Origin of the sequence: Paraburkholderia sp. MM5496-R1, from assembly GCF_050436205.1 — a bacterium.
Lineage (GTDB): Bacteria > Pseudomonadota > Gammaproteobacteria > Burkholderiales > Burkholderiaceae > Paraburkholderia > Paraburkholderia tuberum.
Genome location: NZ_JBNDLT010000003.1, coordinates 513,602 through 626,244 on the forward strand (window position 1 = coordinate 513,602; position 112,643 = coordinate 626,244).

General features: G+C 63.4%; 110 protein-coding genes and 3 pseudogenes (1 of these 113 cut by a window edge). 52 read left to right on the forward strand and 61 right to left on the reverse strand.

Annotation, left to right across the window (positions count from 1 at the left end):
- The first annotated feature begins 64 nt into the window (after positions 1–64).
- Positions 65–688 (forward strand): LysE family translocator, encoded by a 624-nt coding sequence (locus tag OKW38_RS28590; RefSeq protein WP_184007090.1) that lies wholly within the window; start codon positions 65–67, stop codon positions 686–688.
- Between the two features lie 23 nt (positions 689–711).
- On the opposite strand, the gene OKW38_RS28595 is transcribed toward OKW38_RS28590, so the two are convergent.
- Entirely contained in the window at positions 712–2,127 is a 1,416-nt protein-coding gene (locus OKW38_RS28595) for a PLP-dependent aminotransferase family protein (RefSeq protein WP_429364254.1), read from the reverse strand.
- Between the two features lie 185 nt (positions 2,128–2,312).
- On the opposite strand from OKW38_RS28595, the gene OKW38_RS28600 reads away from it, so the two are divergent.
- The gene (locus OKW38_RS28600) at positions 2,313–3,641 is read left to right on the forward strand and encodes an aspartate aminotransferase family protein (protein ID WP_429364255.1); all 1,329 of its coding nucleotides are present in this window, start codon (positions 2,313–2,315) and stop codon (positions 3,639–3,641) included.
- Between the two features lie 100 nt (positions 3,642–3,741).
- Here the strand turns inward: OKW38_RS28600 and OKW38_RS28605 are convergent, their stop codons facing one another.
- The gene (locus tag OKW38_RS28605) at positions 3,742–4,266 is read right to left on the reverse strand and encodes a DUF6496 domain-containing protein (RefSeq protein WP_090807227.1); all 525 of its coding nucleotides are present in this window, start codon (positions 4,264–4,266) and stop codon (positions 3,742–3,744) included.
- A gap of 195 nt (positions 4,267–4,461) precedes the next feature.
- Here OKW38_RS28605 and OKW38_RS28610 point away from each other — a divergent pair, with 195 nt between their 5' ends.
- Positions 4,462–4,713 carry a hypothetical protein gene (locus tag OKW38_RS28610; RefSeq protein ID WP_018423554.1) on the forward strand — a complete coding sequence of 84 codons (252 nt, stop codon included), beginning with the start codon at positions 4,462–4,464 and terminating at the stop codon, positions 4,711–4,713.
- 128 nt (positions 4,714–4,841) lie between these two features.
- Here OKW38_RS28610 and OKW38_RS28615 read toward each other — a convergent pair whose 3' ends face one another.
- The 11 genes from OKW38_RS28615 to OKW38_RS28665 form a co-directional block, all read right to left on the reverse strand.
- Entirely contained in the window at positions 4,842–6,050 is a 1,209-nt protein-coding gene (locus OKW38_RS28615) for an ABC transporter substrate-binding protein (protein WP_090807229.1), read from the reverse strand.
- A gap of 103 nt (positions 6,051–6,153) precedes the next feature.
- Entirely contained in the window at positions 6,154–9,801 is a 3,648-nt protein-coding gene (locus OKW38_RS28620; RefSeq protein ID WP_429364257.1) for a molybdopterin cofactor-binding domain-containing protein, read from the reverse strand.
- Positions 9,798–10,304 carry a (2Fe-2S)-binding protein gene (locus OKW38_RS28625; protein ID WP_090807233.1) on the reverse strand — a complete coding sequence of 169 codons (507 nt, stop codon included), beginning with the start codon at positions 10,302–10,304 and terminating at the stop codon, positions 9,798–9,800. The genes OKW38_RS28620 and OKW38_RS28625 overlap by 4 nt, the downstream gene beginning before the upstream one ends.
- Positions 10,305–10,335: 31 nt before the next feature.
- Positions 10,336–11,535: an amidohydrolase family protein gene (locus OKW38_RS28630; RefSeq protein WP_090807235.1), complete on the reverse strand. Its 1,200-nt coding sequence runs from the start codon at positions 11,533–11,535 to the stop codon at positions 10,336–10,338.
- Between the two features lie 34 nt (positions 11,536–11,569).
- On the reverse strand, positions 11,570–12,283 hold the full coding sequence (locus OKW38_RS28635; protein WP_018423559.1) for an ABC transporter ATP-binding protein: 714 nt from the start codon (positions 12,281–12,283) through the stop codon (positions 11,570–11,572).
- Positions 12,280–13,089, reverse strand: coding sequence for an ABC transporter ATP-binding protein (locus tag OKW38_RS28640; protein WP_429364258.1), 810 nt, complete (start codon positions 13,087–13,089; stop codon positions 12,280–12,282). The genes OKW38_RS28635 and OKW38_RS28640 overlap by 4 nt, the downstream gene beginning before the upstream one ends.
- A complete protein-coding gene (locus OKW38_RS28645; protein WP_429364260.1) occupies positions 13,086–15,038 on the reverse strand; it encodes an ABC transporter permease in 1,953 nt (650 codons plus the stop codon). Before OKW38_RS28645 ends, OKW38_RS28640 begins: the two co-directional genes overlap by 4 nt.
- A gap of 171 nt (positions 15,039–15,209) precedes the next feature.
- Positions 15,210–15,794 (reverse strand): amino acid synthesis family protein, encoded by a 585-nt coding sequence (locus OKW38_RS28650; protein ID WP_027195794.1) that lies wholly within the window; start codon positions 15,792–15,794, stop codon positions 15,210–15,212.
- 50 nt (positions 15,795–15,844) lie between these two features.
- Positions 15,845–16,435: an amino acid synthesis family protein gene (locus OKW38_RS28655; protein WP_429364261.1), complete on the reverse strand. Its 591-nt coding sequence runs from the start codon at positions 16,433–16,435 to the stop codon at positions 15,845–15,847.
- Positions 16,411–17,349, reverse strand: coding sequence for a UPF0280 family protein (locus OKW38_RS28660; RefSeq protein WP_429364263.1), 939 nt, complete (start codon positions 17,347–17,349; stop codon positions 16,411–16,413). Before OKW38_RS28660 ends, OKW38_RS28655 begins: the two co-directional genes overlap by 25 nt.
- Positions 17,350–17,373: 24 nt before the next feature.
- Complete coding sequence (locus tag OKW38_RS28665; RefSeq protein ID WP_429364264.1) at positions 17,374–18,963, reverse strand: 6-hydroxynicotinate reductase; 1,590 nt, start codon at positions 18,961–18,963, stop codon at positions 17,374–17,376.
- 292 nt (positions 18,964–19,255) lie between these two features.
- On the opposite strand from OKW38_RS28665, the gene OKW38_RS28670 reads away from it, so the two are divergent.
- The 6 genes from OKW38_RS28670 (at position 19,256) to OKW38_RS28695 (ending at position 22,534) form a co-directional block, all read left to right on the forward strand.
- Positions 19,256–19,948 (forward strand): TetR family transcriptional regulator, encoded by a 693-nt coding sequence (locus OKW38_RS28670; protein ID WP_429364266.1) that lies wholly within the window; start codon positions 19,256–19,258, stop codon positions 19,946–19,948.
- 469 nt (positions 19,949–20,417) lie between these two features.
- Positions 20,418–20,789: a tlde1 domain-containing protein gene (locus OKW38_RS28675; RefSeq protein WP_429364267.1), complete on the forward strand. Its 372-nt coding sequence runs from the start codon at positions 20,418–20,420 to the stop codon at positions 20,787–20,789.
- Positions 20,786–21,175, forward strand: coding sequence for a hypothetical protein (locus OKW38_RS28680; protein WP_184063216.1), 390 nt, complete (start codon positions 20,786–20,788; stop codon positions 21,173–21,175). The genes OKW38_RS28675 and OKW38_RS28680 overlap by 4 nt, the downstream gene beginning before the upstream one ends.
- Positions 21,176–21,189: 14 nt before the next feature.
- A complete protein-coding gene (locus OKW38_RS28685; RefSeq protein ID WP_429364269.1) occupies positions 21,190–21,582 on the forward strand; it encodes a hypothetical protein in 393 nt (130 codons plus the stop codon).
- Positions 21,583–22,138: 556 nt separating this feature from the next.
- Positions 22,139–22,342, forward strand: coding sequence for a hypothetical protein (locus OKW38_RS28690; protein ID WP_008922557.1), 204 nt, complete (start codon positions 22,139–22,141; stop codon positions 22,340–22,342).
- 33 nt (positions 22,343–22,375) lie between these two features.
- A complete protein-coding gene (locus tag OKW38_RS28695) occupies positions 22,376–22,534 on the forward strand; it encodes a hypothetical protein (RefSeq protein WP_429333473.1) in 159 nt (52 codons plus the stop codon).
- 67 nt (positions 22,535–22,601) lie between these two features.
- Here OKW38_RS28695 and pcaC read toward each other — a convergent pair whose 3' ends face one another.
- The 5 genes from pcaC to OKW38_RS28720 all read right to left on the reverse strand — a co-directional run bounded on the left by pcaC (position 22,602) and on the right by OKW38_RS28720 (position 26,841).
- The gene (gene pcaC / locus OKW38_RS28700) at positions 22,602–23,003 is read right to left on the reverse strand and encodes a 4-carboxymuconolactone decarboxylase (RefSeq protein ID WP_187619599.1); all 402 of its coding nucleotides are present in this window, start codon (positions 23,001–23,003) and stop codon (positions 22,602–22,604) included.
- Positions 23,000–23,791 carry a 3-oxoadipate enol-lactonase gene (gene pcaD, locus OKW38_RS28705; RefSeq protein ID WP_090807263.1) on the reverse strand — a complete coding sequence of 264 codons (792 nt, stop codon included), beginning with the start codon at positions 23,789–23,791 and terminating at the stop codon, positions 23,000–23,002. The genes pcaC and pcaD overlap by 4 nt, the downstream gene beginning before the upstream one ends.
- A 5-nt stretch (positions 23,792–23,796) precedes the next feature.
- Positions 23,797–25,176, reverse strand: a complete 1,380-nt coding sequence (locus OKW38_RS28710) for a 3-carboxy-cis,cis-muconate cycloisomerase (protein ID WP_429364271.1) — start codon at positions 25,174–25,176, stop codon at positions 23,797–23,799.
- Positions 25,177–25,460: 284 nt separating this feature from the next.
- Positions 25,461–26,120, reverse strand: coding sequence for a 3-oxoacid CoA-transferase subunit B (locus OKW38_RS28715; protein ID WP_018423570.1), 660 nt, complete (start codon positions 26,118–26,120; stop codon positions 25,461–25,463).
- Positions 26,121–26,133: 13 nt separating this feature from the next.
- Positions 26,134–26,841 (reverse strand): 3-oxoacid CoA-transferase subunit A, encoded by a 708-nt coding sequence (locus OKW38_RS28720; RefSeq protein ID WP_062131411.1) that lies wholly within the window; start codon positions 26,839–26,841, stop codon positions 26,134–26,136.
- A 419-nt stretch (positions 26,842–27,260) separates the two neighbouring features.
- Here OKW38_RS28720 and OKW38_RS28725 point away from each other — a divergent pair, with 419 nt between their 5' ends.
- From OKW38_RS28725 to OKW38_RS28735, 3 genes are all read left to right on the forward strand, one after another.
- A complete protein-coding gene (locus tag OKW38_RS28725; RefSeq protein ID WP_090807267.1) occupies positions 27,261–28,190 on the forward strand; it encodes a LysR family transcriptional regulator in 930 nt (309 codons plus the stop codon).
- Between the two features lie 136 nt (positions 28,191–28,326).
- Positions 28,327–28,965 (forward strand): GTP cyclohydrolase I FolE, encoded by a 639-nt coding sequence (folE, locus tag OKW38_RS28730; protein WP_429364273.1) that lies wholly within the window; start codon positions 28,327–28,329, stop codon positions 28,963–28,965.
- A 218-nt stretch (positions 28,966–29,183) separates the two neighbouring features.
- Positions 29,184–30,296, forward strand: a complete 1,113-nt coding sequence (locus tag OKW38_RS28735; RefSeq protein WP_429364275.1) for a VTT domain-containing protein — start codon at positions 29,184–29,186, stop codon at positions 30,294–30,296.
- A 66-nt stretch (positions 30,297–30,362) separates the two neighbouring features.
- Here OKW38_RS28735 and OKW38_RS28740 read toward each other — a convergent pair.
- Positions 30,363–30,851 (reverse strand): annotated as a pseudogene (locus OKW38_RS28740) (GGDEF domain-containing protein); the annotation flags it as partial.
- A 274-nt stretch (positions 30,852–31,125) separates the two neighbouring features.
- The gene (locus tag OKW38_RS28745) at positions 31,126–31,971 is read right to left on the reverse strand and encodes a CHAD domain-containing protein (RefSeq protein ID WP_429364276.1); all 846 of its coding nucleotides are present in this window, start codon (positions 31,969–31,971) and stop codon (positions 31,126–31,128) included.
- 222 nt (positions 31,972–32,193) lie between these two features.
- Here OKW38_RS28745 and OKW38_RS28750 point away from each other — a divergent pair, with 222 nt between their 5' ends.
- Both OKW38_RS28750 and OKW38_RS28755 read left to right on the forward strand, forming a co-directional pair.
- Positions 32,194–32,787: a short chain dehydrogenase gene (locus OKW38_RS28750; RefSeq protein ID WP_090807273.1), complete on the forward strand. Its 594-nt coding sequence runs from the start codon at positions 32,194–32,196 to the stop codon at positions 32,785–32,787.
- 235 nt (positions 32,788–33,022) lie between these two features.
- Positions 33,023–34,609 (forward strand): inorganic phosphate transporter, encoded by a 1,587-nt coding sequence (locus OKW38_RS28755; RefSeq protein ID WP_429364278.1) that lies wholly within the window; start codon positions 33,023–33,025, stop codon positions 34,607–34,609.
- A 98-nt stretch (positions 34,610–34,707) separates the two neighbouring features.
- Here the strand turns inward: OKW38_RS28755 and ppk2 are convergent, their stop codons facing one another.
- Together ppk2 and OKW38_RS28765 are read right to left on the reverse strand one after the other, a co-directional pair.
- Entirely contained in the window at positions 34,708–35,634 is a 927-nt protein-coding gene (gene ppk2 / locus OKW38_RS28760; protein WP_429333466.1) for a polyphosphate kinase 2, read from the reverse strand.
- A 161-nt stretch (positions 35,635–35,795) separates the two neighbouring features.
- Positions 35,796–36,194, reverse strand: coding sequence for a VOC family protein (locus tag OKW38_RS28765; RefSeq protein ID WP_090807279.1), 399 nt, complete (start codon positions 36,192–36,194; stop codon positions 35,796–35,798).
- Positions 36,195–36,371: 177 nt separating this feature from the next.
- Between OKW38_RS28765 and OKW38_RS28770 the strand changes: the two genes are divergently transcribed.
- Entirely contained in the window at positions 36,372–37,421 is a 1,050-nt protein-coding gene (locus OKW38_RS28770) for a S1C family serine protease (protein ID WP_429364280.1), read from the forward strand.
- A gap of 49 nt (positions 37,422–37,470) precedes the next feature.
- Here OKW38_RS28770 and ggt read toward each other — a convergent pair whose 3' ends face one another.
- On the reverse strand, positions 37,471–39,216 hold the full coding sequence (gene ggt, locus OKW38_RS28775) for a gamma-glutamyltransferase (protein ID WP_429364281.1): 1,746 nt from the start codon (positions 39,214–39,216) through the stop codon (positions 37,471–37,473).
- A gap of 38 nt (positions 39,217–39,254) precedes the next feature.
- Positions 39,255–40,658: an MFS transporter gene (locus OKW38_RS28780; RefSeq protein ID WP_090810228.1), complete on the reverse strand. Its 1,404-nt coding sequence runs from the start codon at positions 40,656–40,658 to the stop codon at positions 39,255–39,257.
- Here OKW38_RS28780 and OKW38_RS28785 point away from each other — a divergent pair.
- Entirely contained in the window at positions 40,600–40,815 is a 216-nt protein-coding gene (locus OKW38_RS28785) for a hypothetical protein (protein ID WP_429365588.1), read from the forward strand. The genes OKW38_RS28780 and OKW38_RS28785 overlap by 59 nt on opposite strands.
- Here OKW38_RS28785 and OKW38_RS28790 read toward each other — a convergent pair.
- The 4 genes from OKW38_RS28790 to OKW38_RS28805 are packed head-to-tail and all read right to left on the reverse strand — an operon-like array spanning position 40,799 to position 44,178.
- Positions 40,799–41,563, reverse strand: a complete 765-nt coding sequence (locus OKW38_RS28790; protein WP_429333463.1) for an NTP transferase domain-containing protein — start codon at positions 41,561–41,563, stop codon at positions 40,799–40,801. The genes OKW38_RS28785 and OKW38_RS28790 overlap by 17 nt on opposite strands.
- A 28-nt stretch (positions 41,564–41,591) precedes the next feature.
- Complete coding sequence (locus tag OKW38_RS28795; RefSeq protein WP_429364285.1) at positions 41,592–42,668, reverse strand: lysylphosphatidylglycerol synthase domain-containing protein; 1,077 nt, start codon at positions 42,666–42,668, stop codon at positions 41,592–41,594.
- Positions 42,665–43,480 (reverse strand): HalD/BesD family halogenase, encoded by an 816-nt coding sequence (locus OKW38_RS28800; RefSeq protein ID WP_429364286.1) that lies wholly within the window; start codon positions 43,478–43,480, stop codon positions 42,665–42,667. The genes OKW38_RS28795 and OKW38_RS28800 overlap by 4 nt, the downstream gene beginning before the upstream one ends.
- Positions 43,477–44,178, reverse strand: a complete 702-nt coding sequence (locus OKW38_RS28805; RefSeq protein WP_429364288.1) for a CDP-alcohol phosphatidyltransferase family protein — start codon at positions 44,176–44,178, stop codon at positions 43,477–43,479. Before OKW38_RS28805 ends, OKW38_RS28800 begins: the two co-directional genes overlap by 4 nt.
- A 240-nt stretch (positions 44,179–44,418) precedes the next feature.
- Between OKW38_RS28805 and OKW38_RS28810 the strand changes: the two genes are divergently transcribed.
- Positions 44,419–44,847 carry a hypothetical protein gene (locus OKW38_RS28810; RefSeq protein ID WP_090807294.1) on the forward strand — a complete coding sequence of 143 codons (429 nt, stop codon included), beginning with the start codon at positions 44,419–44,421 and terminating at the stop codon, positions 44,845–44,847.
- Between the two features lie 176 nt (positions 44,848–45,023).
- On the opposite strand, the gene OKW38_RS28815 is transcribed toward OKW38_RS28810, so the two are convergent.
- Positions 45,024–45,545, reverse strand: coding sequence for a hypothetical protein (locus tag OKW38_RS28815; RefSeq protein WP_187614217.1), 522 nt, complete (start codon positions 45,543–45,545; stop codon positions 45,024–45,026).
- A gap of 710 nt (positions 45,546–46,255) precedes the next feature.
- Here OKW38_RS28815 and OKW38_RS28820 point away from each other — a divergent pair.
- Both OKW38_RS28820 and OKW38_RS28825 read left to right on the forward strand, forming a co-directional pair.
- Complete coding sequence (locus OKW38_RS28820; RefSeq protein ID WP_429364290.1) at positions 46,256–46,765, forward strand: hypothetical protein; 510 nt, start codon at positions 46,256–46,258, stop codon at positions 46,763–46,765.
- Between the two features lie 149 nt (positions 46,766–46,914).
- Positions 46,915–47,427: a metal-dependent hydrolase gene (locus tag OKW38_RS28825; RefSeq protein ID WP_429364292.1), complete on the forward strand. Its 513-nt coding sequence runs from the start codon at positions 46,915–46,917 to the stop codon at positions 47,425–47,427.
- Positions 47,428–47,479: 52 nt separating this feature from the next.
- Here OKW38_RS28825 and epsC read toward each other — a convergent pair whose 3' ends face one another.
- Positions 47,480–48,406 carry a serine O-acetyltransferase EpsC gene (epsC, locus tag OKW38_RS28830; protein WP_090807303.1) on the reverse strand — a complete coding sequence of 309 codons (927 nt, stop codon included), beginning with the start codon at positions 48,404–48,406 and terminating at the stop codon, positions 47,480–47,482.
- A 147-nt stretch (positions 48,407–48,553) separates the two neighbouring features.
- Entirely contained in the window at positions 48,554–48,787 is a 234-nt protein-coding gene (locus OKW38_RS28835; RefSeq protein WP_013092363.1) for a hypothetical protein, read from the reverse strand.
- 329 nt (positions 48,788–49,116) lie between these two features.
- On the opposite strand from OKW38_RS28835, the gene OKW38_RS28840 reads away from it, so the two are divergent.
- Positions 49,117–49,569, forward strand: a complete 453-nt coding sequence (locus tag OKW38_RS28840) for a DUF3005 domain-containing protein (RefSeq protein WP_187613192.1) — start codon at positions 49,117–49,119, stop codon at positions 49,567–49,569.
- A 143-nt stretch (positions 49,570–49,712) separates the two neighbouring features.
- The gene (locus OKW38_RS28845) at positions 49,713–50,318 is read left to right on the forward strand and encodes a short chain dehydrogenase (RefSeq protein ID WP_429364293.1); all 606 of its coding nucleotides are present in this window, start codon (positions 49,713–49,715) and stop codon (positions 50,316–50,318) included.
- A 3-nt stretch (positions 50,319–50,321) separates the two neighbouring features.
- On the opposite strand, the gene araD is transcribed toward OKW38_RS28845, so the two are convergent.
- The 7 genes from araD to OKW38_RS28880 all read right to left on the reverse strand — a co-directional run bounded on the left by araD (position 50,322) and on the right by OKW38_RS28880 (position 58,533).
- The gene (gene araD, locus OKW38_RS28850) at positions 50,322–52,058 is read right to left on the reverse strand and encodes an L-arabinonate dehydratase (protein WP_090807308.1); all 1,737 of its coding nucleotides are present in this window, start codon (positions 52,056–52,058) and stop codon (positions 50,322–50,324) included.
- 31 nt (positions 52,059–52,089) lie between these two features.
- The gene (locus tag OKW38_RS28855; protein ID WP_090807310.1) at positions 52,090–53,031 is read right to left on the reverse strand and encodes an ABC transporter permease; all 942 of its coding nucleotides are present in this window, start codon (positions 53,029–53,031) and stop codon (positions 52,090–52,092) included.
- Entirely contained in the window at positions 53,031–53,918 is an 888-nt protein-coding gene (locus tag OKW38_RS28860) for an ABC transporter permease (protein ID WP_429333458.1), read from the reverse strand. The genes OKW38_RS28855 and OKW38_RS28860 overlap by 1 nt, the downstream gene beginning before the upstream one ends.
- Positions 53,915–54,994, reverse strand: a complete 1,080-nt coding sequence (locus tag OKW38_RS28865) for an ABC transporter ATP-binding protein (RefSeq protein WP_429364295.1) — start codon at positions 54,992–54,994, stop codon at positions 53,915–53,917. The genes OKW38_RS28860 and OKW38_RS28865 overlap by 4 nt, the downstream gene beginning before the upstream one ends.
- Positions 54,995–55,166: 172 nt before the next feature.
- Positions 55,167–56,336, reverse strand: a complete 1,170-nt coding sequence (locus tag OKW38_RS28870) for an extracellular solute-binding protein (RefSeq protein WP_429364297.1) — start codon at positions 56,334–56,336, stop codon at positions 55,167–55,169.
- 248 nt (positions 56,337–56,584) lie between these two features.
- Positions 56,585–57,529, reverse strand: coding sequence for an SMP-30/gluconolactonase/LRE family protein (locus OKW38_RS28875; protein ID WP_429364299.1), 945 nt, complete (start codon positions 57,527–57,529; stop codon positions 56,585–56,587).
- A complete protein-coding gene (locus OKW38_RS28880; RefSeq protein ID WP_429364300.1) occupies positions 57,526–58,533 on the reverse strand; it encodes a dihydrodipicolinate synthase family protein in 1,008 nt (335 codons plus the stop codon). Before OKW38_RS28880 ends, OKW38_RS28875 begins: the two co-directional genes overlap by 4 nt.
- Positions 58,534–59,037: 504 nt before the next feature.
- Here OKW38_RS28880 and OKW38_RS28885 point away from each other — a divergent pair.
- Positions 59,038–59,742 (forward strand): helix-turn-helix transcriptional regulator, encoded by a 705-nt coding sequence (locus OKW38_RS28885; protein ID WP_429364302.1) that lies wholly within the window; start codon positions 59,038–59,040, stop codon positions 59,740–59,742.
- Here the strand turns inward: OKW38_RS28885 and OKW38_RS28890 are convergent.
- Positions 59,726–60,043: a hypothetical protein gene (locus OKW38_RS28890; RefSeq protein WP_013092374.1), complete on the reverse strand. Its 318-nt coding sequence runs from the start codon at positions 60,041–60,043 to the stop codon at positions 59,726–59,728. The genes OKW38_RS28885 and OKW38_RS28890 overlap by 17 nt on opposite strands.
- Before the next feature lie 157 nt (positions 60,044–60,200).
- On the opposite strand from OKW38_RS28890, the gene OKW38_RS28895 reads away from it, so the two are divergent.
- A complete protein-coding gene (locus OKW38_RS28895; RefSeq protein WP_090807325.1) occupies positions 60,201–60,794 on the forward strand; it encodes an acyl-homoserine-lactone synthase in 594 nt (197 codons plus the stop codon).
- A 55-nt stretch (positions 60,795–60,849) separates the two neighbouring features.
- Here OKW38_RS28895 and OKW38_RS28900 read toward each other — a convergent pair whose 3' ends face one another.
- Positions 60,850–61,539, reverse strand: coding sequence for a FadR/GntR family transcriptional regulator (locus OKW38_RS28900; RefSeq protein ID WP_090807327.1), 690 nt, complete (start codon positions 61,537–61,539; stop codon positions 60,850–60,852).
- 281 nt (positions 61,540–61,820) lie between these two features.
- On the opposite strand from OKW38_RS28900, the gene OKW38_RS28905 reads away from it, so the two are divergent.
- The 3 genes from OKW38_RS28905 (at position 61,821) to OKW38_RS28915 (ending at position 64,714) form a co-directional block, all read left to right on the forward strand.
- A complete protein-coding gene (locus OKW38_RS28905; protein WP_090807329.1) occupies positions 61,821–62,288 on the forward strand; it encodes a universal stress protein in 468 nt (155 codons plus the stop codon).
- 221 nt (positions 62,289–62,509) lie between these two features.
- Positions 62,510–63,277, forward strand: a complete 768-nt coding sequence (locus OKW38_RS28910; RefSeq protein WP_176079012.1) for a helix-turn-helix domain-containing protein — start codon at positions 62,510–62,512, stop codon at positions 63,275–63,277.
- 114 nt (positions 63,278–63,391) lie between these two features.
- Positions 63,392–64,714 carry an SUMF1/EgtB/PvdO family nonheme iron enzyme gene (locus OKW38_RS28915; RefSeq protein ID WP_429364304.1) on the forward strand — a complete coding sequence of 441 codons (1,323 nt, stop codon included), beginning with the start codon at positions 63,392–63,394 and terminating at the stop codon, positions 64,712–64,714.
- A 322-nt stretch (positions 64,715–65,036) separates the two neighbouring features.
- On the opposite strand, the gene OKW38_RS28920 is transcribed toward OKW38_RS28915, so the two are convergent.
- Positions 65,037–66,161, reverse strand: coding sequence for an NAD(P)/FAD-dependent oxidoreductase (locus OKW38_RS28920; protein WP_429364306.1), 1,125 nt, complete (start codon positions 66,159–66,161; stop codon positions 65,037–65,039).
- A 528-nt stretch (positions 66,162–66,689) separates the two neighbouring features.
- On the opposite strand from OKW38_RS28920, the gene OKW38_RS28925 reads away from it, so the two are divergent.
- The gene (locus OKW38_RS28925) at positions 66,690–67,343 is read left to right on the forward strand and encodes a TetR/AcrR family transcriptional regulator (RefSeq protein ID WP_429364308.1); all 654 of its coding nucleotides are present in this window, start codon (positions 66,690–66,692) and stop codon (positions 67,341–67,343) included.
- Between the two features lie 36 nt (positions 67,344–67,379).
- Here OKW38_RS28925 and OKW38_RS28930 read toward each other — a convergent pair whose 3' ends face one another.
- The 8 genes from OKW38_RS28930 to OKW38_RS28965 form a co-directional block, all read right to left on the reverse strand.
- Positions 67,380–68,084 carry a carboxymuconolactone decarboxylase family protein gene (locus tag OKW38_RS28930; protein WP_429364310.1) on the reverse strand — a complete coding sequence of 235 codons (705 nt, stop codon included), beginning with the start codon at positions 68,082–68,084 and terminating at the stop codon, positions 67,380–67,382.
- Positions 68,085–68,120: 36 nt separating this feature from the next.
- Complete coding sequence (locus OKW38_RS28935; RefSeq protein ID WP_429364311.1) at positions 68,121–70,130, reverse strand: acyl-CoA synthetase; 2,010 nt, start codon at positions 70,128–70,130, stop codon at positions 68,121–68,123.
- On the reverse strand, positions 70,127–71,083 hold the full coding sequence (locus tag OKW38_RS28940; protein ID WP_429364313.1) for a fumarylacetoacetate hydrolase family protein: 957 nt from the start codon (positions 71,081–71,083) through the stop codon (positions 70,127–70,129). Before OKW38_RS28940 ends, OKW38_RS28935 begins: the two co-directional genes overlap by 4 nt.
- Positions 71,084–71,119: 36 nt before the next feature.
- Positions 71,120–72,190: a VOC family protein gene (locus OKW38_RS28945; RefSeq protein WP_184063243.1), complete on the reverse strand. Its 1,071-nt coding sequence runs from the start codon at positions 72,188–72,190 to the stop codon at positions 71,120–71,122.
- A gap of 10 nt (positions 72,191–72,200) precedes the next feature.
- Complete coding sequence (locus OKW38_RS28950) at positions 72,201–73,886, reverse strand: bifunctional 3-(3-hydroxy-phenyl)propionate/3-hydroxycinnamic acid hydroxylase (protein WP_429365546.1); 1,686 nt, start codon at positions 73,884–73,886, stop codon at positions 72,201–72,203.
- 102 nt (positions 73,887–73,988) lie between these two features.
- Positions 73,989–75,704, reverse strand: a complete 1,716-nt coding sequence (locus OKW38_RS28955) for a sulfatase-like hydrolase/transferase (protein WP_429364315.1) — start codon at positions 75,702–75,704, stop codon at positions 73,989–73,991.
- Between the two features lie 342 nt (positions 75,705–76,046).
- A complete protein-coding gene (locus OKW38_RS28960) occupies positions 76,047–77,144 on the reverse strand; it encodes a transporter (protein WP_429364317.1) in 1,098 nt (365 codons plus the stop codon).
- Between the two features lie 988 nt (positions 77,145–78,132).
- Positions 78,133–79,128 (reverse strand): hypothetical protein, encoded by a 996-nt coding sequence (locus tag OKW38_RS28965; protein WP_429333446.1) that lies wholly within the window; start codon positions 79,126–79,128, stop codon positions 78,133–78,135.
- A gap of 211 nt (positions 79,129–79,339) precedes the next feature.
- On the opposite strand from OKW38_RS28965, the gene OKW38_RS28970 reads away from it, so the two are divergent.
- From OKW38_RS28970 to OKW38_RS28995, 6 genes are all read left to right on the forward strand, one after another.
- Positions 79,340–80,254 (forward strand): fumarylacetoacetate hydrolase family protein, encoded by a 915-nt coding sequence (locus OKW38_RS28970; RefSeq protein WP_429364319.1) that lies wholly within the window; start codon positions 79,340–79,342, stop codon positions 80,252–80,254.
- 258 nt (positions 80,255–80,512) lie between these two features.
- Positions 80,513–81,115 (forward strand): cytochrome b, encoded by a 603-nt coding sequence (locus tag OKW38_RS28975; protein ID WP_429333444.1) that lies wholly within the window; start codon positions 80,513–80,515, stop codon positions 81,113–81,115.
- A 67-nt stretch (positions 81,116–81,182) separates the two neighbouring features.
- Positions 81,183–82,634, forward strand: a complete 1,452-nt coding sequence (locus tag OKW38_RS28980; RefSeq protein WP_429364321.1) for a glycosyltransferase family 2 protein — start codon at positions 81,183–81,185, stop codon at positions 82,632–82,634.
- Between the two features lie 218 nt (positions 82,635–82,852).
- Positions 82,853–83,026, forward strand: a complete 174-nt coding sequence (locus tag OKW38_RS28985; protein ID WP_429333442.1) for a hypothetical protein — start codon at positions 82,853–82,855, stop codon at positions 83,024–83,026.
- Positions 83,002–83,634, forward strand: coding sequence for a TetR/AcrR family transcriptional regulator (locus OKW38_RS28990; RefSeq protein WP_090807358.1), 633 nt, complete (start codon positions 83,002–83,004; stop codon positions 83,632–83,634). The genes OKW38_RS28985 and OKW38_RS28990 overlap by 25 nt, the downstream gene beginning before the upstream one ends.
- A gap of 964 nt (positions 83,635–84,598) precedes the next feature.
- Positions 84,599–85,348, forward strand: coding sequence for a response regulator transcription factor (locus OKW38_RS28995; RefSeq protein WP_429333441.1), 750 nt, complete (start codon positions 84,599–84,601; stop codon positions 85,346–85,348).
- Here the strand turns inward: OKW38_RS28995 and OKW38_RS29000 are convergent.
- Complete coding sequence (locus OKW38_RS29000) at positions 85,290–87,293, reverse strand: hybrid sensor histidine kinase/response regulator (RefSeq protein ID WP_429364324.1); 2,004 nt, start codon at positions 87,291–87,293, stop codon at positions 85,290–85,292. The genes OKW38_RS28995 and OKW38_RS29000 overlap by 59 nt on opposite strands.
- 424 nt (positions 87,294–87,717) lie before the next feature.
- On the opposite strand from OKW38_RS29000, the gene OKW38_RS29005 reads away from it, so the two are divergent.
- Both OKW38_RS29005 and OKW38_RS29010 read left to right on the forward strand, forming a co-directional pair.
- Entirely contained in the window at positions 87,718–87,984 is a 267-nt protein-coding gene (locus OKW38_RS29005) for a hypothetical protein (RefSeq protein WP_429364326.1), read from the forward strand.
- A gap of 170 nt (positions 87,985–88,154) precedes the next feature.
- Complete coding sequence (locus OKW38_RS29010; RefSeq protein ID WP_429364328.1) at positions 88,155–88,703, forward strand: hypothetical protein; 549 nt, start codon at positions 88,155–88,157, stop codon at positions 88,701–88,703.
- A gap of 44 nt (positions 88,704–88,747) precedes the next feature.
- Here the strand turns inward: OKW38_RS29010 and OKW38_RS29015 are convergent, their stop codons facing one another.
- Positions 88,748–88,939, reverse strand: a complete 192-nt coding sequence (locus OKW38_RS29015; RefSeq protein WP_409259560.1) for a hypothetical protein — start codon at positions 88,937–88,939, stop codon at positions 88,748–88,750.
- A 647-nt stretch (positions 88,940–89,586) separates the two neighbouring features.
- On the opposite strand from OKW38_RS29015, the gene OKW38_RS29020 reads away from it, so the two are divergent.
- From OKW38_RS29020 to OKW38_RS29045, 6 genes are read left to right on the forward strand one after another with little or no spacing between them, the layout of a single operon-like run.
- Positions 89,587–90,447, forward strand: a complete 861-nt coding sequence (locus OKW38_RS29020; protein ID WP_090807368.1) for an ABC transporter ATP-binding protein — start codon at positions 89,587–89,589, stop codon at positions 90,445–90,447.
- A complete protein-coding gene (locus tag OKW38_RS29025; protein WP_090807370.1) occupies positions 90,440–91,252 on the forward strand; it encodes an ABC transporter permease in 813 nt (270 codons plus the stop codon). Before OKW38_RS29020 ends, OKW38_RS29025 begins: the two co-directional genes overlap by 8 nt.
- Entirely contained in the window at positions 91,249–92,226 is a 978-nt protein-coding gene (locus OKW38_RS29030; RefSeq protein WP_429364330.1) for an ABC transporter substrate-binding protein, read from the forward strand. The genes OKW38_RS29025 and OKW38_RS29030 overlap by 4 nt, the downstream gene beginning before the upstream one ends.
- A 2-nt stretch (positions 92,227–92,228) precedes the next feature.
- The gene (locus OKW38_RS29035) at positions 92,229–93,539 is read left to right on the forward strand and encodes an amidase (protein ID WP_429364332.1); all 1,311 of its coding nucleotides are present in this window, start codon (positions 92,229–92,231) and stop codon (positions 93,537–93,539) included.
- A gap of 47 nt (positions 93,540–93,586) precedes the next feature.
- Positions 93,587–94,252, forward strand: a complete 666-nt coding sequence (locus OKW38_RS29040; protein ID WP_429364334.1) for a GntR family transcriptional regulator — start codon at positions 93,587–93,589, stop codon at positions 94,250–94,252.
- Between the two features lie 28 nt (positions 94,253–94,280).
- On the forward strand, positions 94,281–95,786 hold the full coding sequence (locus OKW38_RS29045; protein WP_429364336.1) for an amidase: 1,506 nt from the start codon (positions 94,281–94,283) through the stop codon (positions 95,784–95,786).
- A 488-nt stretch (positions 95,787–96,274) separates the two neighbouring features.
- On the opposite strand, the pseudogene OKW38_RS29050 reads toward OKW38_RS29045, so the two are convergent.
- Positions 96,275–96,619: pseudogene (locus OKW38_RS29050) on the reverse strand (transposase); the annotation flags it as partial.
- On the opposite strand from OKW38_RS29050, the pseudogene OKW38_RS29055 reads away from it, so the two are divergent.
- Together OKW38_RS29055 and OKW38_RS29060 are read left to right on the forward strand one after the other, a co-directional pair.
- Positions 96,618–97,175, forward strand: a pseudogene (locus OKW38_RS29055) (SDR family NAD(P)-dependent oxidoreductase); the annotation flags it as partial. The pseudogenes OKW38_RS29050 and OKW38_RS29055 sit on opposite strands and share 2 nt — an antisense overlap.
- 76 nt (positions 97,176–97,251) lie before the next feature.
- A complete protein-coding gene (locus OKW38_RS29060; protein ID WP_429364338.1) occupies positions 97,252–97,785 on the forward strand; it encodes a glutathione S-transferase in 534 nt (177 codons plus the stop codon).
- On the opposite strand, the gene OKW38_RS29065 is transcribed toward OKW38_RS29060, so the two are convergent.
- Complete coding sequence (locus OKW38_RS29065; RefSeq protein WP_429333433.1) at positions 97,686–98,372, reverse strand: alpha/beta fold hydrolase; 687 nt, start codon at positions 98,370–98,372, stop codon at positions 97,686–97,688. The two genes, OKW38_RS29060 and OKW38_RS29065, sit on opposite strands and share 100 nt — an antisense overlap.
- A gap of 242 nt (positions 98,373–98,614) precedes the next feature.
- Between OKW38_RS29065 and OKW38_RS29070 the strand changes: the two genes are divergently transcribed.
- From OKW38_RS29070 to OKW38_RS29090, 5 genes are all read left to right on the forward strand, one after another.
- Entirely contained in the window at positions 98,615–99,496 is an 882-nt protein-coding gene (locus OKW38_RS29070) for an NmrA family NAD(P)-binding protein (RefSeq protein WP_429364340.1), read from the forward strand.
- Between the two features lie 44 nt (positions 99,497–99,540).
- Complete coding sequence (locus OKW38_RS29075) at positions 99,541–100,269, forward strand: GNAT family N-acetyltransferase (protein WP_429333431.1); 729 nt, start codon at positions 99,541–99,543, stop codon at positions 100,267–100,269.
- A 77-nt stretch (positions 100,270–100,346) separates the two neighbouring features.
- On the forward strand, positions 100,347–100,901 hold the full coding sequence (locus OKW38_RS29080; RefSeq protein WP_429364342.1) for a TetR/AcrR family transcriptional regulator: 555 nt from the start codon (positions 100,347–100,349) through the stop codon (positions 100,899–100,901).
- A gap of 341 nt (positions 100,902–101,242) precedes the next feature.
- The gene (locus OKW38_RS29085) at positions 101,243–101,707 is read left to right on the forward strand and encodes a hypothetical protein (protein WP_429364344.1); all 465 of its coding nucleotides are present in this window, start codon (positions 101,243–101,245) and stop codon (positions 101,705–101,707) included.
- A 638-nt stretch (positions 101,708–102,345) separates the two neighbouring features.
- A complete protein-coding gene (locus tag OKW38_RS29090) occupies positions 102,346–102,786 on the forward strand; it encodes a hypothetical protein (RefSeq protein WP_429364346.1) in 441 nt (146 codons plus the stop codon).
- 5 nt (positions 102,787–102,791) lie between these two features.
- Here the strand turns inward: OKW38_RS29090 and cynS are convergent, their stop codons facing one another.
- A complete protein-coding gene (gene cynS / locus OKW38_RS29095; protein ID WP_429364348.1) occupies positions 102,792–103,235 on the reverse strand; it encodes a cyanase in 444 nt (147 codons plus the stop codon).
- A gap of 623 nt (positions 103,236–103,858) precedes the next feature.
- Here cynS and OKW38_RS29100 point away from each other — a divergent pair.
- Complete coding sequence (locus tag OKW38_RS29100; protein ID WP_429364350.1) at positions 103,859–104,185, forward strand: hypothetical protein; 327 nt, start codon at positions 103,859–103,861, stop codon at positions 104,183–104,185.
- A 286-nt stretch (positions 104,186–104,471) separates the two neighbouring features.
- On the opposite strand, the gene OKW38_RS29105 is transcribed toward OKW38_RS29100, so the two are convergent.
- The 7 genes from OKW38_RS29105 to OKW38_RS29135 all read right to left on the reverse strand — a co-directional run bounded on the left by OKW38_RS29105 (position 104,472) and on the right by OKW38_RS29135 (position 110,079).
- The gene (locus tag OKW38_RS29105; protein WP_429364352.1) at positions 104,472–104,735 is read right to left on the reverse strand and encodes a hypothetical protein; all 264 of its coding nucleotides are present in this window, start codon (positions 104,733–104,735) and stop codon (positions 104,472–104,474) included.
- Positions 104,736–104,933: 198 nt separating this feature from the next.
- Complete coding sequence (locus tag OKW38_RS29110) at positions 104,934–105,467, reverse strand: DUF5943 domain-containing protein (RefSeq protein ID WP_429364354.1); 534 nt, start codon at positions 105,465–105,467, stop codon at positions 104,934–104,936.
- A gap of 93 nt (positions 105,468–105,560) precedes the next feature.
- On the reverse strand, positions 105,561–106,532 hold the full coding sequence (locus tag OKW38_RS29115; RefSeq protein WP_429364356.1) for a dipeptidase: 972 nt from the start codon (positions 106,530–106,532) through the stop codon (positions 105,561–105,563).
- Positions 106,533–106,692: 160 nt separating this feature from the next.
- A complete protein-coding gene (locus OKW38_RS29120) occupies positions 106,693–107,970 on the reverse strand; it encodes an MFS transporter (RefSeq protein ID WP_429364358.1) in 1,278 nt (425 codons plus the stop codon).
- Between the two features lie 335 nt (positions 107,971–108,305).
- Positions 108,306–108,500 (reverse strand): hypothetical protein, encoded by a 195-nt coding sequence (locus tag OKW38_RS29125; RefSeq protein WP_429365589.1) that lies wholly within the window; start codon positions 108,498–108,500, stop codon positions 108,306–108,308.
- A 182-nt stretch (positions 108,501–108,682) separates the two neighbouring features.
- On the reverse strand, positions 108,683–109,141 hold the full coding sequence (locus tag OKW38_RS29130) for an aldehyde dehydrogenase family protein (protein ID WP_429364360.1): 459 nt from the start codon (positions 109,139–109,141) through the stop codon (positions 108,683–108,685).
- Entirely contained in the window at positions 109,138–110,079 is a 942-nt protein-coding gene (locus tag OKW38_RS29135; protein ID WP_187613161.1) for a LysR family transcriptional regulator, read from the reverse strand. The genes OKW38_RS29130 and OKW38_RS29135 overlap by 4 nt, the downstream gene beginning before the upstream one ends.
- Positions 110,080–110,369: 290 nt before the next feature.
- Here OKW38_RS29135 and OKW38_RS29140 point away from each other — a divergent pair, with 290 nt between their 5' ends.
- The 3 genes in view from OKW38_RS29140 to OKW38_RS29150 are tightly spaced (each overlapping or abutting the next) and all read left to right on the forward strand, a layout consistent with a single transcriptional unit that may run on beyond the window.
- Complete coding sequence (locus tag OKW38_RS29140) at positions 110,370–111,863, forward strand: UbiD family decarboxylase (protein ID WP_429364362.1); 1,494 nt, start codon at positions 110,370–110,372, stop codon at positions 111,861–111,863.
- Positions 111,856–112,479 (forward strand): UbiX family flavin prenyltransferase, encoded by a 624-nt coding sequence (locus OKW38_RS29145; protein ID WP_090807398.1) that lies wholly within the window; start codon positions 111,856–111,858, stop codon positions 112,477–112,479. The genes OKW38_RS29140 and OKW38_RS29145 overlap by 8 nt, the downstream gene beginning before the upstream one ends.
- A protein-coding gene (locus OKW38_RS29150) for a xanthine dehydrogenase family protein molybdopterin-binding subunit (protein WP_429364364.1) crosses the window boundary here: on the forward strand, positions 112,476–112,643 show its beginning. It continues 2,862 nt past the right edge of the window; only the first 168 of its 3,030 coding nucleotides appear in the window; its start codon is at positions 112,476–112,478; the stop codon falls past the right edge of the window. The genes OKW38_RS29145 and OKW38_RS29150 overlap by 4 nt, the downstream gene beginning before the upstream one ends.

A 112,643-nucleotide genomic window follows, 5' to 3' on the forward strand; every position in this document is an offset into this window, starting at 1 on the left:
ACTGTACCGGCCCCTGTCGCTAGAATGAGCCTCACCGTTTTCTGTTGGCGACACCGGAGCCCCCATGTCTTTCGTCACTCTCAGCGCGCTGCCCGCCGGCATCCTGTTCGCGCTCGTCACCTCGATCACGCCCGGTCCGAACAACACGATGCTGCTCGCGTCGGGCGTCAATTTCGGCTTTCGCCGCACGCTGCCCCATCTGTCCGGCATCAGCGTCGGCGTGGTGCTGTTGATGTTGTCGGTCGGCATCGGCCTCGGCGAGGCGTTCGTGCATTTCCCCGTGCTGTACACGGTGCTCGAAGTCGTCAGCGTCGCTTATCTGCTGTATCTGGCGTGGAAAATCGGCACGTCGGGCGAACTGAAGCTCAGGAACGGCGAGCGTCGCCCGATGCGCTTTCACGAGGCGATCGCGTTTCAGTGGGTCAATCCGAAGGCGTGGATGATGGTGCTGACCGCCGCGACGACGATTCACCTGAGCAACAGCTTCGGCATGAACGCCGTCGCGATGGCTGCGGTGTTTTACGTGATCGGCTTTCCGTGCATCTGCGTGTGGGCCGGTTTCGGCACCGCGATGCGCGAGGTGCTGTCGAACCCGAAGCGGCTGCGCGTCTTCAACATCGCGATGGCGCTGCTGCTGGTCGCGTCGCTGTACCCGATCGCGCTGAAGCTGATCGGGCACGGCGGCTGAGCTTTCGACGCGCGCCGCCGCGTCTACCACACCCCCTGCCCGACCCGCTCGATGAAGCGCCACAACGCGTCGTCGCTCGAATACGGCGCGTTGAAGCGGAACCACGCGCTCGGCGCGTCGTCGGGACGGAAGTAGGAGCCCGGTGCGAGCCAGATGCCGTGCGCGAGCGCGGCGGTCGCGACCTCGGCGGCGCGCTCCGCTTCGATCGGCAGACGCGCCAGCATGAAGAGTCCCGCGCGCGGCCGGTGAAACACCTCGAGCCCGAGCGCGTCCAGCCGTTCTTCGAGTGCCACGTGCGCGAGCTTGAGCCGTTCGTTGACCGTCTCGACGTGGCGCGCGTAACGCCCTTCCACCAGCACCTTGTCGACGATCCGCTCGATCGTTTCCGACGACGTCAGCCCCACCGCCATCTTCGTGCGCGCGAGTTCGCGCAGCACCGCCTGCTCGGCCACCACATAGCCGCAGCGCAGCGACGGCGTCACCGTCTTCGAAAAGCCGCCGACGTGCAACACGCGCTGCAAGCCTTCCATCGCCGCCAGTAGCGGCGCGCCGGCCGGCGCGAGTTCGCGGCTCACGTCGTCCTCGATCACCCAGATGCGCTCGCGCTCGGCGATCTGCAGCAAGCGGAACGCGGCCGACATGCCGAAGGTCGCGCCGGTCGGATTCTGGAGCGTGGTGTTGACGAAAATCGCCTTCGGCTTGTGCCGCGCGACCAGCGTTGCGAGAACGTCCGTATCGACGCCGGCCGGCGTGCGCGGCACGCCATGCACGACCAGCCCGGCGAGCTTCAGGATCTGCAGCAGATTGCAGTAGCCGGGGTCTTCGACGATCACCGCATCGCCCGCGCGCAGCAGCGTGCGCACGATCAGGTCGAGCCCCTGCGTCGCGCCCTGCGTGAGCAGCACGTTCGCGACGTCGACGGGCAGCCCGCGCCGGTCGAGTTGTTCGGCGATGCGCTCGCGCAGCGGCGCGAAGCCGTACGGATGGCCATAGTCGCCGAGCCGCGCGGCCGGCACCCGGCTCAGCGCGCGCAGCGAGTGCTGCAGGCCGCTCTCGTTGGTCCATTCGCTCGGCAGCCAGCCGCAGCCCGCCTTGATCGGCACCGAGTGATCGGCGAACACGTCGGACAGCAGCCACGTCGCGGTCAGGCTCGGCGGCGTCCAGTCAGCGACGGCCGCCCGCGTGGACGACGAGCGCGCCGCCACCCGATAGCCTGAGCCGCGCCGCGCGATCACGAGCCCCATCGACACGAGCCGGTTGTACGCCTCGGTCACGGTGAAGGTGCTCAGCGCGTGGCTTTGGGCAAGCTGCCGCACCGACGGCAGCAGTGCGCCGGCGCGCAGCGATTGCGAGTCGATCGCGCGCGCGAAGCTCTGCACGACCTGTTCGACGAGCGTCGGCGCCGCGCGCCGGTCGCGTTGAAGGTCCAGTTCGATCATGTTTCGGGCGAAAAACGAGGGGCAAAATGACGGACCGCGGACCGCCCGCCTACCGGAACAGTTCGCGCGAATCCACCAGCACAGTTGACACCACACTTGGTCAACTGTTTATGCCGCCATTAAACCGCGAGGGCTACAGTTTGGCTACGTTTAAAGCCCCAACCGCGCCACTTCGAGGAGATGCCATGACTTCGCGCCCCGTCATCGACGATCTGTCGTCCTTCTGGATGCCCTTCACCGCCAACCGCCAGTTCAAGGCCGCGCCGCGCCTGCTGGAATCGGCGAAGGGCATGTACTACCGAAGCACCGACGGGCGCGAGATTCTCGACGGTTGCGCCGGGCTGTGGTGCGTGAACGCCGGCCATGGCCGCGATGAAATCGTCGCCGCGATCACGCACCAGCTGTCGACGCTCGACTTCGCGCCGACCTTCCAGATGGGCCACCCGCTTGCGTTCGAAGCGGCGAAGAAGGTTGCCGAGCTGATGCCGGAAGGGCTCGATCGCATCTTCTTCACGAACTCGGGCTCCGAATCGGTCGACACCGCGCTGAAAATCGCGCTCGCCTACCATCGCGCGCGCGGCGAAGGCCAGCGCACGCGTCTGATCGGCCGCGAGCGCGGCTATCACGGCGTCGGTTTCGGCGGGATTTCGGTCGGCGGTATCGCGCCGAATCGCAAGACGTTTTCGGGGGCGCTGTTGCCGGCGGTCGATCATCTGCCGCACACCCACAACCTCGAACACAACGCGTTCTCGAAGGGCCAGCCCGCATGGGGCGCGCATCTGGCCGAGGAGCTGGAGCGCATCGTCGCGCTGCACGACGCTTCGACGATCGCCGCGGTGATCGTCGAACCGGTGGCCGGCTCGACCGGCGTGCTGGTTCCGCCGCAAGGCTATCTGCAGAAGCTGCGCGAGATCTGCACGAAGCACGGCATCCTGCTGATCTTCGACGAAGTAATCACGGGCTTTGGCCGCCTCGGCAAGGCGACCGCGAGCGAACACTTCGGCGTCACGCCGGACCTGGTCACGCTGGCGAAGGCGATCAACAACGCGTCGATTCCGATGGGCGCGGTCGCGGCGAGCCGCACCGTCCACGACACGGTCGTCGGTAGCGGCGCGCCGGGCGCGATCGAGCTGTTCCACGGCTACACGTACTCGGCGCATCCGGCGGCTGCCGCGGCCGCGATCGCGACGCTCGATCTGTACCGCCGCGACCAGTTGTTCGAGCGCGCGGCCAGCCTCGCGCCGACGTTCGAAGCCGCCGCGCATGGACTGCGCGACGCGAAGCACGTGAAGGACGTGCGCAATCTCGGCCTCGTCGCGGGCATCGAGCTCGAATCGCGCGACGGAGCGCCGGGCGCGCGCGCCTACGAGGCGTTCGTCAAATGCTTCGAGGCAGGCGTGCTGATCCGTTTCACCGGCGACATCCTCGCGTTCTCGCCGCCGCTGATCATCGACGAAGAGCAGATCGCGCGGCTCTTCCGCACCGTTGGCGAGGTGCTGGCGACGGTGCAGTAAGAAGGCCCGCAAGCGCGCCACCAGGCGACGACGAAAGAGCGGCGGCACGCGCATGCGTGCGCCGCTCTTTTTTATTGCTGCCGCTTTGCGAGCCGCAAGCTCAGTGATGCGCGCGCGACGCCCGCGTTTGCGCGGCCTTTTTCGCGGCAGCGGAGCGTCCAGCCGCGCCCTTCGTCGCAGCGGCCTTTTTGGCTGCGGCCGAGCGGCTCGCGGCTGGCCGCTTGGCCGCCGCCGACTTCGCCTGCTTCGACATCGCCGCCGACGACGCCCCGGCCTTGCTCTCGCGCTTGAGCACGCTCTCCGACACACGCGAGCGTTTCGCGCTCGACTCCTTGCTCGCACTCTTCTTCGCAGCGCCTTCGTGCTTGCCCGCCGCGCTGTCCTTCTGCGCTTTCTTGCGGGTCGCCTCGCTCGTGGCGCCCTTCTTCGGCGGCTTTAGGTCGACGCCCGCGCGCCGCGCCTCGGACAGCCCGATCGCGATCGCCTGCTTCGGCGAGCGCACGCCGTGCTTGCCGGCGCGGACCTTGTCCACCTGTTCCTTGACGAACTCTCCCGCTTGAGTACTCGCTGATTTGCCGGCGCGTTTATCGGCCGCGGCACGCTTCAAGGTTTTCTGCTCTGGCATGACGGTTCTCCGGTTGTGGGTGAGTCTCTATCATTCAGCAACGAGCGTGCCGGAGCGCCCATCCGCGCCATGCTCCGGCGGCGGCTGCGCGGCGGGACTCGCGTGCGTCGGCGGGACGGCGTATGGTGGTGGACATGGGACGGGAGTAAGCGCCGAAGCGCTAACTCAAATCGACCGCCTTGCATGGAGACAGCCATGAAGATAGTTACGGTTCGCGCTGGCACGCATATCGAGGGCGTGCACTGGATCGCCGAGTACGTCGAAGACGTCCACGAAATTCGCGTGTTCCGCGAGGGGCAGGAAGTGGACGTGCACAACGCGCCGTCCACACTGTTCGGCGACGAAGAAAACGCGGGCTCGAAAAACACCGCCGATCATCGCGCGATGGAAGCGGCCGTGCTCGCTTATCTGAAGCGCTTCGTCACGGAGCACGACGCGGAAGAGTAGGTTTCGCCGACGGCAACCGCCGTTTTCAAAGCCGCCCGCTCGTGGCAACAGCCGCTGCGGACGTGCATTCACCAACACTCGCGCGGCCATTGCGCGGCAGTCACGACGGACCGCCGCGCGCCACGTCCTCAATCCGCCGGGCGCAGTTTCTTCACCTCGGCGTCCGATGGCTGCACGCTCGCGCCATCCACATAGCGGTACGACGTCATCACACCCTTGCCGTCCTTCACGCCGGTCACGCCGACATACGCGCCCATCGTCGACTGATTGTCCTGCGCGCGGTACATGATCGGGCCGAAGGGCGTCTGCACGTTGAGCCCCTTGAACGCGGCGGCGAGTTTGTCCGGATCGGTCGAACCCGCCTTCTTGATGCCGTCCGCGATCGACATCAGCGCTGAATAGCCGACCACCGAGCCCAGCCGCGGATAGTCGTGATATTTCGCCTGATACGTGTCGACGAACTGCTTGTTCGCGGCCGTATCGATCGAATACCACGGGTAGCCGGTCACGATCCAGCCGGTCGGCGCTTCGGCGCCGAGCGGATCGAGGTAGTCGGGCTCGCCGGTCAGGAGTGACACCACCGCGCGATCCTTGAAGAGCCCGCGCGTATTGCCCTCGCGCACGAACTTGCCGAGGTCGGCGCCGAACAGCACGTTGAAGATCGCGTCGGGCTTCGCGTCGGCGATCGCCTGGGTCACGGCGCCCGCGTCGACGTTGCCGAGCGGCGTCGCCTGTTCGACGACGAACTGCACGTCCGGCTGCGCGGCCGTCAACAGCTTCTTGAAGGTCGCCACCGCCGATTGCCCGTACTCGTAGTTCGGATACACGATCGCCCAGCGCTTCTTCTTCAGCTTCGCGGCCTCGGGCACCAGCATCGCGACCTGCATGTAGGTCGAAGGACGCAGACGGTACGTGTATTTATTGCCGTCGGCCCAGACGATCTTGTCGGTCAGCGGTTCGGCCGCGAGGAAGAAGATCTTCTTCTGCTTCGCGAAGTCGGCGAGCGCGAGGCCGGTGTTCGACAGGAAGCCGCCGAACAGCACCTGCACCTGCTCACGCGCGATCAGTTCCTGGGCGACGCGGATCGTGTCGCCGGGGTTGCCGTTGTCGTCGCGCGAAATCACTTCGAGCTGCTTGCCGAGCACGCCGCCCGCCGCGTTCACCTGCTCGAGTGCGAGATTCCAGCCTTGCTTGTAAGGCCCGAGAAAGGCGGGCTGCGCCTTGTAGCTATTGATCTCACCGATCTTGATGGTCTGCTGTGCGCTCGCGCCGAGCGCGGCGAACGAGCACACGGTCGACACCATGAGGCGAGAGATCCATCCTGCGCGCGTGGTCATGCGTTTCTCCGTTATCAGAAGGAATGGTGGTTTTAGTCAGACATGCGAACCTGAGGACGTGCAAGCGCGTGGACCTGCGCACCTTCGGACGACGGCTGGCGGCTCATTGCTCGCGCGGTTCCGCGCGGATTCTGGCCACGTTCGCGGCGACGTGCTGCCATGCCGGCTTGCCGCCCGCGAACTGCGCGCGCAGGAACGACACGAGCTCGGCGACCTGGGCGTCGTTGAAACTGTCGCGGTAAGCCGGCATCGTACCGAGTTCGGGCCGCGCAGGCGAGCCGATGCCGTCGAGAATCACGCGAATCAGGTTGTCCGGCGTCGCGCCGTGCAGGTTCGTGTTCAGCGCCAGCGACGGATGTGCGCCGAACAACTGAGGTCCGCTGCCAGCGTGATGGCACGCGGCGCACGCGCCGTCGAAAAGCCGCGCACCCGCCGTGACCGGCGCGCCCGTCATCGCGCTGGCCTGTTCGTATTCGCGCGCGGTCGCGGCCGGATCGGCGTTCGGCTCCAGCGGATTGAGCGACGCGAGATAGACGGCCATCGCGCGGATATCGCTGTCGGGCAGCGCCGCCAGATCGCCGATCACCGGCGCCATCGGCCCGGCCGCGACGCCGTGCAACGGCGCGTGACCGTCGCGCAGATAGTGGAACAGTTCGTCCTCGCTCCACGGCACCGGCGCATTCGACAACGCCGACAGCGCGGGCGCTTCCCAGCCCTCGGCGCGGCCTCCGCCCATGAACGCCGCGCCGGTTTTCTCGGCGCCGAACGCGTTGCGCGGCGTGTGGCACGCGCTGCAATGGCCAAGGCCATTCACCAGATACGCGCCGCGATTCCATTGCGCGCTCTGCGCGGGGTTGGCGGTAAACGCGGTGCGGCCGAGAAACAGGCCGTTCCATGCAGCCATCAGCGGACGCACGCTGAAAGGAAACGCGAGCTTCGTTTCGGGCGGCCGGCTGCGCACCGGCGTTTGTGACATCAGATACGCGTAAAGCGCGTGCAGATCGTCATCGGAAATGTTCTGGAACGACGTGTACGGAAACGCCGGATACAGCCGATGACCGTCACGGCTGATGCCGTGCCGCATCGCGCGCACGAACGCTTCGAGCGACCAGTGGCCGATCCCGGTCTGGCCGTCGGGCGTGAGGTTGGTGCTGTAGACGATGCCGAACGGGGTCGCGAGCGGCTTGCCGCCGGCGTTCGGCACGCCGTTGCGGGCGGTATGGCAAACCGCGCAATTGCCGAGCGACGCGAGCAGCTTGCCGCGCGCGACCAGTTCCGGCGCAAACGCGCTTGCAAGCGGCGGCGTGATCGGCGCAAGCGGCGCGCTGGAACCCGAGGCGAACGACAGCGCGCCAAGCCAGCCGACCGCGCCCGCGGCCAACAAGCCGAAAAAGCCGCGCCGCCGGCGCTTTTTCCTGCGCGCCGCCGCCGCGTCTTGCGCCTGCGCGTCGGCGAGCGCGGCGCGGATCTTTTCCGGCGTGAACGGCGGGCGACGGAAACGCACCCCCGTCGCGTCGTACAGCGCATTGGCGATGGCGGCCGCGCCGGGCAGCGACGCCGACTCGCCCGCGCCCATCGGCGGCTCGCCGTGGCGCGGCATCATCACGACGTCGATCACCGGCACTTCGCGGAACGTCAGGATCGGATACGCGCCCCACTCCTGGCTCGTCACCGCGTTGTCGTCGAAACTGACCTGCTCCTTCAGCGCGCGGCTCGTCGTCTGGATCACGTTGCCGTGAATCTGGTGACGCACGCCATCCGGATTGACCATCGTGCCGGTGTCCTGGCCGACCACGACGCGCGTGACCGCCAGTTCGCCGCTGTTGCGATCGACTTCGACCTCGGCGACCCACGCGGACCATGCGGCGCCGAACCCCGGGAATTTGCTGTGCACGTAGCGCGCGTACGCGATGCCGCGGCCGCGCGCGATGTTGCCGTCTTCGTCGTCCTCGCCGCGCGTTCTGAACGCGGGTTCGCGCGGTTCCCACCCGGCTTTCGCCGCGACCGCCTTGACGAGGTCGATCGCGCGCGGATCGGTCAGATGCCTGAGGCGGAATTCGACCGGATCGACGCCGGCCTGCTCGGCCAGTTCGTCGATGAACGACTCGTGCGCGAACGTGTTCGGCAACGCAGACACACCGCGCAGCCACGCGGCGCGCACGATCGGCGGCGTGTCGTCGCAGACGATGCGCATGCTGCGATAGTCGTACGGCGGCACGGCCGTGCGGTCGCCCATCTCGAACACCTGCGGCTGCGCGGGAATCGTGCCGGTCAGCAGCAGCGCGAGCGTGGGGGCGTCGTTCGACGGATAGCGCGTCGCAAAGTCGTAGGCGGCCAGTTCGCCTTCGGCGGTGAGCGCGCCGCGTACGTCCATCAGTTGCGCGGCGCCCTTCGGTTCCCACGCGTGTTCGTCCTCGCGCGAGAGCTGCACGCGCACCGGCGCGCCGACCGCGCGCGATAGCAGCGCGGCGTCGGCGGCGACGTCGTCCGCGCAATTGCGTCCGTAGCAGCCCGCCGCATCCATCCGCACGATGTCGATGCGCGCTTCGTCGAGTGTCAGCAATAACGCGAGGTCGGCGCGCAGCGAATGCGGGTTCTGCGTGCCGGACCAGATTTTCAGCTGCGTGTCGTCGCCGCCTCCGTTGCGATAGTCCGCGACCGCGCACGACGGGCCGATCGATGCGTGCATCTGGAACGGCCATACGTAAGTGCGTTCCAACGTGCGCGACGGGTCTTGCGCGAGCGCCGCATCCACGTCGCCTTCGATCACCAGATCGCGCCGCGTCGCCGGATTCGCGCGCAACGCCGCTTCGACCTGCTCGCTCGTGACGAGCGGCGGCAGGCCATCGACCGTTTTCCAGCGCACGTCGAGCCGCTGCGCCGCCTGTTGCGCAATCTCCTCACGCTCGGCGACGATACCGACGAAATCGCGAATCACGACCACCTTGACGATGCCAGGCAAATCGCGAATCGCCGCTTCGTTCACTTCCAGCAGGCTATTCCCGATGAACTCACCCTGCGCGACGCCCGCATAAGGCGGCCGCACCACGCGTCCATGCAGCATGCCGGGCACGCGCACGTCGTGCACGAAGTTCAGCTCACCGGTCGCCTTCGCGGGAATGTCGACACGCGGCGCGCTTTTACCGACGACGCGGTACGCGTGCGGCGGTTTCAAAGGTGCATCGTTCGACAGCAGCAGTTCGACACGCTGGCCTTTGATCAGCTCGCCATAGTGAATGCCCTGCGCCGGGTCGCCATCGCGTGGAAACACGCGGCTGTCCTGCACGTCGAGATCGTTCGCGTCTACATTCAGGCGCGCGGCCGCTTGCGCGACCAGATACTGACGCGCTTGCGCCGCCGCCTGCCGCAGCGGCACCGCCGAAATCTGGATCGTCGCGCTGGCGATCGTCGGCCCCTGGTTCGGCGCTTCGCCGGTATGGCCGAGCACGATCGACACACGCGTCAACGGCACATCGAGTTCTTCCGCGACGATCTGCGCGAGCGCGGTGCCGATGCCGGTGCCAAGATCCACATGACCGTTGAACGCGACCACGCTGCCATCGTCTCGCACGACCAGAAACAGATCCGCCTCGGTCGGCACGAACGAAGAACGCGAACCCGGCTGGCCGCGCGCGGCCTTGACCGGTGCATGCGGCGGCCGCGCGACGAGCAGCACGCTGTGCGCGTCGTACAACTGCTTGCGCGACGGCGTCGCGCCACGACGATCGACGCTGAAGTCCGGCCCGGTCATACGCGCGCTCCGTCGTCCACGTCCGTTTGCGCGTCGAGCAATTGCGCCGCGCGCTGCACCGCGCGCACGATCTCGACATGCGTGCCGCAGCGACACAGATTGCGCGACAGCTCGCGCTGGATCGTCGCGACGCTCGGATGCGGATCGCGATCGAGCAGCGCCTTCGCGGTCATGATCATGCCGTTCAGGCAGTAGCCGCATTGCGCGGCCTGTTCGTCGATGAACGCCTGCTGCACCGGATGCAACGCGGTGCGCGTGCCGAGCCCTTCGAGCGTCGTGATCTCACGGCCCAGCGCGACTTCGGCGGTCGTCACGCAGGCACGCGTCGGCATGCCGTCGAGCAGCACGGTGCAGGCGCCGCATTCGCCGAGACCGCAACCGAACTTCGGCCCGTTCAGCGCGAGATCATTGCGCAACAAGTAGAGCAGCGGTGTCTGCGCCGCCGCGCTGACCACATGCGTCGCGCCGTTCACCTTCAGCACGAGCTGCGCGGCGCGGTTCATCATGATGCGAGCACCCTGTCGCGCCGCGCGTTCACAGCACCACCGGCACTTCGGTCGCGGGCGGCGTATTGCGGCTGCGCCGGCAGCGGATCAGACCATCGATCATCACCATCCCCACACCCGGAATATCGCCGAGCTGCACGCTTTCGAGCAGCGTGTCGGCGGCCGTATGCTGCGCGCGGTCCATGAACACGAGATCGGCGGGACGGCCCACCTCGATCAGCCCCTGGCGCAGGTGGCGCTGCCGCGCGGTATTGCCGGTCGCAAAGCAGAACGCGATTTCGGCGGGGACGTCGGCGAGGCTCGAGATCAGCGCGATCATGCGCAGAATGCCGAGCGGTTGCACGCCGGAGCCGGCCGGGCTATCGGTGCCGAGAATGATCCGATGCGGGCATTTCAGTTCGATCGCATGGCGCGCGGTCAGCAACGCGATCCGCTCGTTGCCGTTGTGGACGATTTCGAGCGCGCGGCTCGACTGCTCGCACAGATCGCACACGTGCCGGTACGACAGCGACGTATGGCCGCCATTGACGTGGCCGATCACATCGGCATCGGCGGCGAGCACCACGTCCCGATCGATCAGGCCGGAGCCCGGAATCGACGGACCGCCCGTGTGAATCGTGCTCTGGATACCGTACTTGCGCGCCCACGCGACCATCTGTTGCGCTTCCTCGCCGCCCTTCACGCTGCCGAGGCCGACTTCGCCGAGCAGCTTCACACCGGCTTCGGACAGCTCCTTGAAGTCCTGCTCGACCATGCCCTTCTCGATCACCGGCGCGCCCGCCAGCACCTTGACGCCGCCACCGACGCCGGCCGCGCGCATGCCGTCGAACGAGCGCTGCGCGGTGATCGCGAGCGCCTTCACGCCGAGCACGTCTTTCGGACGGCCAGGCAAATGCACTTCGCCGGCCGAGATCATCGTCGTCACGCCGCCGTTCAGATTCGACTCGATCCAGCCGAGCTGATTCTGGCGCGGCGTCCAGTCGCCGAACACCGGATGCACGTGCGAGTCGATCAGGCCCGGCGCGACCGTCGTGCCCTTGCAGTCGACCGTCGTGCGCGCGCCTTCGAGATCGCAGTCTTTCTCGCGGCCGAGCGCGACGATCACGCCGTCGTCGATCACCAGCGTGTCCGCGTCGAGAATCGGCTGATCGATATCGCCCGACAGCAGCAGCCCGATGTTCGTTACCGCGACCTTGCCCGACAAGCCTGTCAACGTCTCTGCTGCCATCTGCCTCTCCTTTCGCCGACACTACCCGATGAATTCACACGCTCAGATAAGCGCGCCTCACTGTTTCGTTCCGTGCGAGTTCGCCGATCGTCCCGCTGAAACGGATCTGCCCTTTCTCGAGCACATACGCGCGGTCGCTGACCAGCTCAGCGAAGTGCAGATTCTGTTCGGATAACAGAATGGATAGCCCTTCGCGTTTCAGTTCGAGAATCATGTTCGCCATCTGCTCGACGATCACCGGCGCGACGCCTTCCGACGGTTCGTCGAGCAGCACCAGATACGGATTGCCCATTAGCGTGCGCGACACGGTCAGCATCTGCTGCTCGCCGCCGCTCATCTGGCCGCCGGGGCGCTTCGGCATTTCGCCGAGATTCGGAAACAGGCGGAACAGCTTGTCGGGCGTCCATTGCGGCGCGCCTTCGCGCGGCGGTTGGCGGCCCGTGTCGAGGTTTTCCATCACCGTCAGGTCCGCGAACACGCGGCGGTCCTCGGGCACGAAACCGACGCCCATGCGCGCGATCTTGTACGGCGCGAGCGCGCTGATGTTCTGGCCGCGAAACGTCACTTCGCCGTGGCGGCGCGGCAGCAGTCCCATCACCGCTTTCATCGTCGTCGATTTGCCGGCGCCGTTGCGGCCCATCAGCGCGACCACCTCGCCGCGGCCGACTTCGAGGCCGACGTCGAACAGGATGTGCGCGCGACCGTAGAACGCGTTGAGGCCGGAGACTTTCAGCATCGGTTCGCTCATTGCGATGCTCCACGATCCCGCACGCTGCCTGACGCGTCTTGCAGTGGCGCGTGCGGCCGGAACGTCTTGCCGGTGCCGAAATAGACCTCCTGCACGCGTGCGTCGTTGCGGATCGTGTCGGCGTCGCCTTCGGCGATCAGCTTGCCGCGCGCGAGCACGATCATCCGGTCGGCGTACGCGAATACGACGTCCATGCTGTGTTCGGTGAACAGCACGCCGATCTCGTGTTCGGTCACCAGCCGCTTGGTCAACGCCATCAATTCGTTGCGCTCCTTCGGCGCCATGCCGGCGGTCGGTTCGTCCATCAAAAGCAGCTTTGGCCGGTTCGCGAGCGCGATCGCAAGCTCGACGCGCTTCACGTCGCCATACGCGAGCACGCCGCACGCGCGCTTCGCGTGCGCGCCCATGCCGACCTGTTCGAGCAGTGCGAACGCTTCGTCGGCATGGTGCGAACCCGCTGGCTTCCAGAGGCCGAAGGTCTTTTTCTCGCGCGACACCAGCGCCATTTGCACGTTTTCGAGCACCGTCATCGAGTTGAACGTCGCGGCGATCTGGAACGTGCGGCCGACGCCGCGCCGCCAGATATCGCGCGGCCGCATGCCGACGAGTTCGTGACCGTCGAGCAGAATCGAACCCGACGACGGCTGCAACTGGCCGTTGACCATGTTGAAACACGTCGATTTGCCCGCGCCGTTGGGACCGAGCAGCGCCAGCAGTTGACCCGCTTCGAGATCGAATGAAACGTTATCGACCGCCTTCAGTCCTCCGAACGATCTCGACAGACCGCTTACGCGCAGCAGGCTCATAGCCCCTCCTTGACCGCGGCGGCCCGTTGCGACGGCGACGCGGCGGCGCCGTTGGTCTTGTCGGCCTGATCGCCGTTCGCGTCGCCGAAACGCTCGCGAATGAAGCCGACGATACCCTGTGGAAACGCGATCACCAGCAGCAGGATCGCGAGGCCGAGCAGCGCCTGCCAGTAGTCGGTCTGGCGCGCGACCGTGTCCTGCAGCCACGTAAACACGGCCGCGCCGACGATCGGCCCGCTCAACGTCTGCAAGCCGCCGAGCAGCACCATCACGAGGCCATCGACCGAGCGGCTCACGCTGATCACTTCGGGCGAGATGTTGCCCTTCGAAAACGCGTACAGCGATCCGGCGAGTCCGCAGAACAACGCCGCGATCACGAACGACGCCCACTGAACCCGCTTCACGTCGATGCCGATCGCCTCGGCGCGTAGCGCGGAATCGCGCGACGCGCGCATCGCATAGCCGAGCGGCGAGAACAGCATGCGGCGCAGCAGCCACACGCCGAGCACCGCGCACGCGAGCGTCAGGTAGTAGAACGCAACCGGCGACGACAGCCAGTTCGACGGCCACAGGCCTAGCACGCCGTTGCTGCCGCCCGTCACGTCGTCCCACTGGAACACGACCGACCAGACGATCTGCGCGAATGCGAGCGTCAGCATCGCCAGATAGACACCGGACAGTCGCACGCAGAACCAGCCGAACACGAGCGCGCCCACCACCGCGAGCAGCGGCCCGAGCAGCAACGCGGCTTCCATCGGCAGATTCAGCACCTTCAGAAACAGCGCCGCGCCGTAAGCGCCAAGTCCAAAGTACGCGGCATGGCCAAACGAATGCAGGCCGCCCGGACCCATGATGAAATGCAGACTCGCCGCGAACAGCACCGCAATCAGGATTTCAACGAGCAGCACCGGCATGTACGGGTACGCGTTGGCCGCGAGCGGCGCGAGCGCGAGCACCAGCAACACGAAGGCGGCCAGCCCCTTCAGACGCCTGCCCGCCGGACGCAATGGCGTTTCCGGCGTACCCATCGCGCGCACCGCGGCGCTCGCGCGGCCGAGCAAGCCCCAAGGCCGCACCACCAGCACGACCGCCATCACGACGAATTCGGCCACCAGCGTGAAGCGGCTCAGCGAAAAACCGATGCCGAAGATCGTCACGTGCCCGATACCGATGCACAGCGCCTTGATCTCGGCGATCAGCAACGCCGCGACGAACGCGCCCGGAATCGAACCCATGCCACCGACCACGACGACCACGAACGCATTGCCGATCGTCTCGAGGTCGAGCGACAGGTTCGCCGACATGCGCGGCCCTTGCAGCGCGCCGCCGAGTCCCGCGAGAAACGCGCCGACGAAGAACACGCCGGTAAACAGCCACGCCTGATTGATGCCGAGCGCGCCGAGCATCTCGCGATCCTGCGTCGCGGCGCGCACGAGCGTGCCCCAACGCGTGCGCGTCAACGCGTACCACAGCAGCAGCAAGACGACCGGACCGATCACGATCAGCGCGATGTCGTACGTGGGCAGCGGATGGCCGAGAAAGTCGACCGCGCCCGCGAGATGCGGCGCGCGCGGGCCGAACAGATCGTCGGGGCCCCAAAGCCATAGCGCGGCGTCGCGAAAGATCAGCACGAGCGCAAACGTGGCGAGCAGATGGAATAACTCCGGCGCCTGATAGATCCGCCGCAACACGACGATTTCGACGAGCGCGCCCAACACCGCGACCGCGAGCGCGGCGGCGAGCACCGACAGCCAGAAGCCGCCCACCGTGTGGCCAAAGCGGCTCGCGATGCTATACGCGACATAAATGCCGAACATATAGAACGAGCCGTGCGCAAAGTTGACGATGCGCGTCACGCCGAAGATCAACGACAAACCGGCGGCGACCAGAAACAGCGTCGACGCGTCGGCGAGTCCATTGACCAGTTGTACCAGCAGATTCGAAAGCATCGCGACCCTCGGCAGCTCGTCGAACGGCGCGCGCGCAACATGCGCAGCGGCCCGATCGGCGGACGTTGCAGCGCGGGCGGCACCATGCGCGCCCGCGTCAACGGCAGGACACTACCAGCGAAACAACCCGCGCAACAAGCGCAGGCAAAAAAGCGGCGAAAAAGCGATTGTTCAGCGCAAACCGTCTTCGCCCTTGATCTCGCTCGCCTGCAGGCCGCCGATGCGCGGCAGCGGCCGGCCCGACGCGGTCACCGCGACCGCCACGACGATTTCGTTCGCGCGCGGCGCATCGGCCACGCGCGCCTCGATCGCGTCGAAATGGCTGCGCACGTAGGCGGCGTCCTTGTGGCCGAGCGGCACGTCGATCGCGGTGCCGAGCGTGCCGATCTTCTTCGCCGACGGCACCAGCGCCGCGCCCTTTTCGACCGCCGCGCGCAGCGGCGCGCCGAGCTTCGGATGCAGGATCGCGGCCGCATGTTCGAGCTCGCCCGCCTCGCCGACGATCGCCGCCTTGCCGTAGCTTTGCGCTTCGCCCGGCGCGATGCCCAACGCCTCGACGCAGCGCTTGCCGAGCAGCGCGCCGAGTTCCTCGCCAGCTTCGATCAGCGCGTCGAGCTTCGCTTCGTAGCGGCCCGCATACGGATTATCGATCACCGCAATCGCGACCGCGCGGCGCGCGGGCGGCTCGACGGTCTGGCCCATTTCGATGCGTGTTTCGTCGACCTGCACGACCAGCTTGCGAAGCCTGATTGCCATTTGCGCTCTCCGAGTTTCGTTGCCTTGCAGTATGGTTGCCGCGCGCCGCTTCAGCGCAAGCCGTCCTTGCCGACGATCGCCTCTTTCGCGAGGCCGCCAACCCGCGCATGCACGCGCTGCCCCGCGCTCATCGCGAGGATGTAGACGATCTCGTCGGCGGCGGGCGCGCCGGGCACGCGTACTTCGATCGCGTCGAAGTGGCTGCGCACGTAGCTCGCGTTGACATGCGTGAGCGGCACGTCGAGCGCGGTGGACGGCGCGCCGACCTTCTTCGTCGACGGCACGATCGCGTGGGTCGGCACGCCGTGCTTTTCGAGCAGCTCGCGCATCGCGTAGCCGCCGGGCACATGCCATAGCGCGCCGTGCTCGAGTTCCCCGCGCGCGCCGACGATCGCGCCCTTCCCATAGCTTTCGATCGACGCATGCGGCACCGCCATCGCCGTCAGCAGCCGCTGCGCCATCTCGAAGCCGAGCGGCTTCAGCGCTTCCATCGCGGGTTCTATTTTCGGCTCGTAGCGGCCCGCGAACGGATTCGTCATCACCGCGGCGATCGCGCCTCGTCTGAGCGGCTGCGCGGGCGCGGGGCCGAACTCGTGGAAGATGTCTTCGACGTGCGTCAGCACGCGGCGTATTTCGAACACGGAGCCTCCGTTGTCAGTGCAGCGCGCGTGGCGGACAACGCGCGTGAATCGTCGATGCCGGTGACCCGCGCCCGTCCTTGCAGGAACAGCGCGGCGCCTTCGATCAAACCCTGGTCGCGCAACCGCTTCGCGACATCGACGCCGCGGGCGAGCGCGAAATCGATCAGCGGCTGCGGCAGACGCGGCACGTCGACGGTCACCAGCAGATCGCCGAGATCGCTATCGTCCTTCAGCGACGACGCCGGACGCCGCACGATTCCCGCATGGTCGAGATCGACCGCGTTCGCGATCATCGTCGCGGCGGCGTCGGCGCTCGCGGCATCGCGCGCGAGCACGGTCACGCTGTCGGCGATGCCGAGACTGAAGCTGCGGCCGCGCCAGCCGCTCGTCGCGATGCCGCGAATCGGCTGCCGAGCGTCGAGCGTCAGATGCGCGTCGAGCGCAGGGTCGTGCGCGAAACGCGTGCCCGGAATTTGCGCGAGGTCCGCCAACACGCCCACGCGATACTGCTGCCCCGCCGCGAGGTGCAGCGCGATGTCGCCGCCGTTGTTGATGAAGGCGCGCGCGATGCCGTCGCGCGCGAACGCGGCGATCAGTTCGTCGGCGACGCTGCCCGCGACCGCCGCCATCGGCGTGATGAAGCTCGAACGATGCGGATGACACGCACGCCACATACGCGTCGCGACCGGCCCTCGAAGCGGGCAATCATGTCGTGCCGCCACAGCCTGCACTGGTTGCCGAAGCACGTTCAATTCGCGGACCAGCTCCTCCAGCACAGGACTGAAGCGCTCCCAGCATGCGTCATATGCGGCACGCACCGCGTCGGGCTCGCCGTCGGCGCCGAGGATCAGGTCGATCGGCCCGTGCTGCCAATGCCAGCGGTGTTCGTCGAGGCGGGTTCGGGTGGGGGTCATCGCGTGATTTTTTCGTCAGGGTGCTTAACCGGGCATTGCAGGCGGCCACGGATTGTCCGGATCGCGAGCCAGCGTCCGCCGCGCGAGCGGCGCGCCTTCCGTATGCGTCGGCCCGCTCGCGAGCACGCTCTGCAACGAGCGCACCGCCTCGACGTGGCCGCCGAGATCGCGGTACGTGTCGTACGTCATCGTGAATTCGATCGGCGCGACGAGCGCCGGTGTCGGCACCGTGCCGAACGAGCGGTCCGGCATGCGCGTCACGTCGACCATCACGGTGATGCCGCCGCCCGGCCACACATAAGCCGGCGCGCCGCCGCACGTGACGTTGACGAGCTTGCGCTTGATCGCGCGCGTGAGCAGCACCGGATTCTCGGTCGCGCCGGCGCGCAGACTGCCGCCCGCGCCGCCGAGAAACAGCACCGTCGCGAGCGACGGCTCGCAGTTCTCGCCGATCCGCTCGACCGTGCGGCGCACCGCGTCGGGCATCGGCGCGATGCGCGGCACGAGCTGTGCGTCGAGTTCGTACCATTGCGCGTGTTCGCCGGTCGTCGAGACCATCAGCACGCGCATGCCCGGCTTCGCGACCGACGGATCGAATCCTTCGACGATCGCGAGCGGGTCCTGAATGTCGGTGCCCCCCCAACCGGTGCCAGGATTGGCAACCTGGAAATAGCGGCCCGGCGTCGATTTGCGGCCGCGTATCTTGAGTCCCGAGCGCGTCATGCCCAGGCAGCGGCCCGCCTGGTGCTCGGTCAGCACGCCCGTAATGTGATCGTCGACGACCACCACCTCATCGACGTGGCCGAACCATTGCTTCGCGAAGATACCGATCGTCGCGGAGCCGCAGCCGACGCGCATGCGCTGCTCCTCGACACCGTCGACGATCGGCGCGACGCCGGCGCGAATCACGAGACTCGCGCCGCCGTCGATACCAAGCTCGACCGCCTCCTTGTTGCCGAGCGCGAGCATCATGTCGCAGGTCACGCGGCCTTCTTTCTTGCTGCCGCCGGTCAGATGATGGACGCCGCCGAGGCTCAGCATCTGCGAGCCGTATTCGGCCGTGCTCACGTGACCGACGATCTCGCCGTCGCAGCGCACGTTGGCCTGTTCGGGGCCGAGAAAGCGGTCGGTGTCGATCTTCACCTTGAAGCTGCAATAGCTGAAGATGCCTTCGGTGACGACGGTGACCATGTCGACGTCATCGAGCTTCGACGCGACGATGAACGGCGCGGGCTTGTAGTCGGGATAGGTCGAGGAGGCACCGACGCCGGTGACGAAGAGGGCCGGTTCGACGGTGCTTTGGTCGGCGGCGGGGGCTGTGCCGAATTCGATCGTCGCATTTGCCTGATCGGCGTCGGCATCATCCGCACGCGACAGAAACACCACCGGATCGACGCGTATCAACCGCCCATCCGCATTCGCATAACGGTCGCACGCGCCGGTGCGCCCTTCCGAGATCTGGCACAGCACCGGACACGCATTGCATTCGATCTTGTTCGCGGCCATGCGCTCGCTGCGCGGCGCCGACTTTGCGAGCACGGTTGGGCCCGGCGTCGACGCGGTATCGCGATCGACACTCTCTGCACCGAAATCGACCTTCGTATGTTCTGTCATCGTGGGGTTCCCTACGACATCACAGGCGCGACATGACTGGCGGTGCTGCGTGGTGCGCGAATCGTCCCGGTTTCAGGGCATTTCCGCGTGGGCCGCCCATTTTCATGTTGCGGTCACTCACCGTTCATGTAGTATCTTCTACACCAAACTCGATTGAAATCTACTCGATCAAAATCGACTGTGCAACGTGTTTTCCGTCACGCGGGATCATGGTGCAATGCGGCATCGGCGTGCTGAGTCTGCGCGCCCGCCGTTCAAACCGACGCTGACAAAAAAGAGATCCGAGACCGTCATGAGCCCCACCGCCGCCCGCAAGCCGGGCGCCATCGGTATCCGCGCGAAACAGGCGCAGGACACGCGCGCCAAGATCCTGAAGGCGGCCATCAGGGTGTTCGCGAAGCAGGGTTATGCGAGCGGCCGCATCGAAAGCATTTCGAAGGCCGCGCGTTCGCACGACCGGATGATCTATTACTACTTCGGCAGCAAGGAGCAGCTATTCATCGAAGTGCTGGAGACGATCTACACGCAGTTCAACGAAGCGGAAAGCAAACTCGATCTCGATCTGCGCGATCCGGTGCATGGCCTCGAACAGATGGTCGAGTTCGTCTGGCAGTACTACCTCGATCACCCAGAGTTCGTGACGCTGCTGTCGAGCGAAAATCTGCACCAGGGCAAGCATGCGAAAAAATCGCAAAAGCTCAAGGAGATTTCGGGCTACGCGATTTCGGTGGTGCAGAGGCTATTGGAGGCGGGCCGCGCGCAGCACGTATTTCGCGCCGATATCGCGGCGCGCGACGTGTATCTGATGATCGCGTCGCTCGGCTATTTCTATAACGCCAATCAGTACACGCTCGGCGCGTTTCTCGGCGAGCCGCTGATGGACAAGGCGGCGCTCGCGCATTGGCGCGAGGTGATCAAGGAGACGGTGTTGCGCGCGGTGTGCGTGCAGGTGCCGGTGAGCGTCGTAGCGACGACTACCGCATAAAAAATATCGGCGCCCGCCGAATTCGCGAATGAATGCCGTGCGGATTCCTTCGATACCAATCCTGAACGGCGCGCATTCCTTCACAACGGTAACAGGCGTCTTCGTTTTGCGGCTTTCGTTTGCTGCGGCTTTCGTGGCTTGAGGCTTCACTTCGCCGACCTTCGTAACGTCCGGCTTTTGCACATCTGCGTTTTGAACGTTCGTTGCGGCTGCATCTTCGCGTTCTTTTTTGTTGCTTTGATTCGCATTCTTTACATTGTGTTGCGCCGGCAATCGTTGCGGCGTGGTTCTGTTTTCCCCACGAATCGGCCCCATACTCATATTCGCCGTGATCTTTCGCGATCAATTGCACTTGCCTCTGTCGGCTCGATACGCGGATGCAGATCAAACTGACGTATATCTTAAAAATTGTGTGCAGCCAGATGATCTGGTGTAATCGTTGGTTCGTACAACCAATGAGGAAAAGACGATGGTGTGGATTTACAAGCATGAGAGCCACTTGTTGTATCACAACGACAAATTAATCACAGATAAGGGATATTCCGGCAAGGGAGAGCACAAGAATAAACACAGTAGCCAATATGTCCGCGACGGGGGACCAATCCCCGTTGGCCTGTATGAAATTACGGCACCGTTTCCGCACCCTAAAACTGGACCGTTCTCGATGCGGCTTAACCCGGTTTGCGGAACGTGCTTAGGCGAACGTTCCGCCTTCATGATCCACGGCGACAGCCAGACCGATCCCGGCAACGCGTCAAATGGATGTATCGTTCTGCACTTGCCATACCGCAAGCAAATCTGGAACAGTGGCGACAGAATGCTTAGGGTGAAACATCCATGAAACGCACCTTTGCAGTCCTGCTGCTATCCCTTCCCGCGCTATGCCTGGCGCAAGGCAGACCGAACCCGCCATGCGACGGGTGGCCGACCAACATCGCCGAAAACAGCCTAAAAAAGGCTGGCATGCTTGGCAATATCGACTATACGAAAACCCAAGCCGTGCAACTGGCGTCCGAGAAAATAGGAAAAGATGAGGATGGCGAACAGTTGTGGCGTGAGGTCTATCACATCACCTTTCACGAAAAAAACGGAAACAAGGTCAAGGTGATTGCTGTGAACGACGCTGGCGAATTTGAATGCTCAATGAGTGCCGTAGAGGTTTTTGTCGTTTCGAAGCATTTGCTGTCAAGAGTCGAGGCTGACAGAATGTTCAAGCAGATAGAGTGAGGTCCTTTGAATCCATGAAACACGCTTTTGCAGTCCTGCTGCTATCCCTTCCCGCGCTATGCCTGGCGGAACCCGGACCATACCCGCCATGCGGCGACCGGTTTCCGGCCTATGTGGCCCAGATGGCGCTAAGAAAAACTGACATCCTCTCCCTGGATTTCGATGCTACGAAAACAAGGGCCGTGCGACTGGCGTCCGAGAAGATCGGTAAATATGAGGATGGCGAACCAATGTGGCGCGGGGTCTATCAGATTACCTTTGAGGAGCGAAACGGAAATAAGATCAAGGTGGTTGCTGTGTACGAGATAGGCGAACTGGAGTGTACGATTAGTGACGAACAGTTCCTTATCGTTTCGAAACAGTTGCAGCGTGGCGGCGGGGACACTCGGTACAGGCATATCGAGTGAACCGCGCCAGTTCAGACCCGGACCCGCATCGCGCGGGTCTTTTTTTGCCTGCGAGCAGCGCGTCATAAGGCCCCTGCCTCGCTCTGTTTCAGTCATTACACCCCTTGCCCGCGCGGCCTGTACGTCTGGTTCGGGTCTGTCCGTAGGCTTCCACGAGATAGTCGCCAAGGCGGGCAATCGATCCGATACCGCTTCCGGCGCGAAAGCCCGTTGCGGGCCGCATGTAACCATCGCCCTCCCAGTCTTCGCACGCGTCGAGTACGGCCAGCTGCGTGGCGCGGAAGTGTCTGGCCGCCTCCCGCACGGTCGGATGCAAACGGATGGTTGGAGGTGATGGAGCCGGTACAGCCGGACTTGACGCAGCGGCTGCTGACGATCTTCTCGGTATCACCAGCGACGGGATGCGACCATACGGAATCTGACCGCGTTGCAGGACTACGCGCGTAAAGCGCAGCGGGTGTGGGGCATCGATAGCAGCCGGAAATATTGAAAAAGGAGTCAGCCGTGCGTCGTTATACTCAGCTCTGCCCGTCAACTTTAAAAAATGGAGGTATGCGTGGGCGCTCTTTCCATATGGCACTGGCTGGTGTTTGTTCTTGTTGTCGTCATCGCGGAGATTATCCCGCTATGGCTGATCCTGAAGAAGGCGGGATATGCGGGCGCCTGGTCGCTGCTCGCCTTCATTCCGGTGGTGAACGTCATTCTGCTGTGGTTCATTGCCCTGGCCCGCTGGCCTGCATTGAACGCAAGACAGTCCTGACCTGTCGCGGCCGGTCGGAATGGACGAACTGAAATGGCCGGCCGCTACCGCAACCCTTCCTACCGCCAGTACTTGCCGCAGGAACTGCTCGATGAACTGCGCGCGGTGTCGAAGGCGACCCACCGTCGGGTGCAGCAGATCGTGCGGGTGGCCGTGCAGCGTTTCCTGCGTAAGCTGCGGAGTCCGTCGTGAGCACGCCTGCCCTCACCTTCGATCTGATCCTGCGCGATGCGCAGGGCCAGTTACGTGTGCTCAGTCTTTACGACTTCGCCGCCGCGGCCGCCGCATCATCCTCGCGAAACAGCTTGTCGGCCAGATGGAACGCGGAGTTGGCCGCCGGCACGCCGCAGTAGATCGCGGTCTGCAGCAGCACTTCCTTGATCTGCTCGCGCGTGACGCCGTTGTTCTTCGCGGCACGCAGGTGCAGCGCGAGTTCTTCGCTGCGATTCAACGCCACCATCATCGCGATCGTCAGCAGGCTACGCGTATGACGCGGCAGACCTTCACGCGTCCAGATCTCGCCCCATGCGTAACGCGTGATCAGGTTCTGGAATTCCTCGGTCAACTCGGTGCGGTTCGCGAGCGAACGGTCGACGTGCGCGTTGCCCAGCACCGCGCGACGCACCTCCATACCGGCTTCGTAACGGTCTTCGTCGTTCATTTTGCCTCCGTCAGGAAGTCGAGCACGGTCTTCGTGAACTCACCGGCCTTTTCGATGTTGGAGATATGCGAGGCATTGAGTTCGACGTAGCGCGCGCCCGGAATCGACTGCGCAAGTTCGCGGCCTTGCGCGGCCGTGGCGGCGAGGTCGTGCGTGCCGCTGATCACGAGCGTCGGCAGCTTGATACCCGGCGTTTCGGGCCGCAGGTCGGCCGCGTCGATCGCGTCGCAGTTCGATGCGTAGCCTTCCTTGTCGGTATGCACGAACACGTCGCGGATCATCGCCAGCACGACCGGCTCGCGCTCGATGAAGTCTGCCGTAAACCAGCGCGGCAGCACCGCGTCGGCGAGCGCAAACATGCCTTCGCTGCGCGCCTTCGCGGCACGCGGCACCCACACTTCCGGCGAGCCGATGCGCGCGGCCGTGTTGCACAGCACGACGCGCTCGAAGCGGTCGCCGTGACGCGCGGCGAGTGCGACGCCGGTCAGGCCGCCCATCGATATGCCGCAGAAATTCGCGCGCGCGATCTTCAGCGTATCCATCAGGCCGAGCACGTCGCCGCTCAGCTGCTCGATCGTGTACGGACCCTTCGGCGCTTCCGAATGACCGTGGCCGCGCGTGTCGTAGCGCAGCACGCGGAAGTGCTTCGACAACGCCGCGACCTGCGGCGTCCACATGGACATATCGCAGCCGAGCGAATTCGACAGCACGAGCCACGGCGCGTGGCCGTGACGATCGCCGTCGATACGATAGTGAAGCTCGGTGCCGTTGACTGCGGCGTAGGGCATGCCGGTTACTCCTTGGAATGGGCGCGCTGCGCGCGCGTGGTGTGAAGCGCCAGCGCGGCGTCGACATATGCGTGCGCCTGGCCGACGTATTGAGCGGGATCGAGCAGCTGCTTCAGGCGCTCGAGCGAAAGATGTTCGGTGACGGCCGAGTCGGCGGCGAGCACGTCATACAGCGTCTTGCCGTCGCGGATCGCCGCCTTCGACGCGCGCTCGACCAGATGATGCGCGTCGAGCCGGCCGATGGAATCGCCGAGCGCGAGCATCACCGCTTCGCCGAGGATCAGGCCGTGCGTGACGTCGAGATTCGCGGCGAGGCGCGGTACGTTCACGCTCAGGCCGGACGCGATCTGTTCGATGTTCGCGAGCGCGCCGCCCGCGAGGCGCGCGAGATCCGGCAGCGCGTCCCATTCGGCCTGCCAGCCGCCGAGCGCGCGTTCGTGCTCCTGCACCATGCCGGCGAACACGGTCGCCACGAGGCCGGGCGCGCTCGTCGCGGCCGTCAGTACCGCCGCGCAACCGACCGGGTTGCGTTTGTGCGGCATCGTCGACGATCCGCCCTTGCCGGCCGCGGCCGGTTCGGCGAGTTCGTCGATTTCGGTTTGCATCTGCAGCGACACGTCGCGCGCGATCTTGCCGAGCGTGCCGATCAGCATGCCGAACAGCGACGCCGTCTCGGCGATGCGATCGCGCTGCGTGTGCCACGGCAAGGTCGGTACCGCGAGGCCGAGTTCCTTGGCGAGCGACTGCGTGACCTGCGGCGCCGCCTCGCGCAGACTCGCGAGGGTGCCGGCCGCGCCGCCGAATTGCAGCACCAGCACACGTTCGCGCAACGCGCCGAGCCGCTCGCGATGACGCAACAGCGCGTCGAGCCATTGCGCGAACTTCAGACCCAGCGTGATCGGCAGCGCCTGTTGCAGCCACGTGCGGCCGATCATCGGTGTCGCGCGATGGGCGGCCGCGAGTTTCGCGACCGCGTCGCAGGTGGCTTGCAGGCCGCTGTCGAGCAGGTCGAAAGTGTCGCGCAGTTGCAGTACCGTCGCGGTGTCGATGATGTCCTGGCTCGTCGCACCCCAATGCACGTATTTGCCAGCTTCGGCATCGGCAGCTTTGACGCGTGCAGTCAGTTGCTTGACGAGCGGAATCGCGAGGTTGCCGCCGAGCGCGGCGTCGCGTGCGAGCGCGTCGGCGTCGAGCTGGTCGGCCTGGCAGGCCGCTTCGATCGCAGGGACGGCGGATTCGGGAATGACTTTGTGCGCGGCAGAGGCACGCGCGAGCGCGGCTTCGACGTCGAGCATCCGCTGCAGCGTGGCACGCGGCGCCCAGATGTCGTTCATCGGCTGTGTGCCGCAAAGAAGGCCAGTCAGACGGGCGCTGGAGTCGAGCATGGTGACGACGATGTTTGAGGGAATCGGAAGCGAAGAAGCGGCACGACGCGCGGCGGTTCGAAGCAGACGCCGTGGCGGAGCAAGCGCTCGTGCCGTGCGTATGCCGCGGTATGTGCTGCGTATTGTGCGCCAAACGCGGTCAAGCCGTCGCTGAAGTTGCCAGGCCAGCGCTGACGAGGAGTTCGCCCCGTCAGCGCTGGCCCGTTCGCGCAATGCCGCTTTCAGACGAGACGCCATCGACGCGGCCGCAAAGCAGACCGCCGCCGCGACGCCTCAGCCAACCATCAGGCCGCGCGCGCGGCCTGCGTGCCGTCGGTCATCGGCACACCGGTCAGCTTCAGCAGTTCGTCGAAGCCGATGTCCGTGAAAATCTCGCGCACGACGAGGCCTTCCTTCGTGACGTCGATCATTGCGAGGTCCGTATAGATACGGGTCACGCAACCGATACCGGTGACCGGGTACGAGCACTCGGCGGTGATCTTGCTCTCGCCCTGCTTGGTCAGGTGCTCCATCATCACGTAGACCTGCTTCGCGCCGATCGCGAGGTCCATCGCGCCGCCGACCGCCGGAATCGCGTCGGGTGCGCCGGTGTGCCAGTTCGCGAGATCGCCCTTCGCCGACACCTGGAATGCGCCGAGCACGCAGAAGTCAAGATGGCCGCCCCGCATCATCGCGAACGAATCCGCGTGATGGAAGTAGGCGCCGCCCGTCAGCAGCGTGACGTGCTGCTTGCCGGCGTTGATCAGTTCGTCGTCTTCCTGGCCCTTCGCCGGTGCCGGGCCCATGCCGAGCAGACCGTTTTCGCTGTGCAGGAAGATTTCCTTGTCAGCGGCGAGGTGGTTCGCCACCAGCGTCGGTACGCCGATGCCGAGGTTCACGTAAGCGCCTTCAGGGATGTCCTGGGCAACGCGCTTGGCCATTTCATCGCGAGTCAGTTTCTTCATGTCGGTCTCCGGGTCAGGCAGCAGCGTCGTGAGGATTGGGCGTGGGGGCATGCGCCGCTTGCGGCACCGCGATCACGCGTTGCACGAAAATGCCGGGCGTGACGATTTCTTCCGGATCGAGGCCGCCGAGCGGCACCACTTCCGACACCTGCACGATCGCGGTCTTCGCTGCGCTCGCCATGATCGGTCCGAAGTTACGCGCGGTCTTGCGATAGATCAGGTTGCCCCAGCGATCGCCCTTGTACGCCTTGATCAGCGCGAAGTCCGCGTGCAGCGGCGCTTCGAGAACGTAGTGACGGCCGTCGATCAGACGGGTTTCCTTGCCTTCGGCGAGCTTGGTGCCGTACGCGGTCGGCGTGAAGAAGCCGCCGATGCCCGCCCCCGCGGCGCGGATGCGCTCGGCGAGGTTGCCTTGCGGCACGAGTTCGAGTTCGATTTCGCCGGCGCGATAGAGCGCGTCGAACACATACGAGTCGGTCTGGCGCGGGAACGAGCAGATGATCTTGCGCACGCGCTTGGCCTTCAGCAGCGCCGCGAGGCCGATATCGCCATTACCTGCGTTGTTGTTGACGATGGTGAGGTTGCGCGCGCCCTGCTCGATCAGCGCGTCGATCAACTCGGACGGCATGCCGGCCGTGCCGAAGCCGCCGATCATGACGGTCGCGCCGTCGTGGACATCGGCGACCGCCGATTGAAGTGTCTCGAAAATCTTGTTGATCATGTCGAATTTCCTTTGGGGGCGCTACGTGCCGCTGGGCTGACAGCCGTAACCGGCAAGGCTCGCGCGGAAACAGTCTCCGGGCATGCTGGCGACGGCTCGCGAGGGGGAGAGCGGGCTGGCGCCTTCGATTGCTTCGCCGCTGAATTGTTCGTTGCGTGAACAGTGATTCGTTTAGCGAACGCTTCGGCGATTATGGTTGTCCTGTGGGCGGGTTGTCAAGGCAGGGAAACCCCCTTCATCATAGGTCGCCGCGCGCGGCGGCGAAGGTCCGGGATGCCCTCGTCCAGCGCTCGCCCTGCGCGCGAAAATGCCGGCCGCGCAAAATCCCACTATGCTTATGGGCGATTTTTCAACTAGGCTTTATAGCGATACGGCATAAGCATTCCCTTGCCCTGCCCGCCCCGCGAGCCATAACAAGCATGTCCGAGACACATCTGGATCTGAACCTGATCCCCTATCTGGTCGCGATGGAAGACACGCGCAACGTGAGCCGCGCCGCCGAGCAGCTCGGTGTGAGCCAGCCGCGCGTGAGCACCGCGCTTGGGCGCCTGCGCGAATACTTCGACGATCCGCTGTTCGTGCGCACATCGAAAGGCATGGAGCCGACACCGCGCGCGCTCGCGATCCTGCCCGCCGCGCGCGACGCGTTGCTGCGCATCGAGAAAGGCATGCTCGACGTGCAGGATTTCGATCCGGCGACGAGCACGCACACGTTTTCGATCGCGCTGTCCGACGTCGGCGAAATCGTGTTTCTGCCGCGTCTTTTGCAGCTGTTCGCCGAGCGCGCGCCGTCCGCGAAACTGCGCTCGGTCACGCTGTCGCCGTCGCAAGTGGAACGCGGGCTCGAATCGGGCGATGTCGACCTCGCCGTCGGCTATTTTCCGGACCTGGCGGGCAACAACTTCTTTCAGCAGCGGCTCTTCACGCATCGCTTCATCTGCCTGATGCGCAGCGGACATCCGCTGTCGAAGGGGCCGCTCACGCTCGAGCAATACGTGGCGTCCGGGCATGCGGTCGTGCGCGCCGAGGGACGCAGCCAGGAAGTGCTCGAGCAGTACCTCGAAAAGAAGCGCATCAAGCGACGCGCGGTGCTCGAAACGCCGCACTTCATGAGCCTGCCTTTCATCCTCGCGCGCACCGACCTGCTCGCGACCGTGCCGCACGCGATCGGCTTCGCGTACGTGTCGGAGCATGCGTCGATCATGCTCGTCGAGCCGCCCCTGCCTCTGCCGCGCTTCGACCTGCGGCAGCACTGGCATCGCAAGTTTCATAACGATCCGCGCGGCAGTTGGCTGCGCGGCGTGGTCGCCGAGCTGTTCAACGATGCGATGGACGAATGGCCGAAGTAGCCGTGCGCAGCACGCCCGCGACTGCCCCGGCCGCGAAACGGGCATCGGCACCTTCGGCGCAAAACATGGAACAATGACCTCAGTTACTGACCCCGCGCGCCGCGCAGCATCGACGCGCGATCCAGGAGGACGACGCATGACCAGCAGCAAGGCAAAGAAGACCAAACCCGTAGTGGCCGCCGAACGCCCGAGCCGCGAAGAAGCCGAGGCAGCCGTGCGCGTGCTGCTGCGCTGGGCCGGCGACGATCCGCAGCGCGAAGGCCTGATCGACACGCCGGCACGCGTGACGCGCGCTTACGACGAGTTTTTCGTCGGCTACCAGGTCGATCCGCGCGACATCCTCGCGCGTACCTTCTCCGAAGTGGACGGCTACGACGAAATGATCGTGCTGAAGGACATCCGCTTCGAAAGCTATTGCGAGCACCATATGGTGCCGATCATCGGACGCGCGCACGTCGCGTATCTGCCGAACCATCGCGTGGTCGGCATTTCGAAGCTCGCGCGCCTCGTCGATGCGTTCGCGAAACGGCTGCAGATCCAGGAAAAGATGACGGTGCAGATCGCCGATACGCTGGACGAGGTGCTGCAGCCGGCCGGCGTGGGCGTGATTCTCGAAGCCGCGCATCAGTGCATGTCGACGCGTGGCGTGCACAAGGCGGGCGTCACGATGGTCACGTCGCGCATGCTCGGCACGTTCCGCACCGATCCGTCGACACGGCGGGAGTTTCTGGCGATCGTCGGGAATCCGGGCGTGGTGGCAGTGCCGAATGCCTGATGAGGTGGACCCGGGGACTGCTCGTGGTTCGTTGACGATGCAGCCCCCGCCCCTGCGAATCCAGCGTGCGCGCCCGCGCGCACTCTCTTCGAGCGCGCCGGCCACCTTGCGGTGGGCACGCGGGGTTGACAGTTAGTTGCGTATTGACGATTGAGGCCGATGGTCGATACCGGCCGTCCACGCATGCCAGCGCAACAGCAGCAACAGGAGCGCCTCAATTGGTCGAGTTTCCGTTGTCGGCGGTTTCAACCTGGGGCAGCGCTATCGTGTTCGTCAACGTCCTGCTGACGCGCCTCGGCGTACCGATTCCGGCCGTGCCGATGCTGCTGTTCGCGGGCTCGGCGATCGCTGCGGGCACCCTGGCGTTCTGGCCGACCCTCGGCGCGGCGGTGCTGGGCGCATTGATCGGCGACGGCACCTGGTTCGCGGCGGGCCGTCTGTATGGACGCAAACTGCTCGCGTGGCTCGGCCGCTTGTCGCCCGCCGTCGATACGAGGCTGGAAACCGCGCGCGCGCTATTCGAACATTATGGCGTGCCGCTCGTGTCGATCTCTAAGTTCGTGCCCGGCCTCGGCCTGATTACGCCGCCGCTGATGGGTACGACCGCCGTCGACATCCGCATCTACGCACTATGGGATCTGGCGAGCGTGATCGCGTGGGCGACGTTCTGGCTGCTCGGCGGCGCGGCCGTGGAACGCGAGGTGCATATGCTGCGCGCGTTCGTCGAGCAGCGCGGCGGCACGATCGCCGACATTCTTCTTGCGGTGGCGCTCGTCTATCTGCTCTACCGGCTGTATCTGCGATATTACGAACGGCGCCGGTTCACGCGAGCCACGTCGGCCCAAGCCGCGCCGATGCAGGCCGCGCCGACGCAGGCTTCATCGGCAAGTGCCGCCGCGTCGAGCATGCCGTCGCGCTGGCGGCGCTCCGGCCGCCTGCGCCGCATGGCGCCGTCCCGCGTGCTCGATGCGCGGCCCGGCGCTCCGCTGCTCGATCTGCGACGCCAGATTCCCGACGCGCGCGCGCTCGATCCGCATTCGCCTGAGCAGATCGACGGCGCGCTGCGCACGCACGACATGGTCATCTATTGCATCTGCCCGGACAGCGCGACCGCGCTCGAAGTCTCGCAACATATGCGCAGCAATGGCTACACGCGGATTCGCGCACTGCGCGGCGGGCTCGATGCATGGCAGCGGCGTGGCTTCCCGGTGGGCTTGCTGGCTTACCCGGATGGTTCGGCCGCCGATCGGCCGCGCTCGGCGTTGCGGGACGAAACACCAGCGGCGGTGACGTTGCGCGGCTTCGCGCCGCGCAGTGCGGAGCGCGCCTGAATTGCGCTGCGTCGCGACAATCTGGGCCGGGAAGGCGCTCACGCTCACGCGAACGAACACCTGGCGTTAAGGCGCCGCCCCCGTGCGCGAGACCCCCTGCGTCGCCGAATCCTCGTCCCACTGCGCCGACCGGGTGCGATTGCGCCCCTCGTTCTTCGCCACATACAACTGTCCATCAGCGGCCGCCATCAGCTCGAGTCCGTTCGCGACATCCGTGGCGCTCGGCAGCGCCGTTGCGCAGCCGACGCTCACCGTCACCGCCTGCGGCGCATCGTGTTCGCGCACGATGACCTGGTTTTCCACCTTGCGACGAATCTGCTCCGCGACCGCGAACGCGCCCTGCGCGGTCGTATCCGGCAGCACCACCGCGAACTCTTCGCCGCCGTAGCGCGCGACCAGATCGGCCGAGCGCAGCGCCACGGACGCGATGCAATCAGCCACCGCGACCCATACCTCGTCGCCGCTCTCATGGCCGTAGGTATCGTTGAAACGCTTGAAGTGATCGATATCGATGAACAGCACCGACAACGGTTTGTTGTCGCGTCGCGCCCGCTTCCGGCCTTCGCCGACCTCCACCGCTGTCAGGATCGACATCGCCAACGCGACGAGCGTGCCGGCGACGCCGGCCACCCACGGACGGTTGCCAACATAGCGGGTCATCCCGGCTCGAACGGCGCGCAACGTCAGGCGCAGCCGATGACGCAGCGAAAGCCCATGCGGTGCCACGCCCCTCGCCTCCTTCGCGGACTATTCTTTCGGACCGCAGCGCGGTGCGCCGTGCATTTTGGGCTGCGGATCCTCCGCGCTAGCGAGGACCGAACGCGCTCTCTCAGCCCAGTAGCTCCGACGCCGCGCGCAAGCGGCGTTTGCGTTTCCTGTCGAGCCAACCCAACGCGGCTTCGATGTGGTCCGCGTCGGCAAGCGACGCGGCATTGTCCCGCAACAGCGTTTCGCTCGCGACGGTATCGTTGAGCATGCCGAAGCGCTTCTGGATTTTTTTCAGGCGCTTGAGCGTGCGCTTATGGCTGGTTTTAAGCACCGGCCGGAAAAACTCGAACAGATAGCGCAGTTTCTTGCCCGCTTTTCTGACATCGTGAAAGGCTGCGTAATTCGAGCGTTTCGCATGGCGCGCGCGTTTGACGCGCTTTTTCAATGAGCGCTCCGACGCCCCTATGCGTCGAGCGGCAAATTTGCGCAGCGCAATAGCCGAATCGTGCGTGGCGTGCAGTTGCGCGGAAGTGGTGGCCAACGCATCGCGCAGCAGGTGTTTGACGTCGGCGTTCAACAACGTCTCGCGGCTGGTCGCCAGCGTGTCGCGGCGCGCCTGCTCGAGCTTCGGCATCAATGCTTGCGCGCCGCTGTCTTGCTGCCTGAGCAACGCGATCAGGATGTCCCAATCGCGCGTTTTACCCGCCGCGGTGGCGAGAAACTTGTAGACCGCGCGTTGCCGGGAATTTTCGCCCTTGTCGAGCAGCGGTGCGAAAGCCCACCATAACGAACGCAAACGCCGCAGTGAAACGCGCAGTTTGTGCAGCGCTTCGGGTGACGCGTCGCCGTGCACCCCTTTGGCGAGCCGGATCGCCTCGTCGACGAGCGGTGCTGCGTAGGAAGTGAAGGCTCGCTGTGCCGGTTCGTCCTCTACCGGCTCGTTGACTATCTCGCTGTCTTGCTTCATCGACGCTCCCGGGAAACATGACCTTACTTCCAGCGTAGCAAAAATGATGCTCAGGAGGATCGCGGCGCGTGTCAGCCGGTTCTTCCCTCACGCGTTGGCGCGTCGCGCCGGCAGCGTCTATCCTCGACCGATAGGATCGCGCGTTGCACGGTTCGGCGAGTGCTCCGGCGACGATGCAGTGTGCAGTGCGGCAATTGCCGCAAACAGACCTTAGGAGGATGTATGCGAATACTCGTTGTCGGTGCGACCGGCCTGCTCGGTTCGCACATCGTGAGGCTGCTCGCCACCGAGCATGACGTGGTCGGCGCGAGCCGCAAAGGCTCCGAACTGCACGTCGACCTGTCGGACAAACGCAGCATCGAAGCGATGTATGCGCAAGCCGGCAGCTTCGACGCGATCATCTGCGCGGCCGGCTCGGCGAAATTCGCGCCGCTCGCGGCGCTTGGCGACGAAGACTTTTCTTTTAGTCTTGCCAACAAACTGATGGGGCAGGTCAATCTGGTGCGCTGCGGCGTGGACCATGTGTCGCAAGGCGGCTCGTTCACACTGACGAGCGGCGTGCTCGCGCAACAGCCGATGGAAGGCAGCGCCGCGGTCAGCATCGTCAATGCGGGTGTCGAAGCGTTCGCTCGCTCGGCCGCGCTCGAGTTGCGAGGCAAGGCCCGCGTCAATGTGGTCAGCCCGGGGTGGGTCGCCGAAACGCTCGAATCGATGGGCCGCGATCCGTCGCAAGGGGTACCGGCGGAAATCGTCGCGCAAGCTTATAAACGCACCCTCGGTGGCAGCGCAAGCGGCGAAGTAGTCAGCGCATCGTAAGCGCAACCGAAGCCCGCTCGCCGCTCGTGCTATTCATCACTTTCTTAGTCCGGTTCGGACATCTTACTATTCCCGTCCGCCAGCCTGCGTAGCATTTACCGGCGTGAGCGGCATAGCATAGGCCGCGCCGCGCCTGCTTTTCCCGCACCCCAATGCCGTCACGTAGTTGTCATCGTTGCGACACACAGCGAAAGCAGCATCAAGAACTCTGCGACCACTTTTTGGGGCTCACGTCATGCCGGAACTTTCGTATCCGCAACCAGGCGCCGCCAGCGGCAAAGGCCGTAACGCGGGCCTGGTTATTTTCGTTGCCCTGCTCATCGCGGGCGTCGTGTACTGCGGCGTTCATCTGATAGACGATCTGCAGCCCGTACGCGAAAGCTCGGTACTGCCGTATCTGCTGCTCGGTGTCGCGCTGCTGATCGCGCTCGGCTTCGAGTTCGTCAATGGCTTTCACGATACGGCCAACGCGGTCGCCACCGTCATCTACACCCACTCGCTGACGCCGAATATCGCGGTGGTCTGGTCCGGCACGTGGAATTTTCTGGGCGTGCTGACGTCGAGCGGAGCGGTCGCCTTCGGCGTGCTGCAACTGCTGCCCGTCGAGTTGATTCTGCAGGTTGGCAGCAGCGCCGGCTTCGCGATGGTATTCGCGCTGCTGATCGCCGCGATCATCTGGAATCTGGGCACGTGGTCTTTGGGCCTGCCGTCTTCGAGTTCGCACACGCTGATCGGCTCGATCATCGGCGTAGGTCTGATGAATCAGATGCTGCATGGTGCGAACGGCACCAGTGGCGTGGACTGGAATCAGGCGCTCGGCGTCGGCAAGTCGCTGCTGTTTTCGCCGATCGTGGGCTTTCTGCTTGCGGGCCTGCTGCTGCTGATCCTGAAGGCCGTCGTGCGCGTGCCCGCGCTGTATGCCGAGCCGAAGGGCAAGGAGCCGCCGCCGTTCTGGATTCGCTGCCTGCTGATTCTGACCTGCACGGGCGTGTCGTTCGCGCATGGCTCGAACGACGGCCAGAAAGGCATGGGGCTGATCATGCTGATCCTGATCGGTACCGTGCCCACCGCCTACGCGCTGAACAAGGCGGTCACGCCGGCGCAAACGCAGAACTTCGTCGCGGTCGCGCATCAAACCGCGGCGACGCTGTCGCGCTACACGCAGGGCGCGGCGCCTTCCGCGGATCCGCGCGCCGACGTCGAGGCCTTCGTGCGCACCCGTCAGTTGACGCCCGCCACGCTGCCGGCGCTGCAGCAGCTGACCGAGCAGATCGGTCGCCAGGTTGCCGAGTCGGGCTCGATGGCCGCGGTGCCGCAAGGCATCGTCGATAACGTGCGCAACAACATGTATGTCACCTCCGAGGCGATCCGTCTGATGCAGAAGGCCAATCAGCCGCAGTTCTCGCCCGAAGACGCGAAGGTCATCGCCAACTTCAGAACGCAGATCGACCACGCGACCAAGTTCATTCCGCCGTGGGTCAAGGTGGCGGTCGCGATCGCGCTGGGTCTCGGCACGATGGTCGGCTGGAAGCGCATCGTCGTTACGGTGGGCGAGAAGATCGGCAAACAGCATCTGACGTACGGCCAGGGCGCGTCGGCTGAACTCGTCGCGATGGTCACGATCGGTGCCGCCGACCTCTACGGTCTGCCGGTGTCGACGACCCATGTGCTCTCTTCCGGCGTGGCCGGCACGATGGCGGCCAACGGCTCGGGTCTGCAATGGGCCACGGTGCGCAGTCTGATCCTCGCATGGGTGCTGACGTTGCCCGCGTCGATCGCGCTCGCGGGCGCACTGTTCTGGGTGTTCCGTTCGGTGTTCTGAGTTCGCCGATCCGGCGGGGCGAAGCAAGAAGAAAAGCGCGGTACGCTGATATACGTACCGCGCTTTTTCGTTGGCCGGCTATTTCATACGATCCGCTTTTAATACACCTCGGGCACGATCATCGACTGAGGTACCGGCTGACGGCTATAGTCTTCGTGATAGACACGCGACGGCAAGTCGATCTGCGGATGCTCGATCTCGTGATACGGCACCTGGCTCAGCAGATGCCGAATGCAGTTCAGGCGCGCGCGTTTCTTGTCGACGGCCTGCACGACCCACCACGGCGCCTCGGGGATATGCGAGCGCTGCAGCATCACCTCCTTCGCCAGCGTATAGGCTTCCCAGCGGCGCCGGCTTTCCAGATCCATCGGACTCAGCTTCCACTGCTTGAGCGGATCGCGAATGCGGTTCTGGAAGCGGATTTCCTGCTCTTCGTCGGTGATCGAAAACCAGTACTTGAGGATCTGCACGCCGCTGCGCGCCAGCATCTTTTCGAACTCCGGCACCGAGCGGAAAAACTCTTCGTATTCCTCGTCGGTGCAGAAGTTCATCACGCGCTCGACGCCCGCGCGGTTGTACCAGCTGCGATCGAATAGCACCATCTCGCCGCCCGCCGGCAGATGCGATACATAGCGCTGGAAATACCATTGCGTGCGCTCGCGATTGTTCGGCGCGGGCAATGCGGCCACGCGGCACACGCGCGGATTGAGGCGCTGTGTGATGCGCTTGATCGCGCCGCCCTTGCCGGCCGCGTCGCGCCCCTCGAAGATCACGACGAGCCGGTGCCCGGTCGCGACGATCCAGTCCTGCAGCTTGACCAGTTCTCCCTGCAGCCGGAACAGTTCGCGGAAGTACTGCTTGCGCGCCTCGCGATGCTCGGGCGTAAAGCCGTCCGGGCCGTCGATGATGCGGTCGTCGACCTCCATTTCGAGTTCTTCGTCGTAGGCATCGATGAGGTCTTCCTCGAAACGGCGTTGCCGCTCCGCCATCAGTTCGATATCGGGTCTCGGGTCCGGCTCTTTCATTGCGGCTCTCCTCGCAACAGGAATGGGATGGCGCGCGGCGGCTAGCGCGACGCGGTCGCGTTCGATTATCGAAGCGCGAGGTGTCAGCCGTGTTACCGCGTGGGCGGCCGCTGCACATGCGTGATAACCCCATGATAGCGAGTTTGCCCCGACTTCCGCCGCTAGGGCAGCGGCCGCGCGAAGCTCAGTTCGTGGCCGTCCGGATCGGTGATATGAAAATAGCGCTCGCCCCACGGCGCATCCGACGGCGCGAACGTCGGCTGCAAGCCTGCCGCCACCGCCCTGGCATGGAACGCGTCGACGTCCGACACGTAGATGATCACGCGCCCCCACCAGTTGACCGGCGCGCGCGCATCAGCGATCAGGTTCAAATACGAACTGCCGAACGCGAACGACGTGAAGGCCTCGCGCGGACCGCCGAACTTGATCGGGAAGCCGAGCGCTTCGTAGAACGCGACGGCGCGCTGCATGTCGCTGGTGGCGAGCGTGATCGCACAGAGCGACTCGATGCGTGGACCCGGCTGCGGGGATTGCGGCGCTGAAGCGTTAGATGCGGACATGAACAGGGTCTCCGTGGCGCGAGCGAGCGACGAGCGACGGCCCGCCCGGGAAAGTGTCTCACGGGCAGTGGCCACCGGTCTGGCGGCGCGGCCGGGACGCCGCCGACGCCCCCGGGATGCACTTGAAAACTCGCGCGGCGCCCCGCATCTCGGAGCCCGTCTATCCGGAGCATCGTTATGGGAAGCCGCCCACGCTTCATCGATGACCTGTCGAGCGCCGCATCCGACGCCCCCGGGCCCCAATCCACCGACCTTTTGACCCACGACGACGACGCGCTGCTCGACGCCTACTCCCGCACCGTGATCGGTGCACTGGAGCGCGTGCAGCAGGCGGTCGCGTTTATCGCCGTCGAACGCCGGCTGCCCGGCGACGCGTCCGCGCATGGGCGCGGCTTGCGGGGCGGCACTGGCTCGGGCTTCCTGTTCACGCCCGACGGCTACCTGCTGACCAATAGCCACGTCGTGCATGGCGCGACGCATATCCAGGTGACGCTGGCCGACGGCGCGAAGTTCGACGCCGATCTGGTCGGCGACGATCCCGGCAGCGATCTCGCGGTGCTGCGCATCGGTTCGCCGGAACCGCTGCCGCATGTCGAACTCGGCGAATCATCGAAGCTGCGCGTCGGGCAGATCGCCATTGCGGTCGGCAACCCGCTCGGGCTGCAACAGACCGTGACGACCGGCGTCGTTTCGGCGCTCGGCCGGTCGCTGCGCTCGAACTCCGGCCGCATGATCTACGACGTGATCCAGACCGACGCGGCATTGAATCCGGGCAACTCGGGCGGACCGCTGATCAATTCGGCGGGTCAGGTGATCGGCGTGAATACCGCGATCATTCCTGGCGCACAGGCCATCTGTTTTGCGACCGCGATCGATACCGCGAAGTGGGTCATCATGCAGATCTTCGCGCACGGTCGCGTGCGACGCGCGTATATCGGCGTGGCCGGCACGACGACGCCGCTGTCGCGGCGCGTGCAGCGCTACTTCGAGCTCGGCACGCAAAGCGGCGTGCGCGTGATGGAGATCGTCAAAGGCAGTCCGGCGGCGCTCGGCGGCTTGCGCACCGACGACACGATCGTCGCGATCGACGCGCAGCCGGTGCAGGATGTGGATGCACTGCAACGCACGCTCGATGCTTCGCGTATCGACAAGCCGGTCAACGTGACGGTGTTGCGCGGCGCGCAGCGGGTGGAGTTGACGGTGACGCCGGTGGAGCAGGCAGGGTGATGGGGCACTTTGCGTTGGGCAGCCTTGCCTGGATGCCCAGAGTGAAACCCTACCGAACCACCCGCGTCACCCCTCGCCCGCGCGGATCGGCCGCCGCCTCCGGCTCGTCCCCATCGATCCTGATCACCTGAACATCGCCGGTGAATTCCTGCCCTTCCAGCTTGTAGCCCTTCGCCTCGAGCTGCTGGGCGAGTTCGCCCTCGATCGGCTTGTACGGCTCCGAATAGATCGTATTCGGCGGCAATAGCTGGTGATGGAAACGCATCGCGGCGAGCGCATCCGGCAACGGCATGTCGAAGTCGTAGATGTCGTTGATCACCTGGAAGATCGTCGTGAAGATCCGCGATCCGCCCGGCGTGCCGATCACGAGCGCGACCTTGCCGTCCTTCGTCAGAATCGTCGGCGCCATCGACGACAACGGGCGCTTCTTCGGCTCGATCGCATTCACGTCGCTGCCGACCACATCGAACATGTTCGCGGCGCCCGGCTTCGCGGAGAAGTCGTCCATCTCGTCGTTCAGCGCGATGCCTGCCCGATCCACCACGACGCCCGAGCCGAACGCGCCGTTCAGCGTGTACGTGTTCGACACCGCGTTGCCCCATTTGTCGACCACCGAAAAATGCGTGGTCTCCGCCTTCTCCGGCATCGAGGTCCCGAGCCCCGGCTGAATGCTCTTCGTGTCCGACGGCATATTCGGATCAACCTCGGCCGCGCGCTTGGCCAGATACGGGTCGTCGATCAGTTGCGCGACCGGCACCTTGTAGAAATCCGGGTCGCCGAGATACTGCGCGCGGTCCGCGAACACGCGCTTCTCGAGCTCCGCGATCAGATGCACGTATTGCACGGAATTGAGCGGCACGTTCTTGAACTCGGGCGCGATATCGGCCTTCATCTTCAGCAGTTGCACGAGCCCGACGCCGCCCGAACTCGGCGGCGGCGCGGTGATCACGCGGTAGCCGTTCCAGTTCGCCTGCACCGGCTCGCGCCAAACCGCCTTGTACTGCGCGAGATCGGCCTTCGTAATCAGGCCGTGGCCGCGCATTGAAGCGGCGATCAGATCCGCAGTCTTGCCCGTGTAGAAATCTTTCGCGCCCTGATCGGAAATACGCTGCAGGACCGCGGCAAGGTCAGGCTGCCTGAAGGTGACGCCCTGCTTCAGATTGCCGAAGTAGGTGTCGAAATTGGTCCTGCCCGCGAAGTTCTTCGCCGCATCGTCGCGCAGCTTCTGCAGTTGCGGGGCGACCACGAAGCCGTCGCGCGCATAGTGAATAGCCGGCGCGAGCACCTGCTGCCATTTCAGCTTGCCGAAACGGCGCTGCGCTTGCCACATGCCGTCAACGGTGCCTGGCACGCCCACCGCGCGATAGCCGACCAGGCTCATGCCTTTGATGATCTCGCCCTTGTCGTCGAGATACATGTTCTTCGTCGCGGCGAGCGGCGCGCGTTCGCGATAGTCGAGGAAATAAGGCTTGTTGTCGACGTACAGCGTCATGAACCCGCCCCCGCCGATGTTGCCCGCATCCGGGAACGTGACCGCAAGGGTGAAGGCGATCGCGGCGGCCGCATCGACCGCATTGCCGCCTTCGTTGAAGATCTGCTCGGCGGCATCGGCGCTGTATGAGTCCGGCACCGCAATCGCCGAACCGGCAAGCACGGCCGGTTGCGTCTTCGCGGGCGCTTTCGCGACAGCAGGCGCCGCCTCGAGAAACCCGGTTGAAACGCAAAGGATTGCGATCAGGGCAAGACCGCTGATCGAAGCACTGGTTGAAGCTTTGACGTTGCGAAACAACTTCATGACCTCCTCATCGACGACGACGGCATCCGTATGATGGCTTACGCGCGCCCGCGACTGCCGCGCGAGATCTCATCGCCCGCGTCTCGCGGCAGCCGCCGCGTAATCGGAATCGACAGGCACGAGAACAGACCGACGACGAGAAACGCCGGCCAGAAATCGGAGAACACGATGTTCGGATGCCCTTGCACACGATGCGAAATCTGCAGCACGATGCCCGAGATCGTCACGCCGAGGCCGAGCGACATCTGCTGGATGACGCTCGCGACACTCGTCGCGCGGCCGACGTCGCTGCCCGGAATATCGGCATAGGCCAGCGTATTGAGCGACGTGAATTGCAGAGAAGGAAAGAAGCCGCCCACCAGCACGATGCACCAGATCACCCAATGCGGCGTGCCGGGAAAGAACAACCCGTACACGGCGATCGCGAGACCCGCGCACGCGGCGTTGACCATCAGCACGGTACGAAAGCCGAAGCGTTCGAGAATGCGCGACGCCACCGTCTTCATGAAGATCGAACCGAACGCGGACGCGCACGTGATCGCGCCGGCTCTGAACGCGGTCATGCCGAGCCCTTCCTGCAACGCGAGCGGCAACAGGAACGGCACGGCGCCAAGACCGATCCGAAACAGCGAACCGCCGATCACGCTCGCATGAAAACTTGGAATGCGCAGCAAACGCAGATCGAGCACCGGCAGCGCGACGCGGCTCGCGTACAGCACATAAAGCAGCAGCAACACGATGCCGGTCACGCACATGCCGACCGATTGTCCCGTCGACACCAGTTCGCCGCCGACCAGCGAGAGCCCGAGCATGAACAGCGAAGCCCCGCTAGCCGACAGCGCGAAGCCGAGCCAGTCGAGCCGGCCCGGATGCGGCTCGCGCGTATTGGCGATGTATTTGTTGGTGAGCCAGATGCCGAGCAGGCCGATCGGCACGTTGATCACGAAGATCAGACGCCAGTGCAGATAGGTCGTGATAAAGCCGCCGAGCGGCGGCCCGACCACCGGACCGAGCAACGCCGGCACCGTCAGATAGTTCATCGCGCGAATGAACTCCGACTTCGGCAGCGACCGGAAGATGATGATGCGGCCCACCGGCACCATCAGCGCGCCGCCGATGCCCTGCACGAAGCGCGCGAGCACGAAGGTATCGAGCGAAGTGGAGGCCGCGCACAGCAGCGAGCCCGCCATGAAGATGCCGATCGCGGTGCGGAACACGGTGCGCGAACCGAAGCGGTCGGCGACCCAGCCGCAGATCGGGATAAAGACGCCAAGGCCGATCACATACGCGGTGACCGCAAGCTTCAGCGTGATCGGATCATGACCGAGGTCGCGTGCCAGAACCGGCAGCGACGTCACGATGACCGTGCCGTCGACGTTTTCCATGAACATCGCGCACGCGACGATCAGCGGAACGATGAAAGCGCCTAAAGCGAGCAGCATTGTCATGGCGACGGGCGGCCAGCCATCAATGGAAAGCGTCGATTATGGCATCGCGGCGACAACAAATGTTGTCGCGCGAGGGGATTTTGCCGGGGTGCCATCGCGCGCTGCCGTGCATCTTCGCGCGCGGCACGGACGCCTCAGCGCGATGCGCTGACGAGCGGCTGCAACTGCGGCAGGATCTCGTTGGCGGCGCGCGCGACGTCGTTCGGAAAGTCGATCTCGATCCACGGCGCGCCGCTCACCTCGGCCGTGTCGAACACCTGGCTGCGCTCGAGCAGCAGGTCGCGCACCGCCTCTTCGTGCGGCATGTTCGCGCGGCCGCTGTCGATATAGCCCGCGACGATCTGCGTGAAGCGTCGCGCGGTTTCCTCGCGGAAGCGGAAGAAACCGACCGACTCGCCGATCGTGTCGTACTCCAGAGTGACCGCGAGCTGCTTGCGCAACTCGACCGGCACGCCGTCCTTCAGGCACAGCTTGACGGGCTCGTCGCCCGCTTCGAAATCGCGGTCGATCAGCAGACGGTTCACCGACTCGCCCGCCACCAGCGCGCTCAGGATGCGCTCGTCGTACAGCACGTCGGCGTCCATCAGCAGCACGTCGCCGCCGCGCGTCAACGCGTCGGCAACGGTATGCACGGTCAGCACGCTGCCAAGATCGAAGCGCGGATTGAGCACGGTCTCGACCTTGTGCGGCCAGTCGATGCGCGCGAGTTCCGCCTGCACGGATTCCGGCTGGAAACCGAGCGCCAGCACGACGTCGGTCACGCCAGCGGTTTTGAGCATCTGCAGATGCCGTTCGAGCAGGCTCATGCCGTCGAACTGCAACAGGCATTTCGGAAACTGGGCTTGCGGCGGCTGCTGGAGACGCAGGCCGAGGCCCGCTGCGAGAATGATTGCGCGCATGCGCGGTCCTTTGAAAAAAGTACGGGGGTCAATCGGCAACCGGCACGCGCCGTGGAGCGCGCCGCCGTTGCCAGCTTCGTTCGCTGAAGTGCAATACAAGCAGGCCCGGCAGGCCCAGCAGGAGTTCACGCGCACGCTTGGCGAGCGACAACGCCAGCGCCGCGTCGGGCGGCAAACCCACCAGCGGCGCGAGCAGCAGATAGCCGCCCTCCTGCACGCCGAGCGAGCCCGGGATCATGAAGGCCGCGCCGCGAATCGCCTGGCCGATGCTTTCCAGCAGCAGCGCGTCGATCCAGCCGACCGGATGACCGAGAAAACGCAGCGCGAGCCATACCTCGGCCGTGCCGACGACCCATCCCACGAGGCTCAGCGCAAAGCTCGCCGCCACGCGGCCGCGCTCGCGGTACAGCGACTGCACGGCGGCATCGACGGCTTCCGCGCGCGTCATCAGCGACGACCAGTCGCGCTTGCCGAACACCTTCGACACCACGCCCAGCAGCCGGCCGAACAGACCGCGCCGCTGGGCGAAGTAGAACGCGGCGATGAGCGCGCCGAGCACGCCGGTCGCAATCAGCGTTGCGGTGCGCAGGTCGTGCAGCGTGCCGTGCGCGGCGTACGCGCCGAACATCGCGAGGCCACCGAGCGCGAACACGATTTGCGCGAGCGCCTGCCAGGTCGTGCTGACGGTGATCGCGGCGGCCGCGTCGCGCAGCAGCATGCCGCGCTGCGACAGTTGACGCACCATCACCACCGGGCCGCCGATCTGCCCAGCGGGCAGCAGGCTATTCACCGACTCGCCGATCCAGCGCGCGGACAGCGCATTGCGCAGCGAGGGTTCGGCTCGTGCAGCGCTCGTCGGGCGGCTGGTTGCACCGCTTGCCGGACCTTCATGCGCACCGTCACGCGAGGCGTGGTCGCGCCTGAACAGCACGGCGATCGCAGCCGCATCGAGCACGAGCGGCACCACGTGGAACGCGGCGACGACCGCGAGGCCCCAGCCGGCTGCGAGCAAGGTCGACGCCACCGAGCCGAAGCCCTGCCAGGCGAGCAGGCCGACGAACAGCGCCGAGCCGATTGACAGCAGAAGCAGGGCCGCCCGACTCACGCGGCGTCCTTGCCGCGCGAGGCCATCTGACGGAACACCTGGCGGAAACCGAAGTACGCGATCGCGTCCTTCATGTTGGAAAGGAAGCGGCGCCACGGCCGCATGTTGGGATCGGTGACGTATTCGAACGTCAGCGACACACGCATCTCGTTCGGCCCGGCCGCCGTGATGCGATGACGCAGCTTGTCGCCATCGAAAAACACGAGGCCGCCCGGCGGAATCTGCACCGAGCCCGGCTGGTCCGGCACCTCCGGATTGCGCGTATGCAGTTCGTAGTCGAGCCGGCACGACGATTCGTCGATCACGCCGAGCAGCAGCGTGTAGCGGCGTCCCTCGTAATACGAAGTATCGTAGTGCCAGCCGATATGGTCGCCGGGGCGCGTGTAGTAGTAGAGCGCGTAGGCGTGCGGATCGTCGGCGGGCGACACCTGCAACTGGTCGCCGCTCAACTGCTCGAGCCAGCCGATCAACTCCTTCGAGCGATACAGCTCGGCGATGAACGGCGCGAGACGGTCGATCGTATGGCGGCTGACACTGCCGCCCTGCTTGTGACCCGGCAGATAGTTGCGGTTCACTTCGTCGAGCAGTGCGCGCGCGCTGTGTACCAGCTGCGCGGTCACTTCCGGCGCGAGGAACTCGTCCAGATACAGAAACGCGTCCTGCGCGGCGAAGTCTTTACGCAGACGCGCGTTGTCGAACGTGCGGGTCCGGCTCGCGACCGCGCGGTCGGCATCGGGCGCGGGCGTGAGCGCCGCGACGGGCGTGCCTGACGACACGGGCGCGATCACGTCGTCTTCGGCGTGCAGATTCATTTGCTAGCCCACTGTCGACGGGATTCAGACGCGCTGGCGGCCTTGGCCGTCGGGCGAGCGCTACGGCGCGCGACGCGCCAGTAGTCGATCACCACCCATACTGCGAACAGCGGCGCGCCGATCGACGCGATCACCACGAACGGCGCGACGACATTCGTCAGCGTGACGATGGGCAGCAGGTACAGCACGTCCTCGGTTTCGAAGCCCCCCATCGACGCCTGCTTCGTGCCGGCCTTGCCGACCATTTCCTCGATCCGCATGCGCAAAAAGAAGATCAGGGCGACCGCGACACCAGCCACCGCGCCGAGCACGCCGGGCGCGAGCTTCAAAGCGTCGATCTGCGCGCCGCCGACACCGATACCCATGCCGACGAACAGCATCACGGTCACGAGCGCATCACAGGCGAGGTCGTAAAAATGACCGATGCGGCTCGACTTGCCGCCCACTCGCGCGAGTTCGCCGTCCGTGTGATCGACGAAATTCGACAGGACGATCAGCAGTGCGCCCGCATTGGCCCACGCGAATCCCCCGTGCGCAAGGCACAGCGCGCCTGCGACGCCGATCAGCAGGCGCAGCGTGGTCAAATGGTTCGGGGTGACCCAGCTGTCGACTAGCGGTGTCACGAGCCGGCGGGCGAGCCGGGCGTCCCACGTACGTGGCGGCGGAACGTTGATTGGAGGTCGGGGTTGCGAAGTCATAAGGCGGAAATATATACGGGATTCTGAAAGCTTGCTGTTATGCCATACGTTTCTCTGCAATTTGCAGATGCCGTTCGTGTGTCCGTCACAAAGCGGAATTCACCGAATCGCTGTAAAGTGCGAATCCAGTTGTGCCAGTCACGCGGAATCTGTTCGATGTGCAGCACCGCTCGTGCCCCCCGGGGGATGGCGCAGTGGTTGCTAATCCACGACATCGACTGTTGACGCCCGCCTACGCTCATGAACCGTCTCCTTGTCCCTCTGCTGTTTGCCGCCGCCGCGCTGCCCCTTTCCTCGTTCGCCGTGGAGCTCGACACGCCACTGACATGCAATGAGAGCGGCCACCAGTTCATTGCCGATCTGATGCAGCAGCAGCTGATCAAACCGAAGCCAAGTCACGTCGAAAGCAACTCGATCAACGCGTTCTCGCCGATGCCCGATGCGCATCTGACCGCGTTCGGTTTCCGCGTATTCGCGGTGGTGGGCTTCGAAAAGGACGACCCGATGTTCCGGGTCGGCGACGGCGAACCGGTCGCCCAGTCCGCGTATGGCGCGGTCGTGTTCGGCAGCGACGACAATGTTAAAAGCGCGCTTGAAAACGCCGGCAGCACGGCGATCGTGCATCACGTCGCGCCGCTCATCACCGCGATTTTCTGCAAGCGCAGCTAGGGTTTGGCGAGACGTCGTATTCGACCGTTTCGCCACGATCGTCGATATCTTCGACCACGAGCCAGTTCGAGTGGCCAGTGAAATAGCAGCGCCGCTCTGCCAACTGCGCCATGATCGCCGGCAGTGTCAGCGACCAGCGGATCCGATCACGACGCAACTGCGCCTACAACCGCCACTTACCCCGGCCGACGAAACTCGTTTGCCACCCACGCCGCGGCGCTCGCCTTGCTGAGCTTGAACGTCGGCGCAACCTGCACTTGCGCGATCTGCTCGCCGAAAATATCGAGCGCGCTCAACAGTGCGTACGGCTCGTCTTCGTCGGGGACGATGTCGAGCGTGATGTCGAGTTCGCCGTTGCCGTCCGCGTTCGGCACGCGCACTGTCTTGTGCAGTTGCGCGCGCAGCTGCTGCTCGTGACGACGCAGCACTTCCGCCGCGGTTTTCACGAGCGTGTTGAACGCCGATACGTCGAGCGGCTTCGGATCCTTCTTGTTGCGGCCCATCGTCCAAGGTCCGACGAGCGCAGGCTCCGCCTCGCCGTCCTTGATCATTTCGACGGCCCAGCCTTCGTCGTCTTCGTTCTTGATGATGCGCGCGGTCCAGCCGTTGTCGCGCCACAGACGTTCTTCATGCACGCTGTCGTCCGGTCCGAGGAACTCGGCATTCGTGTCGGTCGAGGGAAAGGGCGTGTCGGTCATCACAGGTTCACTCACTTCGCGGGGCGCACAAACAGATTTCGAACCCGCGATTCTACCTGCCCAGCCGCTTGGCCCTGCTCGCTCTGACGAACGGACAAGGCGCGTTCGGAACGGCGCAGCCGCTCAACACGCGAAAAGTTATATTCACCTACGCGACGATTTATAAATCCGCTTTAAATTTCAGATAAAAAAACGCGGCCCGAAAGCCGCGTGTAAAAATGAAAAAGACACCCTTTGGTCGAAGGGGTCTATCAAAATTATAAGTGGCATCCCCCCTCGATTTAAGGCTTTCTTCGAAAGACTGCATTGCGCAAAACCGTGGGAATCAGCGCAAACGGCCTCGTCCGCTTTGCCCTTCTGCTCGCCGCGAGGCTCCCGCCATTCATCGTAAAAATAATTTCCTTTTGCGGACCTGCACTTACGCGATTAATTCACATAATCCCCGATTCGGAAATAAACGTTGTAAGGCGCGCAATTAAATATCCGCATAGCGACAATTACAATTTGCTGCGAATCGACAGTCAACGGGGCGCAAGCAGCAACTTTCGCTCGAATGCCGATTCGGCGCGAACGTCGCGGCGATCAATACGCTGGCGCCGTCGTCGACCGGCAACCAGGTCGCCGCGGCAGTCGGTCTGCGGCATCGCTTCTGACGGCGGTTTGCCGTCAGACCAATAAACGCATGGCCGCGCTAGTGACGACGTCGACACATGCTCGGTATACTGCCCCGGCCGCCGTGCGACGCCGCGAAACCGCGCCGCCTGCACGGCAGCTTCGTCGCGAAGCATCGCGCTGTACGTCAGCGCATCGCGCTTCGCCCGCGCCTCACCTTCCCATGCATGACCGGGAATGCCGACGATCGGATCATGAAAAGACTTCTCATGCTTGCCCCAGCTGTCGCCCTCACCGCCACCCTCGCCGCTTGCGGTTCATCGGGCGGCTCCGCGCGCGATGCGTCCGCACCGCTCGTGTACGTGTCGTCGTCACGCACGCCTGCGTCCATCGCCGCCTGCCTCGAAGAACGTCTGCCGCGCGTGCGCACCTCGCACGCCGGCGCGGCGACCGAACTTGCGGTCGGTGCCGATTCGCACAACTCGTACTTCGTCACGCTGACCCCGCTCAACGGCAACACGGTCATCAAGGTCGTGCATCCGGCCAATGCCCCCGACGATCCGCCCGAGGAGGAAATGCGCTTCGATATCGCGCGCTGCGCGACCTGAGCGGCGCGGCGCGCTTGAACGCCGTGCGCGTCATGCACGGAAGGCCGGTGCGCGAATTTTTATCTCGCGCATCGGCTATTTTTTTACGCGCCCATCTGCGAACATAGCCGCCCTTTGTTTTTCGCGCGGCACGTGTGCCGCGAGTTTCGATGGCATCCAGCAAAGCGCATCATGCGACCGGTTTCGCAGCCGGCATCATCGCGGCGGCGATCGTCGCGCGCAGCGGCGGCGGTCCGTTTCATGCTGGCGTGCTGCTGAGCTTCATCGCCGGCGTGGCCGGCAGCACCGCGCCGGACTGGCTCGAAGTCGCATGGTGGTCGCGCGCGCGGCGGCTGTGGATCACGCATCGCACGTTGACGCATTGGGGCATCGGCTGGCTCGCGCTGCTCGCGGTGTCGTATCACACGCTCGGACATTCGATCTTCGCGGCGCCCGCGTTCGGCTTCGCGTGCGGCGGCCTGATGCATCTGCTCGCCGACTGGCCGAATCCGCTCGGCGTGCCGTGGATCGCCCGGCGACATTCGTTGAATCTATGGAATAGCGGGCACTGCGATCTGATCGTCGTCGCGGCATCCTGGGCGGCCGCGTGGTTTATCGGCGAGCATGTGTGGCTGCATGGCATGCATGCGTTGCCGTGGTTGCGCCATTGGCCGATCGGCTAGGCGCAGCGCGATGCTATCGGCCCGGCGTGCGGGCGCGGCGGCTAGCCGTGCATCATTGCCGTCCGTTGTCGGTGCGCTCTCCTTCGCGGACCTTGCCTTGCGATACGCTGCTGCCCGGTGGCACGCTATGCGTGAGCCACACGTTGCCGCCGATCACCGACCCGCGCCCGATCGTCACGCGTCCGAGAATCGTCGCGCCCGCGTAGATCACGACATCGTCCTCGACGATCGGATGCCGGGCATTGCCCTTGATCAGCGTGCCGTCCTCATCGGCCGCGAAGCTCTTCGCGCCGAGCGTGACCGCCTGGTACACGCGCACGCGCTCGCCGATGATCGCTGTCTCGCCGATCACCACGCCGGTGCCGTGATCGATGAAGAAGCTCGGCCCGATCGTCGCGCCCGGGTGAATGTCGATGCCGGTCGCCGAGTGCGCGATCTCGTTGATGAAGCGCGCCAGCAGCGGCACGCCGAGCCGATGCAGCGCATGCGCGAGCCGATGATGCGTCATCGCCCACACGCCCGGATAGCACAGCAGGATTTCGGTGATGTGCTGCGCGGCAGGGTCGCCGGTGTACGCAGCCTGGATGTCGCTGACGAGCAGCGCGCGTATGCCCGCCAGTTGCGTCGCGAACTCGCGCGCCACCGCGAACGCGCGCTCCCGCAACTCGGCGTCCGGCGTCTCGCCGAACTCGGGCAGGAAGCGCAGCGCGCGGCGAATCTGTTCGGCGAGCAGCCGCAATGTGCTTTCGAGCGTGTGGCCGACGTAGTAGTCGACCGTTTCGTCGGTTAGATCGGGCGCGCCGTAATGCGTCGGGAACATCGCGGCGCGCAGACCGGCCACGATATTGACCACCGCTTCGCGCGATGGCAATTCGCGAATGCCGAGCGGATGCCGCGTGCGATGCAATTGCTCGCGCGAGGCGCGCAGGTCGGCGACGATCTGTTCAAGGCCCCAGTTATGGGAAGGCTCGTTGGGCATAAGGGACGGCGCCGTGCGGCGTGCACGGTTCGAAGTGGTTATCGAGCAGAGATTACCGCGTTTTAACGGTGCCCGCCCGGCAGCGCGCAGGTCGGCTCGGATTCATTGCGTCGACGTGCGCTGGCACGCACGCATCGTTCCCTGACTTCAGATAGTCAGACTGCTCGCGTCGATCCAGCGCACTGCCCAATCGCGCGCGTGCGCGATGGCAGCGGCTTCGTCGGAGAAGCGCAGTTCCGTGGGAAAGAAACGGTTAGCGACCAGTTCGCCGTCGCTCGAGCGCGAGATCACCACATACGGTTGCCAGGAGCCGTCGCCCGAGCGCGCCGGTTCGCAATTCAAAAGATAGCCGCGATGTGTGAATGCAGCATCGAAGTGCATGAGTCACCCGCCCCTGAAGCCCCGTAACATTTTCTCAGTCGCGCGGCCATTTGTTTGTTAGTTTTTCCCACCATGCCGGAGCAGCCGGAGCATGCCGTCAATTTTATCCGCGCGTCGGTCGCAGGAGTAAGATCATACCCTGTAGAAAATACGCGTCCATTGAAAAAAACGAAATGAATCGCGGACGTCATCGCCGTTTAATCGCGAGGTAACGCCACTCGCATCGAAGGATGGCGGACAACGCATCGCGACTCCCGCGCACCGCGGCGCCGTGTCAGTCGGAACGGCTTTTGCTCTTTCTTCGAATGTTTGCTTCAGGAGAATGCACGATGAACAGCGCGATCAGCAAACCCGAAAACGCCGGTACGAAACCGGACCCGAAGGACCCACGAAGCACGGACCTGCACAACGACCGCACGCACGACAGCACGGTCGACACCGACGGCAAGAACCGCGAAGCAGCCCGTCTGGCGGGCCACGGCGCGATCTCGCCCGACGCGGTCACGACCAGCAATGCGACGCTCGACAACAGCGTGCCCGAGTCGCTCGATGGCATGGCCGGCTTCGACAGCAGGGTCGGCGGCAACCACCTGCTGCTCGCGCTCGAGCCGGGCTACTCGGTGATCGACAAGGGCATGGCCGAGCCGCTCGACGTCTACTCGGCCGACCATCAGTACGACGACCCGCGTCCGGTCGGACAGCGCCGCGATCGTGGCCGCATTCACTATGCGCTCAATCATTTGCGGCCTGCGCGCGTAATCGAATTACACCGGGTGAAATAGGCGCGCGCGTATCATCCCTTTATACGCGCGCGTTTGAATTACCGGGTTTATTCCGATTTATCAGGCAATCACGCAGCACGCACTGTTTTATTCTGGTGCGTGCTTTGCTTGGTTTAACGTGGGTTCGTTTAACGGAGTTGCGGATGAAAAGAATCGTCGTCATCGGTGCGACGGGCACGCTGGGCCAGGCGATCCGCGCGGAGCTGAAGGCGCGTCACGAAGTGATCGAGGTGGGCGCGACGCGCGGGCAATATCACGTCGATAGCACGGACCCGGCGAACGTCGAGCGGCTGTTTCGCGACATCGGCAAGGTGGACGGCGTCGTCACCGCGACCGGTCAGGTGCATTTCGGTCCGCTGGAGCAGATGAGCATCGAGCAGTTCTGGGTCGGGCTGCGCGACAAGCTGATGGGCCAGATCAACGTCGTATTCGCGGCGCTGCCGTATGTGAACGACGGCGGATCGTTCACGCTGACGAGCGGCATTCTGGGCGACGAGCCGATCCCGCAGGGATCGAGCGCGACGACCGTCAATCTCGCGCTCGAGGGCTTCGTGCGCGGCGCAGCGATCGAACTGCCGCGCGGGCTGCGCATCAACGTGGTGAGTCCGACCGTGCTGACCGAGTCGATGGAAGCTTACGCGCCGTTCTTTCGCGGCTTCGAGTCCGTCAGCGCGCAACGCGCGGCGCTTGCTTATCTGCGCAGTGTGGAAGGGGCGCAGACGGGGCGCGTGTATCGCGTGGGGTATTGAACCTCAGTGAATCTCCGGCTCGCCCGAGCTGTCGGGACTCACGCCGCCGCGCTGCAGGAAGTCGAAATCGCAGCCTTGATCCGCCTGCATCACGTGCGCCTGATGCAGGGCGCCATAGCCGCGCTCGAAGCGCGCAGCGGGTTTGACCCACGCGGCCTTGCGGCGCGCGAGTTCTTCGTCCGATACCAGCAGATTCAGCCTGCGGCGCGGCACATCGAGCTCGATCAGATCGCCGCTTCGCACCAACGCCAGCGGCCCACCGACGAATGCCTCGGGCGCCGCGTGCAGCACGCACGCGCCATAGCTCGTGCCGCTCATCCGCGCGTCAGAGATGCGCACCATGTCGCGCACGCCTTTTTGCAGCAGCTTGCGCGGAATCGGCAGTTGACCCCATTCGGGCATGCCCGCGCCGACCGGCCCCGCGTGCTGCAGCACGAGCACGCAGCTTTCGTCGATGTCGAGCGCGTCGTCGTCGATGCGCGCGGCCATGTCGTCGTAGTCGCTGAACACGACCGCACGGCCCGTATGCACGAGCAGATGCGGCTCGGCCGCACCCGGCTTGATCACGGCGCCGTCGGGCGCGAGATTGCCGCGCAGTACCGCGAGGCTGCTGTCGCGCAGTAGCGGATTCGTGCGGCGGCGGATCACGTCGTCGTTGAAAATGCGCGCGCCGGCAAGGTTCTCGCCGAGCGTGCGGCCGTTCACGGTTTTCTGCGAGCCGTCGATCAGTTCGCCCAGTTCCGCGAGCAGCCCGCGCAAACCGCCCGCGTAGAAAAAGTCCTCCATCAGATAGGCGCCGGTCGGTCTGATGTTCGCGAGCACGGGCGTGCGGCGCGCGATCTCGTCGAAGCGGTCGAGCGTCAACTCGATGCCCGCGCGCCGTGCAAGCGCGATCATATGCACAACCGAATTGGTCGACCCGGACAGCGCGACACAAGTCGTCACCGCGTTATCGACCGATGCCGCCGTGATCAGGTCCGACGGCTTCAGATCCTCCCACACCATCTCGACGATACGCATGCCGGTTTGCGCGGCCATCTGCGCATGCCGCGAATCGGGCGCGGGAATCGACGCGAAGCCGGGCAGCGTGAAGCCCAGCGCTTCGGCCGCGCTCGTCATCGTCGATGCGGTGCCCATCGTCATGCAGTGACCGGGCGAGCGCGCGATGCCACCCTCGACGCCCTGCCAGTCGTCCGGCGTCAGCGTGCCCGCGCGCAGTTCGGCCCAGTAGCGCCATGAATCGGAACCCGAGCCGAGCGTCACGCCGTTCCAGTTGCCGCGCAGCATCGGGCCGGCAGGCAGAAAGATGGCGGGCAGATCCATCGAGATCGCGCCCATCAACAAAGCGGGCGTGGTCTTGTCGCAGCCGCCCATCAACACGACGCCGTCGGCGGGATACGAGCGCAGCATCTCCTCGGCTTCCATCGCGAGGAAATTGCGGTACAGCATCGTGGTGGGCTTCTGGAACGGCTCGGACAGCGTCTGCACAGGCAGCTCGATCGGAAAGCCGCCGGCCTGCCAGATGCCGCGTTTCACTTCCTCGACGCGCTGCTTGAAATGCGTGTGGCACGGATTGATCTCGCTCCACGTGTTCAGAATCGCGATGACCGGCTTGCCCGCGTATTCGTCGCGGTTGTAGCCCATCTGCGCGGTGCGCGAGCGGTGGCCGAACGAACGCAGATCGTTCGCGCCGTACCAGCGATGACTACGCAATTCCTCGGGGGTCTTTCTCTTCGTCAACGTCTACTCCACGATTGGCGCCGACCATGCGTCAGCGCCTCTGTTCTTTCACGCGGGACACGATCTGCGTCGGGCTCACGAATTGTAGTGCGATCAGCACCCAGACCAACGTGATCGCCATATAGATCATCGCCATCGCATCGATCGATTGCGGCGCGCGCACGCCGGTCGAAAACACAGCGTAGTACAACGCGACCACCAGCGTTTGCGTGGCCGGACCGGCCGTAAAAAACGTCAGCTCGAACATGCCGATCGTGCGCACCAGCACGAGCAGCCCCGCCGCCAGCATGCCCGGCACGAGCAGCGGCAGCAGCACGTAACGGAAATAGCGGAACGTGTTCGCGCCGAAAATGCGCGCGGCCGCTTCGAGATTCGGATCGATCTGCTCGATGAACGGCGTCATCACGAGAATCACGAACGGCAGCGCCGGTACGAGATTCGCAAGAATTACGCCCCATAGCGTGCCGGCGAGTCCGACCTTGTACATCGCGGTCGCCATCGGAATGCCGTAGGTGAAGGGCGGCACCATCAACGGCAGCAGAAAGATCAGCATCGCAAGGCGCTTGCCGCGGAATTGCACGCGCGCGAGCGCATACGCAGCCGGCACGCCGAGCAGCACCGACAGCAGCACGACCGCGCCGACCACCTGCACGGTCACCCACAGCACGCTCGCGAGCTGGAAGTCGCTCCACGCCTGCGCATACCAGTGCAACGTGAAGCCTTGCGGCAACGCGGTGCCGAACCAGCGCGTCGCGATCGAATTCACCGCGACGGTCGCAATCAGCAGCACGACGTTGATCAGGAAGAACGCCATCACGGCCCATACCAGCACCTGCCAGATGCGGCCCGGCAGATTCGCGCGCTGACGCGCACGTTGCGCTGGCTCGCGGGCGCCGTCGCCCGGCTGAGGCGCCGCGCAAGCGGAGGTGGACGCGGACCAGTCGGGCTGCGTCGCGCGGCGATCGGTCGTCATCAGCCTTTGCCTCCCGTTACGGGACCACGATAGAACCAGCGGCGCGCGCCGAGCAGCGCGGCGACCACCAGCAGTTGCACGAACCCCATCACCATCGCGATCGCCGATGCGAGCGAATAGTCGTAGCTCTCGAACGCGGCTTCGGCCGCGGCAATCGACATCACGCGCGTCGGACCCGCGGGCGCGCCGAGCAGCACCGCCGACGGAAACACCGAGAACGCCTGCACGAACGACAGACACGCGGCCATCGTGAGCCCCGGCACGAGCAGCGGCAGATAGATGCGGCGAAACTGCTGCCACGGACTCGCGCCGAGCGTCGCGGCCGCGCTTGCGAGCGTCGGGTCGATGCCGGTCACGTACGACAGCGTCAGCAGAAACGCGAACGGAAAGCCCGACACGATCAGCGACAGCAACACGCCCGTGAAGTTGTGCGTGAGCCGCACCTCTTGGGTGTACAGATGCAGCGCCTGCAACGCCTGAGGCAGCCAGCCGTGCGGACCGAAGTACGTGAGCATGCCGTCGGCGATCAGCACGGTGCCGAGCGTCACCGGGATCACCAACAGCGTCGTGACGATCTTCTGATACCGCGAGTAGCGGCGCAGCGCGAACGCGACTGGCACCGACACGCCGACGTTGATCAGCGTGGCCGGCACCGACAGCTTCAGCGTAACGAAAATCGTCGGCCACATCGACGTGTCGGTGAAGAACGTCAGATAGTTGGCCCACACGCCGCCGCCGTTCATCGGCCGGAACGACAGCGCGAGACCATACGCGAACGGATAGATGAACAGCGCGACGATAAAGAACAGCGCGGGCGCGACGAGCCAGGCCTTGGCATCGCGCGGCGCGCGGGACGTAAGCGGGGGGACAAGCGTCGGCGTGTTCATGCGGCCTCGGCGTCGTAGACGAGCACGCACGACGGCCGCGCGCGCAGCGTGATGCGCTCGCCCTCCGCGCATTCACCGGTCACGCGCGCCCACACGTCGCCGAACGCGGTCTTCACGCGCAGCAGCGAATCGTGGCCGCCATACTCGACCGCGTCGATCCGCGCCTCGAACGCGTTGTCGGCGCCGGGCTCGGCGCGCTCCATGTCTTCGGGGCGCAGCGCGACACTCACGCGTTTGCCGTCGAAGCCGGCCATCGGCGTGCCGATGAGCCGCACGCCGTTGGCACTGACCACGACGCCATCGCCTTGCATGCCCTCCAGCGTGAACTCGGCGACATTGCGATAACCCATGAAGCGCGCGACATGCAGATTGCGCGGCCGCGTATAGACCTCCTTCGGCGTCGCGACCTGCTGCACGAGGCCCTCCCTCATCACGACGATGCGATCGGCCATCGACAGCGCTTCGTCCTGATCATGCGTCACGTACAGCGTCGCACGTTCGAGCTGCGTATGGATGCGGCGAATTTCCGCGCGCATTTCGATGCGCAGCTTCGTATCGAGATTCGACAGCGGCTCGTCCATCAGGATCAGCGGCGGCTCGATCACGATCGCACGCGCGATCGCGACACGCTGCTGCTGGCCACCGGACAATTGGCCGGGCAGCTTGTGCTCATGACCGGTCAGTTGCACCAGTTTCAAGGCCTCGCGTGCACGGCGCGCGATCTCGCTTCTGCCGACGCCGCGCATTTTCAGCCCGAAGCCGACGTTCTCCAGCACGCTCATATGCGGGAACAGCGCGTAGTTCTGGAACACCATGCCGAAGCCGCGCTTTTCCGGCGGCAGCACGTCGATGCGCCGCTCGTCGAGCCAGATGCCGCCGCCGGTGAGCGGCTGCAACCCGGCGATGCAGTTCAGCGCCGTCGATTTGCCACAACCCGACGGCCCCAGCAGCGCGATGAACTCGCCGCGCCGGATCGTCAGATCGAGACCCTGCAGCGCGGCGATCGCGTGGCCTTGCGGGTTCGTGAAACTGCGGCTCACTGAATCGAGCCGCAACTGCTCAAAGTGATGCTTCATGGCGGTTCCCTGCTCCGCGTGAGGCGACGGATGTCGCGAGTGCCGCGCTTGCGGTGGGCGCGGCGCATCAGGCACTCAAGCCGAGACGCGCGTGATCGCTGAAAACACGCAGCGCGGCGGAACCTCACGCCGCGCTGCGTTTTGCCCCGTTTCCCGTCGCATTGGTGAAGGCCTATTGGGTCTTCTGCGCGCCGATCTCGCTATCCCACTTCTTGAAGGCGGCGACCATCGCCGCTGCGTTCAGCGGCAACGCATGCGGATGATCGGCCAACATCTTCGCGTATTCGGGGCGGCCATACTTTTTCAGCACCTCCTGGCTGTGCGCGGGCGCCTGCTCGACGGTGACGCCCTTGATCGCCGGACCCGGATAGAAGTAGCCGTCGTCATAGGTCAGCGCCTGCTGCGCGGGCTCCAGCATAAAGTTCATCATCTTGTACAGCACGTCGAGCTTTTCCTTCGGCACGCCCTTCGGAATCACCATGTAGTGCGCATCGTTGACCCACGTCATGTTGTCAAACGGCTGTACGCGGAAGTCGGCCGGCACGATGCCGAGCGCGCGCGGATTGATGTCCCAGCCGGTCACGGTCACGGTCATGTCGCGCGTGCCTTCGCCCAGTTCCTTCATCACCGCCGAGGTACCGCCCGGATAGTACGGTATGCAGTCGTTCAACTGCTTCAGGAACGCCCACGTCTTGTCCCAGCCGTGCACCGGGTCCTGCGGGTCCTTGTCGCCGAGCACGTAGGGCAAGCCCATCAGGAACGTGCGGCCAGGACCGGAATTGGCCGGCCGCGCGTAGATCAGCTTGTCGGGGTGGGCCTTGCACCATTGCAGCAGTTGGTCGGGTGTCTTCGGCGGATCGCTGACCTTGGCCGGGTTGTATTCGAGCAGCGGACCAGCCGGCATATACGCGACCTCGAGCCCGTAGCCTTGCGCGAGATCCTGCATCTTGCGCGGGCCCGGCGCGTACTTGTCGAGCACGCCGGGGAACTGCGCCGCGTTGTCGGGCAGCAGCTTGATCCACAGGTTCTGCTCGATGCCGGCCGCGAGCGCGTCGGTGCCGGTCAAAACGAGGTCGATATCGGAGCGGCCCGCGGCCTGCATCGCCTTGATCTTGCCGGGCAATTGCGGCGCGGGCGCGTTCGTGAACGTGATGTTCGCGACGAGATTCGGATTCTTCGCCTTGAACGCCTCGAAGCCCTTCTGCGTGAGTTGAAGATCGCCGGCCACGTCGACGATATTGATCGTGACCGGATCGGCCGCGTGCGCGGCAAGGGTGAACGCCGCGCTCGCGGCGATACAGACGGATACCAGCTTGAACGACAACCTGTGCGAAACAGTCATTGCGTCTCCTCGCTTCTTGGTATGGAAGCCCGCTGGTCGATGCGTTGCGGGCGGTGTCTTTCTACCAAGGGAACATAGCGAAGCGCAACAGCCGATGTCAAGCAAATAGTCGAGAGTGTGAGTCGGACGAGAAAATGGCTCGTTTTACCTGAAATCCTTGTCGTTCAATGCCCGGCACCGCGGGTTAAGGGCAAACCCGAGCCCTCGCCGCGATAGCAATACATGTTGTCTGGTTAGCGGACAACCGCTCAACCTCCGCGCACGCCCTGCGTATTGACGAACAGCGAATACAACCCGTGGCTCGCCGCCATGAACAGACGGTTGCGATGCCGTCCGCCGAAGCAAACGTTCGCGCAACGCTCTGGCAACGCGATGTGGCCGAGCGGCTCGCCTTGCGGGCTGAACACGCGCACGCCGTCGAGCTCGTCGGTGCCCATGCCCCACCCGCACCACAAGTTGCCATGCGTGTCGACACGAAAACCGTCCGGGGTGCCCGGACCCGCGTCGATCAGCACGCGGTTGTTCGACAGCGTCGTGCCTTTGCCATTGGCCTCGACATCGAATACGCGGATCTTGCGCGGCTCGCCGCGCGATTGGACCACGTACAGCAGCGATTCGTCCGGCGAGAACGCGAGACCGTTCGGGGCGGGCACGTCGTCGACGACCATCGACACCTCGCCCGACTGGCCGTCGATCCGATACACGCACGCCTTCAGCTCGGACTGCTGCTGCTCGCCCTCGTAGAAACCTTCGATGCCGAAGGTCGGGTCGGTAAACCAGATCGAGCCGTCCGATTTGACGACCACGTCGTTCGGCGAATTGAAGCGCTTGCCTTGATAGCGATCGGCGAGCACGGTAATCGAGCCGTCGTACTCGGTGCGCGTCACACGCCGCGTCAGGTGCTCGCAACTGACGAGACGCCCTTCGCGATCGCGCGTATGGCCGTTCGCATTGTTCGACGATTGACGGAACGTGCTGACCGCGCCCGTCGTTTCGTCCCAGCGCAGGATGCGGTCGTTCGGAATGTCGCTCCACAGCAGATAGCGGCCATCGCCGAACCACACCGGCCCCTCCGACCAGCGCGTGCCCTGATACAGGCATTCGACCGACGCCGACGCGATGATCAACGACTTGAAGCGCGGATCGAACACACGGATGGAGGGATCGGGATAGCGTCGGCTGTGATCGGTCATGGGGTTGTCTGCGTGTCGGAGCGGTTCGATTGGGTGGGCGCGAACTCGCGCTCGAGAGCGAGCAGCGTGCGCGCGGTCTGCGCGATCTTCGCATGATGCTCGCGCGGTGTCGAACTGAGCAGCGGCTGCAGCGGCCCCATGTCGGCGAGGCCCGTGAACGTGATTGCATCGTGCAGCACGCGGATCAGCGAGATGTCGTTGCGCAGCGTTTCGAGCGGCATGAACGCATCGTACAGACGTTGGGCGGTGTCGTGATCGGCGCTACCGGCGCTACCGGCGCTACCGGCGCTATCGGCGCTCCGGCCGCTTTGCACCGCGCGCAGCAGCGCCATCACCATGCTCGGCGCGATACAGCCGCTTCCGGTCGTCCACGCTGCGAGTCCGAACTCGCGCAGATGCACGAGCGCCGGCCGCTCGCCCATGCCCGATACGATCTTCGCGGCCGGCACGCGTTGCAGCAGCCGGCGCAGATACGGATCGTCAGCGGGGTTGTCGCGCGGGATCGCGTACTTGACCGCGCTCAGCGTCCCACGCTCGACGAGCCGCGCGAGCGTATCGACAGCGACGTAGTTTTCGCTCTTGATATACAGCGTGAGCGGCATGCCGGCCGTGTCGGCGATCCGCGTGAGGCCCGTCTCGACGCCCTCGGACGTCGTGAAGCCGCCGAGCGGCAGCACCATCGCCGTGCGGTAACGCGTCTGCGCGAGGATGCGCGCCTGATCGAGCATCTTGCCGTAGTCGGGACCCAGCGCCGGAATCACCCGTGTCCCGGGACCCGCGGCCTCGGCGAGCAGGTCCAGCAGCTCGCGGTATTCGCTGACCGCGACGTGATAAAGGTTCGCATTGCCGCCATACAGTAGCGTGCGTACACCGCCCGCTTCGATATGGCGGATCAGCGCGAGATTCTGGGCAGGGTCGAGCGTGTAGTCGGCCCGGCGCGCGAGCGGCGGCACGGCCATGACCGACGCGGCGAACTCGCCGTCGCTAAGCGGTGATTCGTTCATGATGGTTGACGCGGAAACGCGCTAGGCGGAGGTTTCACGGTAGCATCGGCATCACAATGTTGTCAAACAACCTGCGCGTGACGATCGCCCAGCATGCCGTCGCGGCGAATTGCGCGGGAGCCGATCACGAAATTTCCGCGAGCAATAACCCGCTTTCCGAGATAATCGAGTAAACACGATTTAGTTTAAAGCGCGACGAAATAATGCTGTCAACGAAACATATTAAAATCTGTCGCCGGATGCCGATTAGCCGCGCCGCGCACCCGAGAAGCCCGGCCGGGTTAAAGATTTATTTCAATCAGGATAATAATAGGCGACGCCGGCGTTGCTATCACGTGGCGGCTATCGTTTACCCCGCGGCGCACCGGCGCATTACGTTCGAGTTTTTAGTGATAGATTATGCGGACCAAAAGAGCGGACCGAAGTTTGTCTGCCAATAACCGCGGACGGGATGTTTGCGAGCCTGAGAGAGCCAAAAAATTGCCGCTACACTTTATCGAGCAGATGGCACCGCTACTGGACGCCGCCGACGAGGCGGAATGGTTCGGCGTGATTACGGGCTTTGCCGAAACGTGGGGCTTCGACAAGATTCTGGTCGCGATGCTGCCGCGGCCAACCATGCGTCTCGAGGACGCTTACCTGCGCAGCACTTACGCACCGGCATGGCGCCAGACGTACGACGAGCAAGGCATGGTGCATATCGATCCGACGGTCGCACACTGCCTGTCACGCTCATCGCCGCTGGTCTGGACGCCCGAGATTTTCGCCAGCCCGGCGCAGCAATCCCTGTATGAGGAAGCTCGCTCGTACGGCCTGAGCGCGGGCGTGACGCTGCCAATTCATGGGCCGAATCAGGAAGCCGGCATGATGTGCTTCGTCAATGACGACAAGCCGTCAGACGGGTTCAGGCGCCATGTGAACGCCGCGTTGCCGAACCTCGTGCTGTTGCGCGACCTGGTGATCGACACCAGCAAACAGCATCTGAATTCACATGCGCAGACCTTGATGCCGAAGCTCACGCCGCGCGAGCGAGAATGTCTGAAATGGACCGCACGCGGCAAATCCACGTGGGAGATATCTCACATCCTGAGTTGCTCGGAAGCGGTGGTGAACTTCCATATGAAAAACATCAGGGGGAAATTCGGCGTGAATTCGCGGCGTGCGGCAGCCGTGATCGCGGCGCAGCTTGGGCTTATTGACCCGGGTTGAGCAGCGCGGCCGCGTCGCGGCTGTACATCACACGCTCGGCGCGACCCAGATCGGCGTCCGACACGGTCTTCATGAAGTACAGACCCAGCAGGATCGAAACCGGCGCCGGGATCTCCGCGCCCGACTCGAAGCGGCTGCCGCGCGATTGCGTGACGCCAAAGCGAGCCCAGAAACGGCGCTGGCTCTCTTTTTTCTTCTTCCGATAGGCAATGATCAGAACGCGATCCACTGCCGAAGAGACCTCCGAAGGACGCGCCTGGAGGTGGGTTTGCGGTTGCCAGTGATTGTCGAGGAGTTCCATTTTGGACCCTTGTAGGTTGGGGGCGGAGACGTGTCTGAATTCTGATATACCCGATAAGCATCCACACCTATCCAGGTAGGTAGGTGGCGCAAAGATTCAGAATGCATAAGTTTTCCTGCGTATCTGGCAGCCCCCCCAACGCGTACAGGAGAACGTCATGCAAACCACGATCCGAATTGGACTCCGGCAGGAATTCGACAACGAACTGATCAACGAGATGTACCGCTTGCGCGCCCGGGTCTTTCACGGCCGGCTCGGCTGGGAAATTCCGACCATCGCGGGAATGGAGATAGACGGCTACGACGCGCTCGGGCCGTACTACATGCTGATTCAGGGCGAAGACGAACGGCTGCGCGGCTGTTGGCGCCTGATGCCGACCGAAGGTCCGAACATGCTGAAAGACACCTTCCCGCAGCTACTGCATGGCGCGGCCGCGCCGGTCGGGCGACATATCTGGGAACTGAGCCGCTGGGCGATCGAAACCGGCGGTGAGGAACAGTCGTTTGGTTTCACGGATATGACAATCCGCGCAATTCAGGAAGTGATGCGCTTCGCGCAGCGCATGGGCATTACGCATTACGTCACGGTGACCACCACGCCGATTGAGCGCATGCTGCGCCGTGCCGGCCTCGACATCAGCCGGCTCGGGCCGCCGCTGCAGATTGGCATCGAGCGGGCCGTCGCGCTCGACGTCGCGGTGAGCGCGAAAACGCTGACCTCGCTGTTCGGGCCGGTCGCCGTCGCTGCTTGAGCCGCGCCGAAGCGCGGCCTGACAAAAGTCGCGACGCCTTCACCCGCGCGCGGACTCAGGAACCGAACATCCGTTCCAGCGCGTTCTCGAGATGCGCGCGCATTGCGGCCCCCGCGCCCGCCGCGTCCTTGCGGCGGATTGCGTCGAGCACCGCCATGTGTTCGGCCTGCACCAGCCGCTGCCGCTCCACCGTCTTGACGAGCGACAGATTGCGCGACAGGTTCATGCTGAACAGGATCTGCTCCTCGATGAACGACATCACCGTGATGAAAAACGGATTCTTCGACGCGCGCGCGACCGCCTGATGAAACAGGAAGTCATCCTTCGCGCCGATCCCCTGCGCCTCGATGATGCGCTCGAGCTCGTCCCACGCGTGCTGGATCGCGGCGATGTCGTCGGCGTCGGCCTTCAGCGCTGCCTGCGCGGCCGCGCCCGCCTCGGTCACGATGCGAAACTCATAGCAGCGGCGGATATCGGACAGCGTTTCGAGCGGCGCGAAGCGGCGTACGTCCGGATCGGGGCGCCGCGCGACGGTCGTGCCAGAGCCGTGCCGCGTCGAGATGATGCCGTCGGCCCGCAATCGCGCGAGCGCTTCGCGCACGGTCGGCCGGGACGTGGCGAAACGTTCCGCCAGCGCGTGCTCGGTCGGCAATCGCTCGCCTTCCTTGTACTCGCCTTCGAGGATGCGGTTGAGAATGTCGCCGTAGATCTGGTCGGGTAAGCCCTTGGTTTTTCGATCGTTCATCAGCGGACTGGCCAGCTTGTCTGAATATGGCTTGATTGTAAGGCCAACCCTGTTTCGGCTTCAGCAAAGTTTTACGGGTTGTAAGCATGCCAGGCTGCTTCGCGCACGCCGCCGGGTCCGCCATTTTGTCCGCGCCGCGCCGGAATATTTGGCAAATGTTTGATTTACATCCTGGTCCGGTGCATCTTTTCGGGCAATCATCTAAGCTTCATTGGTATAAAAGATCAATAAACCTGCCGCGGTTAGCAATGTGGCAGACGCATTTTTGACGCGGAGCCGATATGTACACACGCATCCTTGTAGCGGTCGACGGCAGCAATACCTCGCGCCGTGCGTTCGAAGCGGCGCTCGATCTCGCCAAATCGAATGGCGCGGTGTTGCGGCCATTTTATGTCGTCGAAAACACCCCGATGTACTTCGAGGCGCCCGGCTACGACCCGTCGATCCTGCGCAACCGCCTGATCGAGGAAGGCCAGGAGCTGCGTGCCGAGTTTTCGAAAGTGATGGCCGAGCAAGGTGTGAAGGGCGACCCGGCGGTCTCCGAGGCTTCGTCGCTCGGCGATGTCGCCGAGATCGTGCTGCAGGCCGCCGCCGAATTCAACGCCGACCTGCTCGTGATGGGCACGCACGGCCGGCGTGGCTTTCAGCGGCTGATTCTCGGCAGCGTCGCTGAACGCTGCGTGCGCCAGGCCACTCTTCCGGTTCTGCTGGTACCGTCCGCCGCGGGCACCGACAAGGAACCCGCCTGACTCTTTCATCAGGCGCAGGGCGGCACGCCACGCCCTGCCTTGCCGGAATCGAGCCACGCTACGCGTCGACGGGCGACGTCGATATAGGCCGCGGCGACTCACCTTCTCACCTTCGTCAGAGCACCGCCGTTGCTCGGACTGCCGAGCAGCGAACGCGTCACTTTGCCGCCAGTTGCGGGTCATAGCGGGTGGGACAATTTCACCACTACCAATAATCGAACATGCTGAATCCTACTGCTGTGACCCGTTCCTCGACCCGCTCCGCCGGCAACCGCGAGGCCGTGGCGGCACGCGCAGCCGCACGTACCGCCGCGCGCTGCTCCAGCTGTTCGATGCGTGAGATCTGCATGCCGCAGGGGCTGTCGGCGGAGGAACTGCCGAAGCTCGAAACGCTGATCTGTTCGGCGCGCTCGGTGCCGCGCGGCGAAGCGCTGTATCGCAGCGGCGACCGCTTCGACAATATCTACGCGGTGCGCTCCGGCTCGATGAAGACCGTGATGGTCCACCGCGACGGCCGCGAGCAGGTCACCGGGCTGCGTCTGGCCGGCGAGCCGCTCGGGCTCGACGGCATCAGCGCGGACCTCCATGCGTGCAGCGCCGTCGCGCTGGAAGACAGCACGGTGTGCATCGTTCCCTATAGCGCGCTGAAGCTGCTGTGTCGCGAAATCAGTTCGATCCAGGAGCGCATGCACAAGCTACTGGGCGCGCAGATCGTCAGCGAAGCCGCGCAGATGATGGTGCTCGGCTCGCTGTCCGCCGACGAACGCGTCGCCGCCTTCCTGCTGGACATGTCACAGCGCAATGCGCAGCGCGGCTACTCGTGGTCGGAATTCAATCTGCGAATGACGCGCGAGGACATGGGCAGCTACCTCGGCATGACGCTCGAAACGGTCAGCCGTACCCTGTCAAGATTTCAAAAACGCGGCCTGATCGACACGCGGGGCAAGCACATTCACATCGTCGATCTCCAAGGCTTGCGGCAGATCTAGCGGCCAGAGTGGCCTGGACGGTCGCGCTGTTAGTCTTGGCACGCCGCCTGCGAGCGGGTAGAGTTTTCAGACCGTCCCCCCACGGCAACCGTGTTGCATGGAGACCCGGCCCCAATGAATCGCGACCCTGTCCCGCATCATCCGCTCGTGCAGCGCCTGCTCGACGCGCGTCAAGTCACCGACGACCTGTTTGCGATCGTCAAACCCGACTACCTCTATGAACGGCCGATCCGCGAGCGTCACCGCGTCGTGTTCTACATCGGCCATCTCGAAGCGTTCGATCGCAATCTGCTCGACCAGCGTCTGTTCGATCTGCCGGCTTTCGCGCCGGAACTCGACCAGTTGTTCGCCTTCGGCATCGATCCGGTAGACGGCGGCTTTCCCACCGATCAACCCGGCGATTGGCCGTCGCTCGCCGCCGTGCGCGAGTACGCGACGCGCGCGCGCCGGCAGATCGACACCGCGCTCCACGAACTCGGCAGCCCGGCGCACGACGAGGCGGCCGTGCAGCTGCTGAACGTCGCGATCGAGCATCGGTTGATGCATGCGGAAACGCTCGCGTACATGCTCCATCAGTTGCCTCTCGCGCAGAAGAACACCGCGTTGCGCGAGCCGGTGGAGACGAGCGATGAGCAGCGCGACGCGTTGTCGTCGATGGTTAGCGTGCCGGCCGGCACGGCCGTGCTCGGCATGCCGCGCGAGGCCGGCCGCTTCGGCTGGGATAATGAGTTCGGCGAAATGAGCGTGGACGTGCCCGGGTTCGAGATCGATCGATACATGGTCACGAACGGTGCGTTCCTCGAGTTCATCGAAGACGGCGGTTATCGCGAGCCGAAGTGGTGGTCGCCGAAGGACTGGGCATGGAAGGAAGCGGAGCGCATCGAGCATCCCGCTGGCTGGTCGCAACGCACGGCGCAAGACGGTCGCCCCGCATGGACGCTGCGCACGATGTTCGACGACGTGCCCTTGCCGCTCGACTGGCCCGTCTACGTGAGCCACGCCGAAGCGAGCGCCTACGCGCGCTGGGCCGGCAAAACCCTGCCGACCGAGGCGCAATGGCAACGCGCGGCGCACGGTGCGCCGCAAGCGGCATCGGGGAACTTCGATTTCCGCAGTTGGGATCCACGGCCCGTCGACGCGCATCCGGACAACGTCAGCACGTTCGGCGCGGAAGGTCAGTTCGGCAACGGCTGGGAATGGACCTCGACGCTTTTCGAAGCGCTGCCGGGCTTCGAAGCGTTTCCGTTCTATCCCGGCTATTCGGCCAACTTCTTCGATGGGCAGCACTACGTGCTGAAGGGCGGCTCGGCGCGTACCGCGCTGTGCATGCTGCGGCCGGAATTTCGCAACTGGTTTCAGCCGCATTATCAGTATGTGTATGCGGGGTTTCGGTGTGTGCGGGTGAGCATGGCGAGAGCTTTGAATGCGAATTTCTAACTCATGACATTGGCGCCTTGCTGGCGGATTAGCATGCCACGCGCTGCATAGTGTCATTATCGTCACGGTGACGACTATGTCACTACGTGGATTCCCTAAAAGCGGCCGAGCGCGTCAGAGGTTGCTGCGCCGGCTGCTGACGAAGTGTTGCTGGCCACGGCATCCGGACGGCGGGCTTGCGTACAGGCGGCGCAAGCCTGCCTTGCCGCCATGCCCGGCGGACTTCGCAACGATGCGGCGTCAAGTGTTACCAGTCCCGGAACCAGCTCCGCGCACTTCCCGCCGCAGACCGCTGGTAGCGACGGTGGCCCGCCGGCCGTCCTTAGCCCTGGACAAGCCCGAGCGCCTTGCGAAATTTCGGAACAAGCATGTGCGCCGATTTCGCCATCCTGTTGACCCACGGCGTCGTCACCAAGCCAAGCACCGGCAGATGCGCGACGCCCTCGCGACTACCGAGAGTCACCACCATGGTCGGGACGTTGGTCTTCGGACGATAGACCTTCAGCGGTCCGGCTCTGCCCGACAGTACCGCACGGATATTAGATTCGGCGACGATGACTTGCCCGTGGATATGCCAAGCCATCTTGTTCTCCGCCAGATCGGTGATGTCGCCCAGTGCGAAGACGCGATCCTCGTCAGCCACGCGCAGGTGGCCGTCGACGCGGATGCGCCCCATTGAATCGAGCAGATGCCCGAACTGAGAGCGCATGAAGTCGGTGTTGGGCCGCCCGCCGATGCACGAGATCAGGAGGTCATAACGGATCGACCGTCCACGGTTCGTCAGCGCCTCCCCGGCGGGTGCGAAAGTCTCGTGTAACGGCGCAGCGCCATCGGCAAGGCGCTCATCAGTCACGATCGTCACCCCGCGCGCCGCGAGAACTCCTCGGGCATGCTCGGACAGTCGCAAAGACGTTCCGCCAAGGATTCGTGCACCTGCCTCGATGACCGTGACGCGCTTTTGCGGGAAGGCTTCGCTGATCTCGCCTGCCACTTCGATTCCGATGGGGCCGCCGCCGACGATAAGGATCCTGTCCGCGGCCAGCAACCTCGCATGAAAGCGACGATAGAACGCTTTGCGCTCGTCCATCGTCTCGCCCTCCGATCGCATCAGCGAACTGGAGAAACGACTGCCCGTCGCAAGCACGGAAACATCGGCGCGCACCAGGCTCCTCAGGCCGTCCGCGTCGGCAATCCTGCCCCCGTTCGCGGTCCATTCGACAAGCCGCGCCCGGACGCGCGTGACGTTTGGCAACGCGACGGCGAACGGGATCATCGCGGGTTCGGCAAATTCAGGATCGACGAGGCTTCGCGGCACCGACATCGGTACTTCGAAGTAGTCGAGCGGATCGATCAGCGTGACATTGAAGTCTTTGCTCAGGCGCCGCGCGAGCAATGCACCGCCGATTCCGCCGCCATAGATCGCAATGGTCTTGCATGAGCCTGCCATAGGAAATCCTTCTGAGAGTCAATTAGCCTTCAATGCAAACGCGCGCTCGATGGCGTCGCTCGATGGCGGCTGAACTAACCGTTGCAGGTGGGAAGACAAGGAGCTCACAGGATGGGAGCAGGCTTGCTTCCTCCGCAGCGCACTGTTCGACCGACATGGCGAACAGTGCGCGCGCATATAATAACATATATGTCATAATGACAATACCGACACTCATACCTGTTCGACAATGCATCCGGAACGCTGCTACTCCAGTGCCGTCGCCTCCGGTTGGGCGCCTGGCGGTTGAAAAAAACACGCCTCGCGCTGGTCCGAGCCCGACGTATGAATGACGTCAACGGCACGTCATGCGGCCCGTGCCATCGTGGCGGGGTTGGCGTGGTTTTCGCGCGTGTCCGAGTGATTTTGTAGTCATCATGACAGGATCGTCGTTTGATCGAGTACGGACAGCGTACAATCGTGTGAATGAAAACTCATGACCATCGCCCACGCGTCGCAGCAGAGCGCCGAGAGCGCATGCGGGCGCGCTTGCTGAAGAGCGCACTTCGTCTCGTGGCGGAGAAAGGCCCCGCATCGACGTCGATCGATGATGTGATCTCTGCCGCGGAAGTCTCCCGGGGAACGTTCTACAAATACTTTGCCTCTCCGGAAGCGCTGATCCGGGAACTGGCCGGGACGGTCGCAAACGAGCTGATTGCTTTCGCCGAGCCGGTCGTCCTGCAATCCGAAGACCCGGCTGAACGAATCGCCTGCGGCATTCGTCTGGTGTCGCGACTCGCTCTGCACTACCCGGTCGTTGCCAGCTTCCTCGTGCGCGTGAGCTGGCCCGATGCGCAAGGACCGGGGCTTCTGCTCGATTTCGCGCGACGGGACCTGGCCAACGGGATACGAACAAACCGCTTCAGGCCAATGCCGCTTGCGCTGGCGCTCAACGTTGTCGCCGGCGCCGTCCTCGGCGCAACGCATTCAATGTTGCAGCCGGGCTGCGATCCGGATTTCGCCGAACAAAGTGCAGCGGCAGCCCTTCGCGCGCTCGGCCTGCCGGGCAAAACTGCCGATCGGCTAGCGACACGAGCGCTCCCGACGCTCGCGAGTTTCCCAACGGGCCTGATGTCAGAGGTGCTCAACCAACCGGCCACTGCGAAGGAGAACACCGTCAGGAGGCGCGGCGTGACAGCCTGAAGCCACTGACGGGGTGTCAGCGCTGCCGCCCCGCGTTCATTGGGCTCGCGCCGATCGCGCGCTTTGGGCTCGGTCATCGTTCACGGGGCCGCCAATACCGGCGGCGAGGACGCGCTTGCCAAGCGATTCTTCCACCTGGATCCCCAGTGAATTGAGCACAGACGCCAACATCTCGTAGTGGCCGATCAACATGCAGAGTTCAATCAGCTTCTTGTCGTCGTACTGCTCGGCAAGTTGCCTCCACGTCGCATCGGCAATGACCCGGTCATGATGGATTTCATCCGCCGCTCTGAGCACGGCCGCGTGGTGTGCGCTCCATGCGGGCGAATCACGGCCTTCGGCGACCCTCGCGATGTCGGTCGGGCTCAAGCCGGCGCCCAGCCCGATGCTGACATGCTGAAACCACTCGTATTTGCTTCGGCAGTTCCACGCAACGCGCAAGATGGCCAGTTCACAGTCAATGCGGCTCAGCGTCCCGTAAGGCATCAGCGTCGAGGCGAACTTCCGCCAGGGACGGATGAGCCGCCGGTGCCGCATCAACGTCAAGAAGAGATTGGGTGCATTGACGCGTGCGCGTTTTCCCAAGATCCTCAACATCACGCGCGGAATCAACGGGAGTTGGTCCCGGCGCAGTGGGCTCAACCGAGGTGCGCGCAGGCTTCTCCACCCAAGGGGCGGCTCCAATGCTTTCTTTCCCGCAGAAGTCATGGCTAGAAATGCCTCCAAAAGGTCTTCGTTCATATCACCACAAACCTGTATAGCTTCCTGTCGACCCGACTATTGGCCGCCCTCGTTGTCCGCGCCTGCCGTCTTCCTGTTGCCCACCCGCACCGCCTCTGCGGCTGCCGCGATCGAGAAGGGAAACGGGAACCGCCCCACTACCGCACTGGCCCTCGCTTCAAGCGCAGCTTCCGGAAGTTCGATATGCAGGGAGATGCCGCTCGACTTGTTCTCGTCGACGCTCACGCGGGCGCCCGCAATGCCGGCTTCGACGAGCGCCGAGCGTAGCGCGTCGGCCGTTTCGCGCCGCTTCAGCTCCGGCTTGAATATCTTGCCGACGGCAGTGAGCGGCATCGCATCCACGATCCGGATCTGCTTGGGCAGTGCGGCCCGCTCGCTGATCTCGCGGCGCACGAACTCCGCCAGTTCCTGCTCGGTGGCGCTTGCGCCGGGCTTGAGCTGGACGTAAGCCACCGGCAACTCTCCGGCGTGCGCGTCGGGCCGCCCGATCGCCGCGGCGATCTGGACTGCGGGGTGGCGGTGAAGCGGTTCCTCGATCGTCGCGGGATCGATGTTGTGGCCGCCCCGAATGATCAAGTCCTTCTTGCGGCCGGTGAGCCGGAAATAGCCGTCGGCATCGCAGCACCCCAGGTCTCCCGTATTGAGCCAGCGCTTGCCATCGCCCAGATCCAGCCAGAGCCCCCTGTTCTGCTCGGGCTGCGCATAACCGGCAAAGACGTTCGGGCCGGAGATCACGAGAATCCCGGCTTCGTTCGCGACGCAGTCGCGGACATATCGGCCGGTGTCGTCGACGATAACGGCCTTCATCGCCTGCCCTGGAATACGCAGCCCGATCGACCCCAGCCGGCGCTCTCCGAGCGGCGGATTGACGCTGCTCACGCAAACCCCCTCGGTGAGCCCGTAGCCCTCGAGAATCCTGATGCCCGTGCGCGCCTGGAAGACACGGAACACCTCGACCGGCATCGGCGCCGCGCCGCACAGGCCGTATTCGAGCGAACCGATATCGCGACCGGCCACGGGAACGTCGAGCAACGACGCGTAGAGCGTAGGGACACCGCTGAAAAAGTTGATGCGGTGGTGTTCGACGATTTCCCAGAAACGCTTGACGACGCCTTCGCCGCGATAACCCTGCGGTGTACCGAGCACCACGTGTGCGCCCCGCGAGAACGGCACGAGCCCCGTCGCCAGAACGGCATTGACATGAAAGAGCGGCAGCCCGCAGAACACCGTCTTGCCCGGGCCGATGCTGTCGCCGAACAATTGGCCGACGCTCCAGGCGTTGGCGACCTCATTGCGGTGGCGGCGCATGGCGATCTTCGGCAACCCGGTGGTGCCGCCGGTACAAAAATAGGAGGACGACTCGTGGGCGCTGAAGCGGCGCCGGCTGTCCAGTGCGGCCCCGGACTCCCGGGCGATCGCACTGCCGAAATCATGGATCGCGACGTGCGAAGGAACGGCGCTGCGAACACCGCCGCCGCCATGCAGCCTCGAACACTCACGGCGTTGCAGGAACCGGGCCGCGAGCCGCTTCGGGCCTCGCACGCGGTCTGCGAGATCGACGAGCACCAGATGCTGCAGGGAGTTCACCCGGTCAAGGACGGCCTGCACTTTAGGCCAAAGGTCGGTCCCCGGGAACGGGGCCAGCGTCACGAGCACCTTGGCCCCCGATGCATTGAGCAGGTCGGCAATGGCAGTGCCCTCCAGCAGGGGATTGATGGCGCAGACGATGCCGGCCGCCTCCCCGCCCCAGATGACAAAATGGGTTTCCGGCAGATTCGGCAGCACATAGGCCACCACGGAGTCGCTGCGCACGCCCAGGCGCGCAAACAGATTCGCGGTTCGAGTGATGTCACGGAGGAGCTCCCGGTAGGTCCAGCACTCCGCCTTCCGGTGATCGTCGGCACGCAGAAAGAACGAGAGCGCGGGCGCTGACGGATCGACGGCCGCACCGCGGCAGATCATCTCGTAGGTGCTCGCGGGCAGATCCGCCGGCACTCCTTGCGCTTCGATCGCAAGGACGTCCGCCTGGCTTGCGATCCCTTTCATGCCGCCTCTCCGACGATGCGATTGCGCTGCACGCCGAGATCGATCAGACCGTCGGGGCTGGCGATACGCGATTCGACGAGGTCGCCGGCCTTCAGATACTGACTCTTGCCCGCTTGCACATTCATGAACATCCTCCACTTGACTGCTTCAGGCAGCAGTGCGGCAATCTTCTGTTTGCCCGGGGACGGAACGCTGAGCGCACAGCCGGACGGCGTGCCCGTCGAGAGCAGGTCGCCGACATACAGGTCATGCACACCCGACAGCTCGGTCAGCGTCTCCGCGGGACCATAGACGAGGTTGGCCGTCGAGTCATTCTGGCGTACGGCGCCGTTAACGGTCAGCGTCAGATCGAGTCGTCGCAGCGTCGGGATGTCGCGCGGCTCGAGCAGACACAGGTAAGGGCCGACCGGGCCGAAAGTGCGGTAGCTCTTGCCTTTATAGAACTGCATCTGCGGGATCTGGATGTCGCGGGCCGAGTAGTCGTTCACGATCACCGCGCCTGCGATGTACTCGTGCAGATTCGCATCGGTGATCGACTGACGGGACGTGATGTCGCGCTTCATCACCAGACCCAGTTCGATCTCGTAGTCGAGAAAGCGCACTTCCTGGGGCCGCACGACGGGCGAGTCGGCCGGGACGACACAGCTCGTCGCCTTCGTGAAGATCATGTTGAACGTCTTCGCATCCGGGTCCATGCCCGATTCGATCATGTGCTGGCGGTAGTTCGCGCCTTGACAGACGAACTGCTGATTACGCGTGACGGGCGAGAGCCACTCCACTTCGGACTCGGGAATCGCCGGCCCGGTCAACGCGGACAGCGTCTCGATAGGGTTCATGCGGATGAAGTCGGCCGTCGTCTCGAACTCGCCCGGAATCGGCGTGACGATGCCCTTGCGGACGACGCCCCACTGGGCGCGGCCTTGATGCTTGTAATGCAGAACGTGCAGTGACATAAATACGCCTCGAATGGCTTTGCAAAATGACTCGCGTCAGGCGAACAGCTTGGCGAGCGTTTTCAGCTTCTCCACCGTCACGTCGGGACTGTGCCGGAGGTTGCGGATGAGCGCTGCCACACTGGCCGGCGTGAACCTGGGTTTGGTGAAGCTGCGCGGCATGGTCGGCCCCCACTGCGACATCGCTTCGCGGCTGACGGCATGCACCCCCAACGGTGCGTCTTCGGTGAACAGGTCGCCGTCGCAGTAGTGCTCGTGCTTGTCGCCCCACGGGTCCTGCCAATAGTCGAACACCTGGCTGCCGAGGATGTGTCGCCCGATACCCCAGGCGTGCGTCCAGCCTTGCTCGCGCAGCACGCGTTGTCCCATCCCGACCGCATCGGCGTCCACCACCTCGTATGCGCTATGGCTGTAGAGCGGTGCGAAGCCTTGGGCCAACGCGAGCGAGTGGTGGTCCGCGGGCGTGGTGCCGAGATCGAGCCGCATGAAGGTGACCGCGGGCGAGCCGTCAGGAAGCACCTGCACGTCGCTTGGGATGAACCCGAAGTGCTGCGTGTACCACGCGCAGGTCTGCTGAAAGTCGGCCAGTTCGAGCACGACGTGCCCGAGGCGGATGACGTCCGGCGCCCCCACCGGCGGGCGCTGCGTCCCGTTGATGCGCACTGCGGCGTCCACGGAGTTCAACGGCAGCGGCGGCCGATGAGGTAGCGCTGACGCCGGCGCCTGGCCGAATATTGCGTCGACGCGGAAACCCGACGGGTCGACCAGGCCCACACGGTAGCCGCCGCCCGGCCACTTCGACGACTCCACGTCCGATGCACCGGGCACGCGCGAAAGCGCCTCAAGATCGGCCCTGCTGTTCACGCGCAAGCCGAAGCCGACGAAACGGGCCTTCGCCGCCTTGCGAGCCACGTAGCAGAAAGGCGCGGCTCCGGTGCCCCGCAGGAACATCCGCTCGCTGTCGCGCGACACGGTACGAAGCCCGAAGTCGTTCAAAAACTGCTCGGCTTTTGCGAGGTCGGGGCGATCGAAGATCAGGTACGCCAGCGCCGACGCTTTCGTCGTCGGGCGCGGATGGCGAGCCGGTTGTACAGTGGTCAGGTTCATGGGGGAAGCCTCAGGCGCAGGGTAGGGTAAGTGCGACAGAGGGCGCAGGCGCGCCGACGGGGGCGCTGATCGGCGCGCCAAGCAAGGCCAGGCTCTCGCGCACCAGCCGGCTCGCTTCGGTCGCCGGTCCGTCGTGGAGGATCGTCCGGTCAGGGCGGATCACGGCGGCCCAGCCGACCGATACGACGCGAGGAAGGAAGACGCCGTCCAGGTCCTCCCAGCTGCCGCCTGGCGCAAGATGCAGCCGCTGCCCGCGATGCGCGATCTGAACGACAGTGCCGCCGGCAGCGGCAAACGCGGTGGCCGTCTCGTTATCGAGCGCAGCGCCCGCGTCGCTGCCGAACCCGATCAGGGTGAGGCCCTTGCCGAGTACGTTGTCGCTCAGGCAGGTTGTGCCGTCGCAACCGCGCACCCAGCCCTGAGCAATGACGGCGCCGCGCACCAGCCTGGTCCGTGTCCGGCCCTTGACGAAGAGCCCGCGCGAACAGGCGTTCTTCGGCTTGAGGCCCAGTTCTTCGAAATGCGCGCGCAGCTGTGGCACGAGCCGCACCATACGCATCAAGCCGTGTGTGAACAGCGCGAGACCGCCATTGCGCGGCATCACCAATTTCCCCATCAACTTCGCGAAGTTGATCATCGCCTTCACATGGGGACGCCGTTCCTGATCGTAGGTCTCCAGAATCTGCGCAGCGGCGCGCCCGCGAATGACCCAGGCGAGCTTCCAGGACAGATTGGCGGCATCGCGCAGCCCGGCGACCAGTCCCTGCCCGACGAATGGCGGCGTGATGTGCGCGGCATCGCCCGCCAGGAAAACGCGTCCTTGGCTGAACGCGTTCACCGTCCTGGCGTGAAAGCGGTAAACAGCCTTGCGCTCGATGACCATGTCGTCAATGCTGCCCCACGGAGCGAGCAGCTCGCGAATGCGCGCCTCGGACTCCATGTCCTCGCGCGTCTCCCCGGGCCGCAGCATGAATTCCCAGCGCTCACGCCCGCCGGGTGCGGGCATATGCGGAGTCGGCCGCCGGTGATCGCAATTGAACTCGACATGGTCGATCGGGCGTGGGACGTTGCGGGCATCGACGATCAGCCAGTCCTCGACGAAGGTCTTGCCTTTGAACTCCTGCCCGATCAGTTGGCGCACGAGCGAGCTGGCACCATCTGCGCCGACCAGGTAGCCGGCCTGGACCGAATGCGTACGCCCCTGACCCAGGTCCAGCGACGCGACGACAAACTCTTGCCCTGCCTGGAATCCGCTGAGCGAAACCCCGAGGGCGGTCTGCACGTGGCCACACCCCGCCAGCCGGCTGCGCAGGCACCGCTCGAGGTCCGGCTGATAGAACGTCACGAGCTTCGGGTGACCGTCCAGGCTACCCAGCGTGTTGGCCTTGCCGAACTCGCCCAGCGCCGGCGAGCGCATCCGCACATAGGGTATGGCCAGCGTCTCGAAATCGCCTTCGGCCACGCCCGCCAGTTGCAAGATACGCAGTGCCTCGTTGTCCAGCGCGATGGCCCGCGGCGCCATGAAGATGTCGGTTGCCTTGTCGATGACCAGGACCTGCACGCCATGACTCGCGAGCAAATTGGCTAGCGCGGCGCCTACTGGCCCAAAGCCGACGACCAGCACGTCGACGACCGACGGCAGCGCTCCGACTGTCCCCCGCAACGGATCATCGCACCCATCGGGTCGAGCGCTCATCTGCGCAATTGTTTCCACTAGGAACTCCGCTTATCCGTTTCGCCGGTTCCGACCGGCTCTTTGTGACATTAATCACCCTGACGGGGCACTCGGTTGTGGGTGTCAACCTACGTTCCACAGCAGCTGGGGACCAGGCAGCATTTGCGCACGATCCTCGCCGATCTCCAGGGCAATCAATTCGTTGCACAACATGGCCATTTTCCAAAGCAGCGCCTCGTTTCCCGGCCGGGCGGCCAGATTGGTCTGCTCCAGCGGGTCGGCCCTGGTGTCGTACAGCTCCAGATCGTTGAATCGCACGAGGTCGGCAAACGAGCCCGGCACATTGTGTTCAGTAGGCCGAAAGTAGCGGGCAAACTTGTACCGGCCGTCGAACACGCCGCGCATTCCGCTTCTCGTTTTCATGCCTTCCAGGAGCAGACCCTTGGTCATCAAAAGTGTCCTCGACAGGGCGCCGTGCGCCGAGGTCACCTCCTGGATCGCCTGGGGGGGCACGCCGTAGATGCGGCTGTCCCACTGATACAGAACGCCTTTGCGGCCACTGCCCGTCGTTCCGCGGTCGCTGGCATGGATTGCCTCCGACAAGTCCACTCCCTGCAGCTGCGGATACGCCGCACGTCGCTCGCCTTCGCTGATTCCGGCGAAGGCAAGGAGCGTGGGCGCGATGTCGATGTGACTGGCAAGGGCAGCGGTGTCCCCGCCAGCGGGCATATCGGGATGCCAGACTGCGAACGGCACGGAGCAGTTCTCGCGGTAGACGACGTTGCCTTTGCCACGCAGCCCGTGCGCCCCGCTCAGCTCGCCGTGATCGCTCACAAAGACGACCACTGTGTCGTTCCACCCTCCGGAGGCATCCAGCGCGTCATAAACGATGCCGATGTTGCGATCCACGTCTCGCAGGCAGTTGAAGTAGTAATTCTGATAGTTCCGCCAGGCGTCGCGATCATCGAGCGGAATGCGTCCGAGCCCCATGTCATAGTCCAACTCGAAGAGCTTGTGCGCAGACACCCGCCCACTGTCGGCATCCTTGCCGAAATTGGCTGGCAGGTCGAAGCCGAGGTTCTGCCGAAAGAGCGGATCGTCGGGCGCGGGCTTGAGCGACACGCCGCCGATCGGCAACTGGACATAGGTCTCGAACTGGCGCTGCGTCGCCAGGAAATACATGATGTCGTGCGGGTTGACGAAGTTGACGGCCGCAAACCACGGTTGGCGGGCGTTTCGTCGGCTGCCGATGAACTGCGCGGCCTTCTCCGCGATGCCGCGATCGGCATCGAACCCGGCGAGGGCGCCGTCGAATTCTCGATCCTGGTCGCTGATGGCGAAACCATAGCTGGCCAATAGGGCCCGCATCCGATCGGTTCCGACCGGCTGGGACGGTAGGTGGCTCAGATGCCACTTCCCGAAATAGGCGGTTTCGTAACCGGCATCCTGCAACATGGTGCCCAGCGTGGGAACCGACTTATAGAGGTCGTGCGCAAACGGAACGGGCACGTTCTCGTAGACACCGTTGTATTGATAGTGGAGTCCCGTGTAAATGTTCCCGCGCGCCATCGAGCACAAGCCGGTTACTCCGTTCATGCCCGAGAATCTCATCGCGCGTTCATACAGCCGATCTCGATGAGGTAGATGGAGGCCTTGGGGAAGCAATGAACCGTGTCTCTCCTGGTCGGTGACAACCAGCAAAATGTTCGGCTGCCGGGCGCGGCGCGCACCAAAGTGAGCGCGCGGACGCTTAGCTTTGCCCAAAGCACGGGCACCTATCATTGCGCCGGCAACCGCAATGCCGGCGCCTATCAATAGTTGTCTTCGATGCAGATTCATGACGTCCTCGGTGCTACTGGAAATATATTCGAAAGCTGTTGTCGGAATTTACGAACGGCGCGGCGTCTGCGCGCGGGATCAGGTTCGTGTTGACATTCACGGCCGGGTCGAGCGTATCGAGCGAGCGCAGCATCGTGCCCCTATATAAAAATGACGATATTGCCATCATGACACAAATGTCGTTTGTACCTTGCAGACAAAGACCGATGGACATCTCGTTTGACCGCGAGCACGCTGGCGGGTAGCCGGGCTTCTCGCTGAGTCCTCGCCGATACGGGCGCGCAGACAGCCGCACGGGCAAGTCACGTTAGTCCCGTTTGAGATCCCTATCGCTACTCGCTGTCAAAAGACCTTGATCAGCCGTATTTGACTGAAGCTGCCTGCCCTTGCATTACGTGACCTGACCGTCGCCATGTACTGAAACGTCAGCGCAGCATTCAGGACCGGCACTTTGGTGGTAAAGAACCCACCGGCATTCAGCGTTTGATACCGACTCGAACCCCAAGGGTTGTTGGAATCGTCCTGAACCTGCTGAACGAAGACGGTATGTAGCCCGAATACTCCGATGAAAGTCTTGTATGCTGCCGCCCCTTCCAGACCCACCCAATTGCCGCTGCGCACGTTGTCGTCCCGATTCCTGGTGTTGAAACCCATGCTCAGCTTTACTGCGAGCGCAGTCTTCGGGGTCGGTAGGTACGCCACCTCGACAGCCGGCCGCACCGTGTAGAAATTGCCGAAGCCGATGTCTGGGGCGGACGGGTTGGACGCGTTATACTGGCCCGTCGGCAGCACAAGTGAAGCGCCTGCCACAACACGAAGCTGCTCGGCGGTATAGAGCCAGCCAGCCTGCAATTCAAGGTCGCCGATCCCCGACACGTCGCCGGATGCACTTGCTCCCTGGCTAGCAAGGTTGCCTTGATATGATGCGCCGAACTGGGTCGCCACAGCGCTTTGCGTTGCGGCCGGAACCGCCGGATTCCACTGCAGAGCGGGCGTTGAAGCGTTGACTTGAGTCGTCTTTGTCTGGGTGCCGTACGGCAGGAGGCCACTGAAAACCAGGTGACCGCCGCCGTAGGTGCCGCTAGTGATATGGCCCAAGGCGAGGTCGAAGAGTTTGAACGTGCCTGTGGAGTCGACCTGGGCAGTGCTGGGGCCATAGGAGGGATACAGCGCCGCAGGCTTCGGCGCGGGCAGGGGCACGGTTCCGCCCGGAATGGAGGCTGTGAGCGTATTACCGTCGTTGCCGGTCACTTTCTGAATGTCCATGTAGGTCGCGGCAACACCGACGGCAAGCCCTGTGGTATCGGGGGGCGTGAACATTTCACCACCAATGCTGCCGGCAATGTTGTACCTCACGTCGAAATCTTCCCCTGCATGCGCAACCATAGCGGTAAGGCTGCTTACCGCCGCCAAGCCAAGATAAATGGAACGATGCAACATCTGTGTCTCCTCCTCTTTGTTGTAGAACTACGGCAACCGGTGGCCCACCGGAGCCATCCATCGGCTCCGGAAAACATGTGTTTCTCGTGGTTGTAAGAAGCGTGGCGGGCGCGTTAGCTGGGCAACCAAGTGCTCTGGACCAGCGTTTCTACAGGCCAGTGCGTGATGAAAGCTCTGGAAGCCGCTGGGATGAACGCTCCGCAAACCGCCTTTAGGGGTACGTGGCTGACCTCGATGTTGCGCATGGCGTTCTCGCTCGCACCGAGCGGGACTCAATGAACCGGTCTTGCAATCGGTCGCATGAACTGAGCGGCAACAGCAGCCCGGGCAAGGTTGCATATCTGGTTAGCCGCATCGTGTTCGCCATGATTTTCTCCAGCAGCGGTGGGCGATGCCGCGCACGATAGGTTGTCGGGCCTTCGTTCGGCGCAAGCCTGCCCGCACCGATAGGGGATATGACCCGCACAAGCCGGGCGACCGTTCCAATATTCAATTTCGATGGTGAGCACGCAGTCATGTCTGCGCAATTGGACGTTGCCGTGAAATCCGATCCCCGAAGTCGCGCGGGCGCGGGGCAACACATTCAGGTATCGGTTCATGGCTGTCTCCCGTCGGCCGGCATTTGTGTTGCATGCGGCATGCGCGTCGCCCATCGCACGACGCAATGATCGTTTATGCGGTTCACATGGTGACAGTATCGTCATCATGACAACACTGTCGTTTACACCTACGCAGCAGGGGTAGCACGTGGTTTGGGAAAATCGCGCTGACCGTGCATGTATGGACCCGATGCCTTTTGCAGGCTTCTTTTTCGGAATGCCGAAGCGGTCTGCATGCGTGTATCCCGCTTGTCCGATGGGTGCTTGCCGAAGCACGCCCGCAGCCGCGATGAGATCCGCGCACTCTTTTCAAATCGGTGCGGAGACTTATCTTCGCATTCCTATCCATCAAAAACTGTCTGCGATCTCTGGCTCCGATCCGAAGCAGTTCAAAGCTGGGGGGCGCAGGCACTGCGCCCATTTGCTGGACCGGCTTGCGCAATGCCAAACCCAATGCCAATTTCTTTGGATACCGCCTGAAATACCTTGCGAGGTACAGCACCTGTTGCGACATGCATGGCGGCTGCGGCGGCGACCCAGGATTGCGTTTCCACTGCTCCAATTCCTGCCTTGGCCATCACCTGCTCGGGATCCCAGTCGTCGAACTGGTCCAATCGACCGGAGCAGTACGCCTCCATGAATGCCTTGTCCCAGCCGTCGTTGAGCCCGGCCAGTTTTGCTGGCATGAGGACGCTAGCGAGGACTTTGGCAATGGTTCGGTGGGCTTTGATCTCGTAGTCGATCCAGGCTTGTTGCGTCACCTGCGTTTGTGCCTTGCCATGCAGGATATAGGGCTTCCATCGGTCCTTCACCGAGTCGATGGGAGGAAACAGCCGGATCGGGTCGTGGGCCAGCCCGCCGGTGCCGATAAAGAGCACGCGAGCCTGAGGCAGCGAGCGCGCAAAGTTGCCGACCGCCTCCCCCAAGGCTCGGGCGCGCGAATAGGGGCTGAATGGCGGTTGGATGCAGTTCACGAAGATCGGCAGGACAGGATAGACGGCTAGCCCGCCGGTCAGGTACTGCAGTGCCTGCGAGAAGCCGTGGTCGACCTCCATGGCGTATGAAACGGTCGTATCGACACCCTGCCCTCGTATCGACTTTACCGCCTGCACCGCCAGGTCCCTGGGGACGTTGAGATGGCCCGGCGTCCCCCCCACATCAGCAAGCGCCGTCGCTTGCACCGCGACACAGAACGACGGCATGCAATTCATTTGCTGCCCCCCATAGTGATCGACGCCAAAGAGGATCACCAGATCAGGTGCGAACGAAGCGATGCGCGCGCGCTGACCCTCGAGTGCCTCGAGAACGTTGTGCACCGAACGACTCTGCTTTGCAGGGAAGTCCAAGAGGGGAGAGTGCGACGCGCACACCATCATGAAATCCATTTACTCACTCCAGGGCAGCTCGCGCCGCCATCTAATCCCTTTTGCCGGGCGGCCCGAGAACAAAAATTTGTCTCTTGCTTGATCGATCAACCAAGGCACGGTATCATGGCAACTTCTACTGGTCAAGCAACGTGGAGGTACCCAAATGAGATTCTGTAGTTTCGAGACCGCTCAGCGGCGGACTTATGGCGTCGTGTGTGACGCAGGTGTCGTGGATCTCAAGGATGCATTGGGTGCGCAAGCACCGGAATCCCTTGAGGCGCTCATTGCAGCGATGGCCGATCATCGCTTGAGACAGGAGACGATCACGGCGGCATTGTTGGGAGTCCAGCCAATTCCATTGAACCAGGTCTCGTGGTGCCCTCCGCTTTCTCGACCTGGTAAGATCATCGGCGTCGCCATCAATAATCGGATGGGACAAGAGTTGGCATTTCGGCCGTTTGCAAATCCCGCCTTCTTTCTCAAGCCTGCCAGCTCGCTGATAGGTTGCGGACGACCCGTAATCGTGCGAGAAGAGTTCGGTCTGACTCACCCCGAGCCAGAGCTTGGGGTAGTGATTGGGCGCGGCGGCAAGATGATTGCGGAGTCGCAGGCGCTCGACCACGTCTTTGGCTACACCATCGTGAATGACGTGACCTCACCCGGGCTGAAAGAACAAGACAGCCTGGAGATTGTTCTGCCCGGGGTGGTCCGTGGCGGCTACCGGGAACTTTTGACCTGGCGTCACGTACGAGACGAGGAGCACGAGCGCTCGATCTATCTGACGTATCACACATTGTCCAAAGGTGCCGATACCTTTGGTCCGATGGGGCCTTGGATCGTCACGCGCGATGAAATTCAGGACCCCAATCGGCTGACGATCAACTCCTTCGACGGCGATGAACTTGTCTTCGAAGATTCAACGGCTAATTTGACATTCTCGGTACAAAGGATTATCGCCCACGCGTCCAAATACATGACGCTTGAACCAGGCGATGTGCTGCATTGCGGCACTGCGATGCAGCCGCGGATCGGTGGCAAGTATCTCATGCTGGCTCATTGGGATATCCGACGCTCAGGCAAGCCCATCTCTGTAGAAATTGAAGGCATAGGCAGACTGGAAAATCCAGTTATCGTGGAGGGCTGAAACAAGCTCAGAAAGAAGATTGATGCCTAATGCAAACGGAAAAACGAAAAAACCGTCGATCCGCACCTCGCTCGCGACCGCATCTTGGCGGACGCGTGTGAGGTGTTTGCCGAGCAAGGGTACACGGCGGCCTCTATATCAATAATGGCAAAAAGCGAACGTTCTATCGGGGTCAATTTATAGACGCAGGCACTATTTGGACGACGCCGTTTTAAACAGGTTGTGCAGGATCGCCTTCATGTCCGGACGGAATCATCGATGACCACTCCGGCCCCTGTCCCGCTTGCGCAGTCGAGCACTGCGCAGGCTTCGTGGCGCTACACCCACACGGCGATGCTGCTGCACTGGATCATCGCGGTGCTGGTGATCGGCAATGTCGTGTTGGGGCTCAGCGCGGATTCGCTGCCTGACGACTGGGTGCGTCCGGTGATCGATACTCACAAATCGATCGGCATCACCGTGCTCTGCCTCGTGCTGTTGCGCATCTTGTGGCGCGTGTCGCACCGGCCGCCGCCGTTGCCGGCCGACTTTCCGGCTTGGGAACGGCGCGCCGCGCACGTCGCGCATTTCGTGCTGTATCTGCTCATGATCGGCTTGCCGCTGTCGGGCTGGTTGCACGATTCGGCCTGGAAAGACGCGGCGACTCATCCGATGCGCCTGTTCAACCTGTTCCCGTGGCCGCGCATCGGCTACGTGACGCGTCTCGATCCGGCGCTGAAGGAAAGCTTGCACGATCGCTTCGGCGCCCTGCATGCGTGGCTCGGCTATGCGCTCTACGCCATGCTTCTGATGCATGTGGGCGGTGCGCTCAAGCATCAATGGATCGATCGCAAGTCGGTGCTCAAACGCATGGTGCCGTGACGGCCGTCGCTGTTCCTTTTGACGCAGGCCTTTTATCAACGCGGTATCGACAGATTCAGCAGCCATTTTGAAGAGATCACTGGAACAGGCGCTCGCGCTCATATCGCCGCGCATTCTGCCGCGCCCCGCCCCGCTGCCGAGCACGCTGATTCACCTGAGTGTCGTCGTGGTATGGCTACTGCTGTTCGCCCGGGCGTTCTTTTTGCATGGCGTGGTGGCGTGGTCCACCGGCCTCGCGTATGTGGCCTACGACACCTTGTTGCTGGCCTTCGTCACACTGAAGACGTTGCCGCTCCTGCGCCCCGCGGCGCCGCTCGATCCGGCCTCGGAGACGCGCAGCTTGCCGGCCATGGGCGTGATCGTCGCCGCGCATGACGAAGCCGCCGTGCTGCCCGTGACGCTTGCCGCGTTGCTGCGGCAGGTGCACGGCCTGATGCAGATCGTGATCGCCGACGACGGCTCCACCGACAACACGCGCGCGCTGCTCACGGAGCGCTTCGGCCTGACCCCGGCCGCGGACGGCAAACTGAGCGCGCCCAGTTCGCTCTATCCCAATCTGTACTGGCTGCGCGTGCCGCATAGCGGCAAGGCGCGCGCGCTGAACGCAGCGATCACCGTGATGACGACAGACACCGTGATGACCGTCGACGCCGACACGCTGCTCGATGACGACGCCACCTACGCGATGCGCGCCGCGTTCGCGAGCGAGCCGAAGCTCGTCGCGGCGGCCGGCATTCTCGTGCCGGTCTGCGGCAAGTCGCTGTCGGGCCGCCTGTTTCAGTGGTTCCAGACCTACGAGTACATGCGCAACTTCATCGCGCGCTTTGCGTGGACGCGCGCCGACAGCCTGCTGCTGGTGTCGGGCGCGTTCGCCGCGTTCAGGCGCGATGCGCTGCTGGCGGTAGGCGGCTTCGACCCACAGTGTCTGGTGGAGGACTACGAGTTGATTCACCGGCTGCGCCGCCATTCGGTGGATCACGGGCTCGGCTGGGCGGTGCGCGTGGTCGGCGACGCGCATGCGCGCACGGACGCGCCCGGCACGCTCGGCAGCTTTCTGCGGCAGCGGCGCCGCTGGTTCGCCGGCTTTCTGCAGACTCAGTACTGGAATCGCGACATGACCGGCAATCCGCGCTACGGCACGCTCGGGATGCTGATGCTGCCGGTCAAGGCGATCGATACGATGCAGCCGATCTACGGCTTGACCGCGTTCGCGCTGCTGCTCGGCTTTCTGTTCGGCGGGCACCGCGCGATCGTGGTGTCGATTTTCAGCGTGATCGGCCTGAAAACCGCCGTCGACCTGGCGTTCTATCTCTGGTCTATCCACCTGTACCGCCGCTGGACCGGCGAGCGCCCCAGCTCGAGTCTGTGGATGGCCATGGCGGCGGCGCTTGCCGAGCCCTTCACGTTCCAGCTGATTCGCCATACCGGCGCGCTGCTCGGCTGGCTGCACTTCCTGCGCGGCGGGCACTCGTGGGGCCGGCAGCAGCGCTCGGGGCTGGTGGCGCCCGACGAACACTGACGAGCCACGCCGGTTGCGCGGTTACGCCGCGAGCGTCGTCCGGTTTGCGCCGGCAGGATCGGCCCGCGCTCGCGTAGCTGCCTTGCCAGGCGATTTCGACGGCAACGGCGGGCTGGCAGACACATCGTCTCGCATGTTCGAGTAGACTGGGTTTCGATGCGGTCCCCGCGTGCGCCGTCGGCCCAGCCTGGTTCCGTTCGCGCCAGGAGGCGTCGCTCATGCATGCAACGCTCCCGCTGGATCGCAGCACCCTCGATGCACCCGCCGAGGCGCCCCTGCGCGATTTGCACCGCGTCGCCATTCACCCCGATCAGACTGGAAAACCCAGTTATCATGGAGGGCTGAAACAAACTCAGAAAGAAGATTTATGCCTAATGCAAACGAAAAAATAAAAAAAAACGTCGATCCGCACCTCGCTCGCGACCGGATCTTGGCGGCCGCACGCGAGGTGTTTGCCGAGCAAGGATACACGGCGGCATCGATATCAAAGATCGCAAAAAAAGCGAACGTGCTTTCGGGGTCAATCTATTGGGCGTTTGAATCCAAAGAGAGGCTCTTTGCAGAAGTCCTTACCATTACCGCAGAGGAATGGAGGCGGAAATTTAAGCCTTTTTCGGATCAGAAGACCGACCCCTATGAAAAGCTGATGGTATTCGCTTCTGGCTTCGTTCAGGCACCGGAATTTTTGCGGCTTATGATGATCGTCGCAACCGAACATCAAGCCAGTCGCCATGAAATACGGGACGCTGCGGTCAAGATCCGGCGCGAATGGAGGGATTATGTCGAGCGATCTGTGGCCCCCCTTTTAGAGGGCTATGAGTCCGACGGTGCGAAGCGCCTTGCCCAAAGAATGGGGCGAATGTTACTTCAATTGCTGGACGGCGTCTTCATGTCGCTTCAGATCGAGCAGAACGAGATGACGGCCGAACAAATGTTCATTGATGTGTCCGGCGTACTGAGACGGGAATTTGAATTTGGCCTTAGTCAACTGAATAGATAAATTGGTGCAACGATTTAAGATGACGAAGTGGCGATTGGCCCGAAGACGCCGGTGCCAGAGGGAGATTTCTTCCGCCAACCGTTGCGCGAGCAGGTCAAGTTGAAGCGTCCGCTCGTGAGTTATCCAATCTAATCGATCGGGATCGGGATGGGGATCGGTTAGCGCAAGCGACTCGCGCTCGCCCTAACGCTAGAAAACCATATCTCGACTAGTTAAACTTGTTTGATACAAGATAAACGCTTATCGCCGCCAAACGGCATTTGCGCCTTCTTGAGCCACCCGTCGTGTCCGGCCCGTCTGAGGCGCTTGGGAAATTGACCTAAAACTGCTCCACAGGGAGCGTGTGCTCCCAGTCCACAGTGAACGGTATGTGGACCGGTAGGCGATGGCCGATACCGGCGTTTGTGTCGCACAGGTCAATGACCGGTTGCGATGTGGATCCGACGTCTGAATGTGCCTCCAACGCGGGAGGCGAATGACGCGTCATGGCCCGACATGAGACAGTCGCCGACAACGCGGAGAGGAACACTTCCTCCTCATAGCTGATTTTCACTGCAAAGGCCGGCCTGAAGGGACAGATCCGGGCCACCGGCCGCTCTAATCACAACGTTGCGACGGCACCGCTGCCTTGTCGTCCGACAGATCCGACTATCGGCGGCCAGAAATGGCCGACAATTAGTGGCAACAATCACCATACTCGACCGCGATCCGCTCGTCTGATCGAGTCGCCGCGGTCTTCGCTGTTTTCAAAGGCCTGTCAGTCATTCCGGTAGGCTTGAATCGCCGAACGACGGGCAAAAACCGCCACATTCGAGGCAATGTCCTATTGATCAGCCGTCGCCGTCCGGGGCATCGGTACACTGCATGTACTATTGGTCTGACACAATGCAAGACCGCCACGGATGTAGCATCATCCGCTGCGTCATTGCGGCCCGCTTCGAAAGCGGTTCTGGGAGACGATGGAATGCGCGTGCTGATCGTCGACGATCACGAACTGTTCAGAGCCGGACTGGCGCTTCTGCTGAGACAGATCTTTCCGGACATCGAGTTGCTGCACGCGAGTACGTTGTCACAAGGTTTGAATCATGCGCTCGGCGAATTCCTGAACATCGTTTTTCTCGATCTCGACCTTCCCGATGGTCACGGTTGCGACGCGCTTGCCGAATTGAAGGAGTCGCGCCCGTCTTTACCGGTGATTGTGATCTCGGCCGACGGTAGCGTGGAAACCATTGGCCGATGCATCGAACTTCGCGCCATGGGATATGTGCCCAAATCGTCATCTCCTGAAGCGCTTCATGCGGCGATAAGCGCAGTGCTGGCCGGCGGCGTATTCCTGCCTGCGTCAAGCATCGCGACGCTCAGGCGTGACATGAGCACAGACGACGCCCCCGCGGATGAACCTCGGAACCCGCAGTCGGGAGGCAACTCAGAAATGAGCACCGCATCTGAACTGGGACTGACTCCGAGAGAGTTCGAAACCTTGGCGTGGCTGGTGCGCGGGCTTCCATCCAAGGTCATCGCGCTGAAAATGGGGCTCGAGGACATTACCGTACGGAAATACATCAGTCATCTGCTCGCGCATTTCAATCTGCGGCGCCGTACGGAATTGATCGTGATGCTTGCAGATAGAGGGATCAAACTTGGCGTTCCGCCAGTCACGGATCCCGCACATGACAAAAGTCTGCCGGCTGTTGGGCGGCAACGAACCGGCTGACTTCAACGAGCGTGTTTTCTGGCGCGGAAGACTTGCGCAGCAACACGAAAGGCTGGGAAAAATCGCGAAGTGATGGCGGGGAAATCAGCTCGCCCGTGATGAACGCAACGGGCAGCGCGCCCGCCCAGTCGAAACGCCGCCTGATCCGTTCGGCAAGCTCAATGCCGTTTGGCCCTTCGCGCAGCCGTATATCGGTGACGAGGACGTCGGGTGCGCGGCCTTCATCGGCCAGAATCGCTTCGAAGCCCGTCATTGACCCGGCAGTATCCACGAGTGCGCCCGCGCTGATAAACAGCCGCCGCAGACCTTCGAGAACGGTCGGTTCGTCGTCGCAAAGCAGGACGTATTTGCCCTTGAGCACGGACGTGTATGCATCATCCTTTCGGTCCTCCGTCCCGATGACCGGCGTCATCATCGAAATTGGAGCGTACAGGGAAAAGTGCGACCCGCGCCCTTCGACCGAATAGAACCTCAAGCTGTGCCCCGGCAGAATCCCAATGACCCGTTGGACGATGGACAGCCCGAGCCCCAAGCCTTTCGAGCGATCGCGGCCCGGGTTGTCAATCTGATAGTACTCGGCGAATATCGCATCCCGATGTGCGGGCGAGATACCGACGCCCGTATCCCAGACGTCGATGCGAAGCCGTTCGCCGACCTCCACCCACCCGATAACGACGCCTCCCGTGCGGGTGTTCTTGATCGCGTTCGATACGAGGTTGGACAATACCCGCTTGAACAGCGAGCGGTCGCTTTCAATGGGCGGCGGGCGGCGCAAGCGCATGGTGCTTCTGATTTCGATGCCCTGCGATCTCGCCGGTTCAAGATATTGTTCAAAAACATCGGCCAGCACGGCTTGTGTATCGATCGGCGACAGGCTTGGAACATACGAACCTAGTTCGCTGTAGTCCTGAATGTTCTTGAACATGTCGAGGATGTCGCCTGCCGTCTCCTCGATGACGTCGAGATCATGCGTTGCGGCGTGACCAGCTTCGAGCTTTGTCCGCGCGCTGCGGATGAAGAGGTTGATTGCGGCGAGCGGCTGCTGGATGTCGTGATAGGCCGATGAAAAGAACCGTTCCTTCTCTCTGACCAGCTCTCTCATGCGTTCATTCTGCCGTTTGACAGCGGAGGACGCCGCCTGAACGCGTGCGCTTGCTGCGCGCAAAGTCCGCCTGAACATAAATTCACGGCGGGCAGCGCGTTCAAACTGAATGCAGATGACAACGCCCATAAAATACATGATGGCCAACACAGACCCACGGGACGCCCAGCCAGCGCCCACCGTGGAAGCGCCCGTCCGTGGCCAGAGAGAAAGGGTAAGGTGAAAGCTTACAACGCCCAGCCCGACTAACCACGCTGCCGTGATTGCTCGAAGTCGGAGCAATGTGAATATCGTGAAAAGGACAAGTAAAAATTCGGGGAATACTTCCCGGAAAGCCAGGGCCGCCGGGTAAAGCTCCATCAACTGCAAGAGGGTGAACCAGCAGCTCAGCATCCATACGCAAAGCAATCCGACCACCCAGCGTTCGTCAAAGGCACGCGGTCCCCACATCAAACATATCGGCACAGCCATACCCACGGCACCTGCGAGCCGCAGATAGCCAACGTGAAAGATGATGCTGGGATCGACCCGGTTCAGCAGCCACCAATCGCGGCGAGCAAACAGGATCCACAGCAGGAGGCTGGCGGCGCCAGCCAGCCTGCGTTGGCCGGCGTAGCGGCGCGCATAGTCAGTACGGAACGCGCGCTCGAGATCTGCCGAGGCAAACTTGCGTACCACGAAGCCTGACAATTTCATAAGGCCTGCCGGACCAGAAAAATCACCGTGGGATAGTGCTCCACATCGATGAGCTTTATCGCCGCACCACTGGCTGGAAAGATCTCCACCGATCGTGGCTAACGGAGCAATGCGGCGAATTGCAGCGAAAGCGATGTCGAAGGCCACGGATGCACAACGCCCTCGTCCGTAGCCGCGGTGCGATAAAAACAGAATAGCAGGTCGCCATCCCTACCATCAGCCACAAATGTATCAGCGACGTGACGTGCCCGCAGCTGGACCGTTCAGGAAGGACCGCCGTCGGGAGGCGAATGTCCGACACGTCATCGGGATCGGGATTGGGATCGGACATCGACAGTGCATACATCTTTCGCCGACGGTGGTTGTTCATCGCCTACGCATGTGCGTTGCGATGGCGTTTCGGCTGACCAAGAATGAATATGACAGCAACGCTGACAGGGCAGTCATCGAGTGCACCTGGATCGGCTGATCGTCGCAAGGAGGCCGAATCTGCGTTGGCTCGTGCGAAGAATGCTGTGGGTCGGCGAGAGAGTGAACAGGCCGATCTCTTAAACTTCGAAGGAGCACTCTCATGAAACTTTATCAATCGGTTACCGTCTGTCTTGTCGTGGTGGCTGGAGTGACAGCAGATGGATGCTTCGCCCAATCAGCGACCAATCAGCAGGAGTCCGTATCGGCTGGCAGCACCCAGCAGGCTCCGGCGGTCGGGGTTCCGGCTGCCACATCGGCAGATCCTGTTTTCCCCGGCAAAACACGCGAGCAGGTGATGCGCGAGCTGGAGGATTTCCAGAAAAATGGCGAAGCAGCGAAGATGGTCGAGCTTTACCGAGGCAGCTAGGTGAGGGGCGCGGGCCAGAAGGATGTTTCGACTATCGAACCGTCACCTTCACCGTCGTCGGCGTGTATAGATCCCTCAGTTCTGGATCTCAACGATGCTATTTCGTCGAGCGGAGGGCCGTCGAGCTGCTCAGTGTCTGGACGATCAGTTGCTGGTGCGCGGTCCTGAGAATGGTGCAGATCTATCCGGGCGACCTGGCTTGGCGGCAAGCGTATCCGATCCTGACGTTTTCCCTTTTCATGATATTCATGGCATTCCGGCTCCGAGGGATCACGGCGGCGTGGCTGATCGGGCTATGCGTTGTCAGTTACCTGGTCATGCTCTATTTCAAGCCCAGCGGCCAGAGCGTCGACGCGCGCGTGGAGTCGGTGATTGCGCACGCCACGATGGTGCCGATGATGTATGTCGTCGGTTTGCTCGTCACCATTCCACTGAAACGTGCCGCGAGCGCGGGCGCGTTCGTGCACGCCGCAGAATCGATGGATGGATTTGACGTCATCCTCGCCGATGACAGCCGCATTCCCGATCTCATCGTCACCGTTATCCGGCTGCGCGACGGAGCCACTGGCAAGGAGGTTGCTGATAGCATTAGGCGTCATTTCGCGGGGGCAGGCGTTATTCCCGTCGCATTTCTCACCGGCGAGCTGCTGTCCGATCGCGTCCTTCGACTTCCCCGAAGCGTGGTGATCTGGGCGCTGTTCTTCATCAAACCACGATAGCGGGTCTTCACGTAACCGCAATGACGGGCGTTGCCGCAAGCGCTTCATCCAGCGCATCTCCAAACCGGATGCCTCCGGCGTCGCGCGATTCGCGGTAGCCGTGAGCAACGCGGGATCGACGAACGCACTCGAGCCCCCGCGCCGGGCGCAAAACGACTGCCTTCCTCGTTCGTCCACGCGACGACCTCGACAGGATGCCGTGTCGCGATGCCCGCTCGATCCAGCGCGCGAAGCACTTCGAGCCCTGCCAGCCCGCCGTAAGCGCCGTCCAGGCGTCCGCCTGCGTATGTATCGATTGCCGGTCAGGTCCGGTGGCAGATCCTCGAGTCCGTTGCGACGAAAGAACAGGTTCGCGCAATCGTCGACGTAAGTCTCCCAGCCGCGATCTCGCGCCTCGTCGAGCAGCGCGCGCCGCGCTTCGCCATCGATCGGTGTCAGCGCTTCTCGAGACACGCGCCATCGGTGCGGCGTCCGAACGCGGCCAGTCGCGATAGACAGCATCAAGGCTGTCGCCGTCGAGCAAGCTGACGATTCGGGCGGCTATCAGCTGATCGCTCGTGCACGGATCGAACACTTCCTGTCTTTGCAATCGTCTCTTTGCAGTGGCTTTCCAACGGAATGAACGTCGTTCCAGAGACTTGCACGAAGCGATTAATGTGCCATTGAATTCACGCCTCGCCCCGCACAGTTTCATCGCAACATGCACCGATTCGCACAGCGACGCGCACTGCAGAGGCGCAGCGGCACCAAGCTTGCGCACCGACGCATCCCATGCGAGTCCACCGAGAAAAAACTTTTTTGACGAGGACAGCTTCCGATTTTTGATTGTGCATTATGCATTGCAGCAACTACTTCATCAGTACGAGACCTTGCGAGGAACGACATGAAGGGATCGAACGCAACAGTCAACACGTTCGCGGAACCGCTGCGCGTGCGGCAGCTCAGTCACGGATTTCAATCGCCCGATCGCTCGACCGTGACCATCTTCGACCGGCTCGACTTCTCCGTGGGACATGGCGAGATCGTGTCCATCGTCGGACGAAGCGGCGCGGGCAAGAGCACCCTCTTCAATCTCATTTCAGGCCTGCTCACGCCGCAGTCAGGCGAGATATCGGTCGGCAGACGCGCAGATGGGGAAGCGGGCCGCATCGCTTATATGTTGCAGAAGGACCTGATGATGCCGTGGCGCACGGTGCTGCAAAACGCGCTGCTCGGCATTGAGTTGTATCGCAAGGTCCGGCCCGATGATGTCGCCCGTGCGCGGCAGATGCTCGCGCGCTACGGGCTCGGCGCCGTCGCCGATGCCTATCCGCATTCGCTCTCAGGCGGCATGAGACAGCGCGTTGCGCTCACGCGCACACTGCTCGTCGATCCGACGCTCGTGCTGCTCGACGAACCCTTCTCCGCGCTCGACTACGAAACGCGTCTCGCACTCGAGGACGACATCATCGCGCTGCGTGCGCAAAGCGGCACGAGTGTCGTGCTCGTCACGCACGACATCGAAGAAGCCATCGCGATGAGCGATCGGGTGATCCTGCTTGGCGGGCGGCCCGCACGCATCGAAGACCAGATCGACATCGAACTGACGACGCACGGACCGCGCAATGCCGTCTCCGCGCGCGAGGCGCCCGAGTTCCGCGGCTATCACGCGCGTGTCTGGAACGGTTTGCGCGGACACGTCACCTCGCGCGACGCAGATGAAGTCGCTCCATCGAGCATCCTTGCAGGAGCCGTCCATGACTGAAGCCGTTCTGTCCACCAACGTCACGCCAAGGAAAGCCGTACGCCGTACGCGCCGCAAGTTCGGCACGACGGGCGCCGTCTTCGGTATCGTCGTTGCGCTGGTCGTTGCCTGGCAACTTGCCGTTAGCGCGGGCTGGATCAACGGCAAGCTGCTCGGCTCGCCGTCCGGCATCTATGAGGCCGCCGTCATCGGGCTGACGCAGGGCACGCTCGTGTCCGACACCTGGGTCACGCTCTATGAAACGCTGGCGGGTCTCGCCATCGGCAGCGGCCTCGGGATCGGTCTCGGCCTGCTGCTGTGGTTCCTGCCGACAGTCTCGGGTGTCGCCGAAGGATTGTCCGTCATCCTCAACAGTATTCCGAAGATTGCGCTCGGACCGCTCATCGTGATCTGGTTCGGTTCCGACGCCTCGTCGAAGATATGGCTCGCCGGCATCTCCACATTCGCCGTCGCGATGATCTCGTCCTGCGCCGCCGCGCGTGAAGTCGACAAGGACCTGCTCAATCTCTTCCATTCGTTCAAGGCGAAGCCGTCGATGATCTTCACCAAGCTCATCGTTCCGAGCGCGCTGCCGTGGATCTTCTCGACGCTGCGCGTGAACATCGGCTTCGCGTTGATCGGCGCGGTCGTCGGCGAATACATTGCATCGCAGTCGGGGCTCGGTCACGCGGTGTTCGTCGCGGGCTCGCTCTTCGATCTCAATACCGTCTGGCTCGGCATCATCGTGCTGACCTTGATGGCCTCGGTTCTCAGCTGGATCGTTCAACTCGCGGAAGCGAAGATCATTTCCTGGAAGAAAAAATGAAGAAGACACATGCTCTGCTCAATAGTATCGCGGCCGCATGTCTGGTCGCATCCGGAATCGGCGCGACGAGCGCTCAGGCCGCCGAGCCGGTGGTCATCTATCAGGCATTTCAGTCGATCCAGTACCTGCCGCTCTATGTGGCTATCGACAAAGGCATCTTCGAGAAGAACGGCCTTGCCGTGCAGAAGGTCACTGCGGGCAGCGGCGCGGCGGGCGTTGCAGCGGTGATCGGCGGTCATGCGGACTTCTCGCTGCAAGACCCGATGACCGCCATGCTCGCCAACCTCAAGGGCGCATCGCTCGTGAACGTGGCCAACGTGGTCGCCGGCGTGCCGGTGTGGGTGATCGCGCCGAAGGATTCGACGGTCAAGGGCGTCGGCGATCTCGCAGGCAAAAGCGTCTCGACCGCACTGCCGCCGTCGACGAGCACGTATCTGCTGCAACGGCTCATCAGCGAACAGAAGCTCGCGGACGTGAAGATGAACACCGTGCAGATCGGCACCGAACTCGCGCCGGTGATGGCGGGGCGCTCGGAAGCCGCCGCGCTCTATATGCCGCAAGCGGAAACGGGGCTCGCGCAGGGTTATCGCATCGTGTATGCGTTCCCGAAGGCGTATCCGGGCGGCTATGCGTTCTCGACCATCGACACGCTCTCTCTCACCGTCAAGAGCAAGCCGAAGATGGTAGCCGCGTTCGTGAAGTCGATCGGTGAAGCCGAAGCTCTGATTCAGCAATCGCACGACACGGCGAAGAGCGTCGCGCGCACCGAATTCCCATCGCTCGATCCGAAGATCGTCGATTCGGCGGTGCAGCGTCTCATCGATCAGAAGATCTATGCGGCCACGCCCGATATTTCCGAGCAGGCCTTCCGCAATGCGCTCGATCTGCAGGAGTCGATCGGCAACATCAAACCCGGCGCAATCACTTACGCCAATGGCGTCGACAACACGTTCGCCGCAGCCGCGAGCAAGTAGCGATGAATCGATCAGATCAATCATTGCTCACGACACTGCTCGCTAATCGTCACGACGAAGCCGCCGCGCGCGCGACGCTGCTGGACGCGCAGGCCCGCGCCGATGCGCTGGAGCCGTGGCTTCGGGCCTTCGTGCATCGGCCGGATACGTACGCCGTGCGCGGCACCGTGGCGCGTGCGCTCGTGGGCGTGCCCATCGGAGTCAAGGATCTCGCCGATACCGCCGACATGCCCACGGGCTACGGCTCGCCGGCTTACGACGGGCATCGGCCCGAGCGCGACGCGCGCATCGTGTCGATGATCCGCGCGCTCGGCGGGACGGTCTTCGGCAAGACCGCGACGACCGAATTCGCCTGGCGCGGACCGGCTGCGACCGTCAACCCGTGGAACCGTGCGCACACGCCGGGCGGCTCGTCGAGCGGATCGGCGGCGGCCGTCGCAGCGGGCATCGTGCCGCTCGCCATCGGCACGCAGACGGTCGGATCGATCATTCGCCCGGCCGCGTATTGCGGCATCGTCGGCTACAAGCCGTCGTATCGCGCGGTGCCGGGCGAAGGCGTGCATCCGCTGGCTGCGTCGCTCGATCACGTCGGATTCTTCGGGCGATCCGTCGACGATGTCGCCGTCGCGCATGCATTGTTCGTCGAAGGCGCTCTTCAGGCAGTCGAAAGCGAAGCGGCGTGGCGCGATCACTTTCCGCGCGACACTTCCGCGCTCACGCTCGGCGTCGTTCGCACGCCGTTCTGGGACGAACTCATCGCGCCGCATCAACACGCCAACTTCGATGCATCGCTGCGGACGCTGAGCGAAGGCGGCGCGCGCATCGTCGAGTTGGACTACGGCGCGGACCTGCCACAAATGCGCGAAGCGACACTGACGATTCTCGCGGTCGAGGCGTATCGCGCCGTCGGCGATGTAGCCGCACGCGCGCCCGCGCTGATGAGCGAACACATGCGCGTGCTGTTGTCCGAAGGCCAGGCGATGCCGCTCGAGCGCTATCAGCAAGCCTTGCTGTTGCAGGCGCAGGTGCGCTCGCAGTCTGCCGCGCTGCTGCAAGGCTGCGACGCGCTCGTGACCTTGCCCGCCAGCGGTGAAGCGCCCCACGGACACGCCGATACGGGCGACGCCCGTTTCTGCGCACCTTGGAGCCTGATGGGGGCGCCCGCCGTCAATGTGCCTTCCGGCTGGAGCGATGCAAATCTGCCGCTCGGCTTCCAGATCGTCGGCGCTTTCGGCGATGATGCGAAGCTGCTGCGCGTTGCCGCGCGCATCGAAAGCATGCTGAAGTTCGAAAGACGCGCCGTCACCATTTGATCGACGAAATGCGCAACATACGATAACGACCGCTCACGGAGACGAACATGAGCCAGCCCTTTCGTACGATTCAGCAATACGTGCTCGGCACGTTGCGCGCCGAGATTCTAAGCGGCGTGTATCCACCGAACTCGCGGCTGCGGCAGGAAGAGATCGCCAAACGCCTCAGCGTCAGTACGACGCCGGTGCGCGAAGCGTTCCGCGACCTGCGCGCGGAAGGGCTGGTCTCGATCGACCCCAACAAGGGCGTCGTCACGCGCGCGCTCACGGCCGCGGACGTCAGCGAAATCTACGAACTGCGCATGGTGCTCGAGCCGATGCTGTCCCAACGCGCCTGCAGGCATGCCACCGATGGCGACCTCGCCGCCGCCGAAAAGGTGCATGATGAAATGTGCGCGACATTGTCGTCCGAGAGATGGGCAATCCTCAATGAGGAGTTCCACAAGCATCTGATGGCGAGCGCCGCCGGCACGCGTCTCTCTGAACTGGTCGAAGGGCTGTCGCTGGTCGCGCGGCCTTACGTGTCCCTCTCGATGCACGTCAAAAGCGATATCCTCGACAGCAACAACCGCGAGCATGCCGATCTCCTCGACGCCTACCGCGCCCGCGATATGCGCGCCGTGCATGAGCAGACGTACGCGCATCTCGAGAACACGCGCGATGCGATCATCGCCTGTGTCGAGCAGGCCTTGCCTTCGCCAGCGGCGGCTTGAGCTCTTATCCGATTCCTCCTTGATGCCCATGACGCACGACTCTCTCGTCTCTCTCTCCGCCGTCGATGCGCGCCGACTGATCGGCGATCGCAGTATCTCGCCAGTCGAACTGCTTGACGCGTGCATCGCGCGCATCGAAGCGATTAACCCTGCCGTCAACGCGATGGCGGCGACGTGTTTCGAACGTGCGCGCGACGAAGCGCGTCGCGCGGAAGCGGCGGTGATGCGTGGCGAGCCGCTCGGCTCGCTGCATGGCGTGCCCATCGGCGTGAAAGATCTGGAAGAGACCGCCGGCGTACTCACGACGTATGGCTCGAAGCTCTTCCGCGCAAACGTTCCGGACGAGGACAACGGGATGGTCGCACGCATTCGGGCGGCGGGCGCCATCGTGACAACCAAGACCAACACGCCCGAAATGGGCGCGGGTGCGAACACCCGCAACGACGTCTGGGGCGCGACGGGCAACCCCTTTGCGCCGCTGCTGAACGCGGGGGGGTCGTCGGGCGGATCGGCCGCAGCGCTCGCAACCGGCATGCTCCCGCTCTGCACCGGCTCGGACACGGGCGGATCGCTGCGCATTCCAGCCGCGGTCTGCGGGATTGTGGGACTGCGGCCATCGCCGGGACTCGTGCCGGGCGACCGGCGCGAACTCGGGTGGGCACCGATTACCGTGAGCGGCCCGATGGCACGTACCGTCGGCGATGTGCGGTTGCTGCTTGCCGCGCAGGCTGGCTTCGACGCGCGCGATCCGCTATCTTACGACGTCGATTCGGCCGCGCTTGCGCAGCGCCGTCCGATCGATGCGTCGGGGCTGCGCATCGGCTTTACCGATGACTTCGGGGTATGCGCGCTCGACGGCGCATCCCGCGCGACGTTCCGCGCGAAGGTCGACAAGATCGCACGGCACGTGGCGGTGTGCGAACCGGTATGCATCGACATGAGCGGCATCGACCGATGCTTCGACGTAGTGCGCGCGCAGAACTTCGTTGCGCAGTTCGCGGAAATCTATGAGCGCGATCCGTCGCAGCTTGGACCCAATACGCGCGCGAACTTCGAGCTGGGCGCATCGATGACGCTCGGCGACGCCGTTTGGGCGCACAAGATGCAAACGACGCTGTATCGACGCTTCCAGTCGCTCGTGCAGCACTATGACGTGATCGTTTCGCCGACGGTGTCCGTCACGCCATTTCCGTGGTCCCAATGGCATCTCGAAGCGATCAATGGCAAGCCGCTCGATACGTACTATCGCTGGCTGGGACTGACTTACCTCGTTTCGCTGATGACCAATCCGGCGTTGTCGCTGCCGTGCGGGGTCGATCATGCCGGCATGCCGTTTGGTGTGCAGTTGGTCGGCCCAGCGCGTGGAGATGGGCGGTTGCTGGACATTTCGGAGGCGCTCGAAGCGGCATTTGCTACGGACGACGCGCTGCGGCGACCTGCGCCGGATCTTAAAGCACTGTCCGAGCCGGTCCCTGAGCTGCGGTCTATCGTGTCGTCCCCGCCGATCTTATCGAATCGTTCGAGGATGGCCTAGTGACGGCTTGACGACAAACTCAGGCTGTCATTCGTGATGCGAGCCCAAGAGGGATCTTGCCAGGGATGCTTCAAGGGGCATACAAGATACACGAGCGCCTACCGTAAGGAGATCAGCCTTTAGTGCCCGATGAAAGGCTTGGGCCCATTCGTTCCTAATGGTCGGATGGCGTCGGCTGTTGTCGACTGAGATGGAATGGACGCCCGCCTCCCTTCGGGGAAACGGGCACGATTGAGGGCCCCCGGGACCGAACGGCATCAATGTGCCAAATCTATGGTCCACCCCGTTTTTGCAACCCTGATTTTCGATGGCGAGTTTGGCTTGCCTAAAGCTATTCGGCGTCGTTGTGGGGATTGCTCCCCGCGCCACGATGAGATTCGCGCCTGATGATCCTTAACAGTGGATCGGCTTCGAAAAGCCTCTTTGGCACTCAGGTTCTTCGTCAGGCCGGTGTGCCGTTCACGTCATCAATTTTCAGTCGTCGCAAATCGCATGTAGGCTCGGGCGCACAGGACGAGCAGGCGCCTGACATTTTTGTCGCCACGTCGGCTGATCCCGAGAAGATTGGTCTTGCCGCCCGTGGTGTATTGCCGGGGGACGAGCCCAACCGATGCCGCAAAATCGCGACTGCGTCCGTACTGCTTTGCGTCGCCCATTTTTGCGGCCAAGGCGCTTGCGGTGACTGGGCCGACTCCCGGGATGCTCATCAGGCGCTGTCCAACTTCGTCCTCAGCGAGCTGACGTGCGAGCTCCTGGTCAATCTCACCGATCTGTTCCTCTAGGTACTTGAAGTGTTGATGGAGGCGTTCGAGAATCGCAACAAGCCGGGGCGGCGACGAAGTCCGCAACCTCGTGGATCAAACCGTCGCCCGCTACGGCCGGCTGGACGTGGCCGTCAACAACGCCGGCACCGAAGGTCGGCCTGGGCCCGTCGTCGAGCAGACCGCCGACAGTTATGCCGACACGTTCGACACCAACGTCCTCGGAACGCTGCTGAGTCTCAAGCATGAACTGCGCGTGATGACCGCGCAAAAGGCCGGCAGCATCGTCAACATTTCGTCGACTTACGGTCACGAAGGCGCTGCGTTTGCATCGGTCTATGCAGGCAGCAAGCACGCCGTCGAAGGCATCACGAAATCGGCCGCGCTTGAAGTTGCATCGACGGGTGTTCGCGTCAACGCAGTCGCGCCGGGGCCGACCGACACGGGAATGCTGGACCGCTTCACCAGCACCGCCGAAAACAAGGCAGCGCTCGCCGCCACGGTGCCGCTCGCGCGCATCGGCAAGCCCGACGACATCGCCACAGCGGTGCTCTATCTCGCTGCCGACGGCGCCGCGTTCGTCACCGGTCAGATCCTGACGGTCGACGGCGGCAAGACGGCAGGCTAATGCGACCTGACATGCTCGCCTGCGTAGCGACTGCTTTGCGGGCGAGTCAGCTCTTCTCATCGAACTGGACCAGTACATGAATACCGATCTCATGCTTTACGAATCCAAGGCTTCTCCCAACGCTCGTCGAGTCCGCATTTTTCTTGCCGAAAAAGGCATTGAGATTCCGACGAAAGCGGTGGACTTTGGGGCGAAAGAGTATTTCTCCGATGCGTACGTCGCGATCAATCCTCGCCGACAGGTTCCGACGCTTGTACTCCAAGACGGCACGGCGATCGGCGAAGTCCCTGCAATCTGGCGCTACATCGAGGACGCGTATCCCGCGAAGGCCGCATTGCTAGGCACGACGCCGCAAGAGAAGGCGCTGATCGCGATGTGGGAACGGCGCGCCGAACTCGACGGATTTGCGGCCGTGATGGAAGGCGTGCGAAACGCGGTCGCCGGATTGAAGGGGCGTGCATTGTCGGGCCCGCATGCTTATGAACAGATTCCTGAGATCGCGCGTCGAAGTCAGCCGACGGCCAGAGCGCCGCGTCCCGGCGCCACCGTCGGCGCGCGACGTGCCGACCCGAACCAGCCTCCATTGCGCGAGACCAGCGCAGAGCGATAGATGCGGTCCACGGATTTCGGGTCTCCAGACCGATAGATCGCCGCCAGTGTCGCAGCTATGTCGGCATTGAAGTCAGTAACGGTCTGATCGAAATGCGTCAGATAGAAGCGGTAGTAGTCCCATTGCCCGTCCGGATACTGGTCGGCGGGATAGAGCGTGCGATCGACCAGGGGCAGCAGACTGCGCAACCCGAAGCTCTCGGGCATATACGGAACGGAGACGAACACAACCGCACGGCTGCGCTTCGCGTGATGCGCAGCGAGCGCCCCGGCCACCGGGCTTCCGAGGTCGTGGCCGACCCATATTGCCGGACTTGCGCCCAGATGGTCATGAAGCTCGACCATATCGTCAACGATCTCTTTGACTGCATAGGCATCGGGCGCGCCTGGTGTCGATGAGCCGCCGTATCCGCGCATGTCCGGTGCAATGCAGCGCCAGCCCTCCGACGCGAAAGCCTCGATCTGCGCGCGCCACATCAGACCGAGCCCGGGCCAGCCGTGAAGGAAGATCATCAGTGGCCCCTCGGCGGGCCCGGCCTCCCAATAGCGCGTGGAATGGCGGGGTGAGGCGAACGTGTGGGCGATCATGGCAGGAGCATTCTCCGGTGGTCGGTCGTCCAGAAAGGACGCGGTTTTCGATTCCATTTGCAGCGTGAGTTCGCAAGCGCAGCGTGACCCACTTGCCGCCCGCCTCGAGAACGGCATTCCGCAAAAGACTAGTACGGAATTCTGATCTATCGTCGTTCAGGATTATGACTATACTCCAGCTCAGATCCGGTGACTGAAACGTTCATCACCCTCCCAATTAACGAATCGAGCGGAGCTTTCAAATGGCTTTTCGTAAATTTTTTATCGCAGGCGCGACTGGTGACACGGGCGGAGCAGCGACAACGGCCCTTTTAGCTGCAGGCGAACAGGTACGAACCCTGGTGCGACGCGAGGACGCTCGCTCAGAGCGGCTGCGCGCACAGGGCGTCGAGGTGCTGGTTGGCGATCTCTCGGACATCGACGACGTCGCACGCGCTCTTCAAGGCATCTCATCGGCCTATTTCGTTTATCCGATCGAAGCTGGTGGGATAGCGGCCAGCGCTTCGTTTGCACAGGCCGCCCGTGAGACCGGAATCGAATCGATTGTGAACATGTCGCAGATTTCGGCTCGCCGTGAAGCGAAAAGCCATGCCGCGCGAGACCATTGGATCTCGGAACAGGTGTTCGACTGGGCCGGCACGCCGGTCACGCATCTGCGCCCCACGTTCTTCGCTCAATGGTTGACCTACCCGGGTCAAGTCGCGTCCGTCAAAAAAGACGGGATGCTGCGTCTGCCTTTTGGCGAAGGGCGCCATGCGCCGATTGCAGCCGAGGATCAGGGTCGGGTGATTGCCGCGATCCTTCGCGATCCGGCGTCGCACGCGGGCAAGGTCTATCCGCTCTACGGGCCGGTCGAGATGAATCACCATGAGATTGCGGCGGAGATGAGCAAGGCGTTGGGTAGGACGGTCTCGTACCAACCAGTCGATCTCGATCTGTTCAAAAAGCGCCTGAATACGGATGCAAAATTCAGCGACACTTTCACGCAGCATCTCCTGTCGGTTGCCGTCGATTACCAGGAAGGCGTTTTCGCCGGCACCAATTCCTTCATTGAGGATTTGACCGGTACTCCGCCGATGACGGTCCAGGCTTTTATCAGGAAGCACGCGGCACGGTTCGCCTGACCGCGATTCCACAGCAGAGAAGACGAACAAAACAGGAGCTTGTCATGCAGTCCTCCCACATTGATGCAGCCAGTGAGATCGGGACCGAGGAATACCTCGCCAATCCCGTATGGATCGCTCTGAGCGAAGCGCCTCCGGCCTTCATCGAGCGCTGCGAAGGCGGAGCCCGGTATCGCCCGGAATTTGCGCCGTTCGGGGCCGCGCAAAATTACACCGCGCAAAGCGTCTCTCAAGTTGCAGCAATGCTCCAGCCGGGACAGCGCCTTTCATTCTTCACGGCGGCCAAACCGGACTTGCCGCCCGGCTTCGACGTGGTGCGCGAGGCTGTTGCAAATCAGATGGTTGCCGCCAACAGGTTCACCGTATCGTCCGATGAGCGGATCGTGCGACTCGGTGTCGACGACACACCTGATATGCTCCGACTCGCCGAAATGACGGAGCCTGGACCATTCAACGCCCGGACCAACGAATTGGGTCACTTCTTTGGCGTCAGGGAGAGCGGCCGGCTGGTGGCGATGGCGGGCGAACGAATGACTGCCGGCAAGTACGTCGAAATCAGCGCCGTGTGCACGCACCCCGAGTGGCGCGGCCGAGGGTTGGGTCGACTGTTGATGGAGCACCTGGCGGCAACCATCCAGGAACGCGACAGAATACCGTTCCTTCATGTGTTCACGAATAATGTTTCCGCCGTTCGTCTGTATCGGGAGCTCGGTTTTCGCATTGCCAGGACTTTGCAACTGACGGCAATTGTGAGGTCGTCGGGCGAGACCTAACCGCTGCTGCGGGAGCGCCGGGCGAACGGCATTGCCTCAGGTTGACTCGTAGCACAATGCATCTTTGAGACTGGAAAATGGGGCACTCACAAGGTAACAAACTGGCCACGCATCAGCGGATTGTGCAGGTCGCCGCACGGCGTTTGCGCGAGCGCGGCATTGAGGGAATCAGTGTCGGCGACATCATGAAAGAAGCCGGCTTAACCGTCGGCGGCTTCTACAAGCATTTCGAGTCACGCGATGCGCTCGTGACGGAGGCTTTCATCATGGCATTGCAGGACATCGAGCATATTCAGGACGGGCTCAAGACGGCGCCTGAGCGCGCGATAGGCACATATGTGTCGGAAAGCCATCGGAACAACCTCGGCAGAGGTTGCCCAATTTCAGCGCTAGTCAACGACGTACCGCGCGCGCCCGAAGCAACCCGCGAGGCATTCACCGAACGTGTCAGTGAGATCATCGCTTTGCTCGCACAGTCTTTGCCGGATACAGAAGACGCCCATGCTAAAGCGGTGATGATCTTCAGCACCTGCGTTGGTTCAATAGCGCTCGCTCGCGCCGTGAATGACCCGAGTCTGTCGAACAGGATAATCGAAGGAGCGCTGGCGGAGATGCTCAAGATGTACGAATGATATCGATCAGCGGAAAAGGATAATTCGCTGGCTTCGATCATAAGCCGGTTGATGGAGCAGAGCGGACGCTCGAATGGCTGCGCGGATCAGCGGCCAAAGGGCCGCACTTGGCCGACTGCTGACTCATAATCCTGCGTGTCGTCCAGTTGAAGCGTACTTCAGCCGGACGTCAGAGCCCGGCGGGGAACGCGTCAGATTAAGGGTATTTCCAACGTAAATTGACACCCTCGCTGCAAAGTCTCAGGACCAAATCTGACAGTTTCGCCGTTGGCGTACGTAAACGTCCGAATCTTGACGGTACCCCGATTACGAAACGGCCGCCTTTGCCGATCGGCGCGGCTATGACGGCATCGGGCTATGACGGCATCGCCGTGGTGCGGGGGATGGTGGAGCGCGGCCGGCAGATCCTCGGCCAGCTCGAGAAGCGCCTAGAACGCGCCAAGGAGGCCGTGCGCGAGCGGTTCGGCACTGCCGACAACCGCTCGCGCTGCGTCTTCGCCATGAACCTCAACTACGGCCCCGACGTCGTGCCCGAGATCGTCGAGGCCGACGCGATCTTGCGCGGCGACCATCAGAAGCTGGCTCCGTTCCGGTGCTATGCCCGCTTATGGCTCGAGCGCGACTACGACGCGGCGGCCGGCAAGGGCGAGGTCATCGTCCAGGGGGACTCAGCCGTAGCGGCGGATCGTTTCCTGCACGCCCGCCAGACCTTTGCGCAGGTCATCGGCATTCATGACCGGCACGAGTTCGATCTTGGCGTTCAAACCAAAGAAGAGCCGCTCGGCGGTATCGGCAATCTGCGATGATTCCGCCATGTTCACGATGAAGAAGCCGCCCCGGTCGCCATTCTCGGCGTGGAAATAAGCGGCTTCGGGCTTCAGATCCTCTGTTAGCTGTTGGAAGACTTTTTCTAATTTGCCGGCGCGGATGGCGGAGTTGCCGGCATCAGCAGAAAACGAGAACTTCACCATAATACGCATGACTTACCTCCCTGACGGTTGCCGGGTCGCCCGGCGACGGGCACCCTCGGTGGATCATTCTGAGCCTAAGCTCACCCGCCCGCAACCTGGATCGGCGGCAACCCCAGGCGGGGGATTTCGATCGCGGGGCAGCGGTTCATCACCAAAACGGACTTTTCGTACGCTAAGCGCGCTACGCTGGGCATCTCGAACGTCTCTGCGCCACCCCAAGCGGACCGCCGCGCGCCGAAACGTCAACGGCTCGTTGCAAAAGTGCAGCGGACGTTCGCCGGGCGAAGTTCACAGACGGTTATTCGGTGGCACATGGGGCAGGTGAAGTAGAGACCGTCATCGTCCATCAACAGCTCAGCGACATCGAGCGTGACCAGCATTTTGCAGCCGTTGTAGATCCACATCGCAATCGAAAACAATAGCCTGGTAACGCATAGTAAGCTCGATAAAGAACAGATAGGGGATGCAGAGCAATGGCGATTGATTTCGCTCAGTGCTTCGGCGGGCCGGTCGAATTCGAAGAGAGCTGGGACGGCTATGAGTCGAGTGAACGCATTGTCTTTTCGGATCGCGACACCGAAGAGCAAACTGAGAAAACCCTGGAGAGACGCATCGCGGCGATTTTCAGCCCGATAGAGATAGCCGACCAGTGGACGAAGCCGGAAGGCCACGTGCCAGAGGGCGACCGCCAAAGGCGTTTGGATGACCGTTACCCGCAACCGAAGCCATTCAGGCTCAACAATGAGCAGTTCCTGAAACGCGCATGCGCCAGTCGCCCGGTCGAACCGGAGGGACGGTATCCGCGCCAGTGCGGCAGGTTCTGCCGGCGCCGCAGCGTTGGGCGGCGCGGATCGACGAGCTGCTTCGCGATCGCAAGCGGCGCGCCGGGCGTGTCGCTTGCCCTGGCCGGATGACGCTATCAGTACGACTTGTAGGGCAGGAATTTGCCGCTGAGCACCACCTGGACCCGATCGCCATTCGCATTCGGCTCGCGCTGGATATCCATCGAAAAGTCGATCGCGCTCATGATGCCGTCGCCGAACTCCTCGTGGATCAACTCCTTGATCGCGGTGCCGTACACATTGACGATCTCGTACCAGCGATAGATCATCGGGTCGGTCGGCACCGCGGTCGGCAGCGAACCTTTGTACGGGACGATTTGCAGCCACGCGGTTTCTTCGTCGGTCAGATCGAACAACTCGCGGGCGACGCCGGCCTGTTTCGCATCGAGCGTCATCTGACCGAGCAGCGCGGCGGTCGTCCACTCCTTGCTCTTGCCGATCTTCGCGGCGATCTCGGCCCACGTCAGCTTGCCGGCAACTTTCGCGGCGACGATTTTCTTCGTGACTTCATTTCGATCCATGATTGAGTTCCTTTTGAAGAGCCCGGCAATACCGGTTGAGAGAGGTGCAGTGATAGTAATAGTAATCTTGGTTGAGATAACAGGAGTGGCCGTCCGGCGTCGCGCTCACTAGATTCGCTGAATTACGCCGAGTTGCACGCCCACGACTGGCGCACCGGGATAAACACCGGAGTCCATACGCGGTATCCACCCGGAGCCGGGATCGCTTTCTTCGACGCTGGTGTCCAGCACGCCATTCAGCAACGCCAAGCCGGCGCTCGCATCCGATTCCGCAACGGCAGATAGAGCTCGGCGGTTCTCGGCTCATATCATTTCGTCCAGAACCGGTTTGCGCCATTCAATGACCCGGATGTCCCGGCGACAATTCCTGAAGGTCCCCGCCACTACGCTCGCCGGATCGAGTCGTCGCCTGGAGCGGACGTTCGGCGCCGTACCTGCGCGAGCAGCGGCAACGCCTATACTAAAGTCTTGCCACCCTTCGACCGGCTCCGGAGCACCGCCGCTGCACGAGGCCGGCTGGCTCAACCAAACGGGGGCGGCAAGATGGGCGCCAACGCAGTACACCGCAATCGCGCCAGGCTCGTTTTAGAGTGTCGGACACGCTTTCACCAAGGAGTGTCACCATGATGCAAGCCAGCGAAATCCAGAAACGTTTCACGCACCTGCAGCAATCCATCGAGCAGGCTTCGCAAACCTGTCATGCCGACGCCACCCTCCCCAAGGACCTCGTCGAGTGCGTTGATGAGCTAGATCAACAATCCTCGTCGGCAAAGAAAGTGATGGCTTCGAACGATCAGGATCGCATGCGCCAATGGGTGGACGATCTTGAGCGGATCGGCGACAGCGCGGAAAAAGCGTGCGAACGCGCTGCGAATGTCAATGCCAACATCAAGAAAGCAGTCAGTTCGGTTCACGCCGAACTGAGCGATCTAAAGAAGCGGTTACATTAATCTCATTCACGTCATGTGAGCGGTCGCCGCGTGCGTGAGCGATCTGCGGCGGGGACATTCGCGCTGATCCGCCCCGCCGCCCTCGATCGATATGACAAGCAGTTCTTCCCCGCTTCGAACACGGTGTCGGTCGCGACGTTCGGCTGGTGCGAGCAGGAATGCTTCACTTGCGTATAGGACTTCAACGCCTGATGCCCTCCAGTGGCGCCACCCAGACTGAGCGTTCGGTGCTGCAATGGCCGTTGCCAAGCCGGATCTTGAGGCGGGTGCCGCGCCTCACAGCGATCTAGCGCTTCTGTCTGAGCGAGTCAAATTGGCGCTGTTGTCTCAGCGAATTCAGTTCGCGCTGCTGCCTCAGCAAATCCAGGTCGCGCTGCTGTTTCAGTAATTGGAGTTGTTCGTTCTGGAGTTCGATCTGTTGCTTCTGCGCTTCCAATTGCGCTCTATAGGCCCCCATGCTTTGGTCAGCCAGCGCTCCCTGCGGGTAAGTCTGCGCGTAGGCGAGGGAACAGCCAGCCGCCAATGTCGCAGCAACGATAAGTGCTTTCATGATGCCCCTCGCACGGATGCTCCTTTGAAATATCTTAGGCCAGAAAGGCCGGGCATCGGCGGGACCGACGTGGCTATCGGCGTCGTGCCAGGATCGGTGATTGCGTATGTTGAGCGAGCGGCGTGCGTGGCAACGCAATGGCCTACGCTCTGGCGCCGTCTCTCAGCATCTCAGGTCAGCTTATTGCGAGAAAACGGTTTATTGCGCGACTGGCGACACTTCGAACACGCAGTGGTCGTGGCCTTCCGCTGCGCATTGCACTTCCTTCGACTGCGAGCGCGGAGCGCCCTCGCCGGCTTCAGTAGTGTCGTTCACCCAGTCCATAGCGCCGGCGAACCAGCCCGCGAACATGTAGCAAAGCTTGCCGTGCTTGCCCGGTTGCGCCAGCACGAAGGATGAGTGACGGAGTTCGACGCGCGCACGCGCGCTCACCGGATCGACTTCGACGATCGTGAAAATGCCCCATCCTCGTTGCGAAAGACGCTTCACGTAATGCTCGAATACGGCTATGCCACTGATGCCGTGCTGCTTTGCTTCCTTGTCGCACCAGTGATAGGCCGACTTGTAACCCGCCTTGTAGAGGATCTCCGCGTAGGCATCACGCCCGAGCGCCTCTTCGACAGCCTTGTGATTGTTCGTGAAGAAATGGCGCGGGACGTACAGCATCGGCAGTGCGTCAGAGGTCCAGACGCCAGTGTTCGGATCGACGTCGATCGGCAGTTGCGGTTGCATCGCGAGGGTGCTCCGAGGGGTGAGTTTCGGTTCGCGCGGGCGCTCGTCACGGCGCCCGTCGCGTTTCGAAGAATGAGGATCGGGCTTCGGTGCTTATGCGCCCCAGACATCGCGGAACACGCGCACCCAGTTTTCGCCCATGATCTTGCGGATGCGCGTCTCGCTCCAGCCTGCGCGCTGCATGGCCGCGGTGAGGTTCGGGAACTCGCCGATCGTGCGGATGCCTTCCGGGTTCACGACCTTGCCGAAGTTCGTCAGACGGCGATAGCGGCCCTTGTCGTGCGTGAGCCAGTCGAAGAAGTCGACGCTGTAGCCCTGCGTGAAATCGGTGCCGATGCCCACCGTATCTTCGCCGGCCAGGTTGACGACATAGTCGATGGCTTCGATGTAGTCCTCGACCGTCGCATCGATTCCGCGCTTGAGGAACGGCGCGAACATCGTCACGCCGATGAAGCCGCCGGCCTCGGCGATTTCCTTCAGCTGTTCATCGGACTTGTTGCGCGGGTGCTCCTTGAGACCCGACGGCAGGCAATGCGAATAGCAGACCGGCTTCTTCGAGAACGCAATGGCCTCCGACGACGTATTGCCACCAACGTGCGACAGATCCACCATGATCCCGACGCGGTTCATTTCGGTAATCACTTCGCGGCCGAAATCCGACAGCCCACCGTCGCGCTCATAGCAACCGGTGCCGACCAGGTTCTGCGTGTTGTAGCAAAGCTGCACGACGCGCACGCCCATGTCGGCGAAGGCTTCGATATAGCCGAGGTTGTCCTCGAACGCATGCGCGTTCTGGAAGCCCAGGATCACCCCAGTGCGGTTTTCCTTCTTCGCACGCGCGATGTCTTCGGTGGTGCGCACGAGCGTCAGCAACTCACTGTTTGCGCGGATCTGCTGCTTCATCAACGAGATGTTGTCGACGGTCTTCGTAAAGCCCTCCCACACCGACACCGTACAGTTGGCCGCGGTGATGCCGCCCTTCCTCATGTCCTCGAACACCGAGCGGTCGAATTTCGAAATGTTCAGGCCGTCGATGATGATGCTGTTCTCATGCAGATTGCTCATTCGATGCTCCGTATAGGCTTCTGGCGTGTGGGGTCGCTATGGCTGTGCGCAGCGCATCGAACACTTCGAGGATCAGGCGGCCAACCTCGCGGAATTCGCCGACGCCAAAGCCGCGCGTCGTGCCGGCCGGCAGTCTCGGGAAAGCTTCGAACGATCCGGGCTACCTGAGCGGTCGCTGCGCTCCGAGCATCTCGCCGATAGCTGGGTCGTTGTCAGTGCCCACATCTTGCAAGGACATTCGTGAAGTTTCTGGAAGCATCATCCCGCCGATCAGGCCCATGAAAGATACGGCGATCAGATACAAAGCGGGCGACAGATTGTTTCCGGTCGTGCCGATCAACCAGGTAGCGACCAACGGCGCGGTGCCCCCGAAGATCGTGTAGGCGAGGTTATAGGTAATGGCCGACCCGGTATAGCGCATCCTGGTTGGGAACACTTCCGACAACAACGCAGCCGTCACCACGCCCGACAACACCGCGCCTGTCGCGAGCATTGCCACGCCGATCAGTGCTGACAGAAATTGTCCCGAGCCCGCGAGCGAGAACGAGGGATAGACGATTACAATCAACAGCGCGCAGGTGGTGAATAATGTCATGCGGCGCCCGGCGAAATCAGAATACAGGCCGGCAAGCGGACAAATGGCCGCAGCAAACAAAAGTGCCACAACGGTGATCAGCAGCGAAGTTGCGCGACTCATGTGTCCTACGACCTGCAGATATGTCGCGAAATAGGTAGTAAAGGTATAGAAGGACAATGCTGTCACTGAAATAAATGCACCGAGCTTCAGAATGCCGCCCGCCTGCGTACGGAACGTTTCGCGCAACGGCGCATGCGCCACCTGGTGCTCGCCTTCAAGAGCGCGGAAGGCGGGTGTTTCATTGAGACTGATGCGCAGGTACAGCCCGATGAGCCCAATGGGTGCGGAGGCGAGGAACGGCACGCGCCATCCCCACGCGCTCATTGCATCGGCTGAAAGCGTTGCATCAAGCGCATAAGCGACGACGGCCGCGATCGCAAATGAAGAAAAAGTCGACACGGGAACAAAGCTGCCGTACCAGCCGCGTTTGTTTTGCGGGGCGTGCTCCATTACGTAGGCACAGGCGCCAGCATACTCACCACCGGCCGAAAAGCCCTGCACGCAGCGAATCACGGTTAGCAACAACGGCGCGAGAGCACCGATGGCGGCGTAGGTCGGCAGCAAGCCGATCAGTGTGGTCGCCCCGGCCATCATCAAGATGGTCAGCGCCAGCGTGCGTTTGCGCCCAATCCTATCTCCAATTACGCCAAACACTATGCCACCGACCGGACGAAATGCGAAAGCCACTGCAAACACCGCGAAAGTCTTCAGGAGGCCCCGCGGATGGATCGCTGTTCGGAAAAAACTCGCTAGTGAGGATAGTTGCGAGGAAACCATACGCTGCGAAATCGAACCATTCAACAAAGTTACCAATCGAGGCAGCCATGATGACTTTGCGCAGTGTTCTAATATCGACTTCAGGGGACGGTGCCTTAGACATTCGATACTCCCGTAGTTGCTGTGAGCGTGCCGTGAAAGCATCACCCACATGCGTAATCGATCGCGCTTCAAAAAGTAAGGATCGGTAGAGAGTAGAAGGGACCAAAAGTCGGCGTCATAGAACATTCCCGCCATTACGTTGTAACGAGAGCGCCAGGTTTTCAGCGCGCTGATTCGGCTTCCGGTATTTTGAGCGAGGCGGAGGGTCGGCCGGGATTCGCAAAAAATCCGCCGTATCCCGCATCTCCCATCTCGACCTAAGCCACTGATTTGAATGCGAAATCGATCGTCGGATCGAGCGGAGGCACGGGTCGCCGGATATCGGGCAGATAGTCACCGAGCGCGTCGTCCAGGCTGAAGAAGCGCTGATTGCGTAGGCGGGCGATGCGGTGGGTTGGCCCGATGGCGGCGCGGTGGCGGTCGCGATCCGGCTTGCCGCGTTGATGCCGCATAGCGGCGGACGCTAGCACGCGCCTTTGGCGCATCAACGAAGCGGAGCCACGCCTTCCACGATGCCCGCCGGCATGCAGATGTGCTTGATCTCGGTGAAGTCGGCGAGCGCGTCGTAACCGTGCAGACGCCCGAGCCCGCTTTGCCGGTAGCCGCCCGTTTCCGTTTCCGCTTGCGCGAACAGCTAGTTGTGATCGTTGATCCACACTGTCCCGTTGCGCAGCGCCCGCGCGGTGCGCAACGCGTGCGCGCCTTCGTGCGTCCACACGCTGGCCGACAGGCCGAAGTCCGTATCGTTGGCCTTCTCAAGTGCTTCCTGCTCGCTTTCAAAAACTTCGAGCGTGACGAACAGCCCGAAAATCTCGTCCTGACAGAAGAACGCCTTCGGATCGCCATGCTCGACGAGCGTCGGCGACAGAAACGCATGGCCGGAGCCCGCGCCGAGCAGCACGTCCTGGCGCAGACGTGCATCCTGCGCCCACGTCGTGCGATCGAACCCATGGCGCGCGGCGGCGATGGCGGCATCGGCTTCATCCGCGCCGCCGTCGGCGAACTGGCCGATGGCCTCGCCCGTGGCGGGATCGATGCTGTCGAGCGTAGGCGTGCCGGTCCATTCGCCGGCAATCCGGCGTGATGCGTTCATGCGGAGCGTTCCTTCAAAGAAGGCGATGGTTCGTTACACGAAATATTCGAGGCTTGATGCAGCTCGTCGCCGATGATCGCGATCAGCGCTTCGGCCGCCGCGCTCAACGGCCTTCGCGGATGGCTCACGCAGACGACATGCCGCACTATGCGCGGCGCGAGAATCGGGCACGCGCGCAAGGTGCCATGCCGCGCCGCGCGCTCGACCACGATGCGCGGCAGGATCGTCGCAAAGCGCGTGTTTTCGACGAGCTTGAGGATGGTCGAGAGCACGTCGATTTCGAAGCGCGGCGCGAGCAGCACGTCTTCATGCTGCGCGGCGCTGTCGAGCACGCCGCGCAGGCCGTGGCGCTTGGTCGGCAGCACGAGTTCCAGTTCGGGCAGTTGCGCGAGTTCAATGGCGTGCGGCAGATCGGGGCCGTGCGCGGCGCTGGTTGCGAGCACCATCTCTTCGTCGAGCAGCGCGCGGGAGTCGAGCGACAGACGCGCGCGCGGCTTGTTGATGATCGCGGCATCCAGCTGACCGCCCGCCACCCAGTCGATGAAAGTCGCGCTGTAGCCGTCGGCGACCGTGACTTCGACATCCGGATATTGCGCATGAAAGCGCGAGAGCGAATCCGCGAGCACGCTCTCCGTGACGGACGCAATCAGCCCGATGCCGACGTGTCCCGTCACGACTTCATCGCGCTGAACGATCTGCTGCCGCGCGTGTGCGAGGTCGCGCATGATCGGCAGAAACAGGCGATACATCAGCCGCCCCGCCGCGGTCGGCGCCATGCCGTGCGCGCCGCGCTCGAAGAGTTGCTGATGCAGTTCGTCCTCGAGCTTCGCGATCTGCATGCTGAGCGCGGGCTGCACGATATTCAGGCGCTTGGCCGCCCGCGTAACCGAGCCGTCCTCGAACAGCGCGATGAAGTACTGAATTTGCTTGAGGTCCATCTCACCCCTCGTGCATCAGCGATGCTAATAGCCACCACCTGCATTATCACGTCAAACGGTGCGTGCCTGCCGCGCGCCGTTGCCGCCCGCGCCCGCCAGTACGGGTTGCGGGACGGATCTATTGATACGTAACCGTAAGAACGCTGTCATCGGGGCTAACACTGATATAAGAGTGAATGATCCAGCGCATCAGAAAACACTATTAGAAGTTATGGCGCGATATCGCTACGCTTGACCCCATCGCACGCTGCGGCATCACTTTGCCGCGCACAGCACAGATGGAGACGCTGATGAACATACGCGATGCCGCAAAGAACGGCATTTCCTCATTCTCGTGGGCCCCGGAAGGCTCGGAGGCGGGCTCGCTCTCGCTGCGCGACTGGCTCGCGCATCTCGCGAAGACGGGACGCCTCGCGACCATCGACAAGCCGGTTGCGCTCGAACACGAACTCGCCGCTATCGCCAAACGCCTCGACGGCACGCAAGCGGCGTTTTTCACGCGCCCCGGCGGCCATGCGGTTCCGGTCGTGAGCGGATTCATGTCGAAGCGGGCGTGGATTGCCGAAGCAATGGGCGTCGACGAAGCCGCTTTGCTCGCACGTTTTTCCGCCGCTGCCGCCGAGCCGCTCGTGTCGAAAGTCATTGCGCGTGAGGACGCGCCGTGCCAGCAAGTGGTGCATACGAGCGGAATCGATCTGCACGCGCTTCTGCCTATTCCCACGCATAGCGAGCATGACAACGGCCCGTACATCACCGCGGGTCTCGTGATTGCGCGCAATCCGCGCACCGGCGTGCAGAACGTGTCGATCAACCGCATTCAGGTGCATGGCCGCGATCGCATGGCGATTCTGCTGCTGCCGCGCCATCTCTACGCGTTCCAGCGCGCCGCCGAGGAAGCGGGCGATGCGCTCGACGTGGCCGTCGCCATTGGCGTCGATCCGCTGACGATGCTCGCTTCGCAAGCGATCACGCCCATCGATAACGACGAACTCGAAATCGCTGGCGCGCTCCACGGCGCGCCGCTGCCGGTCGCGCAATGCGTGACGAGCGGTGTGCATGTGCCCGCATTCGCGGAGATCGTCATAGAAGGACGCATTCTGCCGAACGTGCGCGAGCCGGAAGGCCCATTCGGCGAGTTCCCAAAGTACTACAGCGCGAAGGAAGCGCGCGAAGTCATTGAAGTGACGGCGGTGACGCATCGGCGCGACCCGATTTTTCATACGATCGTGCCGGCCGAAATGGAGCATCTGCTGCTCGGCGCGATTCCGCGCGAAGCGACGCTCCTCGCGCACCTTCAGCGCAGCCATCCGGCGGTGAAGGACGTGCATCTGTCGGTAGGCGGTGTGTGCCGCTATCACCTGTGGGTGCAGTTCGACAAGAAACGCGAAGGCGAAGCGAAGAACGTGATTCTCTGCGCGTTCGGCGCGCATTACGACATCAAGCTGGTCGTCGTCGTGGATACGGACGTGAACGTGCACGATCCCGCAGAAATCGAATGGGCGATTGCGACGCGCTTTCAGGCCGACCGCGATCTCGTCGTCATCGCGGGCGCGCAAGGCTCGCCGCTCGATCCCTCGACGACGGTCGGCCAGCCCGACGACGCCCCTGCGCATCTGCAAGGCATCAGCGCGAAGATGGGACTCGACGCGACGCGCCCGGTCGTCTATCCGGCGCATGTCTTCACACGCGTGCGCATCCCGGGTCAGGACACCGCGGATCTGACCGCGCTCGTCGCCGCCGACAACAGCGCGCTCGACGCCTACCTCGCGCGCGATCATGGCTGAGCGGAAAAAGCGCATCGTCGTGGGCATATCGGGCGCGAGCGGCGCGGTCATCGGCGTGCGGCTGCTCGCTGCGCTGCGGCGCCTCGGCACGCACGAGACGCATCTGATCGTGTCGGCGTCGGGTGCAGTGACGGCGGCGCAGGAGCTCGGCCTCACGCGCGGCGACGTCGACCAACTCGCGGACGTCGTGCATAACGTGCGCGATATCGGCGCGGCCGTGGCGAGCGGTTCGTTCCTCAGCGAAGGCATGGTGATTGCACCGTGTTCGATGAAAACGCTCGCGGGTGTCGCGAACGGCTTCGCGGACAATCTGCTGACCCGCGCCGCCGACGTGATGCTCAAGGAGCGCCGCCGCCTCGTGCTGGTCGCGCGCGAGACGCCGCTCAATCTCGCGCATCTGCGCAACATGACGCTCGCGACCGAAATGGGCGCCATCGTAATGCCGCCGGTGCCGGCGTTCTATGCGCATCCGAAGACCATCGACGATGTCGTCGATCACACGGTCGGGCGCATTCTGGATCTGCTCGGCATCGAGCACGGCGAGATTGCGCGCCGCTGGAGCGGTCTCGCCGATGAATTCGGCAGCCGCGGCGAAGATGACGGAGTGACACCATGAATCAGCGCGAAACCGGATTTGCCGATATCAACGCGCGCGTGGCCGACAGCGATGCCGCGAAGCCGCGGCGCCACGTCGGCCAGCCGATGCAGCGCTTCGAAGACCCCGCGATTCTCACGGGCCGCGGCCGCTACGGCGACGATATCGCCGTGAAGCCCGGCACG

Bases quoted from the DNA above. Each gene is read 5' to 3' on its own strand.
- OKW38_RS28785 (WP_429365588.1), top strand. From the start codon at position 40,600: ATGAACATCGCGCACGCGACGATCAGCGGAACGATGAAAGCGCCTAAA.
- OKW38_RS28640 (WP_429364258.1), bottom strand. From the start codon at position 13,089: ATGAGCCTGCTGCGCGTAAGCGGTCTGTCGAGATCGTTCGGAGGACTG.
- OKW38_RS29090 (WP_429364346.1), top strand. From the start codon at position 102,346: ATGGCGATTGATTTCGCTCAGTGCTTCGGCGGGCCGGTCGAATTCGAA.
- OKW38_RS28900 (WP_090807327.1), bottom strand. From the start codon at position 61,539: ATGAACGATCGAAAAACCAAGGGCTTACCCGACCAGATCTACGGCGAC.
- OKW38_RS28920 (WP_429364306.1), bottom strand. From the start codon at position 66,161: ATGGCAGGCTCATGCAAGACCATTGCGATCTATGGCGGCGGAATCGGC.
- OKW38_RS28715 (WP_018423570.1), bottom strand. From the start codon at position 26,120: ATGAAGAAACTGACTCGCGATGAAATGGCCAAGCGCGTTGCCCAGGAC.
- OKW38_RS28780 (WP_090810228.1), bottom strand. From the start codon at position 40,658: ATGCTGCTCGCTTTAGGCGCTTTCATCGTTCCGCTGATCGTCGCGTGC.
- OKW38_RS29075 (WP_429333431.1), top strand. From the start codon at position 99,541: ATGCAGTCCTCCCACATTGATGCAGCCAGTGAGATCGGGACCGAGGAA.
- OKW38_RS28820 (WP_429364290.1), top strand. From the start codon at position 46,256: ATGCTCGGTATACTGCCCCGGCCGCCGTGCGACGCCGCGAAACCGCGC.
- OKW38_RS28765 (WP_090807279.1), bottom strand. From the start codon at position 36,194: ATGTCCGCATCTAACGCTTCAGCGCCGCAATCCCCGCAGCCGGGTCCA.
- pcaD (WP_090807263.1), bottom strand. From the start codon at position 23,791: ATGCCCTACGCCGCAGTCAACGGCACCGAGCTTCACTATCGTATCGAC.
- OKW38_RS28620 (WP_429364257.1), bottom strand. From the start codon at position 9,801: ATGACCGGGCCGGACTTCAGCGTCGATCGTCGTGGCGCGACGCCGTCG.
- ppk2 (WP_429333466.1), bottom strand. From the start codon at position 35,634: ATGAAAGAGCCGGACCCGAGACCCGATATCGAACTGATGGCGGAGCGG.
- OKW38_RS28875 (WP_429364299.1), bottom strand. From the start codon at position 57,529: ATGACCGATCACAGCCGACGCTATCCCGATCCCTCCATCCGTGTGTTC.
- OKW38_RS28710 (WP_429364271.1), bottom strand. From the start codon at position 25,176: ATGCTCGACTCCAGCGCCCGTCTGACTGGCCTTCTTTGCGGCACACAG.
- OKW38_RS28840 (WP_187613192.1), top strand. From the start codon at position 49,117: ATGAACAGCGCGATCAGCAAACCCGAAAACGCCGGTACGAAACCGGAC.
- ggt (WP_429364281.1), bottom strand. From the start codon at position 39,216: ATGAAGTTGTTTCGCAACGTCAAAGCTTCAACCAGTGCTTCGATCAGC.
- OKW38_RS29010 (WP_429364328.1), top strand. From the start codon at position 88,155: ATGGTGCAGATCTATCCGGGCGACCTGGCTTGGCGGCAAGCGTATCCG.
- OKW38_RS29130 (WP_429364360.1), bottom strand. From the start codon at position 109,141: ATGAACGCATCACGCCGGATTGCCGGCGAATGGACCGGCACGCCTACG.
- OKW38_RS28800 (WP_429364286.1), bottom strand. From the start codon at position 43,480: ATGAATCTGCACGCCGAAGACGACGTGATCGCGCCCGTGTCGTCAGGC.
- OKW38_RS28860 (WP_429333458.1), bottom strand. From the start codon at position 53,918: ATGAACACGCCGACGCTTGTCCCCCCGCTTACGTCCCGCGCGCCGCGC.
- OKW38_RS28835 (WP_013092363.1), bottom strand. From the start codon at position 48,787: ATGCACTTCGATGCTGCATTCACACATCGCGGCTATCTTTTGAATTGC.
- OKW38_RS28770 (WP_429364280.1), top strand. From the start codon at position 36,372: ATGGGAAGCCGCCCACGCTTCATCGATGACCTGTCGAGCGCCGCATCC.
- OKW38_RS28885 (WP_429364302.1), top strand. From the start codon at position 59,038: ATGGCACCGCTACTGGACGCCGCCGACGAGGCGGAATGGTTCGGCGTG.
- OKW38_RS28600 (WP_429364255.1), top strand. From the start codon at position 2,313: ATGACTTCGCGCCCCGTCATCGACGATCTGTCGTCCTTCTGGATGCCC.
- OKW38_RS28630 (WP_090807235.1), bottom strand. From the start codon at position 11,535: ATGGCAGCAGAGACGTTGACAGGCTTGTCGGGCAAGGTCGCGGTAACG.
- OKW38_RS29035 (WP_429364332.1), top strand. From the start codon at position 92,229: ATGAATCGATCAGATCAATCATTGCTCACGACACTGCTCGCTAATCGT.
- OKW38_RS28665 (WP_429364264.1), bottom strand. From the start codon at position 18,963: ATGACAGAACATACGAAGGTCGATTTCGGTGCAGAGAGTGTCGATCGC.
- OKW38_RS29065 (WP_429333433.1), bottom strand. From the start codon at position 98,372: ATGATCGCCCACACGTTCGCCTCACCCCGCCATTCCACGCGCTATTGG.
- pcaC (WP_187619599.1), bottom strand. From the start codon at position 23,003: ATGAACGACGAAGACCGTTACGAAGCCGGTATGGAGGTGCGTCGCGCG.
- OKW38_RS28615 (WP_090807229.1), bottom strand. From the start codon at position 6,050: ATGACCACGCGCGCAGGATGGATCTCTCGCCTCATGGTGTCGACCGTG.
- OKW38_RS28890 (WP_013092374.1), bottom strand. From the start codon at position 60,043: ATGGAACTCCTCGACAATCACTGGCAACCGCAAACCCACCTCCAGGCG.
- OKW38_RS28750 (WP_090807273.1), top strand. From the start codon at position 32,194: ATGCGAATACTCGTTGTCGGTGCGACCGGCCTGCTCGGTTCGCACATC.
- OKW38_RS28685 (WP_429364269.1), top strand. From the start codon at position 21,190: ATGAAACACGCTTTTGCAGTCCTGCTGCTATCCCTTCCCGCGCTATGC.
- OKW38_RS28745 (WP_429364276.1), bottom strand. From the start codon at position 31,971: ATGAAGCAAGACAGCGAGATAGTCAACGAGCCGGTAGAGGACGAACCG.
- OKW38_RS29005 (WP_429364326.1), top strand. From the start codon at position 87,718: ATGAAACTTTATCAATCGGTTACCGTCTGTCTTGTCGTGGTGGCTGGA.
- OKW38_RS28975 (WP_429333444.1), top strand. From the start codon at position 80,513: ATGACCACTCCGGCCCCTGTCCCGCTTGCGCAGTCGAGCACTGCGCAG.
- OKW38_RS29070 (WP_429364340.1), top strand. From the start codon at position 98,615: ATGGCTTTTCGTAAATTTTTTATCGCAGGCGCGACTGGTGACACGGGC.
- OKW38_RS28905 (WP_090807329.1), top strand. From the start codon at position 61,821: ATGTACACACGCATCCTTGTAGCGGTCGACGGCAGCAATACCTCGCGC.
- OKW38_RS28720 (WP_062131411.1), bottom strand. From the start codon at position 26,841: ATGATCAACAAGATTTTCGAGACACTTCAATCGGCGGTCGCCGATGTC.
- epsC (WP_090807303.1), bottom strand. From the start codon at position 48,406: ATGCCCAACGAGCCTTCCCATAACTGGGGCCTTGAACAGATCGTCGCC.
- OKW38_RS28995 (WP_429333441.1), top strand. From the start codon at position 84,599: ATGCGCGTGCTGATCGTCGACGATCACGAACTGTTCAGAGCCGGACTG.
- OKW38_RS29140 (WP_429364362.1), top strand. From the start codon at position 110,370: ATGAACATACGCGATGCCGCAAAGAACGGCATTTCCTCATTCTCGTGG.
- OKW38_RS28825 (WP_429364292.1), top strand. From the start codon at position 46,915: ATGGCATCCAGCAAAGCGCATCATGCGACCGGTTTCGCAGCCGGCATC.
- OKW38_RS28865 (WP_429364295.1), bottom strand. From the start codon at position 54,994: ATGAAGCATCACTTTGAGCAGTTGCGGCTCGATTCAGTGAGCCGCAGT.
- OKW38_RS29110 (WP_429364354.1), bottom strand. From the start codon at position 105,467: ATGCAACCGCAACTGCCGATCGACGTCGATCCGAACACTGGCGTCTGG.
- OKW38_RS28870 (WP_429364297.1), bottom strand. From the start codon at position 56,336: ATGACTGTTTCGCACAGGTTGTCGTTCAAGCTGGTATCCGTCTGTATC.
- OKW38_RS29045 (WP_429364336.1), top strand. From the start codon at position 94,281: ATGACGCACGACTCTCTCGTCTCTCTCTCCGCCGTCGATGCGCGCCGA.
- OKW38_RS29145 (WP_090807398.1), top strand. From the start codon at position 111,856: ATGGCTGAGCGGAAAAAGCGCATCGTCGTGGGCATATCGGGCGCGAGC.
- OKW38_RS28880 (WP_429364300.1), bottom strand. From the start codon at position 58,533: ATGAACGAATCACCGCTTAGCGACGGCGAGTTCGCCGCGTCGGTCATG.
- OKW38_RS28810 (WP_090807294.1), top strand. From the start codon at position 44,419: ATGAACCGTCTCCTTGTCCCTCTGCTGTTTGCCGCCGCCGCGCTGCCC.
- OKW38_RS29125 (WP_429365589.1), bottom strand. From the start codon at position 108,500: ATGCGGCATCAACGCGGCAAGCCGGATCGCGACCGCCACCGCGCCGCC.
- OKW38_RS28670 (WP_429364266.1), top strand. From the start codon at position 19,256: ATGAGCCCCACCGCCGCCCGCAAGCCGGGCGCCATCGGTATCCGCGCG.
- OKW38_RS29060 (WP_429364338.1), top strand. From the start codon at position 97,252: ATGAATACCGATCTCATGCTTTACGAATCCAAGGCTTCTCCCAACGCT.
- OKW38_RS28910 (WP_176079012.1), top strand. From the start codon at position 62,510: ATGCTGAATCCTACTGCTGTGACCCGTTCCTCGACCCGCTCCGCCGGC.
- OKW38_RS28930 (WP_429364310.1), bottom strand. From the start codon at position 68,084: ATGAACGAAGACCTTTTGGAGGCATTTCTAGCCATGACTTCTGCGGGA.
- OKW38_RS28590 (WP_184007090.1), top strand. From the start codon at position 65: ATGTCTTTCGTCACTCTCAGCGCGCTGCCCGCCGGCATCCTGTTCGCG.
- OKW38_RS29040 (WP_429364334.1), top strand. From the start codon at position 93,587: ATGAGCCAGCCCTTTCGTACGATTCAGCAATACGTGCTCGGCACGTTG.
- OKW38_RS29080 (WP_429364342.1), top strand. From the start codon at position 100,347: ATGGGGCACTCACAAGGTAACAAACTGGCCACGCATCAGCGGATTGTG.
- OKW38_RS28660 (WP_429364263.1), bottom strand. From the start codon at position 17,349: ATGACCCCCACCCGAACCCGCCTCGACGAACACCGCTGGCATTGGCAG.
- OKW38_RS28805 (WP_429364288.1), bottom strand. From the start codon at position 44,178: ATGACTTCGCAACCCCGACCTCCAATCAACGTTCCGCCGCCACGTACG.
- OKW38_RS28790 (WP_429333463.1), bottom strand. From the start codon at position 41,563: ATGCGCGCAATCATTCTCGCAGCGGGCCTCGGCCTGCGTCTCCAGCAG.
- OKW38_RS28965 (WP_429333446.1), bottom strand. From the start codon at position 79,128: ATGGATTTCATGATGGTGTGCGCGTCGCACTCTCCCCTCTTGGACTTC.
- OKW38_RS29025 (WP_090807370.1), top strand. From the start codon at position 90,440: ATGACTGAAGCCGTTCTGTCCACCAACGTCACGCCAAGGAAAGCCGTA.
- OKW38_RS29030 (WP_429364330.1), top strand. From the start codon at position 91,249: ATGAAGAAGACACATGCTCTGCTCAATAGTATCGCGGCCGCATGTCTG.
- OKW38_RS29100 (WP_429364350.1), top strand. From the start codon at position 103,859: ATGATGCAAGCCAGCGAAATCCAGAAACGTTTCACGCACCTGCAGCAA.
- OKW38_RS28945 (WP_184063243.1), bottom strand. From the start codon at position 72,190: ATGAACCTGACCACTGTACAACCGGCTCGCCATCCGCGCCCGACGACG.
- OKW38_RS28695 (WP_429333473.1), top strand. From the start codon at position 22,376: ATGGCCGGCCGCTACCGCAACCCTTCCTACCGCCAGTACTTGCCGCAG.
- OKW38_RS28955 (WP_429364315.1), bottom strand. From the start codon at position 75,704: ATGAATCTGCATCGAAGACAACTATTGATAGGCGCCGGCATTGCGGTT.
- OKW38_RS28855 (WP_090807310.1), bottom strand. From the start codon at position 53,031: ATGACGACCGATCGCCGCGCGACGCAGCCCGACTGGTCCGCGTCCACC.
- OKW38_RS28610 (WP_018423554.1), top strand. From the start codon at position 4,462: ATGAAGATAGTTACGGTTCGCGCTGGCACGCATATCGAGGGCGTGCAC.
- OKW38_RS29105 (WP_429364352.1), bottom strand. From the start codon at position 104,735: ATGAAAGCACTTATCGTTGCTGCGACATTGGCGGCTGGCTGTTCCCTC.
- OKW38_RS28635 (WP_018423559.1), bottom strand. From the start codon at position 12,283: ATGAGCGAACCGATGCTGAAAGTCTCCGGCCTCAACGCGTTCTACGGT.
- folE (WP_429364273.1), top strand. From the start codon at position 28,327: ATGACCAGCAGCAAGGCAAAGAAGACCAAACCCGTAGTGGCCGCCGAA.
- OKW38_RS29020 (WP_090807368.1), top strand. From the start codon at position 89,587: ATGAAGGGATCGAACGCAACAGTCAACACGTTCGCGGAACCGCTGCGC.
- OKW38_RS28680 (WP_184063216.1), top strand. From the start codon at position 20,786: ATGAAACGCACCTTTGCAGTCCTGCTGCTATCCCTTCCCGCGCTATGC.
- OKW38_RS28675 (WP_429364267.1), top strand. From the start codon at position 20,418: ATGGTGTGGATTTACAAGCATGAGAGCCACTTGTTGTATCACAACGAC.
- OKW38_RS28990 (WP_090807358.1), top strand. From the start codon at position 83,002: ATGCCTAATGCAAACGAAAAAATAAAAAAAAACGTCGATCCGCACCTC.
- OKW38_RS28895 (WP_090807325.1), top strand. From the start codon at position 60,201: ATGCAAACCACGATCCGAATTGGACTCCGGCAGGAATTCGACAACGAA.
- OKW38_RS28915 (WP_429364304.1), top strand. From the start codon at position 63,392: ATGAATCGCGACCCTGTCCCGCATCATCCGCTCGTGCAGCGCCTGCTC.
- OKW38_RS29115 (WP_429364356.1), bottom strand. From the start codon at position 106,532: ATGAGCAATCTGCATGAGAACAGCATCATCATCGACGGCCTGAACATT.
- OKW38_RS28985 (WP_429333442.1), top strand. From the start codon at position 82,853: ATGCATGCAACGCTCCCGCTGGATCGCAGCACCCTCGATGCACCCGCC.
- OKW38_RS28960 (WP_429364317.1), bottom strand. From the start codon at position 77,144: ATGTTGCATCGTTCCATTTATCTTGGCTTGGCGGCGGTAAGCAGCCTT.
- OKW38_RS28815 (WP_187614217.1), bottom strand. From the start codon at position 45,545: ATGACCGACACGCCCTTTCCCTCGACCGACACGAATGCCGAGTTCCTC.
- OKW38_RS29085 (WP_429364344.1), top strand. From the start codon at position 101,243: ATGACGGCATCGGGCTATGACGGCATCGCCGTGGTGCGGGGGATGGTG.
- OKW38_RS28940 (WP_429364313.1), bottom strand. From the start codon at position 71,083: ATGTCACTGCACGTTCTGCATTACAAGCATCAAGGCCGCGCCCAGTGG.
- OKW38_RS28650 (WP_027195794.1), bottom strand. From the start codon at position 15,794: ATGGCAATCAGGCTTCGCAAGCTGGTCGTGCAGGTCGACGAAACACGC.
- OKW38_RS28625 (WP_090807233.1), bottom strand. From the start codon at position 10,304: ATGAACCGCGCCGCGCAGCTCGTGCTGAAGGTGAACGGCGCGACGCAT.
- OKW38_RS28950 (WP_429365546.1), bottom strand. From the start codon at position 73,886: ATGAGCGCTCGACCCGATGGGTGCGATGATCCGTTGCGGGGGACAGTC.
- OKW38_RS28605 (WP_090807227.1), bottom strand. From the start codon at position 4,266: ATGCCAGAGCAGAAAACCTTGAAGCGTGCCGCGGCCGATAAACGCGCC.
- cynS (WP_429364348.1), bottom strand. From the start codon at position 103,235: ATGGATCGAAATGAAGTCACGAAGAAAATCGTCGCCGCGAAAGTTGCC.
- OKW38_RS29135 (WP_187613161.1), bottom strand. From the start codon at position 110,079: ATGGACCTCAAGCAAATTCAGTACTTCATCGCGCTGTTCGAGGACGGC.
- OKW38_RS28935 (WP_429364311.1), bottom strand. From the start codon at position 70,130: ATGAAAGGGATCGCAAGCCAGGCGGACGTCCTTGCGATCGAAGCGCAA.
- OKW38_RS28755 (WP_429364278.1), top strand. From the start codon at position 33,023: ATGCCGGAACTTTCGTATCCGCAACCAGGCGCCGCCAGCGGCAAAGGC.
- OKW38_RS28725 (WP_090807267.1), top strand. From the start codon at position 27,261: ATGTCCGAGACACATCTGGATCTGAACCTGATCCCCTATCTGGTCGCG.
- OKW38_RS28645 (WP_429364260.1), bottom strand. From the start codon at position 15,038: ATGCTTTCGAATCTGCTGGTACAACTGGTCAATGGACTCGCCGACGCG.
- OKW38_RS28845 (WP_429364293.1), top strand. From the start codon at position 49,713: ATGAAAAGAATCGTCGTCATCGGTGCGACGGGCACGCTGGGCCAGGCG.
- OKW38_RS28595 (WP_429364254.1), bottom strand. From the start codon at position 2,127: ATGATCGAACTGGACCTTCAACGCGACCGGCGCGCGGCGCCGACGCTC.